Source organism: Escherichia sp. 10290, assembly GCF_030295155.1.
Lineage (GTDB): Bacteria > Pseudomonadota > Gammaproteobacteria > Enterobacterales > Enterobacteriaceae > Escherichia > Escherichia coli_F.
In genome coordinates this window covers 3,618,940-3,734,282 of the sequence record NZ_AP025741.1, presented here as the reverse complement: position 1 = coordinate 3,734,282, position 115,343 = coordinate 3,618,940, and the positions used below count along the sequence as shown (strand labels likewise).

Sequence of the window (115,343 nt, the reverse complement as noted above, 5' to 3'; positions counted from 1 at the left end):
GCGCAGCAGATGACGAGACAAACCTTCTGGCACCGCATTAAACATTATGCTGTGCTGGCGGGTATCGACAGCGAAAAGCTGTCACCGCATGTGTTGCGTCACGCTTTTGCCACTCATTTATTAAATCATGGTGCGGATTTACGCGTGGTGCAGATGCTACTGGGCCACAGCGATCTCTCCACCACGCAAATTTATACGCATGTCGCTACCGAGCGTCTGCGGCAACTTCATCAACAGCATCACCCGCGGGCGTGATGTCTGAAAAGAACGGGAAGATTTATGAAGAAAGGTTTTATGTTATTTACGTTGTTGGCGGCGTTTTCTGGTTTTGCTCAGGCTGATGACGCGGCAATTCAACAAACGTTAGCCAAAATGGGCATCAAAAGCAGTGATATTCAGCCTGCGCCCGTGGCTGGTATGAAGACAGTTCTGACTAACAGCGGTGTGTTGTACATCACTGATGATGGTAAACATATCATTCAGGGACCAATGTATGACGTTAGCGGAACGACTCCGGTCAATGTCACTAATAAGATGTTGTTAAAGCAGCTGAACGCGCTTGAAAACGAGATGATCGTTTATAAAGCGCCGCAGGAAAAACACGTCATTACCGTGTTTACTGATATTACCTGTGGTTACTGCCACAAACTGCATGAGCAAATGGCAGACTACAACGCGCTGGGGATCACCGTGCGTTATCTTGCTTTCCCTCGCCAGGGGCTGGAGAGCCAGGCTGAGCAACAAATGAAAGCCATCTGGTGTGCGAAAGATAAAAAGAAAGCGTTTGATGATGTGATGGCGGGTAAAGCTGCCACTCCGGCAAGTTGCGATATCGATATTGCCGATCATTACGCACTTGGCGTCCAGCTTGGCGTTAGTGGCACTCCGGCAATTGTGCTGAGCAATGGCACACTTGTTCCGGGTTACCAGCCGCCGAAAGAGATGAAAGAATTCCTCGACGAACACCAAAAAATGACCAGCGGTAAATAATTCGCGTGAAACAACAGATACAACTTCGTCGCCGTGAAGTCGATGAAACGGCAGACTTGCCCGCTGAATTGCCTCCCTTGCTGCGCCGTTTATATGCCAGCCGGGGAGTACGCAGTGCGCAAGAACTGGAACGTAGTGTAAAAGGTATGCTGCCCTGGCAGCAACTGAGCGGCGTCGAAAAGGCCGTTGAGATCCTTTACAACGCTTTTCGCGAAGGAACGCGGATTATGGTGGTCGGTGACTTCGACGCCGACGGTGCCACCAGCACGGCTCTAAGCGTGCTGGCGATGCGCTCGCTTGGTTGCAGCAATATCGACTACCTGGTACCAAACCGTTTCGAAGACGGTTACGGCTTAAGCCCGGAAGTGGTCGATCAGGCCCATGCCCGTGGCGCGCAGTTAATTGTCACGGTGGATAACGGCATTTCCTCCCATGCGGGGGTTGAACATGCTCGATCGTTGGGCATTCCGGTTATTGTTACCGATCACCATTTGCCGGGCGAAACATTACCCGCGGCGGAAGCGATCATTAACCCTAACTTGCGCGACTGCAATTTCCCGTCGAAATCACTGGCAGGCGTGGGGGTGGCGTTTTATCTGATGCTGGCGCTGCGCACCTTTTTGCGCGATCAGGGCTGGTTTGATGAGCGCGGCATCGCAATTCCTAACCTGGCAGAACTGCTGGATCTGGTCGCGTTGGGGACAGTGGCGGACGTCGTGCCGCTGGATGCTAATAATCGCATTCTGACCTGGCAGGGGATGAGTCGCATCCGTGCCGGAAAGTGCCGTCCAGGGATTAAAGCGTTGCTGGAAGTGGCCAACCGCGATGCGCAAAAACTCGCCGCCAGCGATTTAGGTTTTGCGCTGGGGCCACGTCTCAATGCAGCCGGGAGACTGGATGATATGTCCGTTGGTGTGGCGCTGTTGCTGTGCGACAACATCGGCGAAGCGCGAGTACTGGCAAATGAACTCGATGCGCTAAACCAGACGCGAAAAGAGATCGAACAGGGAATGCAGGTTGAAGCCCTGACCCTGTGCGAGAAACTGGAGCGCAGCCGCGACACGCTACCCGGCGGGCTGGCAATGTATCACCCGGAATGGCATCAGGGCGTTGTCGGTATTCTGGCTTCGCGTATTAAAGAGCGTTTTCACCGTCCGGTTATCGCTTTTGCGCCTGCGGGTGACGGTACGCTGAAAGGTTCCGGTCGCTCCATTCAGGGGCTGCATATGCGTGATGCGCTGGAGCGGCTAGACACACTCTACCCCGGCATGATGCTGAAGTTTGGCGGTCATGCGATGGCGGCAGGCCTGTCGCTGGAAGAGGATAAATTCGAACTCTTTCAGCAACGGTTTGGCGAACTGGTTACTGAGTGGCTGGACCCTTCGCTATTGCAAGGCGAAGTGGTGTCAGACGGTCCGCTAAGCCCAGCCGAAATGACCATGGAAGTGGCGCAGCTGCTGCGCGATGCTGGCCCGTGGGGGCAGATGTTCCCGGAGCCGCTGTTTGACGGTCATTTCCGTCTGCTGCAACAGCGACTGGTGGGTGAACGTCATTTGAAAGTCATGGTCGAACCGGTCGGCGGCGGTCCGCTGCTGGACGGTATTGCTTTTAATGTCGATACCGCCCTCTGGCCGGATAACGGCGTGCGCGAAGTGCAACTGGCTTACAAGCTGGATATCAACGAGTTTCGTGGCAACCGAAGCCTGCAAATTATCATCGACAATATCTGGCCAATTTAGCGTCATATTATCTATAAAAAAGAGCGTGGATTCGGTACAATCCCGCTCTTATCACCGCATTTTGACTAGCTCAATAAAAGAAATCAGACCATGTTTGAAATTAATCCGGTAAATAATCGCATTCAGGACCTCACGGAACGCTCCGACGTTCTTAGGGGGTATCTTTGACTACGACGCCAAGAAAGAGCGTCTGGAAGAAGTAAACGCCGAGCTGGAACAGCCGGATGTCTGGAACGAACCCGAACGCGCACAGGCGCTGGGTAAAGAGCGTTCCTCCCTCGAAGCCGTTGTCGACACCCTCGACCAAATGAAACAGGGGCTGGAAGATGTTTCTGGTCTGCTGGAGCTGGCTGTAGAAGCTGACGACGAAGAAACCTTTAACGAAGCCGTTGCTGAACTCGACGCCCTGGAAGAAAAACTGGCGCAGCTTGAGTTCCGTCGTATGTTCTCTGGCGAATATGATAGCGCCGACTGCTACCTCGATATTCAGGCAGGTTCTGGCGGTACGGAAGCACAGGACTGGGCGAGCATGCTTGAGCGTATGTATCTGCGCTGGGCTGAATCGCGTGGTTTCAAAACTGAAATCATCGAAGAGTCGGAAGGTGAAGTGGCGGGTATTAAATCCGTGACTATCAAAATCTCCGGCGATTACGCTTACGGCTGGCTGCGTACAGAAACCGGCGTTCACCGCCTGGTGCGCAAGAGCCCGTTTGACTCCGGCGGTCGTCGCCACACGTCGTTCAGCTCCGCGTTTGTTTACCCGGAAGTCGATGATGATATCGATATCGAAATCAATCCGGCGGATCTGCGCATCGACGTTTATCGCGCATCCGGCGCGGGTGGTCAGCACGTTAACCGTACCGAATCTGCGGTGCGTATTACTCACATCCCAACCGGGATTGTGACCCAATGCCAGAACGACCGTTCCCAGCACAAGAACAAAGACCAGGCCATGAAGCAGATGAAAGCGAAGCTTTATGAACTGGAGATGCAGAAGAAAAATGCCGAGAAACAGGCGATGGAAGATAACAAATCTGATATCGGCTGGGGCAGCCAGATTCGTTCTTATGTCCTTGATGACTCCCGCATTAAAGATCTGCGCACCGGGGTAGAAACCCGCAACACGCAGGCAGTGCTGGACGGCAGCCTGGATCAATTTATCGAAGCAAGTTTGAAAGCAGGGTTATGAGGAACCAACATGTCTGAACAACACGCACAGGGCGCTGACGCGGTAGTCGATCTTAATAATGAGCTGAAAACGCGTCGTGAGAAGCTGACGAACCTGCGTGAGCAGGGGATTGCCTTCCCGAACGATTTTCGTCGCGATCATACCTCTGACCAATTGCACGCAGAATTCGACGGCAAAGAAAACGAAGAACTGGAAGCGCTGAACATCGAAGTTGCCGTTGCTGGCCGCATGATGACCCGTCGTATTATGGGTAAAGCCTCCTTCGTTACTCTGCAGGATGTCGGTGGTCGCATTCAGCTGTATGTGGCTCGTGACGATCTGCCGGAAGGTGTTTATAACGATCAATTCAAAAAATGGGATCTCGGCGATATCCTCGGCGCGAAAGGTAAACTGTTCAAAACCAAAACTGGCGAACTGTCGATCCATTGCACCGAGCTGCGTCTGCTGACCAAAGCACTGCGTCCGCTGCCGGACAAATTCCACGGTTTGCAGGATCAGGAAGCGCGCTATCGTCAGCGTTATCTGGATCTCATTTCTAACGATGAATCCCGCAACACCTTTAAAGTGCGTTCGCAGATCCTCTCTGGCATTCGCCAGTTCATGGTGAATCGTGGCTTTATGGAAGTTGAAACGCCGATGATGCAGGTGATCCCAGGCGGCGCGGCGGCGCGTCCGTTTATCACCCATCACAATGCGCTGGATCTCGACATGTACCTGCGTATCGCGCCGGAACTGTACCTCAAGCGCCTGGTGGTTGGTGGCTTCGAGCGTGTATTCGAAATCAACCGTAACTTCCGTAACGAAGGTATCTCCGTACGTCATAACCCAGAGTTCACCATGATGGAACTCTATATGGCTTACGCGGATTACAAAGATCTGATCGAGCTGACCGAATCGCTGTTCCGTACTCTGGCACAGGATATTCTCGGTAAGACCGAAGTGACCTACGGCGACGTGACGCTGGACTTCGGTAAACCGTTCGAAAAACTGACCATGCGTGAAGCGATCAAGAAATATCGCCCGGAAACCGACATGGCGGATCTGGACAACTTCGACTCTGCGAAAGCGATTGCTGAATCTATCGGCATCCATGTTGAGAAGAGCTGGGGTCTGGGCCGTATCGTTACCGAGATCTTCGAAGAAGTGGCAGAAGCACATCTGATTCAGCCGACCTTCATTACTGAATATCCGGCAGAAGTTTCTCCGCTGGCGCGTCGTAATGACGTTAACCCGGAAATCACTGACCGCTTTGAGTTCTTCATTGGTGGTCGTGAAATCGGTAACGGTTTTAGCGAGCTGAATGACGCGGAAGATCAGGCGCAGCGCTTCCTGGATCAGGTTGCCGCGAAAGACGCAGGCGACGACGAAGCGATGTTCTACGACGAAGATTACGTCACCGCACTGGAACACGGCTTACCGCCGACAGCAGGTCTGGGAATTGGTATCGACCGTATGGTAATGCTGTTCACCAACAGCCATACCATCCGTGACGTTATTCTGTTCCCGGCGATGCGTCCGGTGAAATAAGCATTACGTTATGCTCACAACCCCGGCAAATGTCGGGGTTTTTTAATTGTGCTGCGCGAAAGCAGACAACAATTTTCTTGCTTCACTATTGGCTGCCTGCATCACCATCCACGGGCTGAACGCCCACGGCGTGGCATCAATACCGTGTAATACATCTGCTAAATCACACCATTGATAATCCATCACTTCATCATCATTGATCTGTAACGCACTGGTCGTGCGTGCGGCAAATACCGGACACACTTCATTTTCCACAATGCCACTCGGATCGGTGGCGCGGTAGCGAAAGTCAGGATAGATAGATTCAGGAGGCGTAATTTCCACGCCAAGCTCATAACGGCAACGGCGGATCACTGCGTCTTCGTTGCTTTCTCCCTGTTGTGGGTGCCCACAAACCGAGTTAGTCCACACGCCAGGCCATGCTTTTTTGCTCAGTGCGCGGCGGGTAACTAATAATTGCCCCTTGGCATTAAACAGCCAACTGGAGAACGCGAGATGTAAGAGGGTGTCTGCCGTGTGTGCGGCATACTTTTCCAGCGTACCCGTGGGAACTCCCTGTGCATTCAATAAAATGACGTGTTCCGTTTGCATAATTTCTCACATGTAATTCTAATCACTCATCATTATAGATAATTGAAGAGTGAAATGATTAACCAAGTGAGCGTTTATCGACAACCGCCCGTTTTGAGCGGATGTCGACAGGTAAAACCATTTAAAAAAGCAGCATCATATATTTGAAGCGACTTTCAATGGCCATTGCAACACAGTCAGAAATGACAGGAATAGAGAGAGTAAAAAGCAACAACAGACTGAATATAGCGCGCATTAAAAGATTCATATTATTCTCCATGCTCATTTTTCTTCAGCTTGCGCATCAGAAGCCACATACGTACTGTCCTGACTTTTAAATCTTTATCAGAGACGGATTCCTTCACCAGATCAGCATGATGCTGATAGCCATTAAAGAAGACGTTCAGCACAACGGCGCTAAGGGTTGCGAGCATAATGCCGCTATGCAGCAACGGTTGCAGTACGGCCGGTAACTTAGAAAAGAAATCGTGAGAGAGCGTCGGAGTCATGCCAACGCCGAGACTGATCGCCACAATATAGAGGTTGTAACGGTTAGTGGTGTAGTTACAGCGCGACAGAATTCGAATCCCCGTCGCCAGTACCATGCCGAACATCACCAGCCCTGCGCCGCCAAGCACAAATTGCGGAATCGAGGCTACCAGCACCGCCATTTTGGGCACCATGCCAAACATGATTAATATGATCCCCGAAGAAATACACACCCAGCGACTATGAACGCGCGTCACGCTAACCAGGCCAACGTTTTGAGAAAATGACGTGTGGGGGAAGCTGTTAAACGTTCCGCCTATCATTGTCCCTACACCATCGACACGCAGCCCGCGAATAATATCGTGCGAAGAGAGTTTACGACCGACTATTTCACCCAGTGCCAGGAACATCCCCATCGACTCGATAAACACGATGATTAACACAGCGGTCATGGTTAGAATAGAAACGGGGTCAAATACCGGCATACCAAACGACATTGGGGTGACAATCGCAAACCACGAAGCATCATGTAGCCCGGACAAATTGACTTCATTCATCATCCACGAAAGTAAAAAGCCAAATACAATCCCCAGTAATACGGCGACGTTGGACATAAATCCTTTCGCATAGCGAGTAATGAGCAAGATAAAAATTAAGACGGCAAAGGAGATACCTAAATAAACGGGATTACCATATTGCGGATTCCCTTTACCTCCAGCGGCCCAGTCAATACCGACCTGAATAATGCTAAGCCCGATAGAAGTAATAACCACACCGGTAACCAGTGGCGGGAATAAAGGCATTAAGCGACCGATAAGTGGTGCTAATAATGTGGTGATAAATCCCGCGGCGATAGTGGCACCAAATATCCCCAGCAGGCCGATATCCGGGTTCATGCCAATGGCTATCATTGGTGTTACAGCAGCAAAGGTTACCGACATAATCACCGGCAGACGGATCCCCATAAAGCGGCCGATACCGATACATTGTAATAATGTGACGATCCCGCAGCAAAAGAGATCCGAGCTAATGAGCATCGCAATAGCTTCTTTTGAGAGGCCCAGTCGGTCACCAATCATAAGAGGAACAGCGACTGCACCTGCGTACATTACAAGGACGTGTTGCAGACCGAGTATGATCAGCTTTCCTGGTGATAATATGCGGTCAACCTCATCAGTTGGGCGGTCTTGCCCTGAAGATGAGGGAAGTTGGGAATCTATGGCGCTCATCAGTGTTTCTCCTTTCGCCCGCCAGAGTAAAAAGCAACCGTTTACGTTATTGAAACTGTCTAAACATATGCTCGTGGAGTGCCAGTTTTTGCGAGGAAGGGGAGTTAGAGACAGGAATTGCGGAGGCAATCACATAATCGTGGTTAAACCACGAAAATGAGAAGAGAACCTGACAATGGAATTATCTGTAATTTTCTCATATTGATATTTCATTAATCATTCTGGCATGTCGCACTCTCGCATTTAATCGTTTTTATCTGGATAGCGCTCTTTTGGTCGGCAATGTTGAAATAATGAAAGCGGCACAGATTGAGGGGTAATAATTTGAACTTAGTCACAAACTTATAATTAAAAAGTCATTCTACCTAATATATGCCCGTTTATTGCATCGCGAACTTTGAGAAGACATAACTCATTAAATGAAAGGGATGCAAATGAATAAGTTTATCGCTGCTGAAGCTGCGGAATGTATAGGCTGTCATGCTTGTGAAATTGCCTGTGCGGTGGCACACAATCAAGAAAACTGGCCGCTGAGTCACAGTGACTTTCGACCGCGTATCCACGTTGTAGGGAAAGGCCAGGCTGCGAATCCGGTGGCCTGTCATCACTGCAACAATGCTCCTTGCGTTACGGCTTGTCCGGTTAATGCTCTGACTTTCCAGCCCGATAGCGTACAACTGGACGAGCAAAAATGTATTGGTTGTAAAAGATGCGCAATCGCTTGCCCCTTTGGCGTCGTTGAGATGGTCGATACGATTGCGCAGAAATGCGACCTTTGTAACCAGCGCAGTTCCGGCACGCAAGCCTGTATTGACGTATGCCCAACACAGGCGTTACGGCTGATGGACGATAAAGGGTTGCAGCAGATAAAGGTGGCCCGCCAGCGCAAAACGGCAGCAGGAAAAGCGTCATCAGACGCTCAGCCATCTCGCAGTGCAGCGTTGCTCCCCGTTAACTCGCGTAAAGGCGCAGATAAAATTTCAGCGAGTGAACGGAAAACCCACTTTGGCGAAATTTATTGCGGGCTGGATCCACAACAAGCGACTTATGAGAGTGACCGCTGTGTTTATTGCGCCGAAAAAGCTAACTGCAACTGGCATTGCCCGCTGCATAACGCTATTCCGGATTACATCCGTCTGGTGCAGGAAGGAAAGATTATTGAAGCGGCAGAACTTTGCCACCAGACCAGTTCCTTACCAGAAATCTGCGGCAGGGTATGTCCACAGGACCGTCTTTGTGAAGGCGCATGTACTTTGAAAGATCACTCTGGCGCAGTCTCTATCGGTAATCTGGAGCGCTACATCACCGATACTGCGTTGGCGATGGGCTGGCGTCCCGATGTCAGCATGGTGGTTCCCCGTATCGAAAAAGTGGCGGTGATTGGCGCTGGGCCTGCAGGATTAGGGTGTGCTGATATCTTGGCGCGCGCGGGAGTTCAGGTTGATGTCTTTGATCGCCATCCAGAAATTGGCGGTATGCTGACTTTTGGCATTCCTCCTTTCAAACTCGATAAAACAGTCTTAAGCCAGCGGCGAGAGATATTCACCGCAATGGGAATCGACTTTCATCTCAACTGTGAGATTGGCCGCGATATTACCTTTAGCGATTTAACTTCTGAATATGATGCCGTTTTCATCGGCGTGGGGACTTACGGGATGATGCGAGCAGATTTGCCGCATGAAGATGCGCCCGGTGTCATTCAGGCTCTACCGTTCCTGACTGCCCATACCCGCCAGCTCATGGGGTTGCCGGAGTCTGAAGAGTATCCGCTGACGGATGTGGAAGGTAAGCGAGTCGTGGTATTGGGCGGTGGCGATACGACCATGGATTGTTTGCGGACTTCCATCCGCCTCAATGCCGCCAGCGTGACCTGCGCGTATCGTCGTGATGAAGTCAGTATGCCGGGCTCGCGCAAAGAGGTGGTCAATGCGCGCGAGGAAGGTGTCGAGTTTCAGTTCAATGTTCAGCCGCAATATATCGCTTGTGACGAAGATGGGCGTTTAACTGCGGTGGGCCTGATTCGTACAGCCATGGGTGAGCCGGGGCCGGATGGTCGCCGTCGTCCTCGTCCGGTAGCGGGTTCAGAGTTTGAGCTGCCCGCCGATGTTCTGATTATGGCCTTTGGTTTCCAGGCGCATGCCATGCCGTGGTTGCAAGGCAGCGGAATTAAGCTCGATAAATGGGGCCTGATTCAAACCGGGGACGTCGGGTATTTACCCACCCAGACGCATCTGAAAAAAGTCTTTGCTGGTGGGGATGCAGTTCATGGCGCGGATCTGGTTGTCACTGCAATGGCCGCAGGAAGGCAGGCGGCGCGCGATATGTTAACTCTGTTTGATACGAAGGCATCGTGATGAAATCGTTAATTATCGTTAATCCGGCTGACTGTATTGGCTGCCGTACTTGTGAAGTGGCCTGTGTGGTCGCTCACCCTTCAGAACAGGCGTTGAATGCCGATGTCTTTTTGCCTCGGCTGAAGGTACAGCGACTGGACAGCATCAGTGCGCCGGTGATGTGCCATCAGTGTGAAAACGCCCCTTGTGTTGGCGCTTGCCCCGTGGGAGCGCTGACGATGGGCGAGCAGGTGGTGCAGGCCAATTCTGCCCGTTGTATTGGCTGTCAGAGTTGCGTCAGTGCGTGCCCGTTTGGGATGATAACCATTCAGTCGTTGCCGGGGGATACCCGGCAACAAATTGTGAAATGCGATCTCTGTGAACAGCGGGAAGAGGGGCCTGCCTGCGTTGAATCTTGCCCGACACAGGCGCTGCAGTTGCTTACTGAAAGAGAACTCAGGCGAGTCCGCCAGCAGCGTATTGTTGCCAGCGGTGAGAATCCTCTCTGAAAGAATTCTCCGCGCTGAAAGGCGCGGAGAATCTATTAGATAGCCCATCCACCCGCGTAAAATGCGACCAGTGCGGCAGTAATGATTACCGTACCAATATTCAGCTTTTGCCATTCGCGTGCAAAGACGCGGCCTACGACCAGTGTCACAAAGCCCAGCATAATACCGGTAACGATATTACAAGTCAGAACGATAAACACGGCACACACCAGGCCAGCCATTGCGTCAATAAAATCGTTGAAATCCAGCTTCGAGACGTTACTTAACATCAGCAAACCTACGTACATCAGAGCGGGTGCAGTGGCGTAACCAGGGATCAAAAATGACAGTGGTGATAAAAACAGAATCAACAGGAATAACGCCCCCACTACGGTTGCGGTCAACCCTGTTTTACCCCCGGCGGCGGTTCCTGCCGCTGATTCGATATAAACCGCTGCGGGCGCAGCACCCACCAGGCCGGAGAATATTGAACTTACTGAGTCACTGGTCAGGGCTTTACCGCCGTTGATGATCTGGTTGTCTTTATCTAACAAATTCGCCTGACCGGCGACGGCACGGATGGTACCGGTGGCGTCGAACACTGCGGTCATCACCAATGCCAGTACACTCGGAAGTACAGTTGGCTGGAGTGCCCCCATAATATCGAGGCTGAAAATCAGAGACTTACCATCTTCGCCAGTCAGACTGGGCATCGCCACCAGACCGTGGTACTTCACCGCTGGATCAAAGATTAAGCCGATGATCGAAATTGCAATAATCACCAACAAGATCCCGCCAGGTACGCGGCACTTTTCCAGACCGAAGATGACCGCCAGACCCAGTAAGCTCATCATCACCGGGAAGGAGGTAAACGCACCGAGCGCCACCGGCAAGCCTTCAATCGGGTTTTTGATAACCATTCCCACACCGTTAGCAGCAATCAGCAGCAGAAACAGGCCGATACCGATACCTGTGCCGTGAGCGATACCCATCGGTAAATTACGTAATATCCAGGTTCGCACACCGGTTACAGAAATGGCGGTGAAGATGACGCCCATCAGAAAGACCGCACCCAGTGCGACAGGAACGCTAATTTGTTGCCCGAGTACCAGACTGAATGCGGTAAATGCCGTTAAGGAAATAGCGCAACCAATCGCCATTGGCAAGTTGGCCCACAAGCCCATCAGCAACGAGCCGAAGCCCGCGACCAGACAGGTGGCAACAAACACAGCTGCGGGAGGAAAACCTGCTTTGCCCAGCATTCCCGGAACGACGATAACGGAATAAACCATGGCCAGAAAGGTCGTTAAGCCAGCCAGTACTTCCTGACGAACGGTACTGCCACGAGCGGTAATTTTAAAATAATTATCCAGCGCGCCTTGTGGCTTTGGTGCGTCCGGTGTTTGTAGGATGTCTCCAGACATAATGATGTCCTCACGAGGATGTTAAAGTTTTATTATTAGTTGCGTTCGTACACCAGACGACCATCAACGTAGGTGCGGTAGATCGAACGGTCATCGCCCAACGTCATCATCACGAACAATTTGTCGACTAAAGAAACAGAGTTGTCATAGCGCAGCTGCTGTAGCGGGGTGGCGGTGGGTTCCATCACCACGAAATCAGCCTCTTTGCCAGGTAAAAAGTTGCCAATCAAATCGTCAAGGCCCAGAGATTTCGCCCCGCCGAGCGTGGCAAGGTAAAACGCTTCATATGCCGAGAGGCGATAGCCTTGTAATTGCAACACTTTGTAGGCTTCGTTCAGCGTTTGCAGCATGTTGAAAGTTGTTCCTGCGCCAATGTCAGTCCCCATGCCCACTTTGACTTTCTTCTGCCATGCTTTTTTCAAGTTGAATAAGCCACTGCCGAGGTAAAGGTTGGAGGTAGGACAGAAAGCAATGCTGGATTTGGTTTCGCTGAGACGATCCCACTCTTTCTCTTCGAGATGGACGCAGTGAGCAAAGACACAATTTTTACCTGTCAGACCGTACTGATGGTAAACATCCAGATAACCATCATGGTCAGGATAAAGCGATTTGACCCAGGCAATTTCATCTTTATTTTCACAAAGATGGGTATGTACCCATGTGTCGGGATACTCTTCTTTCAGGCGTTGCGCCATCGCCATCTGTTCAGGAGATGAGGTTGGGGCGAAGCGTGGCGTAATCGCATACAACAGACGACCATTTTTGTGCCAGCGTTCGATCAGTTCTTTGCTTTGGTGATAGCTGCTTTCGGCAGTGTCGAGCAGATAATCCGGTGCGTTGCGGTCCATCATCACCTTACCGGCAATCATACGCATATTGATATGACTGGCGGCTTCAAACAGCGCATCAACGGATTGCGGATGAACGGTACCAAACACCAACGCTGTGGTGGTTCCGTTACGTAAAAGCTGCTTGATGAAGAACGCCGACATTTCGCGGGCGTACTCTAAATCCTCATAACGACGTTCAGTAGGGAAGGTGTGTTTATTCAACCACTCCAACAATTGTTCACCATAAGCCCCAACCATTTCACTTTGCGGATAATGGATATGTGTATCGACAAAGCCCGGTACTATCAGTTTGCCGCGATAGTCGCGCACGCGAATGGTGTCAGGAATTTGATGCTTTCCGTCTTCCCATTCGCCAAACCATTCCACTTTTCCCTGTTTAATGAGTAATAAACCATCCTCAATAAACCGCAGCGCAGAGGAAATCTCTTCCGGGTTATCGACCGTACGGGTGACATCAATAAAACTGCCTCGTACCGCTTTTAACGTGTGTTCTCCTGACATCATTGACTCCTTGACTGTTAATCCATCTCTTCCGCTGAGGTAATACCAGGCAGAACGTTTTCCTGTCGATAGCCACCAGGGAGGATAATATTTAATAAAATCGCAGTTAACCCACCAGCACAAATAGGGTTTTCAACTAATACATAAATAGAGGCTGGCAATATTTTAAAAATTTCCGGATCGTAGGAGACGCCAAGCCCTAAACCTAAAGAAGTGGCGACAATAAGTGTTTCACGGCGCTTTAATCCGTTGGTGATGATGATGCGAATCCCAGCGATGGCAATCATGGAAAACATCAACGTCATTGCGCCTCCCAGAACAGCCGAGGGAATGGTCGTGAAGAAGCCGCCAATCATCGGAAACAAGCCGAGAATAACCAACATGACCGCGATGGTTCGCCCGACATAACGTGAAGCGACACCGGTCATCTGAATAACCCCATTATTTTGCGCAAACGTGGTTAACGGTAATGAACCGACAGCGGAAGCGATAACCGAAACCAGGCCATCTGCCAGTACGCCGCCTTTCAGACGCGACTGATACTCTTCTCCCTGGATGGGGCGGCGGGAAACCATTGCCGTGGCGGTGATATCACCGACAGCTTCCAGCACGCTAAGCAAATAAATCGTGCCGACCACCAGGAACTGATGGAAGCTGAAACTAAACCCGTATTTGAACGGATGCGGGATGGTGATTAACGGCAAATTGCGCATACTGCTGAAATCCACCATGCCCAAGCATAACGATACGATATAACCGACACATAGCCCAATGGCAATCCCTCCCATGCGTAGTAACGGACTGCGGCAGCAGTTAAAGCCGATCACCACAATCAAAACCAATAAACCAACGCCGAGATGTTCGTAATTGCCGAACGTACCGCTGCTTTTGGCAGCAAATCCTCCACCAAAATCGATAATGCCGACTTTAATCAGGCTTAAGCCGATCATCAGCACCACAATGCCGCTAACGGTAGGTGTAATAACCCGACGTAAATAGGGCAGGATAAAAGAAGAGCCGACAACCAGAAATGCGCCAACGAAGGAGACGCCGAGAAGCGACGACATGATTAACTCTTCGTGAAAACCATCGCTTTTCATGCTGCTGCCCAGCGCAATCATGACTGTAACAAATGAAAAATTGACTGACTGAATTGAGAGTAGGCCAGAACCGACGATGCCATAGCGGTTTACCTGTAACCAGGTACCAATACCAGAGGCGATCATCGCCATAGAAACAAGATAGGCGGTTGTTTCAGCGGAAAGCTGTAAGGCCGCACCCACGATTAACGCAGGGGTTACCATCGGAACGAAAATTGCCAACAGATGGGTAATGGCACCAACGAGAGCCTGATGAAAGGGAGGGCGATCCTCCAGTTCAAATATAAGGTCAGAACCTGCATGGTTTATATCAGACATCCCTTCACTCCTTTTAAAGTAAATTTGATCATCTGAATCAGTAAAATAAATTCCCACGAATTTGGGGCGCAGGACGCCTTGAGAACGGCTTATCTCATTTTCGCAGTCACTATTTAGTCATCGTTCAAACAGAGAAACAGGCCGCCGAAGCGGCCATTTATTATTTATATTTTTTCCAGCGCGGTGAGTATTTTCTCCGGTGTGAAATGCCATTCGCGTAACCAGATGCCGCAGGCATCGTGAATTGCGGTAGCAATCGCCGGAGCTGCGCCATTTACACCGATTTCTGAGATTGATTTCGCCCCGAATGGGCCGACTTTATCGTCGCTCGGCACCAGCACAGCGCGGAAATCACGCGGAATGTCACCAATTTTCGGTGCGCCGTAACTGCGTAAATCACGCGTTAACGGGTGGCCTTCGGCGTCATAAATGATTTCTTCGCTCATACTGTGCCCGATAGCACGCAGGGTGGCACCGTAGATTTGTCCCAACGCTAACTCTGGATTGACCGGTGTACCGCAGTCCAGCAAGGCATAGAATTTATCCAGGCGGATTTCACCCGTACGTGTGTTGACGGCAACTTCAGCAAAGTTTGCGCCATACGGGAAGGCGAAATCAGGCGTGATATAACTGGCAGTTCCCACCAGTGAACCAAAACCGGTGCCGGTTTCGCCTTTATGGGCAATATCACCGAAACTAACTTCGCCTTTCTTGCCGCGAACGACACCCGGCGTTGCCAGTTGAACATCCTCCAGGGGTTCCCCCAGCATTTGTGCGCCGTGGAACAGGATTTTCTCTCGGAGGTTTTCTGCCGCCATACGCGCCGCGTTGCCGGAGAAACATGTACCGGACGAGGCATATGCGCCTTTATCAAACAGCGCATGATCGGTATCACCGGAGATAACATGCACGTCCTGCGGTGGGCAGTGCAGCACTTCTGCTGCCAGTTTCGTCACAACCGTATCCAGACCAGTACCAATATCCGCACCGCCAGAATGAACGATAAAGGTACCGTCTGATTCCAGTTTGATCATGCAGTTAGCCTGATCGATATCCGGGATCCCTGATTTCTGCATGATAATGGCGACGCCACGACCGATGTGCCAGTCACCGTTTTGTGGTTTTGGTGAAGACCATTGGATCATCTCGCGACCCTGACGCAGGATCTCTTCCAGTGCGCAGCTGGCGGCGGAAGGAACGGAGGTCGGCGCTTTACCTTCACCGATTGCACCGAGAATTTTCAGCTCTTGCCCTTCGTGTACCCGGTTACGTTCGATAATTTCCAGTTGGTCGATCTGTAACTGTTCAGCCAGTTCCGCTAATGCCATGGTGATAGCGAAGTTACCTTTCGGTGCGCCATAACCCTGATAAGCACCATTTGGGCAAATGTTGCTGTAGTAGGTGGTGACCTGGAAATCGACGTTATCGCACGGATATAACGGCAGCGACAGCGCCGGTCCGTTACACGGTACGGTGAGTGAGTGGTTGCCGTAAGGGCCTGTGTTGGCGCGGAAATCCATCTTCACAGCCGTCAGGCGACCATCTTTCTTTGCCCCCAGTTTGACGGTGACTTTCGCGACGTGACGAGAGGTGTTAGCAATAAACTCTTCTTCACGAGTGTAGCGGAACAGTACCGGACGCCCGGTCACGCAGGTTGCCCAGGCGCACACTTCTTCCAGCAGGATGTCCTGTTTAGACCCAAAACCGCCGCCAACTCGCTCTTTAATGACATGAACTTTATGTTGTTTCATGCCCACGAGGCGCGCGACCTGGCGGCGTAAGTGCCATGGTACCTGGGTGGAGGCGTGGATAACCAGACGATCGCCGTCCATACGGGTAAAGCAGATATGAGTTTCAGTCGGGCACTGCTGCGCCTGCGTTGAGTTATAGGTTCGCTCAATGATCACATCGGCATCGGCAAAGCCTTTGTCCATATCGCCAATATGACCATGAATACTGGCGGCGATATTTTTACGGGGGCGAGAACCGATCGGGAAGTTGATGATCATATGCTCGCCGCGCTGGGCTGCATGGCTGTTATCGTCTTCCAGAGTATCTGGCGCACCAGCAACATACACCACCGGTTCATCGTGCACGACAGGCGCATCTTCCGCCATTGCCTCGTCAATCGACATTACAGGTTTAAGCACTTCATATTCAACGTCGATGAGCTTCAGTGCTTCGAGCGCAATTTCTTCACTTTCTGCGACGACCGCAGCAACGCGATCGCCGACGTGACGCATTTTCTTGCCGAACATACGGCGGTCAAGCGGTGACGGTTCCGGTGCGCTCTGACCACCCGGGGTGTAGTAGATATCCGGGCAATTCAGATGAGTAATAACGTGAACGACGCCTGGTAAGGCTTCAGCTTTGCTGACATCCAGGTGAGTAATCAGTGCGTGAGCGTGAGGGCTACGTAACATTTTAATGACGCAGGCGTCAGCCGTTACGCGGTCTTCAACATAGCAGGGTTTCGCCTGCACCATTTTTGCGGCATCAGTTTTAGGATAATGCTTACCAATGACTTCAAGGTCATCGCGGAAAGTCGGAGCGATATCAATGGTGGCCTGCGGGTTATTTTTACGTGCAACCGCCAGTTCAATGACCTGATAGTATTGTTGCCAGCCTGCATCGCGACTGAACAAACCAGAAAGCGCGTCGTCGATCTCTTCGCGGGTCGGTGCGGCGATACGCTCGAGCAGATCAGTGATAATCAGAGCAGCAGCTGGATCGTTATAACCAGACTGCACCACGCCAACATCAACCATTGCCTGTTGAACCAGACTTAACTCGTTCCATTTTCCCAGAGACTCTGCGGTACGAATATTAGCCTTCTCTATCTGTGCGGCAATAAGTAAGGACGCGTTGACGATATTACCGTTAAAGATAATTGCGTCAGAACCGGCAAAACCGAATCCATCATCGCTGTTGCGTACAGAGTGCATTCCCATGTTAAACAACAGCTTTTGCACGTTTTCACCAGGATTAACGGTTAGCTCCTGGGGCGTGCCATTTAATGTAAAGTGGATGATCATACGGCTTCCTCCCCAGCCTGTTGGCAGTCGGCATAAAGGTCGGCTACCAGAACTCCCGTGATATAGCGTTTATAGGCCACGCTGCCCCGCAAATCTTCCTGCGGGAAAATGGCGTTGGCGACAGCCTGTTCAAGGGCATCGCCTTCCAGGTTTTGTTTTTCAACATCGTGCAGACGCAGTGCTTTACTGGCCACGCCATCCAACGCAATTCGCATACCGTCGTGATCGGTTAACGCAACGGCTGCCGTTACTACCGTTAACCCAGCCTGAGAACGGCTAATTTTGCGAGTCGTACAGGTGCGATACGGATCTTTAATGATGATTTCGGTTAGCAGGCGATCGCATGGGCAGGCCAGGTACTCCTCAATTGACAGAGTTTCACCGTTGCCAAAAACCAGTTCGGCATCCAGTGCCAGCAGGACGGGAAGCAGCACCGACTCTTCCTGCCGGGCGGCGATTTCACCACCAATGGTCGACTGATTACGAATATGGCGAGAGTAGACAAAGCCGAGGGCCTCACGCAGTGCTGCAGGAATAAACCGTGCATCACGCAGTGTTTGCAAGCGAGACATTGCGCCAATCCGCAATGCACCGTTATCCCAGTCAACCCAGTCCAGTTCCAGATCCTGTAAGGATATGGCAATCTTTTTATCGGTACGGGTTGGTGTGGCGTTGAGTTTACTGCCTCCGGCGAACCAGACGGCTTCATCCTGGTAGCGGCGCTTCAGTTCCAGCGCCTGTTCGACAGAGTCGGGCCTGAAAAATTGTTCAATCATCTTCTTTCCTTATTTAACCCTCTTCCCTGCGGGAAGAGGGTATTTGTCATTTATGCCAGCGCATCCATCCGACGCCACATACTGGCAGCGGCTTTTTGGGCTTGCGCATAAATGGAATCGCAATCGAAGTTAAACTGACGGTCTTCATAGACCATCATGCCATTGACCATCACGCTATGAACGCTGCCTGAGCCCATACCGAAAGCGATATGCCCGGCGATATTGTCTGCCAGCAGCGGCGTCGGCGAGTTGTAATCGCAAATGGTTAAATCGGCTTTGTAACCGGCTTCCAGAAGGCCAAATTTCGCGCCAAAATTGCGGCTCATCAGTTCGTTGCCGTTAGCCAGTGCTTTGGCAAAACTGTCAGGCCACAGCGGACCACCCGCATCGCGATGTTTAAAGAAGGCAAATTTCATCTCTTCAAACATATCTGAACCAATACCGTCCGTACCCAACGCCAGATTGCGGATGTCGCAAAGATGATGGTTGTAGCCGACATGGTTGTTCATGTTTGAACGGGCGTTATGCACCAGGAATGCATCACGCTGATTGAGCAACGCGATGTCGTCTTTAGACAGATAAAGCCCATGAGCGACCAGCGTTTTGCTGTCGATGAGATCGAATTGCGCTAATCGTGCCAGCAGATCTTTGCCGTACCAGTGATGACTATGGGAAACATCGTAAAGGTCTTCCGCAGCGTGAATATGTAAACCACGGCCTGTGGCTTTCACGGCCTCACGCAGCATTTCCAGACCGGCATCCGGCACAGTAAACGGCGCGTGAGCACCAATATGAGCTTCTACCAGATACGGTTCAGTTGCCGCTTTCTTCGCATCATCAATCTGACGGGCGAAGCGGATATTTTCCTCTACTCCTTCCTGTAGTTCTTTAATGCCGTTGTTACGGTCAGTGGTTTCAAAACAGGTCATCGCACGCAGGCCAACTTTTAAAAATGCGTTGCGCAATGTGGAGAGCGACCCGCTGATATACGCCGGAGAGGCATGGTGATCGATAACAGATGTACAGCCGCTCTTAATCGCTTCCAGTGAACAAATCAGTCCGCTGTAATAGAGCGACTCTTCATCAAGGGCGCGATCGAGCCGCCACCAGAGATTTTTCAGCGTTGAAATGAAATCCGGGCAGGGGGCGATGTTTGCCATAATTCCGCGGGACAGCCCCGAGTAAAAATGGTTGTGCGAGCAGACAATTCCCGGCATCACAATCCGACCATGCATCTCTTTGTAGTTGGCATCGGGGTAGCGTTGCGTCAGAGCATCGCCTATAGCGACAATCACATCATTTTCGATGGCGATATCAACGCCTTCCTGCACTTTCGCCGGGTGTAACTGCACTGCAGTGACATTCTTCAGAATCAACATGATTACACCTCCACGCGGCCCAGCAGATAATGATGATGCTGGTGGACATGGCTAATGATGCGGCACATATCGTTCAGCTCCGGTGGTACGTTGTTGAACTGACCTTCGCTGTCGATGTTTAACACCCAGCTTTGGTTATTCAGACGTACTCGTACCCGGCAATCTTCCACAAGGAAGCCTGGGTTGCTGCTGTTATCAAAGTCTTGCGACAGGCTGAAGACGGTGATTTTGTCTTTGTACGGTTTACCGTTCCACGGACAGAACTGAGCGCAGTTGCCGCATTCGTTACAGTAAGCGTCGAGGTGCAGCGTCTGGAAACGGTTCTGGAAGCCAGGGACCGCAATGGATACGTTGGCGCGGTTCGGGCAGACATCCACACACTTGCTGCAAACGTAGTTACATTCAAGGCAGCGTGCGGCTTCCTGGGCGACAAACGCGTCACGATCGTCGCTATCCACCAGGGTGATAGAGATATCGCCTTTGCGTTGATAGATTTCCGCCGGATTAACGTTGTTCCAGTATTTATCGTTCTGGTGGGAACGGATATTTTCCCGACTAAGGATGGCATCGGTCGCCCGACGCGCGGTTCCGACAGCAGCGACAATGGAGGATGGTCCGCGCTGTACGTCGCCGATCATAAAGACGTCAGTCAGACGAGTTTCGCCATTATGGTCGACGTCTGGCCAGCCGTTTTTGTCCAGCGGCACGCCCATCGCATTCAGGGCTTCAGTATCCTGCTGTTCACCAATGGCGGTGATCAGGCTGTCTACATGCAGTGTAACTGTTTCGTTGGTTTCAACCGGACGGCGACGACCTTTCTCATCAGGTTCGCCAAGCGACATAACGCGCAAGGTTAAGGTGCCATCAGCATCGAAACGTTCCGGATTATTCAGGAAACGGAACTCCACGCCGTCGTGCAACGCTTCTTCATACTCTTCGCGCCATGCTGGCATCTCTTGCAGTGAACGACGGTAAACGACTGTTGCTTTTTCTACGCCTGGAACGCGTAACGCCGCACGAGCGCAGTCCATTGCGGTGTTACCCGCCCCGACAACGACCACATGTTTGCCCAGCTTGAGCGCTGTGCCCTTGTTGTATTCACGCAGGAAGGGGAGTGATTTCCAGACATTTTGGTTGTCGCCCGCCAGTTTCACACCGCTATTTTTATCAGTGCCGGTGGCAATCAGAACATAGTGGAAGCCCTGATTTTTTAACTGTTCAACGGTCAGATCGGGTGAGCAGCCATACTCAAATTTCACGCCGTGAGCGGCAACAAAATCGATATCGTGCTGAATTAACTCTGCAGGAATACGGAACTGAGGAATGATATTTTTCACCACGCCGCCCGCATTGGCTTCGCGTTCAAACAGCGTAACCGGATGGCCCGCTCTGGCAAGGAAGTAACCTGCTGCCAGACCCGCCGGACCTGCACCAATCACGGCAACCGGATGGCGTGAACCAGAACCGGCTGGTTTGTGCCAGCGTTGCTTATATTCATCCCAACCTTTTTCCAGCGCGACTTTTTTCAGTTCGCGGATATTCAGCGCACTGTCGTAATCCAGGCGGGTACAGTTGTATTGGCACTGGTGATCGCAAATATGACCGGTAATGGCGGGCAGGGCGTTGCGTTGGTAGATGAGTTCCAGTGCGTCGGCATAGCGGTGTTCGCCAAGCAGACGGATGTATTCCGGAATATCTTGCTTGATAGCGCAGGCAGTAACACAGGGGGCAACGTAGCAGTCGGTCAGCGGCAGGTCTTCTGCCACTTCAATACGCTCTTCTGGCTTCCAGTGTTTCTGGGTGTATTCCATGGTTAACGCGTCTGCTGCCAGTCTGTTCAGTCGTTCGACGTCAACGTGGTTAAGCTTCCAGGCGTCGGAGCCTTCCAGCTCGCGCATGCAGGCACTTAAGCGCAGATAGCCGCCAGGTTTCAGCAGGTCGGTTGCCATAGTAATAGGGCGAATACCAGTATCAAAAATATCGCGGATAGTCAGCTGACTGGCGCCACCGGAATAAGAAATGGGCAGTTTGCCGTCAAAGGCGCGAGAGAGAACTGCTGCAACATTGATGGAGAGCGGAAACAGCGCACGGCCTGACATATACATCTCTTCACCGGGCAGTGCACCTTTGTTATTAATGGTGCCGAGGGTATTGGTCAGTTTGACGCCAAAGCCGAGTGATTTTTCTTTTGCCAGTGCCATCAGGCGTTCCAGCATTTCCAGTGCTTGCGTCAGCTTGAGGTCGTGATCAAATGACTCTTCTTTTAAGCCTATGTAACCGAAACCGCAGACATCGAGGATCTCACGAACACGCGCGTACCCCAGTAAGGTCGGGTTGAGTTTCACAAAGGTATTGAGCCCTTTTTCTTCCAGCATGTAGCGGCAAATGGCTTCGATTTCATGCGGAGGACAGCCGTGCATCGTGGAGAGGGTGACGCCTTGTACCATGCTGGTGGGGATGCGTGCCGGTAAGGCCTGCAAGCATTCGCGTTTTTCCTGTAAGCCGTGGCGGGCTAAAAATGCGTCATCCTGGAGTAATTTATTCAGCGTATCGCGATATTGAGCGAATTTCGGATGGTCAGATGCGTCCATCATATTGTCGATGAACTGTTGCATCGGCGGTTGCTTAATACCTTCGAGGTTGTAACCGACGCTCATATTAAAGATGAACGATTTACCGGAATCAGAAGGCTGGAACATCGCTTCGAGAAGGTGCAGGGCAAACCAGGCTTTGAGGTATTCATCCCAGGCTTTAAGCAGGGTAAATTCGGTGGACCATTCGGTGTTAAAGCACTCGTCTTCGGCATCAATACAGGGCTTTTCCAGCTCCAGGCGGTCAAGAATTTGGACGGTTTTTAGTTCGATGAAGCGTCCGCCAGTCAGCCAGGATGTGACAATATTTTGCGCGAGCTGCGTGTGCGGACCAGCGGCAGGGCCGACGGGAGTGGCACAGGTTTCACCGAAGACGCTAACGGTTTTACCTTTTACGGGTGAGTAAAACTGTTGCTCGGGAATACCAAAGATTGAGCGTTGTTGTTGGTATTCATCAAATATGCGCGTCAAAAGTTCCTCAAACGGAATGGGACGCATAATATCCCCCATAACCCTCTCCTTAGCTTATACAGATATCATTGAGTGACCGGTGTTGAGAAATCCGGTGGTTTAGGGGGATAGAGCAACAATCGCACCACTCTTGCCAGGTTTGGCGGGAAATATAAAAAAATGTGAGGCGGCTCGAAACTTAAGGGCTTTTTGTGAATGAACTCACAGGTGCCAAATGAGAATTAAAATCACTCCTGGAAATTATTATTACCAGCCCATTTATCACTTTTTCTCTTTTCTCAAAATCAGTGATTCCTTATCATAATGATAAAGCAGGCTGGATGGTTTAAATATTTGAACGCAAACGTTTAACTACGTTTTCTAAATTTCAGTATACCTTTTTTGCGCTGTAATAAAGTCGTCCGGAGTATCAATATCTAAAATTATTTCTGCATTCTCTATTTCGACGGAATAATGTTCTCCCATAAGGAGTGCCTGACGCATATTGGTGACATTGGGTCGCTGGGTTGCCTGCATCAGGCATGGCTTTGACACTAAAATCGGATGGCCGGGGATACCTTTATGGAGTGGCAGTATTGCGCCATCATTACGTAACAACCAGATTTTTCTAAAAATATCGATGGTGAGGGTTGGCATGTCACCGTGGGTGAGAAAACAATGTTCGGTTTGCACCGCGGGTACTGCGGCCTTTACTGATGTCAGTAAACCCTGCGCATAATTTGGGTTGTGGATAATAGTGATATTACTCTGGTTCGCATAACGTTCGTGCAGTTCATTACCACGATAGCCGGTGACTAAAATAATTCGGCTACAAAACTGCAACGCATTTTTGATACTTGCATCAAGAATTGTTCCCTGTTGCCAGGGTAACATCATTTTCCATTGCCCCATTCTTGATGATAATCCGGCAGCGGTAATTATACAGTCGATGGCTGACATAGTGGTTCCATTATTAATAGGGGCTAATAATGCCTGTTAATTGCGTTACTTCCTGATGGATTAAGTTGGGGATAATTTATCCCAGAGAGGTCATAAAGACTCGTGAAAAGTATAGTTGACCCATCGGCATTATTCATTGATTTAGGCGCGCAGAAACGTCCCACTGTGATTTCTGTTGTTGGGGCTGGGGGGAAAACCAGCTTGCTTTTTTGGCTGGTAGAACTGCTCCAGGCTAGCGGCAGGCGTGTGTTAATCACTACGACGACACATATGTTTATGCCAACGTCTCACTGGCCCGTGGTTTTCTGTCGTGATCCCGCCATGCTTCCTCATGCGTCTCTTACATCCCCCATTTCATTTTGTTTTCACAGCTGGAAAGCGAACCAGGGAAAAGTGCAGGGATTTATGCCAGAAGCGATTGATGCACTGGTGCAACGACCAGAGTGTGACGTAATTCTCATTGAGGCTGATGGCTCGCGTGGAATGCCGTTAAAAGCGCCTGATGAGCACGAACCTTGCATACCCAAAAGCAGTTGCTGCGTGATTGCTGTGATGGGAGGACATATTTTGGGTGCGAAAGTGAGCACAGAAAATGTCCATCGCTGGTCGCAGTTTGCTGATATTACCGGGTTAACACCTGATGCAACCTTGCAACTGAGCGATCTCGTTGCGCTGGTTCGCCACCCTCAGGGCGCATTTAAAAACGTACCGCAAGGTTGTCGGCGAGTCTGGTTCATTAACCGTTTTTCTCAATGTGAGAATGCGATTGCGCAAAGCGAGCTCCTTCAACCGCTGCAACAACACGACGTAGAGGCAATCTGGCTGGGCGATATACAAGAACATCCTGCAATCGCGCGCAGATTTGTGAATTAGCGGCCCGGGTATTCCGGGTTACTGAAAGGATATCCATTGAGGTTGGTATGAATATTTTCACAGAGGCTGCAAAACTTGAAGAGCAAAATTGTCCGTTTGCGATGGCGCAAATTGTTGATAGCCGAGGCTCGACTCCCCGCCATTCTGCACAAATGTTAGTGCGCGCCGATGGTTCTATCGTCGGTACAATTGGTGGTGGAATGGTTGAGCGGAAGGTGATTGAAGAGTCGCTTCAGGCATTGCAGGAACGTAAGCCGCGATTATTCCATGGACGTATGGCTCGTAACGGTGTGGATGCTGTCGGGTCAGATTGTGGAGGTGCAATGTCCGTGTTTATCAGCGTCCATGGTATGCGTCCTCGTCTGGTGTTGATTGGCGCGGGGCATGTCAACCGGGCGATAGCCCAGAGTGCGGCGCTATTAGGATTTGATATTGCCGTTGCCGATATTTATCGCGAAAGCCTTAATCCTGAATTATTCCCACCATCAACCACGCTTCTCCATGCTGAGTCGTTTGGTGCGGCAGTCGAAGCACTGGATATTCGCCCTGATAATTTTGTCCTGATTGCCACGAATAATCAGGATCGTGAAGCCCTCGACAAACTCATTGAACAGCCCATTGCATGGCTGGGGTTGCTGGCAAGTCGCCGCAAGGTTCAGCTTTTCCTACGTCAATTGCGTGAGAAAGGCGTGGCTGAAGAACATATTGCCCGTTTACATGCGCCCGTTGGTTACAACATAGGTGCGGAAACGCCGCAGGAGATCGCCATCAGCGTGCTGGCAGAAATATTACAGGTGAAAAATAACGCGCCGGGTGGGCTGATGATGAAACCTTCTCATCCTTCTGGACACCAGCTGGTGGTGATTCGCGGTGCGGGGGATATCGCCAGTGGTGTGGCGCTACGTCTGTATCATGCGGGTTTTAAAGTGATCATGCTGGAAGTGGAAAAACCGACAGTGATTCGTTGTACCGTGGCGTTTGCCCAGGCCGTGTTCGATGGCGAAATGACGGTCGAAGGCGTCACTGCCCGCCTGGCAACCAGCTCTGCGGAAGCGATGAAACTTACCGAACGCGGATTCATCCCTGTCATGGTAGATCCCGCCTGTTCATTGCTTGATGAACTGAAACCGCTTTGCGTGGTGGACGCTATTCTGGCGAAACAGAATTTGGGTACGCGGGCAGATATGGCACCAGTAACAATCGCGCTTGGGCCGGGCTTTACTGCTGGGAAGGATTGCCATGCGGTAATTGAAACAAATCGCGGGCACTGGCTCGGTCAGGTGATTTACTCTGGTTGTGCGCAGGAGAATACCGGTGTTCCCGGCAATATTATGGGGCATACCACCCGACGGGTGATCCGTGCTCCTGCTGCAGGCATTATGCGATCCAACGTGAAATTAGGCGATCTGGTGAAAGAGGGCGATGTGATTGCCTGGATTGGTGAGCATGAAATTAAAGCACCGTTGACGGGGATGGTGCGTGGCTTGTTGAACGACGGACTGGCGGTGGTCGGTGGTTTTAAAATTGGTGATATCGATCCACGTGGTGAAACGGCTGATTTCACCAGCGTTTCTGATAAAGCCCGGGCAATTGGCGGCGGCGTACTTGAGGCGTTAATGATGTTGATGCATCAGGGCGTTAAAGCGACAAAAGAAGTGCTGGAAGTGGCTTAAATGAAAATGGCCGGATGGTATTACCCACCCGGCCTTTAAATTACTGACAAATCACCGTTCCGGTTTTGCCTTCAATCCCTTCTTTCGCTTTGCTCAATACGGTAATCAGTGCTTCGCGTCCAGCGCGAGAGCGAGCAAACGAGGCGGCTGCTTCCACTTTAGGCAGCATAGAACCTTTCGCAAAATGACCTTCTTCGATAAAGCGTTCAGCATCACTTAATGACAGGCGATCGAGCCACTGTTCGTTCTCTTTACCGAAGTTAATGGCCACTTTTTCTACCGCAGTCAGAATGATCAGCATATCGGCATCAATCATTTCTGCTAAACGGGCGCTGGCCCAGTCTTTATCAATAACCGCGCTGGCACCACGCAGATGGTTACCTTCACGAATAACAGGAATACCACCACCGCCAACGGTGATCACTACCTGGCCTGCATCTACCAGAGCTTTAACCGTTTCTTTTTCAATGATATCAACCGGTTTTGGCGAGGCAACAACACGGCGATAGCCGCGACCAGCATCTTCTTTCAGAGTGTAACCCTGTTTTGTCAGTTGCTCGGCTTCCTGCTCGGTAAAGAACGAACCGATTGGTTTGGTCGGGTTGAGGAAGGCCGGATCGTTAGCATCTACTTCGACCTGGGTAACCAGCGTTGCTACAGGTTTATTAATGCCACGAGAAAGCAGTTCTTCTCTTAAGGCGTTTTGTAGATCGTAACCAATATAACCCTGGCTTAAGGCAACACAGACAGACATCGGCAGCATTGGCGAGTGCGCTTCAGTTTTTGCCGCGGCTTCAAAGGCCTGGTTAATCATGCCCACCTGCGGCCCGTTACCATGAGTGACGATGACCTCATGTCCCTGGGCAATTAAATCAACAATTGCCTGAGACGTAATTTTTACCGCTTTCATTTGTCCGGCTAGATCGTCGCCCAGCGCATTCCCGCCCAGGGCGAGAACAATTTTCTTACTCATTTTTCCTCACTCATCATTCTTGATTGTGTATAGATCCCTGGCAGTGGTTAGAGCACGGGAGGGACAAACGGTTTGCGTCGCAGGAAACGACCTCGCCCGGCTTTACCTGTAAAGGTGCCGTCACAGAAAATCGTTTCACCACGGGATAATGTTCTGACAATTGCGCCCTGACAGGTAAAACCCTCCCAGGGCGAGTAGTCGGCGTTGTCGTGGAGATGGCGGTGTTGAATTTGTTGACTCTGACGTGGGTCGATAATTACCACATCACCATCTGAGCCGGGCGCTAATAATCCTTTTTGTGGCCACAGGCCAAATAGCCTGGCGGGCATCGCACTGGTCAATTCAACAAAACGCTCCGGTGTGATACGTCCCGTCATCACGCCACTGGAGAACAGCAACTGCATGCGGTTTTCCACACCGGGCAAGCCATTTGGGCAGCGGCTGAAATCGCCTTTAGAAATTTGCTGGCGCTGGGCCATCGAGAAGGTGCAGTGATCGGTCGCCACCACGTCAATCGCACCATCACTAATGCCACACCACAGTTTGTCCTGCTCACGCACGTTACGCAGTGGTGGGCTAAGAATGAACTTCATGCCGTCTTCTGTATCGTAACTGCGTTCGTCCAGCAGGAGATATTGCGGGCAGGTTTCAACCCAGACTGACTGGTGATTCGCGCGGGCAAGACGCAGATAATCCAGACCTAAGCCGTTAGAGAGGTGGACGATATAGAGCGGGGCGTTACCGGCAATTTGTGCCAGGTTAATCATGCGGGCGATGGCTTCCGCTTCGCATTCCAGAGGGCGGCTCAAGGCGTGATAGCGCGGCGCGGTTAACCCTGCGGCGATAAACTCCGCCCGCTTGCTGGCGATAGCTGCATCATTTTCCGGGTGCACGGTGGTCAGCGCGCCGGACTCATGCAAGCGGCGTAACGCCTGCAAAACCTCGTCATCGTTGAGTTTGTATTGATAGGTTAAATAGAGTTTAAAACTGCTCAGTCCTTCTTCGACCATCATCGGAATTTCGTCGAGGATGGCGTGATTAATGTGCTGGATCACACCGTGAAAGCTGTAGTCGATGACCGCCTTATGGGCGGCATAGCCACGATAAACTTCCAGTTGATGGCGTAACCGGCAGCCATTCGGGCCAAATCCCATATGGTCAATAATGGTTGTTGTACCGCCACACGCAGCTGCGCGGGTACCGGTAAAAAAATCATCACAACTGCGCGCGATGCCGACATCAATATTGAAATGCGTATGGACATCCACGCCGCCAGGGAAAACGTAACAGCCAGTGGCATCAATTTCTTCATACGGGAGCTGCGGCGAAATATTGCTGCCCAATTGGCGAACAATCCCGCTCTCAATCAGCAAATCTTGTTTGGCTTGTCCATCTGCGTTAACGACAGTGCCGTTTTTGATCAATACGCGCATAGCAAACTCCAAAAACCCTCCGGCGAACCGGAGGGGAATAAGTGAAGAGTAATTATTCGGTTGCCAGCCAGCTTAACGGGATTGCAGCGTACATCGCGGCACAGGTCACCAGGTGAGATTTCCAGGTTTTTTCGTTAGGTGCATGCGCTTCAGGTTCTTTACCCGGGCCAAAGCCGATCACCGGAATGCCGTGACGACCCATGATAGATACGCCGTTAGTTGAGAAGGTCCACTTATCAACAACCGGCGCTTTGCCAAACAGCCCTTCGTAGGCGTTCACCAGGGCTTTAACAGTGAAGTGATCTTCTTCCACTTTCCAGGTCGGGAAGTAGCATTCGGTTGGGTAAACCAGGCCAGTCCAGGAAGGACGGTCGTAGTTGTACATAGAAACAACCGCGTTAGCTTTCTGTACCGCAGGCAGGGCGCGGATTTCGTCCAGCGCGCCTTCCCAGGTTTCGCCCCAGGTCAGACGACGGTCAATTGAAACTGCGCAGCTGTCTGCTACAGCGCAACGGCTTGGAGATGTGAAGAAGATTTCAGAAACGGTGAGGGTGCCTTTGCCGAGGAATTCGTCATAGCCCAGGCGCTGGGAGAGTTCCTGCAATTCGCCAAGAATCGGACCCATTTTGAAAATGGCGTTATCACCGCGTTCTGGCGCAGAGCCGTGGCAGCTAACGCCCTGAACATCAATGCGAATTTCCATACGACCGCGTTGACCACGATATACCTGGCAGTCGGTTGGTTCGGTACTGACCACAAATTCCGGGCGAATGCCAGATTGTTCAATAATGTACTGCCAGCACAGACCGTCGCAGTCTTCTTCCTGCACAGTGCCGGTGACCAGCAGGGTGTATTCATCTTCCAGACCGAGGTCTTTAATGATTTTACCGGCATAAACCATAGAGGCCATGCCGCCTTCCTGGTCGGAAGTACCGCGGCCACCGATCAGTTCATCAGTTTCCATGCCTTCGTACGGATCGAAGTCCCAGTTTTTGATGTTGCCAATGCCGACGGTATCAATATGAGCGTCCATTGCCACCAGACGCGGGCCGTGGCCGATATAACCGAGAACGTTGCCCATCGGGTCGATTTCAACTTTATCGAAGCCGACTTTTTCCATCTCTTCTTTAATACGATGTACTACGCGTTTTTCATCGCAGCTTTCACTGGGAATAGCAACCATATCGCGCAGAAAGCGAGTCATGTCTGCCTGGTAATCTTTTGCTTTTTCAAGAATCAGTTTGAATGGAATATTCTTAGCCATTATTTTTCTCCAGATTTTTTACTCCCCGTTTTGCGGGGAGCAGTTCCAATAGGGTGATTAAGGTGCTACAGAGTGTTTGCCTTCCCAGACAACTTCGCGGTAGTGCTTCACGTCGGTGTCGCCTTCAGTGCTGATAACCAGCACCACTGCATCTTTGTTCAGCGCCAGTTTTTCCATCAGGCTTTGACGTTGCGGGTGATAATGAACCGCCGCGAGAACGCCTAAACCGACAGCGCCGGATTCACCGGAGATGATGCGCGGGTCGTTGCCGTACGGATTACCCAGCACGCGCATACCTAATGCGGCAACGCTGTCCTGGCAGGAGATGAATTGGGTGGCGCAGTTACGTAGGATTTCCCAGCCCAGTGGGTTAGGTTCGCCGCAAGCCAGGCCCGCCATGATAGTGGCCATATCGCCGCCAACGTTGACGATGTCGCCTTTGACACCAGAACGATAGATACAGTCAGCTTTGTCAGGTTCAACAATAATGCTGTGCAGATTTTGCGGGCTGTAGACGTCGACCAGATAACCCAGTACGCCGCCGGCCATCGCGCCGACACCGGCTTGCAGCAGAACGTGAGTTGGGGTTACGCCCATTTCACGCATTTGCTCGACGGCTTCATCTGCCAGAGTGGCATAGCCCTGCATAATCCAGGTTGGGATTTTGGTGTAGCCTTCCCAGGCGGTATCTTGCACCACTTCCCAGCCGTGTTGCTGCGCGTGTTGCATGGTCAGGCGAACGGTATCGTCATAGTTCATATCAGTGACGATGCACTCGGCTCCGAGGTTCAGAATGGCGTCAACGCGTTCCTGAGCGGAACCTTTCGGCATGTAAATTACCGCGTTCTGACCGAGTTGCTGTGCTGCCCAGGCAACACCGCGCCCGTGGTTGCCGTCGGTCGTTGTAGCAAATGTCATTTTTTCGCCGATGGCATTTTTCAGATGCTCGAATGACAGTGTTTCGATATCAAGATGATATTTTTCGCACAACAACTGAGCGATGGCATATGCGCCGCCGAGCATTTTGAATGCGTTCAGACCGAATCGTTTTGATTCGTCCTTAACGAGAATTTTTTTCACCCCAAAAAGGTTTGCGAGATCGTCCAGCGCGCAAAGTGGTGTTGGGCGATAGCCAGCAATTTTCTGGTGGAACTGGCGCGCCAGTTTTGCCTGGCTTTGCGAAAAGAGCGGTGATGTTTCGCCGTTGAAAAATTTGTTATCGGCGATATCAATCTTCAATGAGAAAACGGACATATCCTATCCTTTTGGCCTCTGGAAATAGAGAGCCGACCTGTCGATCGGCCCGAGGGGGTTATTTCACGCGTTCTTGCGCTTCTTTCAGCAGTTGTTCGAGCAGTGCGCCTGGTTTGGAATATTTACGGGAAAGGATCATTGCTGCGATGATGTATGGCTTCCAGCTGGCTTCTTTGTAGGTCGCGATACGGTATTTTTCGAATACGCCTTCAGTGACTTCACCTTCTTTGCAGGATACGCCACTGATATCTGCTGGCAGGCAGTGCATGTACAGGGCTTCGCCATCACGGGTCAGTTCCATCATCTCTTCAGTGCAATGCCAGTCTTTGTGTTGCGCGTTCTGTGCCAGACACTGTTTTTCCAGTGCTTTTAAGCCTTCGTGATCGTTCGCACGCAGCAGTTCAGTACGCTCTTCCATCACTTTGTAAGGTGCCCATGACTTCGGATAAACGATGTCTGCGTCTTTGAAGGCTTCTTCCATGCTGGTGACCTGACGGAAGCTACCGCCAGAGGCTTTAGCATTATTTTTAGCTACTTCAACTACATCTGGGATCAAATCGTAGCCTTCCGGATGGGCCAGGGTGACATCCATACCGAAGCGGGTCATCAGGCCGATAATGCCTTGCGGTACAGAGAGCGGTTTGCCGTAGCTTGGGGAGTATGCCCAGGTCATGGCGATTTTTTTACCTTTCAGGTTTTCGAGCGAACCAAAGTGTTCACGCAACCATGCCAGGTCAGCCATTGACTGAGTCGGATGGTCGATATCGCATTGCAGGTTCACTAAAGCCGGACGCTGTGGAAGCACGCCCTGCTTGTAGCCGTCATCAAGCGCAGCGCCAACTTCACGCATATAGGCGTTACCTGCGCCCAGATACATATCGTCACGAATACCAATAGCGTCGGCGCAGAAGGAGATCATATTGGCGGTTTCACGTACGGTTTCGCCGTGAGCGATTTGTGATTTGCCTTCGTCGAGATCTTGCTGTGCAAGGCCGAGCAGGTTAAGCGCGGAAGCATAAGAGAAGCGGGTACGGGTGGAGTTGTCGCGGAATACGGAAATACCTAATCCACTATTAAAGACTTTGGTTGAGATGTTTTCAGCACGCAGTGCTTTTAATGCTGCGGCAACGTCCAGTACTTGTTTCAGTTCATCAGGCGTCTGTTCCCACGTTAACAAAAAATCTTTCTCGTGAAGGTGAGAGGTCAGCGAATTGATATCCTTAATCAGCTCATTAACAGTTTTCATCATAAAGTCCCGGTAGTGGAATGACAGGCAAAGTGGTTTATTTCACTGTGACTTGCCAAAGTGATTGGTGTTTTCACAGCTATACCAGGGACTAACAATAAGTGTGCCAGAATTATCCACGCGGCTATAAAAGACTAATTTGACGGGTAATGTGTGGTGTAGATCACAAATTGATGCCAGCTTCCGGTTGTGTGTAAAATACGAAAACGTTTGGCTTTTTTTATTGCGTTGTTTATTTGCTGCTAAGTATCAGAAATAAGATAAAGGGGCAGGCTATCCCTCGTCAGTTTGATAAACTCACCGCTGTAATTCTCATATTGATATAGAAATGTGATATCTCTTCCATAATTTCATTAGAAAGTGATAAAAACCTTATGTTTTTATCAAAGCCAATTTCGCCTGAGTTAATATCATGATGATCTGTGAACCATCAACGTCTTCAATGATCGACTTTTAAGTAAGTCTGGAAGGTAAAGCTATGGAGCTTGCTACTACGCAGTCAGTATTGATGCAAATTCAACCGACAATTCAGCGTTTTGCCAGAATGCTTGCCAGCGTTTTGCAGCTTGAGGTTGAGATCGTTGATGAAAACTTGTGTCGCGTCGCCGGAACGGGTGCGTATGGGAAGTTTCTTGGCCGCCAGTTGAGCGGCAACTCACGCCTGCTCCGCCACGTCCTGGAAACGAAAACTGAAAAAGTTGTGACACAGTCTCGCTTCGATCCCCTTTGCGAAGGTTGCGATAATAAAGATAATTGTCGCGAAAAAGCATTTCTGGGTACGCCTGTCATTTTACAGGATCGTTGTGTTGGGGTGATAAGTTTGATTGCAGTTACCCACGAGCAACAAGAACATATCAGTGATAATTTACGCGAGTTTTCTGATTACGTTCGCCATATATCCACCATTTTTGTTTCGAAACTTTTGGAGGATCAGGGGCCAGGAGATAACATCAGTAAAATATTCGCGACCATGATCGATAATATGGATCAGGGCGTTTTAGTTGTTGATGACGAAAATCGGGTTCAGTTTGTTAATCAGACTGCCTTAAAAACACTCGGTGTTGTGCAAAATAATATTATTGGGAAACCTATCCGTTTCAGACCATTAACATTTGAGAGTAATTTTACCCATGGACATATGCAGCATATTGTTTCGTGGGACGATAAAAGTGAATTAATCATTGGTCAATTGCATAACATTCAGGGCAGACAATTATTTTTAATGGCGTTTCACCAATCGCATACCAGTTTTTCTGTAGCAAATGCACCTGATGAACCGCATATTGAACAATTGGTTGGCGAGTGCCGTGTTATGCGGCAATTAAAACGACTCATTAGCCGTATTGCGCCCAGCCCATCCAGCGTTATGGTGGTTGGTGAAAGCGGCACGGGTAAAGAAGTCGTCGCGCGTGCAATCCATAAGTTGAGTGGAAGACGAAATAAACCCTTTATTGCTATCAACTGTGCCGCGATTCCTGAACAACTTCTGGAGAGCGAACTATTCGGTTATGTTAAAGGCGCATTTACTGGCGCTTCAGCCAACGGTAAAACAGGGTTGATTCAGGCGGCGAATACGGGCACGCTGTTTCTCGATGAAATTGGTGATATGCCATTAATGTTGCAGGCTAAATTACTGCGCGCTATTGAGGCGCGTGAAATACTGCCGATTGGTGCCAGTAGCCCAATTCAGGTCGACATCCGCATCATTTCTGCAACTAACCAGAATTTGGCCCAGTTCATTGCCGAAGGTAAATTCCGCGAAGATCTCTTCTACCGACTTAATGTTATCCCGATCACTCTTCCACCGCTGCGTGAACGTCAGGAAGATATTGAACTGCTGGTACATTACTTTTTACATCTGCATACCCGTCGTCTGGGATCGGTTTATCCGGGTATTGCTCCCGATGTCGTCGAGATATTGCGTAAGCATCGTTGGCCCGGAAACCTGCGCGAGTTAAGCAATTTAATGGAATATCTGGTTAACGTTGTTCCTTCAGGTGAAGTTATCGACAGCACGCTATTGCCGCCAAATTTGCTGAATAATGGCACAACGGAGCAAAGTGATGTAACAGAGGTCAGCGAGGCGCACTTGGCACTCGATGATGCGGGCGGCACGGCGCTGGAGGAGATGGAAAAGCAAATGATCCGCGAGGCGCTTTCACGTCATAACAGCAAGAAGCAAGTTGCTGATGAACTGGGTATCGGCATTGCTACGCTCTATCGCAAGATAAAGAAATATGAGTTGTTAAACGCATAACCTCAGTAAATCCGGCCTGAGTTCAGGCCGGATATCCTTTTACTTCGTTTTCTCGCAATCCAGAACTGTATTTACAATCATCTGATACCCCGTGCAGCGACAAAGATTTCCCGCCAGGCCGCGACGAATCTCCGTAATAGTTAATGGCTTCTCGCGTGGTTTCGCCAGCATTGCCGTGGTAGCCATAATCAGGCCAGGCGTACAAAACCCGCACTGCACCGCGCCGGATTTCGCATAAGCTTGCTGGACATGAGAAAGTTTTCCGCCTTTCGCTTCACCTTCCAGCGTGCGGATTTCTTTGCCTTCAGCCCAGGCGGCAAGGTATAAGCAACTGTCTATCGCAGTACCGTCGACCAGCACCGTACAGGCACCACATTCACCCACGCAGCAACCTTGCTTGACGCTTAGCAGTCCTTGTTCGCGGAGTAATTCCGAGAGCGGCGTGCCTGGCGCGGCGTGAAGCTGAAAAGGTATCCCGTTAATGGTGCATTCGATGGTAATTGTTTCGCTGTGATTCATTGCAATTTTCCCCCCGCCGCGGCGACGGCTTCGCTAATCACTTTTTTGGTCATCGTCTGGATGAGATGCAGACGAAACTCTTTGCTGGCCCGCCATGAAGAACGCGGGGCGACATCCTGCAGGACTGATTCGCTGATGGCTTCCAGCGTTTGCAGGTTTAATGGCGCATTTTGTGCAGTTTGTTCGGCATGTTGGCAGCGAATCGGCGTTGGCGCGGCAACGCCAAATGCCAGGCGTAATTCGCTGAAATTGCCGTTATCCAGTCGGCAATGTGCGGCACAGCCAATCGTTGAAATATCCATCGCATCGCGCATGGCATATTTAAAATGGGCGCTGCCTGCGTGTTCTTTCGGCTGGGGCGGAAAATGAAAGGCGACAAGGATTTCGTCATGCTCAAGGGACACTTTGCCCGGTCCGGTGTGGAAGCCATTAATCGGGACGAAACGAACACCGCGCGGGGAGTGGATCTCCAGCTTCGCATCATAAATTAGCGTTGGCGTGGCAGAATCCGCGCTGGTGGCTCCGTTGCAAATATTTCCTCCGTAGGTCGCGACGTTACGGATCTGCGGCCCGGCAATGGATGATGCCGCAGCACATAATGCCGGGAGATGACGTTGAGTTACAGGATCTTCAATGAGCTGGGTAAATGTCGTTGCTGAGCCGATGCGTAGCGAACCATCTTCCGCTAGCGTAATTCCACGAAGCTCCGCCAGATTGTGGATATCAACAATATGGCGATAACGGTCATTGTGATGGTGGAGCTGAATCAGTACGTCAGTGCCACCGGCGAGCAGTTTGGCCTGCGGGTTGTCAGCCAGCAGGTTGATGGCATCGGCAAGGGTTGCTGCGCGATGGTAAGAAGCAAAATCAAACATGATGTTATCCTCAAATCAATCCTGCCAGATGGAACTCTTCATATAACCGTTTTGGCGTCAGCGGCAGTGTATTGATTGCAACACCGGTAGCCATCTTCACCGCGTTACGAATAGCAGCGGCAACAGGAATTATTGGTGGCTCACCCAGTGACTTATGTCCGTATGCGGATTGCGGCTCATTGATTTCGACGAACGCGCTTTCCAGTTGTGGCAGATCTGGCATGGTCGGCATTTTGTAATCCAGCAGATTGGGGTTACGTACCACGCCGCTTTTCGCATCGATGATCATCTCTTCAAATAGCGCCCAGCCAATGCCCATCCCCATTCCGCCGTGTACCTGACCTTCTGCCAGCAACGGATTAAGAATATGACCCGAATCATGAACGTTGAGGATGCGGTTGATGGTGACTTTGCACAGCGCAATATCGACAGTCAGATCAACAAAGGTACAGCCAAACGCCGGTGGGTTAGTGGTGGTTTTGATGGAGCTTTCGGCAGAGAGCTGCCCGCCGCGTTCAGGGTGGTAGAAGGCGTCCATCGCCAGATCTTTTAACGACAATAACGATTCCTCCGGTCGTTCAACCAGCGCGATATGGCCTTTTATTAGGGTCAGATTCATTGCTGACTGATGTAGCATGACAGCGGCGTGAGCGATGATTTTCTCTTTTAATAACAGTGCCGCACTGCGCAACGCAGGCGCGGCAACATAGCTCTGGCGTGAAGCAAATGCGCCGGGATCGAACGGCGTAACGTCGGTATCTTGTGTTGAAATAACGCGAACGTCGCTGACCGGAACCCCTACGGTTTCTGCCACCATTTGCGAGAACACGGTGTCGGCACCCTGGCCGATTTCCGTCGCGCCGCTTTGCACATTGATGGTTCCATCCTGATTCATCAGAAGGCGCGCGCCGGCTATTTCTACGCCGACAGGCCAGGTGTTAGAGGTGTAGCTAAAACAGGCGACGCCAACGCCCCGGCGTAAATTGCCTTGCTGGTTCTGGCATTCTGCACGGCGTTTTTCCCATTCAAAGATTTTCCGGCCTTTTTCAAGACACTCCGGTAACCCTGCGCTGTAAATACGTTTGCCCGTGAGCGGATTAGCATCTCCTTCGCGGGCGGCGTTGCGTAAACGAATTTCAATAGGATCAATATTTAACGCTGTCGCGGCGTCATCAAGCATTGACTCAACGGCAAATACGACTTGTGGCGCGCCATAACCGCGCATCGCTCCAGCCGAGGGGAGGTTGGTATAAAAGGTCTTTGAACTGTAAGCGTAGGCACAACGAGGATAAAGGTAAGCGACTTTATTCCCGCCCGCAGAAGCGATGGAGTGCCCGTGAGATGCATAAGCGCCTGTGTTAGACAGAACATCCAGACTATAGCCTTTCAACGTTCCGTCTCGGTTTACGCCCATTTGCCCGTCAATAGTAAAAGCGTGGCGGGTACGGGTTGCGAGGAAACACTCTTCACGGCTAAGGGAAACTTTCACCGGAATGCCGCCGAGCTTGCTGGTCAGAAAAGCCGCCATGGGCTCTTCCAGCACATCCTGTTTATTACCAAAACCGCCACCGACAAACGGTTTGATGACTCGTACGCATGACCAGGGAATACCCAGCGCCTGACCAACCACGCGGCGAACAATGTGCGGGATCTGGGTGCTGGAAACGATGGTAATTCGTGAATCATCTTCCATCCATGCCAGAGAGGTCACGCTTTCCATATGACAATGTTGAATGACCGGCGTCTGATAGTGCCCCTGGACCTGGTGATCGGCGGCATCAATTGTTTGTTGGACATTGCCCGTCGACATCGTGCTTTGTTTAAGTAAATTACCGCCGTTATGGATTGGTGCTGCATCTTCTGCCAACGCCGCTTCTGGTGTGGTGATAACAGGTAATTCTTGCCACTCAATGCTGACCAATTGCGCCGCTTTTTCTGCAGTAAGTTCATCGCGGGCAACGACGATGGCAACGGCGTCACCATGATGACGAACATGGCGAGTTAGTAGTGCGCGATCAGCGGTATCGCGCTTATTTTCGTCAAGTGTCCAGGCATGCCCCGCTGTAGCGAATGGGATATCAGGCACATCTTCCCAGGTAAAAATTGCCAGTACGCCTGGTAAACTTCTGGCTTGTTCATCATTAATACTTACGGCATAACCATGTGCGATAGGGCTACGTACATATTTCGCGTAACACATGCCCGCCATAACATAATCGTCAGTATATCGTGCCCGCCCAGTGACCTTAGCAATGGCATCGACGCGCATGCATGATTCACCCGTAGCGGTTGCTTCCCGCGCTTCCATAGAAATCCCCTCGATTTGAACATTTGGTTCTTATGGCAAAGATTTAGTCTAAGCAGGCAAGATTTACGCCAGAAACGACGATAAACGTTAGGGGAGGAAGGAAGTGTGATGACGTTAAAAAAATACAGATACGATACGAAACAGGACTTTAAATAGGGACAGTGATACGTATCAATATGAGTGGCGATAAAATCAATGTGATAAATTAGGATTATTACGCATCAGGATGGGAAATAGGGTAAAAGAGTCAGGAACTTCGATACCTCTACAGCGAATATTTTGCTTATGATACTTCCCTTTGCCAAATGAAATTAATCTCTTTCTCAATTATCTCGTTTTTCCAGAAGCAAGAGATTGGGTATCAAGTGGCTGGCTGCTATGATATGGCGTCTTGTTTTTTAAGCGAGGAAAGATTTTGAGTGCGGGACGCCTGAATAAAAAATCTCTGGGTATCGTGATGTTGTTATCGGTTGGACTGCTTTTGGCGGGCTGTTCGGGTAGCAAATCATCCGATACAGGAACGTATTCCGGCTCCGTTTACACCGTGAAACGGGGGGATACGCTATATCGTATTTCGCGCACCACGGGAACCAGCGTAAAAGAACTTGCGCGACTGAACGGCATTTCACCCCCTTACACCATTGAAGTTGGTCAGAAACTAAAACTGGGTGGGGCGAAAAATAGCAGTAGTACACGTAAAGCAACCGCCAAATCAACGACCAAAACCGCATCGGTTACACCGTCATCAGCGGTACCGAAATCTTCCTGGCCGCCAGTAGGGCAACGTTGTTGGTTATGGCCAACGACAGGGAAAGTTATCATGCCGTATTCGACAGCTGATGGCGGCAATAAAGGGATTGATATCTCTGCTCCACGGGGTACACCTATTTACGCCGCGGGTGCAGGAAAGGTGGTGTATGTGGGCAACCAGCTGCGTGGCTACGGTAATCTCATCATGATTAAACACAGTGAAGATTACATTACGGCTTACGCCCATAATGACACGATGCTGGTAAATAATGGGCAAAGCGTGAAGGCTGGGCAAAAAATCGCCACTATGGGGAGCACTGATGCGGCATCTGTTCGCTTGCATTTCCAGATTCGTTACCGTGCTACGGCAATTGATCCGCTGCGTTACTTGCCGCCTCAGGGCAGCAAGCCAAAATGCTGATGGCGAATTAATCAGCAGTCAGCAGCGCGGCACTTGCTAAGAAGAGCGTAAGGTTTATAATGCCTTACGCATCTCGAAGCGGGCGTAGTTCAATGGTAGAACGAGAGCTTCCCAAGCTCTATACGAGGGTTCGATTCCCTTCGCCCGCTCCAATTTATCTTCACCTCACCAACCTGCCATTTTTGTTGTATCTGATTATCTATATTATCTTAATTCAATCGCTTCAGACTTTTCGCAATCGCCGTAATACTTCCCCATTTTTTTGTAAATAAAAGCGTTTACGCAATGCAATCCATTTGTAACAACCCAGGTAAAATACCTTATTTTCAAGTTGTTAAATAAGTGGTTATCTACGCTTTTAACAAACGATAGATGGAATATTTTATGAAAGGGAAATCTGCATTAACTCTTCTGCTCGCTGGTATATTTTCGTGCGGCACATGCCAGGCGACAGGGGCAGAAGTGACGAGTGAATCTGTATTTAACATTCTTAATTCCACGGGGGCAGCAACAGATAAAAGTTATTTATCGTTAAATCCAGATAAGTATCCTAATTATCGTCTTCTGATTCACTCAGCCAAATTACAAAATGAAATAAAGAGCCACTATACCAAAGACGAAATTCAAGGATTGCTAACATTAACAGAAAACACACGAAAGTTAACGTTGACGGAGAAACCCTGGGGAACGTTTATTCTTGCTTCTACTTTCGAAGATGACAAAACAGCGGCAGAAACCCACTATGATGCTGTCTGGCTGAGGGATAGTTTATGGGGCTATATGGCATTAGTATCAGATCAGGAAAATAGGGTAGCTGCAAAAAAGATTCTGCTCACCCTGTGGGATTATATGTCTACGCCCGACCAGATTAAGCGGATGCAGGACGTCATTAGCAACCCAAAACGACTGGATGGAATTCCCGGGCAAATGAATGCTGTGCATATCCGATTTGACAGCAACTCCCCCGTGATGGCAGATGTGCAGGAAGAAGGCAAGCCGCAGCTGTGGAACCATAAACAAAATGATGCGTTAGGTCTTTATCTTGATCTCCTTATACAAGCAATCAATACTGGTACTATTAACGCTGAAGATTGGCAAAAAGGTGACCGATTAAAATCGGTTGCGCTGCTGATTGCTTATCTGGATAAAGCCAATTTCTATGTTATGGAAGATTCCGGAGCTAGACTGGCCCCCTGAATCTCCAGACAACCAGTATCACTTAAATAAGTGATAGTCTTAATACTAGTTTTTAGACTAGTCATTGGAGAACAGATGATTGATGTCTTAGGGCCGGAGAAACGCAGACGGCGTACCACACAGGAAAAGATCGCAATTGTTCAGCAGAGCTTTGAACCGGGGATGACGGTCTCCCTCGTTGCCCGGCAACATGGTGTAGCAGCCAGCCAGTTATTTCTCTGGCGTAAGCAATACCAGGAAGGAAGTCTTACTGCTGTCGCCGCCGGAGAACAGGTTGTTCCTGCCTCTGAACTTGCTGCCGCCATGAAGCAGATTAAAGAACTCCAGCGCCTGCTCGGCAAGAAAACGATGGAAAATGAACTCCTCAAAGAAGCCGTTGAATATGGACGGGCAAAAAAGTGGATAGCGCACGCGCCCTTATTGCCCGGGGATGGGGAGTAAGCTTAGTCAGCCGTTGTCTCCGGGTGTCGCGTGCGCAGTTGCACGTCATTCTCAGACGAACCGATGACTGGATGGATGGCCGCCGCAGTCGTCACACTGATGATACGGATGTGCTTCTCCGTATACACCATGTTATCGGAGAGCTGCCCACGTATGGTTATCGTCGGGTATGGGCGCTGCTTCGCAGACAGGCAGAACTTGATGGTATGCCTGCGATCAATGCCAAACGTGTTTACCGGATCATGCGCCAGAATGCGCTGTTGCTTGAGCGAAAACCTGCTGTACCGCCATCGAAACGGGCACATACAGGCAGAGTGGCCGTGAAAGAAAGCAATCAGCGATGGTGCTCTGACGGGTTCGAGTTCTGCTGTGATAACGGAGAGAGACTGCGTGTCACGTTCGCGCTGGACTGCTGTGATCGTGAGGCACTGCACTGGGCGGTGACTACTGGCGGCTTCAACAGTGAAACAGTACAGGACGTCATGCTGGGAGCGGTGGAACGCCGCTTCGGCAACGATCTTCCGTCGTCTCCAGTGGAGTGGCTGACGGATAATGGTTCATGCTACCGGGCTAATGAAACACGCCAGTTCGCCCGGATGTTGGGACTTGAACCGAAGAACACGGCGGTGCGGAGTCCGGAGAGTAACGGAATAGCAGAGAGCTTCGTGAAAACGATAAAGCGTGACTACATCAGTATCATGCCCAAACCAGACGGGTTAACGGCAGCAAAGAACCTTGCAGAGGCGTTCGAGCATTATAACGAATGGCATCCGCATAGTGCGCTGGGTTATCGCTCGCCACGGGAATATCTGCGGCAGCGGGCTTGTAATGGGTTAAGTGATAACAGATGTCTGGAAATATAGGGGCAAATCCAGGAGCGTGGGAGGAAGATGCCCGATTAAACACATCTTCCGTTGCACTGGTGACCTCTGGACTGGAACGTTTATCAAACCTACTCTCGAAGAAAGACTCTGTTTTTATCTCTGATTTACTACGCGAAGCTAAAGCCAATGAACTGGATGAACCACTTTCAACAACGAGGTTGAACCACCTCATAGATAAAGGTTATGAAAGAATAACGCTACAGCTTGATTTAGGGGGAGAATCTCCTGGTTATCTGGAAAAAGATAAACATTACAGAGAAGCTGATGCGGCCTTACTTAATGTTATTTATCCTGCAAATCTTTCAAAGATAAATACCAGAAGAAAAGAGCAAGTTTTAAAAATAGTTAAAAAACTAGCAGGTCCGTATGGTATAAAAAGATACGAGAAGGATAATTATCAGTCGGCAAATTTTTGGTTCAATGATATTAAAACTGATACTGATGAAAATTCACATGCGAAAAGAGAAAAGAGCTTCATTCCATCAACAGAAGCAGAATGGTTTTTTGACTCATGGTATGCAAAATCAGCAGCAATTGTTTATAAAGAATCAAGAAAAGAAGAATATTTGAATGACTCAGTGCAATTTATGAATAGATCATTGGCCCAAATAACAGGCGAGAATATGATTGGTGCAAATGGCAGGAGCGTACCTGAAATGGCACTTCCCGAAAGCTATAACTATATCCACAAGTCAGGAACTTTGCATGAAGCGCCAAGCCCTATCATTCCGCTAAACTGGTCGAAAGCCTCAATGACTCTTATGTTGAAAGAAATGTCCAACCTTATCAATGATGAGGGAATTAAATAGTTTTCATAATGAGGCGGTCCTGGATTAAAAGGACCGCTCAAAGAGAAATCGAAAGGGGAGGTAAAAGTGATCAATAAATTACTGTTAGCTTACCTGATAGGTCTGGTTGTGACATCGACTTTAATATTTATCTTCTCGGAAGAAAAAGTAACATATCGGTTGTTTGCTGCAATAATTACAGGTTTAACCTGGCCGCTTAGTCTCATTCCTTCCATTATAAGTCTCATGATTCGTAAATCCGACTAACAAGAAAATTATATGATCGATTAAGAAAAATAGAATCGAACAGGAGAATAAAATATATGCGGGGAGTAACAAAACACTCGCAGTGCGTTAATGTGTAACTAACAAATATGATTTGTATTGAAAATAGTCACCAAACAAGTGTTATAAGAAATACGGGGTATGTTTAAGTAAAACATATCAACAGTTGCAATTCTGTATATGGACAGGATGACTTACTACTGTAAGTGGCTGATAGCTATTCGCTCATAACAAAATGATTATTTTATAAATAGGAATCATCACTTTTTAATCATGTTTTTATTGTAAGTTTATGGAGAATGAGAATATGGAATAAGGAGATGAAACATGATTGAAGAAGGGCTGTTACTTCCAATGAATGTTTTGCTTCAAGGACAGAAGTTAACCCTACTGGACCCTGAAATGTGGTTCTTACGGGGAAATGAAAACAAGGATGTAACCCTTGTTATTACGATTGGTAATAACCATCAAAAATTAATGGTAGTGGAAGACATATTACTGCTCATTGACCGAAGCCAAATTGAGGTAACTGCAGGGAAAGTAATTTATCATCCACTTCGCATTGATATCCTGAGTAAATTATTAGCTTTTATAGATGAATCAACGGGGAGTGTGGAAAGGGAACACCATGACTTGTTTGCTGATGCCTTGCCCTTTGCATCAGAAGTTGTGCTATTCAGTAAAGTTGCAAGTGAAGCCTGGTTTTTAGCCACTTATCTGAGCAGCGATAATATTAATGAAATTCTGTTTCAGCATCTAAGAAAAACAGAATGCTATAAACTGGTTCGCTATTTATTATCGCAATCGCTCATACAGACTTCACTCTATGATCTTGGTGAGCTTTACGGCGTATCGTATTCACATTTTCGCCGTTTATGTAGTTATGCATTGGGTGGTAAAGTTAAAACGGAATTATGTGGCTGGAGAGTTGCCAGAGCCGTGTTGGAAATCATTGAAGGAAACAGTGATATGACAACTATTGCGCATAAATATGGCTACTCATCCTCATCACACTTTTCAGCCGAAGTAAAAAGCCGGTTAGGAAAAACACCGAGAGAACTATGTAAAAAGTTATGAAAATAAAATTACGTATTACTATTATATTAATTTCAGTCTTATGCATTTTTAATGGATTATTGACTCCTGGTGCATATGCCGCAGCAGCGAATGGATACGTAGCAAATAAAGAAAATCTACGTAGTTTTTTTGAAACGGTTTCATCATATGCGGGTAAGCCTACAATAGTAAGTAAGCTTGCCATGAAGAAACAGATCAGCGGAAATTTTGATTTAACCGAACCCTATGCCTTGATTGAACGCCTGTCGGCGCAGATGGGACTTATTTGGTACGATGATGGCAAAGCTATTTATATCTATGACTCATCAGAGATGCGTAATGCGCTGATTAATCTGAGAAAGGTATCGACGAATGAGTTTAATAATTTTTTAAAAAAATCGGGTCTGTATAACTCTCGTTATGAAATTAAAGGGGGCGGCAATGGTACTTTCTATGTATCGGGGCCACCGGTTTATGTTGACCTGGTCGTTAATGCTGCAAAATTAATGGAGCAAAACAGTGATGGCATTGAGATCGGACGCAATAAAGTAGGTATTATTCACCTGGTTAACACATTCGTTAATGACCGGACTTATGAATTACGTGGCGAAAAGATAGTTATTCCTGGCATGGCAAAAGTACTATCGACGTTGTTAAATAATAACATTAAGCAAAGCACTGGGGTTAACGTACTTTCTGAAATTTCAAGTCGTCAACAACTAAAAAACGTATCACGTATGCCTCCTTTTCCTGGTGCTGAAGAAGATGATGACCTACAAGTAGAGAAAATAATATCGACAGCTGGAGCGCCAGAGACTGACGATATACAAATTATTGCATATCCTGATACCAACAGTTTACTTGTTAAAGGAACAGTATCTCAGGTTGATTTTATCGAGAAGTTAGTGGCTACGCTCGATATTCCAAAGCGACATATTGAATTATCTTTATGGATAATAGATATTGATAAGACTGATCTAGAACAGTTAGGAGCTGACTGGTCGGGCACGATAAAAATTGGATCCAGCCTAAGTGCATCATTTAATAATTCAGGTTCAATTAGTACCCTGGATGGGACACAGTTTATTGCAACAATACAGGCACTTGCGCAAAAAAGAAGAGCCGCCGTTGTTGCTCGTCCTGTCGTTTTAACACAGGAGAATATTCCTGCTATATTTGATAATAACCGTACTTTCTATACTAAATTAGTCGGCGAGCGTACTGCGGAGTTGGATGAAGTAACCTATGGTACGATGATTAGCGTGCTACCACGATTTGCTTCGCGAAATCAAATTGAATTACTCTTGAATATTGAAGATGGCAATGAAATCAATTCCGACAAGACCAATGTTGATGATCTGCCTCAGGTTGGTAGAACGCTTATAAGTACTATTGCGCGCGTGCCTCAAGGGAAAAGTCTTTTGATTGGTGGATATACACGAGATACGAATACCTATGAAAGTCGCAAGATCCCAATATTAGGCAGTATTCCATTTATTGGTAAATTATTTGGATATGAAGGAACAAATGCGAATAACATCGTTCGTGTCTTTCTTATTGAGCCAAGAGAGATCGATGAGCGCATGATGAATAATGCGAATGAGGCTGCGGTTGACGCCAGAGCAATAACACAGCAAATGGCAAAAAATAAAGAAATCAACGATGAATTACTGCAGAAATGGATAAAAACTTACTTGAATCGTGAAGTCGTCGGAGGATAGTGAAATGGCGATTCATGTAGAGCATGTCGGTGTATTAGAAAGAGCCAGAGAAGTTTCTCGCTTAGAGGACATTATCACAGAAGATAATGAAGATATTGAAGCTGAAATGCCTAAAATGGGAGATGATCCCGCCGGTAAAGAAGCTCGATTCTTACAAGCTACTGACGAGATGTCAGCAGCGTTAACGCAGTTTATGAAGAAAAAAATCTACGAAGAACAACTGGCCAACTTTCTGGACGGAGAAGAATATGTCCTGGAAGATCAGCCAATAGAAAAAACCGATAAAGTCATGGAGGCGCTTAAGGCAGCAACTACCCATGACTATGAAGTGTATAGCTTTGCTAAAAAATTATTTCCAGATGAAAGCGATCTGGTGGTTGTATTACGTGCAATTTTACGTAAAAAACAAATATCTGAAAATGTGCGGCTAAACGCTGAAGCATTACTTAGAAAAGTTAATCAAGAGACTACTAAAAAATTCATTAATAGTGGCATTAACTCGGCATTAAAAGCAAAGTTATTTGGCCAGGCGTTGTCATTAAATCCAAAATTACTAAGGGCAAGTTATCGACAATTTTTAATGGCAGAAGACGATGCTGTAGATACTTATGTAGAATGGATTGGTAGTTATGGCTATCAAAATAGAATGCTAGTGACAAAATTTATCAAAGAGACGCTTTTCTCAGATATAAATGCACTTGATGCGAGTTGTTCATCATTGGAATTTGGTATGTTTCTCAATAAGTTGTCACAACTATTGTCTCTTCAGTCGGCAGAGGCTTTATTTCTGAAAACTTTAATGAATAACCCAATAATTAAAAAATTTATTAGCGCAGAAGATTACTGGATATTTTTTCTGATATCGTTAATAAAATTTCCTGAGACTGCAGAGGAACTCCTGAAAAATGCACTGGTAACCCTACCCGCAGATGCTAATTATAAAGACAAAACGTTACTCCTGAAGGCGATTTACAGCGGATGTACAAATCTTCCATTTTCACTTTTTATTAATAATGAACAATTATTAGAGATTAGGGAGTGTTGTAAACAGGCAATAAAAGTAACATTTGCAGTAGAGCTCTTTGATACACAAAACAGTAATAAAAAACAAAATAAAAAATCATGGAAGAAGGTAATGTTCAATGTTTAACAAAGTTTTGATAGGGTTAAGGAGTCATCCAGAATTAATAATTCTTGGATTAATGGTGATGATTATCGCCATGCTCATAATTCCATTGCCCACTTACTTAATCGATTTTTTGATTGGGCTGAACTTAACATTGGCAATACTTGTGTTTTTAGGATCATTCTATGTTGATAGGATCTTAAGTTTTTCTTCATTCCCATCAATTCTCCTCATCACAACGTTATTTCGTTTGGCGCTGGCGATCAGTACCAGTCGACTTATACTTCTTGAGGCGGACGCCGGAGAAATTATAACGAGTTTTGGTGAATTCGTTATTGGAGATAGCCTGGTAGTTGGTTTTGTTATTTTCTCCATTGTTACTATTGTTCAGTTTATCGTGATTACTAAAGGTTCGGAACGTGTGGCTGAAGTTGCTGCCCGCTTTTCGCTTGACGGTATGCCAGGTAAACAAATGAGTATTGACGCCGATCTACGCGCCGGGATCATTGATGCAGATTTAGCAAAAGAACGTCGTAGCGTATTAGAACGAGAGAGTCAGCTGTATGGTTCCTTTGATGGTGCGATGAAATTTATCAAAGGTGATGCTATTGCAAACATCATTATTATCTTTGTTAATATTATCGGTGGGCTATCAGTAGGAGTAGGCCAAAATGGAATGGATTTCTCGACAGCGTTGACCGTCTACACAATTCTTACCGTCGGTGATGGTCTTGTTTCTCAAATTCCAGCTTTATTAATTGCTATTAGCGCAGGGTTTATCGTAACGCGCGTGAATGGCGATAGTGATAATATGGGGCAAAATATAATGTCCCAGTTATTAAGTAATTCTTTTGTCATTATTGTGACATGTGTCCTCGCGCTAAGTATTGGGTTGCTTCCAGGTTTTCCCCTTCTTGTGTTTTTATGTTTGGCAGTAATCTTAGGAATTTATTTTTACTTTAAATTCAAAAAGAAAGGGGTTGAAGAAACGGTTGTTGAGGGAGATATCACCGTTGGGTTGGAACCCTATAATCAGGATGATGATATTTCATTAGGTATTATTAATAAACTTGATCAGGTTATTACCGAAACGGTACCCTTGGTTTTGATTATGAATAGTGCACAGGCTAAAAAATACACTGAAATCAATCTTGCTGATAGGATTCGTAGTCAGTTTTTTATTGAGTATGGTATCCGTATTCCCGGTATTGTCATTCGCGAGGGAGAAGGCCTTAATGATGAAGATGTCATATTAATGCTAAATGAAGTCAGAGCCTCGCAATTTAAAATTTATCATGATCTTGTCTTGTTGGTTGAATATTCAGATGAAGTGGTTTCGACTTTGATCAAGAAACCTGTCATCGTAAATAGTAATGGTGAACAATATTATTGGGTTACAAAAAGTGATGCCCAAAAATTAACAAAAATTGGCTGTTATACTCGCACGGCCATGGATGAAATGTACAATCATTTATCTGTATGTCTGGCTCATAATATTAATGAGTATTTTGGTATACAAGAAACCAAATATATTCTTGATCAATTAGAGATGAAGTATCCTGATCTATTAAAAGAAATATTAAGATATATAACCGTGCAGCGCATTTCAGAGGTAATTCAGCGTCTGATCCAGGAGCGAATTTCAGTGCGCAATATGCGTTTAGTTATGGAGGCTTTAGCATTATGGAGCCCACGAGAGAAAGATATAATTACACTCGTTGAGCATGTACGAGGTGCATTAGGTCGCTACATTTGCCATAAGTTTTCATATTCTGGAGAAATTAAAGCAATTGTGATTTCGCCTGAAATAGAGGACAGAATCAGAGATGGTGTCAGGCCTACCGCTGGCGGTACTTTTCTTAATCTCGATGCATCCGAAGCTGAGATGATTCTGGATAATTTTAAACTGGCACTTTCTGGAATCAATATTCCTATTAAAGACATTATTTTACTGGGATCTGTGGATATTCGTCGTTTTATCAAAAAACTTATTGAATCTAGTTATCGAGACCTCGAAGTACTTTCGTACGGGGAACTAACGGAAAATGTTCCCGTTAATATTCTGAAAACTATTTAGGATAATGTCTTGCGATATGGAGCATGCTGGTATGAAAAAATTAAAACTATTAAATAAATACAGCTACTTACATAGCATAAACGGCTCGCTGATTGAAGCAGAGCTTGACGACGTTTCAGTGGGCGAAGTATGCGAAATTTATGCGAGCTGGCAAGCAATTGAACGTATAGCCAGGGCTCAGGTCGTTGGCTTTCGCAATGGAAAGACATTATTAAACCTTATAGGCAGCTCTGTGGGGCTTACACGTACTGCAGTATTGAAACCAACGGGAGAGCAGTTAACCATACAGATCAGTGATGCCTTTCTTGGTTCAGTTTTGAATGCTTCTGGTCAAATTATGGAAAGGTTTGTCCCGGTCACTCCAGGGGATAGGGGAAATTTACGCCTGATTGATGAACTGCCACCGTCGTATCAGGAACGTCGAGTTATTAATACACCACTAGAGACACGGATAAGAGTCATTGATGGCGTACTGACATGTGGCATTGGTCAACGTGTTGGGATTTTCGCATCGGCTGGCTGTGGCAAAACGGTTTTAATGCATATGCTTGTAAACAACACTGAAGCTGATGTGTTTGTTATTGGCTTGATTGGCGAACGTGGAAGGGAAGTTACGGAATGCGCGGAATCGCTGAAAAAATCAGTAAATGCAGCAAAATGTGTTTTGGTTTATGCCACCTCTGATTTTTCGTCAGTAGATCGGTGTAATGCCGCCCTGATGGCGACAACCGTGGCAGAGTATTTTAGAGATCGAGGAAAGAGAGTTGTACTTTTTATCGACTCAATGACGCGCTATGCACGAGCACTACGCGATATGAAGCTGGCAGCGGGTGAACCACCTGCCAGACGTGGTTATCCTGCTTCTGTTTTTGACAGCTTACCTCGCTTACTGGAGAGGCCGGGACCAACACTAAAAGGAAGTATTACTGCCTTTTATACCGTATTACTGGAGGGGGAGGATGAATCAGACCCACTGGGGGATGAAATTCGCTCAATCCTTGATGGCCATATCTATCTAAGTCGCAAACTCGCTGGGCAAGGTCATTATCCGGCAATAGATGTTCTAAAAAGTGTGAGTCGAGTATTTGGTCAGGTCACTGATGAAAAACACAGAGATAATGCTGCACGGGTAAGGAAGATCCTCACCACTTTGGAAGATCTACAGGTGTTTATTGATTTAGGGGAATATCGCGCTGGGCAAAATGCTGAAAATGATTTTGCTATGAATGCCCGGCCTAAACTCACAAATTGGTTAAAACAGTCAGTTAATGAAAAAATGCCAATGAGTGAAACGCTAAAAGAGCTTGAACGAATTGTTAAGTAAAGTTAATCGACTTATCAGAAGAACAGCGCAGAGCCTGGCTGCATGTGAAGCATCATTACAAAAGTTAAATGCAGAAAAAGAAAAGTTAGTCGAAAAGGAACGCCTGTATGATATGCAACTTAAAAACCTACAGTCACTGTTAGATATGAAGGAGTTACTCGGCGAAGTAGTATTTCGCCAGGATATATTTTACTCGTTACGTAAAGTTGCAGTCATTCAGCAGCAGATCGCTGAGATAAATCTTGAAAAGCAAAAAATAGCAGAACGGCGAAAAATACTTAACAAGGAAATAGTTCAACAGCAAGCACAAAGAAAACACTGGTGGCTAAAAGGAGAAAAGTACGATCTACTAAAGAAGCGCATCAAAAAACAACTTTTAAATCAGATGCTTTATCAAGACGAGCTTGAACAGGAGGAGAAATATAATGGACGAAGTCAAGAAAATTGAACATTATAAAAATTTAAACACAGACACATCCGAGAATTCTGCTGCGTATTTAGACAGTTTCGTAAAGAAAAACAAAAAAAATAAAGAAATGAGTGAGATTGTTGCTGGATCCATTCTCCAGTTATTACGTCAGGCTCAGGATAGCCAATTCCCTACGTTTGGGAAAAAGAATGGGCAAATGAAGTCTATTGATAACAAATCGTCTCTCCAGGTTGACAGGAATTCATCTTTTTCTTTGCAAACAAATGGAATAGAGCAACTTTCTACAAAGAAAGTCCTCAATATGACTTCACGAGATCAGGGTCTTAATTCTGAACTATCTGATAAAACGATACAATTTAAGGGGGGAATCCATAATGGTATCCATACAGAAAAAATCACGGTTCAAAACCACAGTAATAATAAAGAGCGTGAAAAAAAATATCGCGATGGAGACAAAAAAAATGGAGAGCAGGCCCATTTATTAGATATTACTAACGAAAGAAGGTTTGCTGATAACAAAACCATGTTTACTCAACATATCGAAAAGCAAAGGAATGTTCATACGCTCAATCAGAATGATATAAATAATTCTGTTAATAGTGCCAATGTACCCGAAAATGAATTGACATATCAGTTTCAGCGTTGGGGACAGAATCATACAGTTCGGATTCTGGAAAGTAGTGAAGGGATACGACTAAAACCATCAGACACGATTGTCTCCGACAGACTCCATGAAGCCCAACACAATGATGTTACAGCACAACGTTGGGTATTGACTGAGCAAGATGAACGACAAGGGCAACGACATCAGCCTCATGATGAGCAAGAAAATGAAGGTAAATTCGAAAACGATCAGAAGGACGAAAGTTAATGTTCGGTCTGAGAAAAGTAAATGGAAACACTCATTCCTTTGAAACCACTTTTCAAAACTGGAAAGAAAATGGTGAAGATGTTGCGTTATTAATGCCCGAATTTAGCGCCAAATGGCTACCGATAGCAGAAGAGAGCGGCAGCTGGTCTGGATGGGTGTTACTTCGAGAAATATTTCCCTTAATTTCTGCCGAGCTCGCTGGGATGGCTTTAATGCCAGAAACGGAAAGGTTAATAGTGGAATGGCTCAGTTTATCTAGTACCCCGTTAAATCTAAAGTATCCTGAACTAAAATATAATCGTTTGTGTGTAGGTAAAGTATTTGATGGAGTATTGAGTCCAGCTCAACCACTAATAAGAATATGGACAGGGGAATTAAATGTTTGGTTAGATAAAGTCACGGTCTGCCAATACGAAAACGCTCTAACGCTAGACAAAAAAACATTATATTGGCCCATTCATTTTGTAATTGGATTTAGTAAAATATGTTACAGAACCATTGTTGATATTGAAGTTGGTGATGTTTTATTAATTTCAGATAATTTTGCTTATGCGGTTATTTATAATACAAAGATTTGTGATCTGATTTATCCAGAGGAGTTAAAAATGGCTGATCATTTTGAGTACGAGGAAGATTTTGAAACAGATGACTTTGATATCAAAAAAAGCGAAATCGAGATTAATGATGAAAATGACTATCAGCAGATTAATAGTTTTGAAGACTTGCCTGTAAAAATTGAGTTTGTTCTTGGAAAGAAAATAATGAATCTATATGAAATAGACGATCTCTGTGCAAAAAGAATTATATCTTTGCTTCCTGAAGCTGAGAAAAATATAGAGATACGTGTAAATGGCGCGCTAACTGGCTATGGCGAACTTGTTGAAGTGGATGATAAATTGGGCGTAGAAATTCATTCTTGGTTATCAGGGAATAATAATGTCAAATAGTATTTCGCTGATAGCGATATTATCATTATTTACACTATTGCCGTTTATAATAGCATCCGGAACATGTTTTATTAAATTCTCGATTGTTTTTGTTATTGTCCGAAACGCACTGGGACTTCAGCAAGTGCCATCAAATATGACACTTAATGGAGTAGCTTTGCTATTGTCAATGTTCGTAATGATGCCGGTTGGGAAGGAAATATATAATAACAGTCAGAATGAGAATCTTTCATTCAATAATGTAGCGTCGGTTGTTAATTTTGTTGAGACAGGCATGAGTGGTTATAAATCATATTTGATAAAATATTCTGAACCGGAGTTGGTTAGCTTTTTTGAAAAGATTCAGAAGGTGAATAGTTCTGAAGACAATGAAGAGATAATCGATGATGAGAATATTTCAATTTTCTCGTTACTCCCGGCATATGCGTTAAGTGAGATAAAAAGTGCATTTATTATAGGTTTCTATATCTATTTACCCTTTGTTGTAGTTGATCTGGTTATATCCAGCGTTCTGTTAACGTTAGGTATGATGATGATGAGTCCGGTAACCATATCTACACCGATAAAATTAATTCTGTTTGTCGCGATGGACGGTTGGACAATGTTATCGAAAGGACTCATTTTACAATATTTTGACCTATCCATTAATCCCTGAGGAAAAAATATGGACGACATTGTTTTTGCGGGGAATAGGGCGCTGTATCTGATTTTAGTTATGTCTGCAGGACCTATTGCAGTTGCGACATTTGTTGGTTTATTGGTAGGGCTTTTTCAAACGGTAACACAGTTGCAAGAACAGACTTTGCCATTTGGCGTCAAATTATTGTGCGTAAGTATTTGCTTTTTTTTAATGAGCGGATGGTATGGTGAAAAATTATATTCGTTTGGTATCGAAATGCTTAATTTAGCATTCGCGAGAGGATAGCATGGGGGAGGCGATACTCTATCAGTTGCATAGTCTGCTGGCTGCTACAGCGCTCGGTTTTTGCCGATTGGCACCAACTTTCTATTTGTTACCATTTTTCGCCAGCGGGAATATACCAACAGTAGTCCGTCATCCAATAATAATAGTGGTATCATGTGCATTAGTTCAGCATTACCACTATGAATTATCTACCCTAAATGAAATAGATATCGCTTTGTTTGCTGCCAGAGAAATTATCATAGGGTTGTTTATTGCTTGCTTATTAGCATCCCCATTTTGGATTTTCCTTGCTATAGGCAGCTTTATCGATAACCAACGTGGTGCAACGTTAAGTAGTACTTTGGATCCGGCTACAGGTGTCGATACATCGGAATTAGCAAGATTATTTAACCTTTTCTCTGCAGCAGTTTATCTTACTAACGGTGGATTGAACTTTATTCTGGAGACTCTATGGCAAAGTTATAACTTATGGCCTTCAGGAAATTTTAATTTTCCTAAATTAGAGCCTTTATTCTCATATATTAATAATATAATGACTCATACTATCGTTTACGCAAGCCCCGTGATTGCGGTTATGCTGGGCGGTGAAGCTGTCCTGGGATTGCTGGCACGCTATGCTTCACAACTAAATGCTTTTGCCATCTCACTGACTGTCAAAAGTGCGCTGGCATTTTTAATATTAATTATTTATTTTGGCCCAATACTGGCTGAACGAGTTATGCCGTTATCCTTCTTCCCAGAACAATTGCAATTATACATTGATAAATAGAGTGTTTCATGGCAAATAAAACTGAAAAGCCAACACAAAAGAAACTCCAGGATGCTTCTAAAAAAGGGCAAATTCTAAAAAGTAGAGACTTAACAGTCTCTGTAATAATGCTTGTGGGCACTTTATATCTCGGATATGTATTTGATGTGCATCATATTATGTCGATTCTTGAATACATCCTTGATCATAACGCTAAACCGGATATTTGGGACTATTTTAAAGCTATGGGGATAGGTTGGTTGAAAACGATCATTCCTTTTTTGCTGGTTTGCATGTTTACAACAATACTTGTCTCATGGTTTCAAAGTAAAATGCAATTAGCAACTGAAGCTATTAAGTTTAAGTTTGATTCATTAAATCCAGTAAATGGCTTAAAACGTATATTTGGCTTAAAAACCGTAAAAGAATTTGTCAAAGCAATACTTTATATTATTTTTTTTGCATTGGCGATCAAAGTATTTTGGAGTAACCATAAATCACTGCTTTTTAAAACTCTTGATGGAGATATCATATCTTTATTATCAGATTGGGGAGAGATGCTATTCCTTCTCATACTATATTGTCTCGGCAGTATGATAATTGTTCTAATATTTGATTTTATCGCTGAGTATTTTTTATTTATGAAAGATATGAAAATGGATAAACAAGAAGTTAAAAGAGAATACAAGGAACAAGAAGGAAATCCAGAAATTAAGTCTAAACGCAGAGAACGCCATCAAGAAATTCTGTCAGAGCAATTGAAATCTGATGTCAGTAATAGCCGTCTGATGATTGCCAACCCTACGCACATTGCCATAGGGATATACTTTAAGCCACATCTGTCACCTATACCATTGATTTCTGTAAGAGAAACTAATGAGGTCGCATTAGCCGTAAGGAAATATGCAAAAGAAATCGGAATACCAATTATTACAGATAAAAAATTAGCACGAAAAATTTATGCTACCCATCGTCGCTACGATTATGTTAGCTTCGAAAATATAGATGAGATCTTGCGTCTTCTGCTGTGGCTTGAAGATGTGGAGAATGCTGGACAACCTATTCCAGATGAACTGCTCCCCTCAGAAGATAAATTCAAAGAAGGTGAAGACACAAAAAGTGAGAATAAAGACAATAATTAAAAAAATTAAACATCTATCATAGTCGGAAATTTATAAGAATCTACACGCAAAAAGCGTGTAGATTCTTATTTAATGTGTTAAACGATCTTGCGAAATGACAAGCAATTGATACATACTCATCTCTTTATAAGCTGGAACAGTCGTAACCTGTGCAAATTCGCGATATAGTTTCTGCTCTAGTTCTGCTGATGATATATATTCCGGGTGTTCGCTAAAGAACTGTCTTGCATCTACTATCGCTTGAGATTCGCCACTTCTTTTATTCTGAGTATCCTTTAATGAATTTTCTCTGGTGCATGCAGAGAGCAACGATATCAGCGCGACAGTTATTATGATTTTACTATTATATCTTACTAATGACATATCAACTTTCTCTTATGCAAGATTGGAGTTTAAAATAATGTTTATCCCATTCACAGAGTGCTATAAACAACTCAACAGTACCTTTTATGTTAAGTTTATTTAGGGCTCTTATTTTGTGATATGATACTGTTTTATAATCAATTCCTTTGATAATGGCTATTTGTTTTAACGAATAAGAAACACATAACCGCAGGATATCTATCTCATCATGGGTAAGTGGTTCTTGAGTGGAATACACATTTTGTGTATGAAGATTCGAAACCAGGAAATGCGTTAAATCAGATAATGTAATATTCTTATTGATCCTGATGAAATTGTTGCTCAAAAGGGTGTTTACAGGTTCTGTATTTGGTTTGAGATTTCGATGTTGGTGCTCATCAATAACAACGAACGAATGTCCAAGATCAACCAACGCAACCAAATCGCTGTAATATTCCTTTTGGGATGCTAATAATGCATTAGTGCCTACAGTGAAGTAGACATCACTGGAAAAGACTTGCATATGCCAACCTGCACTCTAAAATCATTTAGGGTAAATATTACGTGTAAAATTTAAAATAATGGTAATTGTTATATTTGCATATCAATGAGGGAATAGGGTGAATACCTTAAATTGCAAATAAAGTTATGTATGTAGGCATTTAAAATGGTTCTCGAAAATTATAATCTTTTTATTGTGTGTCATCATAATTTGGTCATGAAATTTCCGTCTTGTTACACTACTCTAAACTAGAGCTTATGGAATTAGCGGGTGGTATTCATGGGAAATAATGATAAATTCTTATCACAAGACTTATTGGAATCTTATGCCATTCGTTTATTGAGCGGACCATTGAATGGATGCGAGTATGAAATACTTAATGGGCGTGTACTCGTTATCGTTGGTAATGATGTTTCGTTAGGAAGAAGTGATTCTTTTTCTGAGTTACCAGAGAATACGATAGTCATTCCTTATGGAGAGCTTACAGGCAGTTTTGAGGTAATAATCACTACCGACCCTGATCTGGTTGTAACAATCAGAGAATTAACAGCACAAGAACCTGAAGATAGAACGTTAACATTGAATCAGCAAATAGAAGTTTTAGGCCTCAAATTTGCTGTAAAAGGAAAAAATGAAGTTTGGCAGTATTCAATACCAGGTATTGTTGAAAATAACATTACTTCAACAAGACAACATTTCTTTAGTAGTACGCTGTTTAAATATGTAACGCTATTTTTTCTTTTTGCTATCATTTTTATAGCTTTTTATATTGTCAATGCCAGTAATGATCCGCAGCTGAGACATATCGATAAAATTCTTGTAAACAAAAATAGAAATTATGAAATTTTATATGGTAGGGATCATGTCATCTATATCAATACCAATAGTTTGGATGAAGCTGTCTGGGTCAAACAAGCACTGGAAAAAAATCAACCAGGAAAGCCAGTACGGGTGATAAATCCTGATGATGAATCGATACGAATTTTTTCATGGCTTGCTGATAATTTCCCAGATCTACAATATTTTAAACTACAGCTATTAGATGCCAGTAATCCAAGACTGACAGTGAGTAAGCAACGGAATGCTATCACACAGCAACTAATCGATAATCTTATTAAAGGATTACTGCAAACTATGCCATATGCCAGCAATATAAGTATTGCGGTATTAGATGATAATGTATTGGAAAGTCAGGCAATTGAAACATTGTCGGCAATAGGTCTTTCTTATGAAAAATATAAAACAGCTAACAATGTATATTTCAATATCATTGGTACGTTAAGCGACAGTGAATTAAATAAAATTAATAATTATGTTGACGAATATTATAAACAATGGGGTAAACAATATGTAAGATTTAATGTGAATTTGAAAAATCAGGACACAAACAATAGTTCATTTAGCTACGGAGATAACCGATTCGAGAAGTCTCAAGGTAGCAAGTGGACATTTCAGGAATAATTGAGGAGGACTTATGGCAGATTGGAATGGTTATATTATGGATATCAGCAAACAATTTGATCAGGGCGTTGATGATCTTAACCAACAAGTTGAAAAGGCGTTGGAGGATTTAGCAACCAATCCTTCCGACCCGAAATTCCTTGCCGAATATCAGAGTGCATTAGCTGAGTATACATTATATCGAAATGCGCAATCTAACGTTGTAAAAGCGTATAAAGATCTTGATTCGGCAATCATACAAAACTTCCGCTAAACTGGATAAGGATTTTATTATGTCAGTAAGCAATATGCCACCTATTGATAGAGCTGAGCAATCAACTGCTCATGAAATACAGCAAGCGAAAGTTATTGATTTAAATGACCGGGTTCTCAATCTTGATAACCCGGATGATAAAATGATCTCCGCTTTTGCTAACTATGCGGTACAAACTGAAAATTGGCAGCAAAATGCGTTACAAGCATTAAGGTCTGATAAAAAGGGGTTAACTCCTGAAAAATTATTAGTCTTGCAGGATCATGTGCTTAATTATAATGTCGAGGTTTCATTGGTGGGAACATTAGCAAGAAAAATTGTCGCTGCAGTTGAGACGTTGACTCGCTCATGAAATATATATCATTATTCTTGTTTATCCTGCTGTTGTGCGGTTGCAAGCAGCAGGAATTACTGAACCATCTTGATCAACAGCAAGCTAATGATGTCCTTGCTGTTTTACAAAGACATAATATTAATGCTGAGAAGAAGGATCAAGGCAAAACTGGATTTTCAATCTATGTAGAACCAACGGATTTTGCTTCTGCGGTGGATTGGCTAAAAATCTACAATCTCCCGGGTAAGCCTGATATTCAAATATCGCAGATGTTCCCTGCAGATGCACTCGTTTCCTCTCCACGAGCGGAAAAAGCAAGATTGTATTCTGCTATTGAACAGCGTTTAGAGCAATCTCTCAAAATTATGGATGGCATTGTTTCTTCAAGAGTACATGTTAGTTACGATGTTGATACAGGTGATAGTGGCAAAACTGCTCTACCAATTCATATTTCTGTACTTGCTGTATATGAAAAAGATATCAATCCAGAAATAAAAATAAATGACATTAAGAGATTTATTGTTAATAGCTTTGCAAGCGTACAATATGAGAATATTTCAGTCGTATTGTCAAAACGAAGAGATATTATTGAACAAGCACCAACATATGAAATTAACGAACCTGTTTTTGCTTATGATAAGACTATGCCGGTTTCTATCTTACTTGCATTAATGTCCATTGCGACTTGCTGGCTGTTATGGAAGTACAGGGCTATTCTAACTAATTTAATCAGGTTAAAAAATAAGTAGACATATGAGAACGTTATGAATCTTGCCCTAAGAAAGATTATATATGATCCAATTAGTTATATTCATCCTCAACGAGTAAGTTTGAATAATGCACGTATTAGCAATCCGGTACTTAGATCTATTACCAATGAAATGATACTCCTACAGTACAATCTTTCAGTTGAGCATTTCAGTCTGAATAGTTCACTTATTTACTACATAAACAATTGGAAATTATTTCCATTGATCTGTTTACTCAGTGGTTGTCACTTTTATCGAGAAAGGTTTGCAGAACGGGGATTTTTTTACAAGGTTCCTGATGTGCTAAGGAATTATTTATCAGCGATACCGGTGGAAATAAATGAAAAGGCACGATATAAACTTGGCATCGTTAACTATCAGAATATCATCACATGTGGTTTTTCAACGTTGTTGCCCTATGTAAGGCAACAACCGTTGGCAATGCAGCAACGATTTAATTTATTATTTCCTGATTTTGTTGACCACATACAATTGCCGTTACCACTTGCGTCTACTCTTTTGGAGAGAATTACATTTTATGCGAAAAAAAATAGAGATGAGCTTGATAAACTCTCCTGCAAATGGTGTTGTGATTAAAAGAATAATTTCTGATGGATTGAAAGAAATAGTCTCTCTAAAAGAACAGATCCTTCTTGAAACCACCGCAAAAATTCAGAGTATTGAGGAAAAGAGAGAAGAAAAAGTTATTCAAGGTTATTATGATGGCTATGCGAAAGGCATTATTGATGTGATGGATAATTTTATACCCTTGATAAGTTTGCTGAGCTCAGAATTAGAAAAAAACAGAATAAACATGATAAACGATCTGAAGAGCATATTGTTAAAATCTTCAGAGGAAGTTGAAGTTTTTATCAAACTTTTTGAAAGTTGGGTAACAAAATTACCGTCAATATCAGGCCCTTTAAATCTCTATATACCTACCAGTTTCAAAGATAAGTCTATTGAAGTAGAGTCATATTTTGTCGACAAGTCAATATGGAATGTCCATATTTCATATCATGATGACAAACGTTTTATTTTTTTTACAGATCAATTTATTGCTGAATTTAGTCCGCAGGAATTTGTGGATAATTGTGAGCAATATTTAATTAGCAATCACTGTTTTTCCCCTGATAAGGTTAATGAAATCTGTGAACATGCCAGACATTATTTAGTTGAAAGAATGTGTGAAATAGATTCTTTGGCTATGAATAACTCTGATTTGAAGAACCCAGAGGACTTATAGATCACTGTCTCCGGTTTAATGACTTGAATATAATCTAATTCTAATATTTTAAACGCCTAATGATTTTTCAACACTGGTCTTATTTTGCTTACACAAAAATTTTATTTTTAATTATATTTCATTATTATTTCATCAATGTATTCTTTGGATTTTGCTTATAATAATAATGGAAGGGATGATTATAAATGAATGCGTTATAGCATTTACACTCAGGATGAATATATGGGAAAGATTAAAATTGTAGTTTCAGATCAGCAGCCGTTTATGATTGATGGGATAATTGGATTTCTCGGACATTATCCCGATTTATATGAGGTTGTTGGGGGCTATAAAGATCTGAAGAAAGCTATAGCGGAGTGTAACAAATCTGCAGCCCAAATATTTATTTTAGGAGAATTTGCAGGTGGAATGATGGGGTCCGAACTCATAAAATGGGTTAAATCGCATAAAATAGATGCTCATATTATTACATTTGTAGCAAAAATGCCGTATATTGATTCAATAAAATTGCTTGAAGCCGGTGCGAAAGGATGCGTATGGAAAACCAGTCACCCGGCGAAACTAAATCGCGCTATTGATTCGATTAGTAATGGTTACACTTATTTTGATAGTGTACATATGGATTGTGAAAAAATATCTTCAAGATATTCCTCTGATAATCAACTTACAAATCGTGAGTCTGAAATACTACAACTCATAGCTGATGGAAAAACAAACAAAGAAATCGCTAATTTCTTGCAGTTAAGCAGGAAAACAGTCGAAACTCATAGACTCAATATCATGAAGAAATTAGATGTTCACAGTGGTATCGAGTTGATCAAAACAGCTTTACGTATGGGTGTTTGCACTATATAAAAAAAGAGGCTTTAGGCTCATTTTGCTAAAGCCTTACGCTTGTCTATTTCATTAAGTCTGGTATATACAACATATATTTTTTTTGCATATTGCAGCCTCTTTTTTTGGTTTTCCATTGCAAAACCCGCGTTATAAGTCCCCAGACATTGCCACGTTACCCCACAACGTGAAAAATGATTATATAAAATCTCGGTCCCTATTTTAATGTTCAGACAGGGGTTATCTAACAAATCTCGTTCATCTTTTATTATTCCACGTTTTTTTAACATGGGAATGTGCATCTGGTTTATCTGCATTAAACCATAATCAAAACTCTTTATATTGTTTTTCTTATCCCTGTTCTTGCCGATGCTATCATTTTTTAAATTACTTTCAACAAGAGCGATAGCTTTGATCAAATTTGGTTCGATTCTGAAAATTGATCCTGCTTCATTAAAGCAAGCGCTACTGGCGAAAGACATTTTTGTAATTAATATAGAAAACATGAAGATGGATAAGATTTTAACTTTGGGTAAGCGCATATATTTTTATGTGTAGGATTGAAGGAAAGGAACGAGATACTAATATAATCAGTATCTCGTTAAACATTTAAGTGGTCAATTGTCTACCATTCCAGTTCATAGTAAGGAGAGATAGGATTATCTTTCGAATACATATCATTTTGAAAAGATGCCATCCATGTTGAAACTATAAATGCTTGTATTTGATCTGTATCAGTAGCACTGGTGGTGATGTGTTTATCTAATGAAACTACTTCATCACCCGTTGCAGTTGCTATATTTAAACTTTGAGAAAAATTATTCATATTGATTGGATTAGTCATAAAGTTCCCTTTTTATTTGTCCAGGCCAATAGCCTATACACAATACTTTTTAATCTAGAGTATTTGATATATATTGCAATAAGGTAAATATCTTAGATATTTTCATCTCTGTTGTTTAAATAACTAGTTGCATACATCTAAACAATAAAATTGCGACAATAAAGATTTATCGCATACAAATTCTCGTCAGTTGCTTTAGTTTCAAAATGTTGTCAATTATAACTCGATGGCTTTCACTCGAAGTTTCTTTATAGTAGAGTTTCATGTTGCTTTTGAGTGGGTTAGGCACATACATATCTACACACTCTTTTATCACAACTGCTTTTCGTCTTCTGGGTTCGAGTTGTAGTGATTTGTCTATACAAATCCTTGCCTCTTCAATTCTTTCATTATGAAAGTTGACAAGTGCTCTATAGTAGTAGAGAGAGGCTATATCAGTTGTGTGTATCTTAGCCTGTTCAAATAAGATATGAGATACTTTTTCTTGTCCAGACAGGCCAGTTATCAGTCCCATAATAGCTAAAATTTTTCCATCGACATTGGTTATGTCTGATACATAATGTAAAAGCTCTAATGCTTTTTGAGCAGCAAGTTCAAGTTCATATTTTCCATGAAGTGCCAAAGACATATGGCATTCCGCTATCAGACAATAACATTCTGTTTTTAGCGTCTGTATATCACTTTTATTTTGTAATCCATCAAATATAGTCATAGCCCTGTAAATGCTTTCAGGAGTAAACTCGTAAAGTTCTTTCTTACCAGCCAACAGTTCATCTGATAAATAATGATTCTTGTAACCTTGATCCGGTTTAGCTAATCTTACAGAACGCTCTGGATTATGTACCGTTTGAAGGATATTATCTATAATAAATTGTGATGTGTTATGTAGTTCATCAACAGGAAGATGATTACTGGCGATGAGGAAAAGATTTTTAGCGTCGATCAGTTCAATGTATAAAGTTTTCACCGCGTTATTCTGGTTTATTCTTCCTGTAACGAAATAATCTGGCTTGAATCTTCTCAAAAATGAATTTTGCGATATGTGATCATTACAAAAATTTGTCGCAGCCATCGGATAGGCATAAAGGCCATCGATTTTTTTATTTGAAATGTTTTGCACTAATTCCTGATTAAGTATTAATGGATCCAGGGTATTCAATGAAGTGGTGAAAGGAAATATAGCTATGGAATAGTCTGAAGTGTTATCTTCATTTATTCTAGTTTTGAAAACCTGTCCACTGAAACGATAACCTTTCCGGTAGATTGTTTCTATGCAACGATCATAGCCAATTTTTTCAAAAATGCAGCGCAAAGAATAGATACATCTTGTCAGGGACTCGTCACTTACAATAATATTTTTCCATACTGATTCGATGATCATATCTTTCAGGACAACATGACCAGCGGATTCAAGTAATACGATCAATACTCCTAACTCTTTCGGTGGAATATAAATTTGCTCATTTCCTTGAGTAAGAATTCCATCTTCCGTGAGCGTTAATCCCTCAAGAAAATGATATGAGAATTTATTTTCTAAGTCCATTAGTTAACCTCTATGAAAAAATTGGTTTCTTGCATCCTGCATAAGCAATAGAAATAGTGGCTATTCATATTTATGTGTCATTAATGCTATAGGAGTTTACATTCGACATATCTATGGTTGTGTTCACTAATTTATCTTAGGAATTCAGTGATGTAATCTGAAATAGCCTTATTCAATTTTGATAAAATAGATTGTTCTCTAACGCGTTGAAAAATAATAATTTATAGTGTGTTCTTAACTGTTTTAAGATGTTGATTTAAGAAAACATAAGAGAAGCTGGTCATAGTGGTTAACTGCACTATAACCAGCAATTTTAACCAAAAGATTGTAATGCTTAGCCATTATCTTCTGAATTATCAGTTAAGAGTTCAATATATGCCTGCGCTTTGCTCTTAACACTTTCATCCTCACAATTGTTAATAATATGATAGAAACATTGCATTGCGTTATCGATATTTTTAGCCCCAATTTGACATTGACCCATACGATAAATAACTGAATAGTCATCATACGGGGAGTAATTGTAACTTAGTTTGTAAAGGTCATATGCTTGTTGATATTTCTTTTTTGACTGGCATACTGATGCAAAACCTTTTAGATATTCATGATTTTCGAACGCATAAATGCACAGAAATTTATAATAAATTTCTGCGTCCGTTATATTACCTTTTTCATGGTAGTCGAATGCATATGCATATATTCTATCAAGGATATCAGGAGTCAATCCATGTAGTAATGCCAGATTTTCTCCTTGCGATAATGCGTGTTTTAGTTGACTTGCCCATTCATCACTGTTATTGAATATTTCAAGTGTATCTGTGCTCATAATATTCCTCTGTGATGTGTTTCGTGATGCTAAATTATTATTGATTGACTCATTAATTTTTATGTATTTATCTTTTTTGAATTATGAGTTTTAAGCTTGCATTGCTTATGGGTATATTGGTTCATTATTAGTAAAAATACTGACCACTATAAACCAATAATGTCATTAGTTGTTTTGCTAATATTCACCTTATTAGTTATCTTATTTACGATATTTCATAAATGCCTTAATATGCATGACCTTGATTCATATTATCAATTTCCATTTTTTCGATGAAAATTAAAAAGGGGATTTTTGCGAAGGGTCGTAAGTCGTCTGGTTTTTTTTCTTTATTATGTCTGATGACGAGGGGGGATAGTACATCGGTGCATATAGTAGAGAATTTATTCAGGTCTAAATTATTCTCTATTTTGGCCAGTTTTATGAGTTCATTTGTAGCCATACTCATTAAATCATCTGTTATCGGAAATTTATATATGCTCATAGCAGATAATATTGCTTGCTGAATTATTTCTTCAGAAATATCCGCTATCTTTATTGACAAATCATGTGTTAGATATTTTCCTCCAAGAGATTCTTGTTCAATATAATTTAAACCAGACCTCATCGTAATTTTAACTGGATTCACGAATTTCTCTTCATTTTTCTTATTTTTGTTCTCCTGATCAGGAACTAATGGTTGCAGTGGTAGGCTATTATTAATATTTCGTGGCTTCATTTTACATTTCTCTCATTTGATTAGAGCAAAATCCGAATTCGCAGCTTCTGATAATGTCAAATATCACCTTTTCTAATGCTTTATTCTATCAAAAATCGCTCATTTTTACTTTTTTTACCATAATGTTACTTAGTAGCATCGGCAATTTACATAACTTACATGTTGCTTTTTATATCCTGAAAAAACAGATAGATAGTGTGCGCACTCGAAATGATATTGGTAACATAAATAGCTTTATTCGTGACAAACATCTCAAAAGATTTCCTTTTATTATTTTTGAAATTCATTTGATCAAGGTTATCACCTTATGGAGACGTTACGTAGAATGACTATATTTGTTATCGGCACATTAGGGGTATTAAATTTAGTATTGATGGAAGGTGATTATTGAACAATAACATCGAGTCACGGTAAAAGTGTGAGGTATATAATGGACATTGAGTTTTCGCAGATTCATGAAATGGTCTATATGCATGATATTGTAAATTCGGACTCGAAAAAGAAACCAAGGATTCCGTTAAAAAAATTCCTTAATGCTGAGAAGGTTCTCACGCAAACAACATCATGGGCACTAAATTCAAGATATGTGAATGTTAATTCTGTCAGTAAAGTCAACGTAAAGAGTAAAGTTAAAAACAGTTATATCTCACGATCTGTCAATGATGAGTTTAGTTTAACAGATGATGAAATCAATTCTTTTAAAGAAACGTTAGTCCTTTCCTCTATTGATTCACTAAGTAAACTGGTTCTTAATAATCCTCTTTCTGTATTGTTTACATCGACTGTACGAAGGAATAATAATAGAGCTAAGATGAATGTTGAGTTCGACTCATGGATTTGCACCAGATGTTGTTGATACATGATATTTTACATTGCAAGGTGATGTCTAAAATGAAAGATGTTGATCAAAACTTTGATGCTTTATACTGGCATATACTACAAGCATATTTAATTTTATTGTTTTATGATTAACGAGGTTCCATCTTTTTGTTATCTATTTAAGTTTACCTTGCACAATGCATGATTGCTCTGTTACCAATACTCAAAATAAAAGCATGCTTACCTTGCTTTAGTATATTATAGCTTACACTTTTTTCTGGAAAGACATAAAAATCAGGAATAAGTTCTGCAAGTCTATCATCATCGACTTGATCCATGATCTCAAATTTATTAACTTTCTTTGATGTTAAATGGGCTGTGTCATAGTTTTCAATCCATGTGTATTCAATATTTCGCCGTATTGATTTACTTTCTCTGTTACCTTGTTGCCAGGTTCCGCTCAACGCAACAGTTCCTGTTTTATTTTTTTGGTTATACATAAAGTCGATGGTAAGATTTGCTCGCCCCTTGTCATTAAAAATTACCCAATTTGCAGTGCATGTTTCATTATATATCATTTTTTCTGCAGTATAAGAGTAAACAATGAAGAGAATAAACCCACTGATGAAAACTAAAATAAATAATAAGTTTTTTTTATAATCAATCACGATTAACCTCACGGTAAGACAGGGTTAAACAGCCTGCCACTTCATGTTGGTTATAGTTTTTATTGCATGCCATAACAATCATCCTTGGTGAGGATTTTGCAAGAGGGAAGTATAACCACGGATATTTTTTACAGTTAATCCCCGAATCCAGTATCCGTGTCTTATATTTATCGAACTCTTTCAACCCATCAATTGTATCTTCTGTCACATTAAAATGGCAGCCATTAATTTCCGCAACAGTCTTGTAATCCTTGAAGAATGGCTTCGGTTGATTCTTATTCCATAGCCAATGTGCAGAATATACGCCTATAGCAAATATGCTCAACATAATTAGATAACTTTTTATATGTTTGAGGATTTTGTTATTGAAATTGTTTGCGCTACCAATGCTCTCTTTGTACTCCGCATTACCTTTTACCGCAGGTGGGGTATTGTGTGTATGTGCGTCTGTTGAAGAGTTTATTGCATGATTTTGTATGTTAATGTCATTATGAATCTTGAATCCTCTTCTCGGCACGGTTGCAATAAGCGAGTGGGTGGTATCACCAACAGCGCGAAATCCGCGTCTGATAATGGATATGTTCTGATATAACGTGTTAGTTGGCACACGCATACCTTCTTCTTCCCAGACTCTGGTGAAAAAATCTTGTTGTGCAACCACATCAGGAAAAGCTTCAAGTAGAAGTGATAAACAACGACTGGCTGGCGTTGTCAGAACGACGTTAAGATCGGCGTTATGTACCGATATTAATTTTCGGTGCTCAGGCCAGAACTCGATATTATCGTTAATAATCCAGTACATACGTCAATAGACACTAAATCAATCGAAATGGAAATCACATAGTTTGCTAAGTATATTGGTATTTACGGCATAAATATATATTAATTTTATATTTATCATAATGATTGAAATGAGGCTTTAATGTCGCAACGTAAAACTTTACGTAAATTAACATGATTAACATTTACGCCACTATTGTTTGTAAATTCATATTTCGTAATGCTTCTGAATTTTTCGTGTGATGGTTTTAAATACCATGTTGTTTACTCTTGGGGTTACTGCTTATTTATAAAATACGGGCATTTCAATAGATGCCCGTATAAGCAGAGTATGATTCTGGCAGATTGTTGAGTATCAATGTTGGACCGAATGTGAACGAATAAATAACTCGTTTATTTTACCACCCATTCTCTTTTCGATTCGTTGCTTGTACGCGTAGATGCTACGGATATCCATATCCAGAACTTCAGCAATCTGATATGGATTAAAACCAGAAACCATATACCCCATTATGGTGAATTCCATCTGAGTTAATGTGTTCCCTCTGGTAAATGATAAATAACGACCAATAAATAGTTGTCTGATCTTTTCATTGGCAACATCAAGACCATCATCATTATATATGACAGCAGATATTGCAGAGTTGTGTTTTCGCCAGTAGTTAGCTAACGATTGCATATTGCGGTCGCTGACTAAAACAATCCCCATGTCAGTACTTGCAAGATAGTCAATCCAGTCTTTTTCAAGGAATAGACGTAAAAAACTTACTGAAAAATCGACAAAAATATATCCGCTTAATCTCGCATTGTGGTTTTTTTTTAAGATACCTTCCACCACACCACGATTAAAATATGAACTTTCTTCGGGCCACATACAAAAACACGAGTTTGCGCAATACTGCAAACGCGGTGACTCTTCTGGCATTATTTGGCAATGCATTGAGCAACTATTGCATGTAAGACTTTTATAACGACTACAAAGCCCCATGTTAAGAACCTCCCTATCCGTATATAATTGCATAATTTCATTGGTTATTGATGATGTCAATACACCATGATTTTGTAATTTTGCTGGGAAAAATTGCGATTAATCTGTATTTGCTATAATTCTGAGTAAGGCATTTAAAAATGCATTTCTCGTTATCAAATATGATTATGTTTCACTGATTTAATCTTGCATGGTTGAGAACGGTTCAGATAACTATCTCATGGTATAAGAATATCTATATCGCAAATTGTTTTTGAATGACCAGAAGATATCTTGCGAATCTAAGTTATGCATCTTAAATAGTCTTATTTAAGATGTTCAGATCTCTTTGTGTGTTTAACTAACTGATAATACTAGGATTTGACGAGAGAAGTGATAGAGCGGAATAATAACAAATGAACATTATGAAAACTGGAATGGTTCAAAATTGTAGCAATTTTGAACCATTCACAACGGATATTAGCTAAAGAACATTACCGATACGCACAGGATACCCACGATCAGCGTAATCAGATTTCCGATGGAACGCCAGGGTTTAAGCGCCGGGATGAGATATGTTGACAGCGTAGGCATGATGAAAAGTATCATGGCAATGAGCGGGCCGCTGATCGCGTAAATCATCGAAATCGCGTTCGGGTTAATGCAACAAACAAAGAAGGTAATGAGCGATACCAACATAATTGATAGTGCGCGGTTAAATGCACGACTTTTCTTTACACCAACCTGCTGTAGTGTTGTTTTGACGACCTCCGTGGCACCTTCAATAACGCCAAAGTACGTACCCAGGAATGATTTCGACATCGCAACTACTGCGACAATAATCCCGGAAATTGACAACCATGCTGGGGCGTTCGGCAGCATAGAAAGCGCCGATAAAATGGTAACCCCTTCTTCTTTAGCCGCTTCAATATACGAAGGTGGAATAGAAAGCAGGCAGCTAAAGACAAAGAACAGTACACTTATGCAGATGATGAGATAAGCGACTTTCATAATTTTTTTGCATTTATCCATAGCGTGTTCGCCATATTTTTCACGTCTGTCTATGGCAAACGTAGAAATAATGGGCGTATGGCTAAAGGCGAAAACCATCACGGGAATCGATATCCATATCTGGTGAAGGGTATTCTGATTGAACTCTACCTGGGTAGTTAATAGATCAGGTTGCCAACTACCGACCAGGTAAATAGATAGAAATAGGAAATAGGCAATCAATGGGAATACCAAAAATCCCATTACCCGAATAGTGGCATGGCGTCCCATCAGAAAAATGAGATTCAGGATTAATACAACACCCAGACTCACCAACATACGGATGCGAAGATCAATAACCATATGCTTTGCCAGCTGTTCCGTAAGTGAGTTGGTAATTGCCACGGCATATATCAACACGACGACAAAAAAGGCGATGAAGTACAGCGTGGTAATCAGATTACCAATCTTCTTGCCATAGTAGTGTGTTACCGCGCCCGTTATTCCTTCACCTGCTGATGTTTTTGATGAGAGGATGAATTGGCATAAGGCTTTATGTGGCCAATATGTTAAAGGCCAGGCGACCAGAGCAGTAATAAACAGGACCACAGCCCCTGCCGAACCTAACTGAATAGGAAGGAAGAGCGTGCCTGCACCAACGGCTGTGCCGTAGAGCGCGAAACTCCACAGAGTTTCTTCTTTTGACCAAATATTAGACATTATCTGAACGTATCATCTACAAATTAAACAAAATGGAGGGCAATTTACCATAAACCAGGTTAAGTATGGGAGATTAACGCCCTTTCTACCTCTCTATTGGTGGGTTAGTGGTTGCAAACCTTACGTGCCAGTTATGTCTCTGACTGCTGGTCAGGCGTATTTCCTTTGTGATAAAAATCACTTTTTTTAAACAATTAAGATAACTGTAATTAACAATCATTTACTATTGCACTGTTAATTGGTGCGAGGTTGTGATGAAAGACGTTGTGATTGTCGGGGCGTTACGGACACCTATCGGCTGTTTTCGTGGTGCGTTAGCGGGTCATTCCGCCGTGGAACTTGGCAGCCTGGTCGTGAAAGCGTTAATAGAACGTACCGGTGTTTCTGCATATGCGGTGGATGAAGTGATTCTTGGTCAGGTGTTGACTGCAGGGGCAGGGCAGAATCCGGCAAGGCAATCGGCTATTAAAGGTGGTCTTCCTAACAGCGTTTCTGCAATCACTATTAATGACGTTTGCGGTTCCGGGCTTAAAGCACTGCATCTGGCTACTCAGGCGATCCAGTGTGGCGAGGCGGATATTGTCATCGCCGGTGGCCAGGAAAACATGAGCCGCGCACCACACGTTCTTACAGATAGCCGCACCGGTGCACAGCTTGGCAATAGCCAGTTGGTTGATAGTCTGGTGCATGACGGCTTGTGGGATGCCTTCAATGATTATCATATTGGTGTCACCGCCGAAAATCTGGCTCGCGAATATGGCATCAGCCGTCAGTTGCAGGATGCTTACGCACTTAGCTCGCAACAAAAAGCGCGAGCGGCGATTGACGCCGGACGATTTAAAGATGAAATCGTCCCGGTAATGACCCAAAGTAACGGTCAGGCGTTGGTTGTTGATACCGATGAACAGCCACGCACTGACGCCAGTGCAGAAGGCTTGGCCCGTTTAAATCCTTCATTTGATAGTCTCGGTTCTGTGACAGCGGGTAATGCATCATCCATAAACGATGGCGCAGCTGCGGTAATGATGATGAGCGAAGCCAAAGCGCGAGCGTTGAATTTACCCGTGCTTGCCCGCATTCGCGCATTTGCCAGCGTTGGTGTAGATCCGGCATTAATGGGCATTGCGCCGGTGTATGCGACACGCCGTTGCCTGGAACGTGTCGGCTGGCAGTTGGCTGATGTCGATCTTATTGAGGCTAATGAAGCGTTTGCTGCTCAGGCGCTTTCGGTTGGCAAGATGCTTGAATGGGATGAGCGTCGGGTCAATGTTAATGGTGGCGCGATCGCGCTCGGTCACCCAATAGGCGCGTCCGGTTGCCGAATCCTGGTTTCTCTGGTTCATGAAATGGTGAAACGTAATGCCCGCAAAGGACTGGCTACGCTTTGTATCGGCGGGGGCCAGGGCGTGGCATTGACCATTGAACGTGACGAATAGCTCTGCATTTCCTCCTTACCGATAAATATCAGCCGTCATTAATCTGTTGAATAATGGTGGCTGGCGAGTCGACATACATTTTCAGGGCTCCCTGATTTTTCCATTCTCATGACATATTCGTGATCGACACTGCACTTTCTTCAGTCCTCACCTTAAAAATGAAACATTGTTTTATTTTTAATTGAAAACCCTATCCTGTGGGCATATCATCCCCTTATAGAGAAAACGAAACAGCGTTTCACTATCGTTTTCTATTTTCACGCTTCACTGATTATCGGAGGTTGATGTGGACGTAAGACAAAGCATCCACAGTGCGCATGCAAAAACGCTGGATACCCAGGGGTTGCGCAATGAATTTTTGGTTGAAAAGGTATTTGTCGCCGATGAGTACACCATGGTTTACAGCCACATTGACCGTATTATTGTTGGCGGCATTATGCCGGTAACTAAAACGGTTTCCGTTGGCGGGGAAGTTGGTAAACAACTCGGGGTAAGCTATTTCCTGGAACGTCGCGAGTTAGGTGTTATCAATATTGGCGGTGCCGGTACGATTACCGTCGATGGTCAATGCTATGAAATCGGTCACCGCGAAGCCCTGTATGTTGGTAAAGGCGCAAAAGAAGTTGTCTTTGCCAGTATTGATACCGCTACTCCGGCGAAGTTTTATTACAATTGCGCACCTGCGCATACGACGTATCCCACCAAAAAAGTCACACCGGACGAAGTATCTCCAGTCACGTTAGGCGATAACCTCACCAGCAACCGTCGCACGATTAACAAATATTTTGTCCCGGATGTGCTGGAAACCTGCCAATTGAGTATGGGGCTGACGGAGCTGGCTCCGGGTAACTTGTGGAACACCATGCCGTGTCACACCCACGAGCGCCGGATGGAAGTTTATTTCTATTTCAATATGGATGATGACGCCTGCGTTTTCCACATGATGGGGCAGCCGCAAGAAACGCGTCATATTGTGATGCATAACGAGCAGGCGGTGATCTCCCCGAGCTGGTCGATCCATTCCGGTGTCGGAACCAAAGCTTATACCTTTATCTGGGGCATGGTCGGTGAAAACCAGGTCTTTGATGATATGGACCATGTGGCCGTTAAAGATTTGCGCTAGTTGTGGGCATAAACGAATAAGGTATTGTTATGATTTTAAGTGCATTTTCTCTCGAAGGTAAAGTTGCGGTCGTCACTGGTTGTGATACTGGACTGGGTCAGGGGATGGCGTTGGGGCTGGCGCAAGCGGGCTGTGACATTGTCGGCATTAACATCGTTGAACCGACTGAAACCATCAAGCAGGTCACGGCGCTGGGGCGTCGTTTTTTAAGCCTGACCGCCGATCTGCGAAAGATTGATGGTATTCCTGGACTGCTGGATCGCGCGGTAGCTGAGTTTGGTCATATTGATATCCTGGTGAATAACGCCGGATTGATTCGGCGCGAAGATGCTCTCGAGTTCAGCGAAAAAGACTGGGACGATGTCATGAACCTGAATATCAAGAGCGTATTCTTCATGTCTCAGGCAGCGGCGAAACACTTTATCGCACAAGGCAATGGCGGCAAGATTATCAATATCGCGTCAATGCTCTCCTTCCAGGGCGGGATCCGTGTGCCTTCTTATACCGCATCAAAAAGCGGCGTGATGGGCGTGACGCGATTGATGGCGAATGAATGGGCTAAACACAACATTAATGTTAATGCGATAGCTCCGGGTTACATGGCGACCAACAATACTCAACAACTACGGGCAGATGAACAACGTAGCGCGGAAATTCTCGACCGCATTCCAGCTGGCCGTTGGGGACTGCCGAGTGACCTGATGGGGCCGGTAGTGTTTCTTGCCTCCAGTGCTTCAGATTATGTGAATGGTTATACCATTGCCGTGGATGGCGGTTGGCTGGCTCGTTAATCCATTCTTCTTACTTTTATGACCCTGCCGCATGGCAGGGTTTTTTATACCTGTAGATCATCATAATCCATATCATGGTTATGAAATAATCCATATCAATTATCAATTAGTGAACTTTATGAATTTTATCTGCTTTAAAATTAGTTGGTTAATAATAATCTCAATAATTCAACTTAATTTGAAAATTGGAATATCCATCACATAACGACATGTCGCAGCAATTTAATCCATATTTATGCTATTTCCGACCTGACACCTGTGTGAATTGTTCACGTATTTTTTCACTATGTCTTACTCTCTGCTGGCAGGAAAAAATGGTTACTATCAATACGGAATCTGCTTTAACGCCACGTTCTTTGCGGGATACGCGGCGTATGAATATGTTTGTTTCGGTAGCTGCTGCGGTCGCAGGATTGTTATTTGGTCTTGATATCGGCGTAATCGCCGGAGCCTTGCCGTTCATTACCGAACACTTTGTGCTGACCAGCCGTTTGCAGGAATGGGTGGTCAGTAGCATGATGCTCGGCGCAGCAATTGGTGCGCTGTTTAATGGGTGGCTGTCGTTCCGCCTGGGGCGTAAATACAGCCTGATGGCGGGGGCTATCCTTTTTGTGCTCGGTTCGATAGGGTCCGCTTTTGCGACCAGCGTAGAGATGTTAATCGCCGCTCGTGTGGTGCTGGGCATTGCTGTCGGGATCGCGTCTTACACCGCTCCTCTGTATCTTTCTGAAATGGCAAGTGAAAACGTTCGCGGTAAGATGATCAGTATGTACCAGTTGATGGTCACACTCGGCATCGTGCTGGCGTTTTTATCCGATACAGCGTTCAGTTATAGCGGTAACTGGCGCGCAATGTTGGGGGTTCTTGCTTTACCAGCAGTCCTGCTGATTATTCTGGTGGTCTTCCTGCCAAATAGCCCGCGCTGGCTGGCGGAAAAGGGGCGTCATATTGAGGCGGAAGAAGTGTTGCGTATGCTGCGCGATACGTCGGAAAAAGCGCGAGAAGAACTCAACGAAATTCGTGAAAGCCTGAAGTTAAAACAGGGCGGTTGGGCACTGTTTAAGATCAACCGTAACGTCCGTCGTGCTGTGTTTCTCGGTATGTTGTTGCAGGCGATGCAGCAGTTTACCGGTATGAACATCATCATGTACTACGCGCCGCGTATCTTCAAAATGGCGGGCTTTACGACCACAGAACAACAGATGATTGCGACTCTGGTCGTAGGGCTGACCTTTATGTTCGCCACCTTCATTGCGGTCTTTACGGTAGATAAAGCAGGGCGTAAACCGGCTCTGAAAATTGGTTTCAGCGTGATGGCGTTAGGCACTCTGGTGCTGGGCTATTGCCTGATGCAGTTTGATAACGGTACGGCTTCCAGTGGCTTGTCCTGGCTCTCTGTTGGCATGACGATGATGTGTATTGCCGGTTATGCGATGAGCGCTGCGCCAGTGGTGTGGATCCTGTGCTCTGAAATTCAGCCGCTGAAATGCCGCGATTTTGGCATCACCTGCTCAACGACGACAAACTGGGTGTCGAATATGATTATCGGCGCGACCTTCCTGACACTGCTTGATAGCATTGGCGCTGCCGGTACGTTCTGGCTCTACACTGCGCTGAACATTGCGTTTGTGGGCATCACTTTCTGGCTCATTCCGGAAACCAAAAATGTCACGCTGGAACATATCGAACGCAAACTGATGGCAGGCGAAAAGTTGAGAAATATCGGCGTCTGATTTCACGGGCCGGATGTGCTGTACATCCGGCCCCTTTTTCGTTAATAGAGATTGGGCACCTGGCCGTTGAGGCGTTTGTCTCGTTCCTTATTCAGCCTTGTTGCGGTAACACACATCAGGAGAGAGGAATGAAAACAATTGGTTTGCTGGGAGGAATGAGTTGGGAATCCACTATTCCTTATTATCGTCTGATTAATGAAGGTATTAAACAGCGGCTTGGTGGGCTTCACTCTGCGCAAGTGCTGCTACATAGCGTCGATTTTCATGAAATAGAAGAGTGCCAGCGTCGCGGCGAGTGGGACAAAACCGGGGATATTCTGGCTGAGGCGGCGCTTGGCTTACAGCGGGCGGGCGCAGAAGGCATTGTGTTATGTACCAATACGATGCACAAAGTGGCGGATGCCATTGAGTCTCGTTGCTCTCTGCCTTTCTTACATATAGCGGATGCCACTGGACGTGCAATTATCCGGGCTGGGATGACTCGTGTGGCGCTGCTGGGTACGCGTTACACCATGGAACAGGATTTTTATCGCGGGCGGCTGACGGAACAATTTTCCATCAACTGTCTCATTCCTGAAGCGGATGAACGGGCGAAAATTAATCAGATTATTTTTGAAGAACTGTGTCTGGGGCAATTTACCGAAGCGTCACGCACTTATTATGCGCAAGTGATTGCTCGCCTTGCAGAACAGGGCGCACAGGGTGTCATTTTTGGCTGTACGGAAATTGGTTTACTGGTGCCAGACGAGCGCAGTGTTCTGCCTGTGTTTGATACCGCGGCGATCCATGCCGAGGATGCTGTCGCTTTTATGCTGTCGTAGCTGACGACAAAATAGCGTCAAGAGAAGTGACCAGTTTCGGTAATCCCGCTTGTAAATGCTCACTAAACGCCTGAACCAGCGCTGATGACGGGCGGTGCAGGGGGCGGATCAGGCTGACGGTGAACGGAACCGCAATACTGAACCGCCGCACTACTAAACCGCTTGCCGCATAATCCAGTGCGGTGAGCGGGTTAACCACCGAAACACCTACCCCCGCCCGTACCATTGCGCAGACTGACGCGGCGCTGTGGGTTTCTACGATCATGCGTCGTTTAACCTGATTCTCAGTAAACAATTGATCCAGCAACTGGCGATAGCTGTCAGTACGGGAAAGGCTGATGTAGTTCTCACCCTGAAAATCATCCGGCGTTAATACCTTTTTTACCGCCAGCGGATGACCCAGAGGTAACACACACACTTCATCTAAAGAGAGTAATTCGGTACGTTCTGTTCCCGCAGGCGTATGGAGCGTTTCAGTGAGTCCTAAATCATGACGCTGGGCCGAGAGCCACTCTTCAAGTAGCGGTGACTCCTGCGGCACGATATTTAAGCTGACATCGGGATAACGTGCCAGAAAGGGTTGCAGGAGCTGCGGTAAAAAAGATTGCGAAAAGACCGGCAGGCAGGCAATAGACAGTTCTCCCTGGCGAAACTCGCGCAGACTTTCTGCGGCACTGACAATGCGATCCAGTCCGTACCAGGATCGTTGCACTTCTTCAAACAGACGCAGTCCTTGCACGGTAGGATGTAATCGTCCACGTATGCGCTCAAACAATTTCAGCCCGATCACCTTCTCAAAGCGCGCCAGTTCGCGGCTGACGGTTGGCTGTGAGGTGTGTAGCAGGTGTGCCGCCTCAGTCAGGCTTCCGGCGGTCATTACCGCATGAAAAATTTCAATATGACGTAAGTTAACGGCGGCCATTAGCGCTCTCTCGCAATCCGGTAATCCATATCATTTTTGCATAGACTCGACATAAATCGATATTTTTTATTCTTTTTATGATGTGGCGTAATCATAAAAAAGCACTTATCTGGAGTTTGTTATGCCACATTCACTGTTCAGCACCGATACCGACCTCACCGCCGAAAATCTGCTGCGTTTGCCCGCAGAATTTGGCTGCCCGGTGTGGGTCTACGATGCGCAAATTATTCGTCGGCAGATTGCAGCGCTGAAACAGTTTGATGTGGTGCGCTTTGCACAGAAAGCCTGTTCCAATATTCATATTTTGCGCCTAATGCGTGAGCAGGGCGTAAAAGTGGATTCCGTCTCGTTAGGCGAAATAGAGCGTGCACTGGTGGCGGGTTACAATCCGCAAACGCACCCCGATGATATTGTTTTTACGGCAGATGTTATCGATCAGGCGACGCTTGAACGCGTCAGTGAATTGCAAATTCCGGTGAATGCGGGTTCTGTTGATATGCTCGACCAACTGGGTCAGGTTTCGCCAGGGCATCGGGTATGGCTGCGTGTTAACCCGGGGTTTGGTCACGGGCATAGCCAAAAAACCAATACCGGTGGCGAAAACAGCAAGCACGGCATCTGGTATACCGACCTGCCAGCCGCACTGGAATTGATACAACGTCATCATCTGCAGCTGGTCGGTGTTCACATGCATATTGGTTCCGGCGTTGATTACGCACATCTGGAGCAGGTGTGTGGTGCTATGGTGCGTCAGGTCATCGAATTTGGTCAGGATTTACAGGCTATTTCTGCGGGCGGTGGGCTTTCTATTCCTTATCAACAGGGTGAAGAGGCGGTTGATACCGAACATTATTATGGTCTGTGGAATGCTGCGCGTGAGCAAATCGCCCGCCATTTGGGCCATCCTGTGAAACTGGAAATTGAACCGGGTCGCTTTCTGGTAGCGCAGGCTGGCGTATTAATTACTCAAGTGCGGAGCGTCAAACAAATGGGTAGCCGCCACTTTGTGCTGGTTGATGCCGGGTTCAACGATCTGATGCGCCCGGCAATGTACGGTAGTTACCACCATATCAGTGCCCTGGCATCTGATGGTCGTTCTCTGGAACATGCACCAACGGTGGAAACCGTCGTCGCCGGACCGTTATGTGAATCGGGCGATGTCTTTACCCAGCAGGAAGGGGGAAATGTCGAAACCCGCGCCTTGCCGGAAGTGAAGGCAGGTGATTATCTGGTACTGCATGATACAGGGGCATATGGCGCATCAATGTCATCCAACTACAATAGCCGTCCGCTGTTACCAGAAGTTCTGTTTGATAATGGTCAGGCGCGGTTGATTCGCCGACGCCAGACCATTGAAGAATTACTGGCGCTGGAATTGCTTTAACTGCGGTTAGTCGCTGGTTGCATGATGACTTGCCTCCAGCGACGGAGTTGACACTGAATGGCGACGTACCAGCGTCGGACTAAAGACATTAGTGATTTCCGGGAGAGGGCGATTATCAGCCAGCGCCAAAGCCAGTTCGGCAGCCTGGGTCGCCATCGTCACGATTGGGTAACGCACGGTGGTCAGACGCGGGCGCACATAGCGTGACACCAGCACATCATCAAAGCCAATTAACGAAATCTCACCCGGTACTTCAATACCATTATCATTGAGAACGCCCATCGCACCCGCCGCCATTGAATCGTTATAACAGGCTACCGCAGTGAAATTCCTTCCGCGTCCCAAAAGCTCGGTCATTGCCTGTTCGCCGCCGCTTTCGTCTGGTTCGCCAAATGTCACCAGCCGATCATTGGCCGGAATACCACTTTCAGCGAGGGCATCGTAATAACCCTGCAGACGATCTTCGGCGTCAGAAATAGAGTGGTTAGAGCACAGATAACCAATGCGGGTATGACCTTGTTGAATTAGATGACGCGTTGCCAGCCAGGCACCGTAACGGTCGTCCAGAGCAATACAACGGTTTTCAAAGCCAGGCAGGATGCGGTTGATCAGCACCATACCGGGCATTTGTTTCATTAATGAGGCTAAGTCGGCATCCGGGATCATTTTGGCATGGACGACCAGCGCAGCGCAGCGATGGCGGATCAGTTGCTCAATGGCCTGACGCTCTTTTTGCTCGTTGTGGTAACCGTTGCCAATCAATAAAAAATTACCAGTGTGATAAGCCACCTGTTCGACCGCTTTCACCATTGCACCGAAAAACGGATCGGAAACATCACCAACGACCAGACCGATCGTTTCAGTGGTCTGCTGCGCCAGCGCACGGGCGTTGGCGTTCGGGTGATAGCTAAGAGACTCCATTGCACTATGCACAGCCAGTCGGGAAGCTTCGCTGGCTTTGGGTGAATTATTAATGACGCGGGAAACGGTGGCGACTGAAACGCCTGCCAGTCGGGCTACATCCTTTATGGTCGCCATGAAAATACCTTAGTGGGTAAACGCTTACGTTCTGTCAGTGTTACGGAAAATACCTGTTGGTTCAAGTGGCGACGTGTTTTCATCGTGGGAATGTGAGCCAAACGCAAATAAATAAGACAAAAAAAGAGATTGCAAACCTTTGGTTACACTTTGCGAAACGCTGTTGCGATTGACCGCTGGTTGCGTTTGGCTTCAGGTTGCTAAAGTGGTGGTCCCAGAGGTATTGATAGGTGAAGTCAACTTCGGGTTGAGCACATGAATTACACCAGCCTGCGCAGATGCGCAGGTTTTTTTTTGCCGGCCATCAATCTGTAACAGTAACCGACAATTTACACACCTCGTTGCATTTCCCTTCATTCCTTTGCGTTTTCTCGCTGGCGAAGAGTCGTTGTGCAGACCACAATCAAGATCCCAGAGGTATTGATTGGTGAGATTATTCGGTACGCTCTTCGTACCCTGTCTCTTGCACCAACCTGCGCGGATGCGCAGGTTTTTTTTCGCACCTAATTTACTGTCGCTCGCGTTCTTTATCTCGTGTAATCTCCCTCCATTCGCTTTTACTGAATCAGAGCAAAGGGAGTTGGAATGCTTTTTAGCTTTTTTCGAAATTTGTGCCGTGTTTTGTATCGCGTTCGCGTTACGGGTGACACCAAGGCACTGAAGGGCGAGCGCGTTCTAATTACGCCTAATCACGTCTCTTTTATTGATGGCATACTGCTGGCATTGTTTTTACCCGTACGTCCGGTATTTGCCGTTTATACCTCAATAAGCCAACAGTGGTATATGCGTTGGCTGAAATCATTTATCGACTTTGTTCCTCTCGACCCGACGCAACCTATGGCGATTAAACATCTGGTACGTCTGGTGGAACAGGGCCGACCAGTGGTGATTTTCCCTGAAGGACGCATCACCACCACTGGCTCGCTGATGAAAATCTACGATGGCGCGGGATTTGTCGCGGCGAAGTCTGGTGCAACGGTTATTCCTGTGCGTATTGAAGGGGCGGAACTTACGCACTTCAGCCGCCTGAAAGGTCTGGTTAAACGTCGCTTGTTTCCGCAAATTACTCTGCATATTTTGCCACCAACGCAGGTGGAGATGCCGGATGCGCCGCGTGCCCGTGACCGTCGCAAAATCGCTGGCGAAATGCTGCATCAAATAATGATGGAAGCGCGTATGGCGGTGCGCCCGCGTGAAACGCTGTACGAATCTTTACTGAGCGCAAGGTACCGCTTCGGAGCCGGGAAGAAATGTGTCGAAGACGTTAACTTTACCCCAGACTCCTATCGCAAATTGCTTACTAAAACGCTGTTTGTTGGACGCATCCTTGAAAAATACAGTGTTGAAGGCGAACGCATCGGCTTAATGCTGCCCAATGCAGGCATCAGTGCGGCAGTGATTTTTGGGGCCATCGCCCGTCGTCGCATTCCTGCAATGATGAACTACACCGCTGGGGTAAAAGGGCTGACCAGCGCCATTACGGCAGCTGAAATCAAAACCATCTTCACTTCCCGTCAGTTTCTCGATAAAGGCAAACTCTGGCATCTGCCAGAGCAACTTACTCAGGTGCGCTGGGTCTATCTGGAAGATTTAAAAGCAGATGTCACCACTGCCGACAAAGTGTGGATTTTCGCTCATTTGCTGATGCCGCGTCTGGCACAGGTAAAACAGCAGCCAGAAGAAGAGGCGCTTATCCTCTTTACCTCCGGCTCTGAAGGCCATCCAAAAGGCGTGGTCCATAGCCATAAAAGCATTCTGGCGAACGTCGAGCAGATTAAAACGATTGCCGACTTCACTACCAACGATCGCTTTATGTCGGCGTTACCGCTGTTTCACTCCTTTGGTTTGACAGTAGGTCTGTTTACGCCACTGCTCACAGGCGCAGAAGTGTTTCTTTATCCAAGCCCGCTGCATTACCGCATTGTGCCGGAGTTGGTGTATGACCGCAGTTGCACCGTGTTGTTCGGCACCTCGACTTTCCTCGGTCATTACGCGCGTTTCGCCAACCCATATGACTTCTATCGTCTACGCTATGTGGTGGCAGGCGCAGAGAAATTGCAAGAAAGTACCAAACAGCTTTGGCAGGATAAATTTGGCCTGCGCATCCTTGAAGGTTACGGTGTGACCGAGTGCGCGCCAGTCGTTTCCATCAACGTACCGATGGCGGCGAAACCTGGTACGGTAGGGCGTATTCTACCAGGAATGGATGCGCGCCTGTTGGCGGTTCCTGGTATCGAAGACGGCGGACGCCTGCAACTGAAAGGGCCGAACATAATGAACGGCTATCTGCGGGTGGAGAAGCCTGGTGTACTGGAAGTGCCCACCGCCGAGAATGTTCGCGGCGAAATGGAGCGCGGCTGGTATGACACTGGCGATATCGTGCGTTTTGACGAGCAGGGCTTTGTGCAGATTCAGGGCCGCGCAAAACGCTTTGCCAAAATTGCAGGCGAAATGGTGTCGCTGGAAATGGTGGAACAACTGGCACTTGGCGTTTCGCCAGATAAAGTCCATGCCACTGCGATTAAGAGCGATGCCAGCAAAGGCGAGGCACTGGTGCTTTTCACCACAGATAACGAACTGACGCGCGATAAGTTACAACAGTATGCCCGCGAGCACGGCGTGCCGGAGCTTGCTGTACCGCGCGATATTCGCTATCTGAAACAGATGCCATTACTTGGCAGCGGCAAACCTGACTTTGTCACGTTGAAAAGCTGGGTAGACGAAGCGGAACAACACGATGAGTGAGTCAGTGCACACTAACACTTCGTTGTGGTCGAAGGGGATGAAAGCGGTTATCGTGGCGCAGTTTCTCTCTGCGTTTGGCGATAACGCGCTGCTGTTTGCCACTCTGGCGTTACTGAAAGCGCAGTTCTATCCGGAGTGGAGCCAGCCCATTCTGCAAATGGTGTTTGTAGGTGCTTACATTCTTTTTGCGCCGTTTGTCGGGCAGGTGGCAGATAGCTTCGCCAAAGGTCGGGTGATGATGTTTGCCAACGGCCTGAAGCTGCTGGGCGCAGCCAGTATCTGCTTTGGCATCAATCCGTTTCTCGGCTATACGCTGGTGGGTGTTGGTGCGGCAGCCTATTCCCCGGCGAAATACGGTATTCTCGGCGAATTAACCACGGGTAGTAAGTTAGTAAAAGCTAACGGTTTAATGGAAGCGTCTACCATTGCGGCGATTTTGCTCGGTTCCGTAGCCGGTGGTGTACTGGCTGACTGGCATGTCCTGGTTGCCCTGGCCGCATGCGCACTGGCCTACGGTGGGGCGGTCGTTGCCAATATCTACATTCCCAAACTGGCGGCGGCGCGTCCGGGGCAGTCCTGGAATCTCATTAACATGACCCGCAGTTTCCTGAATGCCTGCACCTCGCTATGGCGCAATGGTGAAACGCGTTTTTCGCTTGTGGGTACCAGTTTATTCTGGGGAGCGGGCGTTACGCTGCGTTTCCTGTTGGTGCTGTGGGTACCGGTGGCGCTGGGTATTACCGATAACGCCACGCCGACCTATCTCAATGCGATGGTAGCGATTGGTATCGTAGTTGGCGCAGGTGCGGCAGCGAAGCTGGTTACGCTGGAAACCGTCTCACGCTGTATGCCTGCCGGGATTTTGATTGGCGTGGTGGTACTGATTTTCTCCCTGCAACACGAGCTGCTGCCAGCCTATGCCTTGTTGATGCTGATTGGCGTGCTGGGGGGCTTTTTTGTCGTTCCGCTCAATGCGTTGCTACAGGAACGGGGTAAAAAAAGCGTCGGGGCGGGGAATGCAATTGCAGTACAAAACCTTGGCGAAAACAGCGCCATGTTGTTGATGCTGGGCATTTACTCGCTGGCGGTAATGGTAGGCATCCCGGTCGTGCCCATTGGCATTGGCTTCGGTGCGCTATTTGCGCTGGCAATAACGGCGCTGTGGATCTGGCAGCGCCGTCATTAATCTTTAACGCCGGTTTTAACCGGCGTTAATCTTATGGTGCCGGATAAGTATAAACCTGATGCACCGCTTCAATTTCAGCTAATACGTCTTCGCTTAACTCCAGATGCAAACTTTCGACGTTAGTTTTCAGCTGCTCCATCGTGGTTGCGCCCAGCAGAGTGCTGGCAACAAACGGTTGACGGCGTACAAAAGCGAGCGCCATCTGAGCAGGATCCAGGCCATGACGTCTGGCGATATCAACATACGCCGCGACGGCTTTTTGCGTTTGCTCACCGCTATAGCGAGTGAAGCGGCTAAAGAGCGTATTACGTGCGCCAGCAGGTTTTGCACCGTTGAGGTATTTCCCGGTCAGCGTGCCGAAACCCAGACACGAATAGGCCAGCAGCTCAACCCCTTCATACTGGCTGACTTCTGCCAGACCCACTTCAAAACTGCGGTTTAACAGACTGTAGGGGTTCTGAATGGTGACAATACGCGGCAGATCGTGTTTGTCCGCCAGATGCAGGTAACGCATTACGCCAAATGCAGTTTCATTCGATACGCCGATATAACGAATTTTCCCCGCGCGTTGGTACTCTGCCAGTGCGTCCAGCGTATCCAGCAGCGAAACCGCAGGGGCAGAATCTGTCCAGCTATAACCGAGTTTGCCGAAGCAGTTGGTTGGGCGCTGCGGCCAGTGCACCTGATAAAGATCGAGGTAATCAGTCTGCAGGCGCTTGAGGCTGTCATGCAGAGCTTCGCGGATATTCTTCCGATCCAGCGCCTGATCCGGGCGGATGCCCTTGTCATTATTGCGCGACGGTCCGCTCACTTTGGAAGCGATAATTAACTTTTCGCGGCTGCCATGTTTTGCCAGCCAGTTACCGACGTAGGTTTCGGTTAACCCTTGCGTTTCGGGGCGCGGCGGCACTGGGTACATTTCGGCAACGTCGATAAGGTTAATGCCCTGAGCGACGGCATAGTCGAGTTGTGCGTGGGCGTCGGCTTCGCTGTTCTGTTCACCAAACGTCATCGTGCCAAGCCCCAGCGTGCTGACTTCCAGCGAACTGTGGGGTATACGGTGATATTGCATAGCCGTTTCCTTTTTATAATCACGACATAAGGAATATAAAAATGGCAGAGGGAAGGGAAAAGGGAAAGCGAAAAATCTTAAGGCCAGCCGGATGCTGACCTTATTTTTTAACGTTCAATAATTTGCGAAACATCATCACGGTTAATTTGCATCGCGTTACCTTGCTGATCGTGATAACTCACCAGCCCGGTATCATCATCAATTTCAGGTTTTCCATCGGTCAAAATCATACGGCCATCTTTGGTCGCCATGACGTAATCACTGGAACACCCGGAAACAGCAAACGCCAGTCCGACTGCAGAAATTATTACTGCCCATTTTTTCATCCGGTTATCCTCATTTGGCCCACCTATGATAATAGTCTTTTTATAAACCGACGTTATATATCTTGAAAGCAGGAAAATCTTAAACTGTGAGGGTAACAGGAGTGAGTACGCTCTCCTGCAGGAGAGCGTACGGAGTATCAGAGCGGATTCTTTTTGTTGCGAATCAGGTTGAGGCTTTCAACCGCAATAGAGAAGAACATCGCGAAGTAGATGTAACCTTTCGGTACGTGGATGTCGAAACTTTCCAGAATCAGGGTAAAGCCCACCAGAATCAGGAAAGAGAGCGCCAGCATTTTTACCGAAGGATGGCGTTCGACAAAATCACCAATCGAGCGCGCGGCAAACATCATCACGCCTACGGCAATCACCACGGCTGCCATCATAATAAACAGGTGATCTGACAGACCCACAGCGGTAATCACCGAGTCGAGGCTGAAGATAATATCCAGCAGCATAATCTGCACGATAGCGCCGAGGAATGATGAAACGCGTGTTTTCAGCCCTTCTTCTTCACCTTCGATGGATTCGTGGATTTCCTTGCTGGCTTTCCAGATAAGGAACAGACCTCCCAGCAGCAGAATCAAATCACGGGCGGAAATTTCCTGACTGAATATTGTAAAAAGTGGATTCGTCAGGCGCGTTACCCAGGCTATTGACGCCAGCAGCGCCAGACGCATAACCATGGCTCCCGCCAACCCCAGACGGCGCGCATGTGCACGTTGTGCCGTGGGGAGCTTTGCCACCACCAGAGAAAGGAAAATAATATTGTCGATCCCAAGAACGATCTCCAGCAGCGTCAGCGTACCGAGCGCAAGCCAGGCGTTAGGATCGGTTATCCATGCAAATAACATCTAAAAAGCCCTGCCAAAAAAATGAAGCGGTAATTATATGCCCGGAAAGCGGCAGGTCAAAGCGATGGCTACTGGATCAGAAAATGACGGGCCAGTAGCGCACTGGTGAAATTCTTCTTCAAATAAAAGCCACGCGGCAGCGTCAGAATCCGTTCGCCCCGGGCACCAATGGCTTCGGTAAGCGCTTTCGCATTCGCTGCTTTCGGGCGTATCTGTAAATACTCCCCGTGACGAGCGGTGATCCGCTCAACCTGACCGAGAACAATCATATCCATTAATTCTTCCCAGTCTTCGCGCAGTTGCCGGTCTTCCTCTTCATTCGGGCTCCATAGCAATGGTGATCCTACGCGACGCTGCGCCAGCGGGATGCTGCGCTCGCCTTCAACCGGTATCCACAGCACGCGTTTGAGCTTGTGGCGCACGTGGCTGGTTTCCCAGGTCACCCCGCTATTACCCGTTAACGGGGCAACACAAACGAATGTTGTTTCCAGCGGACGACCAAGACTATCCACAGGGATAGTTTTAAGTTCCACGCCCAGAGCAGCAAAATCTTGCTCAGGTTTACTCCCTGCGCTGGCACCTAGCCAGATCTCCAGTAACACGCCAATCCAGCCCTTATCGCGTTTTAAATTCTCCGGCGTCACCAGCCCAGCAAGTGCCGCCAGTTCTCCCAATGTATAACCAGAAAGTTGTTGTGCTTGCGCTAACAATTGTTCTTCAGTTTCGGGAGGAGAGAGCAGTGGGCGAGGTTGGGACATGTCATGATACCTTGGTTAAAAAACAAACAGCACTTCTGTGCCGAATATTCGCAGTGTAACTTTTTCCACATGCGTTGTTCAATTCTCTGATTTATATTGCTTTTTAGGTGTCGGATAATCCAGTTGCGCAACACTGCAACGGGTTTTCCAAATCTGGTCACTGAAAATAAACAGGATCTTACACCATGTTATCCACAGAAAGCTGGGATAACTGTGAAAAACCTCCACTACTGTTTCCATTTACAGCCTTGACGTGCGACGAAACTCCAGTTTTTAGTGGTTCAGTGCTTAACTTAGTGGCACATTCTGTGGATAAATACGGCGTTGGTTGATCTTTCGCCAACCTGTAAATGAGAGGTGTGACCTGGGTCACGAATTACTCCTTTTTATTACTTAAATTACATGTAATGCATTGACTAATAATGATTATTTTAAAATGTCGATATCAGGCTTATTCAGAATGCTCCGGGTTTTCCCGTAGTAATTCCGTAGTTCTTCACAACTCTATCCACAGAAAAGGTGAATAAAAACGGCTATCCACCCCTTCCTCTGTTTATAACTCTGCACATAACTGTGAGTTATTCAATTGTTATTAGTGTGTAATGCCCTGCAGAGAGTGGTTTACCGTCTTCATGGAGTATGAAACAATCATTCGTATATAAAGCTTTATTTTGAGGTAGTCCGGTGATTGATGACGATGGCTACCGCCCAAACGTAGGTATCGTGATTTGTAATCGCCAGGGGCAGGTAATGTGGGCCCGGCGATTTGGTCAGCACTCCTGGCAATTTCCGCAAGGCGGAATCAACCCCGGAGAATCCGCAGAGCAGGCGATGTACCGTGAATTGTTTGAAGAAGTAGGATTAAGCCGCAAAGACGTTCGAATCCTTGCTTCAACGCGTAACTGGTTGCGCTACAAATTACCGAAACGTTTGGTGCGTTGGGACACGAAGCCGGTTTGTATCGGCCAAAAACAAAAATGGTTTCTCTTGCAGCTGGTGAGCGGCGATGCAGAAATCAATATGCAAACCAGCAGTACACCAGAGTTTGATGGCTGGAGATGGGTAAGTTACTGGTATCCGGTCAGACAGGTGGTGTCATTTAAACGTGATGTCTACCGTAGGGTAATGAAAGAGTTCGCGAGTGTTGTGATGGCGCTGCAGGATAATACGCCAAAACCACAAAACGCATCTGCTTATCGACGTAAAAGAGGTTAAGTCACGCCAATTATGCTCACTCGCCTGCGCGAAATAGTCGAAAAGGTAGCCAGCGCACCACGCCTGAATGAGGCGTTAAATATTCTGGTTACCGACATCTGTCTTGCGATGGATACCGAGGTCTGTTCGGTCTACCTGGCCGATCATGACCGACGTTGTTACTACCTGATGGCGACCCGGGGGCTGAAAAAACCACGTGGTCGCACTGTAACGCTTGCGTTTGATGAAGGGATCGTCGGCCTGGTTGGCAGGCTGGCGGAACCGATAAACCTTGCAGATGCGCAAAAGCACCCCAGCTTCAAATACATCCCCTCCGTAAAAGAAGAACGTTTCCGCGCGTTTTTAGGCGTACCAATTATTCAACGTCGCCAGTTGCTTGGTGTACTGGTGGTACAGCAACGAGAGTTGCGCCAGTATGACGAAAGTGAAGAATCCTTCCTGGTGACGCTTGCCACCCAGATGGCAGCGATTCTTTCTCAGTCGCAGTTGACTGCCTTGTTTGGGCAATATCGCCAGACGCGAATCCGTGCATTACCGGCAGCGCCCGGTGTAGCAATTGCCGAAGGCTGGCAGGATGCCACGTTACCTTTAATGGAACAGGTGTATCAGGCATCAACGCTGGATCCGGCTCTGGAACGCGAACGACTGACCGGGGCGCTGGAAGAAGCGGCAAACGAGTTTCGCCGCTACAGCAAACGCTTTGCCGCCGGTGCACAAAAAGAAACGGCGGCTATTTTCGATCTTTACTCGCACCTGCTTTCGGACACCCGGCTGCGTCGCGAATTGTTTGCCGAGGTTGATAAAGGCTCGGTGGCAGAGTGGGCGGTAAAAACGGTCATTGAAAAATTTGCCGAACAGTTTGCCGCGCTAAGCGATAACTATCTCAAAGAGCGGGCTGGCGATTTACGTGCGCTGGGTCAGCGATTGCTGTTTCATCTTGATGACGCTAATCAAGGGCCGAACGCCTGGCCGGAACGTTTCATTCTGGTGGCAGATGAACTGTCAGCGACAACGCTTGCTGAGCTGCCCCAGGATCGCTTAGTCGGTGTTGTCGTGCGAGATGGCGCAGCCAACTCCCATGCTGCGATCATGGTACGTGCGCTGGGGATCCCTACCGTAATGGGCGCGGATATTCAGCCTTCGGTGCTGCATCGTCGGACGTTGATCGTCGATGGTTATCGCGGTGAATTGCTGGTCGATCCGGAGCCGGTACTGCTGCAAGAATATCAGCGGCTAATTAGTGAAGAGATTGAGCTTAGCCGTCTGGCGGAAGATGACGTCAATTTACCCGCCCAGTTAAAAAGCGGCGAGCGCATTAAAGTCATGCTCAATGCCGGTTTAAGCCCGGAACATGAACAAAAACTGGGCAGCCGTATTGATGGCATAGGACTTTATCGCACTGAAATCCCATTCATGCTGCAAAGTGGTTTTCCGTCGGAAGAAGAACAGGTGGCGCAGTATCAGGGGATGCTGCAAATGTTCAATGATAAACCCGTCACCTTGCGTACGCTGGATGTCGGAGCAGATAAGCAGCTGCCTTACATGCCGATCAGCGAAGAGAATCCATGCCTGGGTTGGCGTGGGATTCGCATTACGCTCGATCAGCCGGAGATCTTCTTGATTCAGGTGCGGGCGATGCTGCGTGCTAATGCCGCTACGGGCAACCTGAATATTCTGTTGCCGATGGTCACCAGCCTCGATGAAGTTGACGAAGCACGCCGCCTGATTGAACGTGCCGGACGTGAAGTCGAGGAGATGATCGGTTACGAAATTCCCAAACCACGTATCGGCATCATGCTTGAAGTGCCGTCAATGGTATTTATGCTGCCGCATCTGGCAAAGCGGGTCGATTTTATCTCTGTTGGCACCAACGATCTGACTCAATACATCCTGGCCGTTGATCGCAACAATACCCGGGTGGCGAACATTTATGACAGTCTTCATCCTGCAATGTTACGAGCTCTGGCGATGATCGCTCGGGAAGCGGAAATACATGGTATCGATCTCCGTTTGTGCGGTGAAATGGCGGGCGATCCCATGTGCGTGGCAATCCTCATTGGGCTTGGGTATCGCCATCTGTCTATGAACGGACGTTCTGTAGCGCGCGTAAAATACCTGCTGCGGCGCATTGATTATGCCGAAGCAGAAAACCTTGCGCAGCGTAGTCTGGAAGCGCAACTGGCGACCGAAGTTCGCCATCAGGTTGCAGCCTTTATGGAGCGTCGCGGCATGGGCGGGTTGATTCGCGGAGGGTTATAGCGCGGATCATATACATATCTTTTAACGGTATCCGGCAACCAGCCAGGTCCCCTTGTGCTATTATTCGCACCTTTGGAGCGCCTGAAACCTGCGGCGCGCATTTCAATCGCTGTTCTCTTTCAGCGAAATAACAAGAACTTGTGGTGACAGATGACCAGTAGCTATCTGCATTTTCCGGAGTTTGATCCGGTCATTTTCTCAATAGGACCCGTAGCGCTTCACTGGTACGGCCTGATGTATCTGGTGGGTTTCATTTTTGCAATGTGGCTGGCAACACGTCGGGCGAATCGTCCGGGCAGCGGCTGGACCAAAAATGAAGTTGAAAACTTACTCTATGCGGGCTTCCTCGGCGTCTTCCTCGGTGGACGTATTGGTTATGTTCTGTTCTACAACTTCCCGCAGTTTATGGCCGATCCGCTGTATCTTTTCCGTGTCTGGGACGGCGGCATGTCCTTCCACGGCGGCCTGATTGGCGTTATCGTGGTGATGATTATCTTCGCCCGCCGTACTAAACGTTCCTTCTTCCAGGTTTCTGATTTTATCGCACCACTCATTCCGTTTGGTCTTGGTGCCGGGCGTCTGGGCAACTTTATTAACGGTGAATTGTGGGGCCGCGTTGACCCGAACTTCCCGTTTGCCATGCTGTTCCCCGGCTCCCGTACAGAAGATATTTTGCTGCTGCAAACCAACCCGCAGTGGCAATCCATTTTCGACACTTACGGTGTGCTGCCGCGCCACCCATCACAGCTTTACGAGCTGCTGCTGGAAGGTGTGGTGCTGTTTATTATCCTCAACCTGTATATTCGTAAACCGCGCCCAATGGGAGCTGTCTCAGGTTTGTTCCTGATTGGCTACGGCGCGTTTCGCATCATTGTTGAGTTTTTCCGCCAGCCCGACGCGCAGTTTACCGGTGCCTGGGTGCAGTACATCAGCATGGGGCAAATTCTTTCCATCCCGATGATTGTCGCGGGTGTGATCATGATGGTCTGGGCATATCGTCGCAGCCCACAGCAACACGTTTCCTGAGGAACCATGAAACAGTATTTAGAACTGATGCAAAAAGTGCTCGACGAAGGCACACAGAAAAACGACCGTACCGGAACCGGAACGCTTTCCATTTTTGGTCATCAGATGCGTTTTAACCTGCAGGATGGATTCCCGCTGGTGACAACCAAACGTTGCCACCTGCGTTCCATCATCCACGAACTGCTGTGGTTCTTGCAGGGCGACACTAACATTGCTTATCTACACGAAAACAATGTCACCATCTGGGACGAATGGGCCGATGAAAATGGCGACCTCGGTCCGGTGTATGGTAAACAGTGGCGTGCCTGGCCAACGCCAGATGGTCGTCATATTGACCAGATCACTACGGTACTGAACCAGCTGAAAAACGACCCGGATTCCCGCCGCATTATTGTTTCAGCGTGGAACGTTGGTGAACTGGATAAAATGGCGCTGGCACCGTGCCATGCATTCTTCCAGTTCTATGTGGCAGACGGCAAACTCTCTTGCCAGCTTTATCAGCGCTCCTGTGACGTCTTCCTCGGCCTGCCATTTAACATTGCCAGCTATGCGTTACTGGTACATATGATGGCGCAGCAGTGCGATCTGGAAGTGGGTGATTTTGTCTGGACCGGTGGCGACACGCACCTGTACAGCAATCATATGGATCAAACCCATTTGCAATTAAGCCGTGAACCGCGCCCGCTGCCGAAGCTGATTATCAAACGTAAACCTGAATCCATCTTCGACTACCGTTTCGAAGACTTTGAGATTGAAGGCTACGATCCGCATCCGGGCATTAAAGCGCCGGTGGCTATCTAATTACGAAACATCCTGCCAGAGCCGACGCCAGTGTGCGTCGGTTTTTTTTACCCTCCGTTAAATTCTTCGCGACGCCTTCCCGAAATTTTGCAACCTCCTGCAACGGCGTAAATAGTCCGGAAGATGCGCCGAAGAAATAGAAACTGGCCCTCGTCTTTTTTTCTCCTCGCTCCATACTGCCGGCATGAAAACACAACGTGGTTATACGCTGATTGAAACGCTGGTCGCGATGCTGATTCTGGTCATGCTAAGCGCAAGTGGACTCTATGGCTGGCAATACTGGCAGCAGTCGCAACGGCTATGGCAAACCGCCAGCCAGGCGCGGGACTATTTGCTCTATTTACGTGAAGATGCCAACTGGCATAACCGCGACCACAGTATCAGCGTTATCAGGGAGGGGGCGTTATGGTGCCTTGTGAGTTCCGCGGCTGGGGCCAATACCTGTCATGGCAGTTCACCATTGGTCTTTGTGCCTCGCTGGCCCGAAGTCGAAATGAGCGACCTGACACCTTCGCTCACTTTCTTTGGCCTGCGCAATACCGCTTGGGCCGGACATATTCGCTTCAAAAACTCAACGGGAGAGTGGTGGCTGGTGGTTTCGCCGTGGGGAAGACTCCGGCTTTGTCAGCAAGGAGAAACAGAAGGATGCCTGTAAAAGAGCAAGGTTTTTCTTTGCTGGAAGTGTTGATTGCTATGGCGATCAGTAGCGTATTGTTGCTGGGGGCAGCACGCTTTCTGCCTGCGTTACAGCGTGAAAGTTTAACGAGCACCCGTAAGCTGGCGCTGGAAGATGAAATCTGGCTGCGGGTATTTACCGTCGCGAAGCATCTCCAGAGGGCGGGTTATTGTCATGGCAGCTGTACCGGCGAAGGGCTGGAAATTGTCGGACAGGGGGACTGTATCATTGTGCAGTGGGATGCGAACAGTAACGGTATCTGGGATCGCGAACCGGTAAAAGAGTCCGACCAAATTGGATTTCGTGTGAAGGAGCATGTGCTGGAAACGCTACGCGGTGCGACATCCTGTGAAGGTAAGGGCTGGGATAAAGTCACTAATCCGGATGCCATCATTATCGACACTTTTCAGGTTACCCGACAGGATGTCAGCGGTTTCTCGCCGGTGTTGACGGTTAATATGCATGCTGCCAGCAAGGCTGATCCACAAACTGTGGTGGATGCCAGCTATAGCGTGACAGGATTCAACCTGTGAACCGCGAAAAGGGTGTTTCGTCACTGGCTCTGGTCCTTATGCTGCTGGTTTTGGGTAGCTTGCTATTGCAAGGAATGAGTCAGCAGGATCGCAGTTTTGCCTCTCGCGTGAGCATGGAAAGTCAGTCATTGCGCCGCCAGGCCATCGTTCAGTCGACGCTGGAGTGGGGAAAAATGCACGCCTGGCAGACGCAGCCCGCAGTTCAGTGCTTACTGTACGCTGCCACCGGTGCCCGGGTTTGTCTGCGTTTATTGGCAGATAATGAAGCCTTATTGATTGCCGGTTATGAAGGCGTTTCGTTGTGGCGAACAGGCGAAGTCATCGATGGAAACATTGTTTTTTCGCCACGCGGCTGGAGCGATTTTTGTCCGCTGAAAGAGAGGGCGTTATGTCAGCTTCCCTGAAGAATCAACAAGGCTTTAGCCTGCCGGAGGTGATGTTGGCGATGGTGCTGATGGTGATGATTGTCACTGCGTTATCGGGTTTCCAGCGAACATTAATGAACAGTCTTGCCAGTAGAAACCAGTACCAACAGCTCTGGCGGCATGGCTGGCAGCAAACGCAACTGCGCGCGAATTCGCCACCTGCCCACTGGCAGGTCAACCGAATGCAGACATCGCAGGCGGGATGTGTCAGCATCAGCGTTACGCTAGTTTCACCCGGGGGCAGAGAAGGCGAGATGACCCGCCTGCATTGCCCGAATCGTCAGTAGTCAGGAGCCGCTATGTTAAGGGTCTACCATTCCAATCGTCTGGACGTGCTGGAAGCGTTGATGGAGTTTATTGTCGAACGCGAACGGCTGGACGATCCTTTCGAACCAGAGATGATTCTGGTGCAAAGTACCGGTATGGCGCAGTGGCTGCAAATGACCCTGTCGCAAAAGTTTGGTATTGCGGCAAACATTGATTTTCCGCTGCCAGCGAGCTTTATCTGGGATATGTTCGTCCGGGTGTTACCGGAGATCCCCAAAGAGAGCGCCTTTAACAAACAGAGCATGAGCTGGAAACTGATGACTCTGCTGCCGCAACTGTTGGAGCGCGAAGACTTTACCCTGTTGCGGCATTATCTGACTGACGATAGTGACAAGCGAAAACTGTTCCAGCTTTCTTCAAAAGCGGCGGACCTGTTTGACCAGTATCTGGTCTATCGTCCGGACTGGCTGGCACAGTGGGAAATAGGACATTTGGTTGAAGGGCTGGGAGAAGCACAGGCCTGGCAAGCGCCGTTGTGGAAGGCGCTGGTGGAATATACCCATCAACTCGGGCAACCGCGCTGGCACCGAGCCAATCTCTATCAGCGCTTTATCGAAACGCTGGAGTCCGCGACGACCTGCCCGCCGGGGCTACCTTCGCGCGTCTTTATATGCGGTATTTCCGCGTTACCGCCTGTTTATCTCCAGGCGCTACAGGCGCTGGGTAAACATATTGAAATCCATCTCCTGTTTACCAACCCTTGCCGTTATTACTGGGGCGACATTAAAGATCCTGCTTATCTGGCGAAACTACTGACTCGTCAGCGCCGACACAGTTTTGAAGATCGCGAATTACCGCTATTTCGCGATAGCGAAAATGCCGGACAGCTCTTTAACAGCGATGGTGAACAGGATGTCGGCAACCCGCTGTTGGCCTCATGGGGCAAGTTGGGGCGCGACTACATTTATCTCCTTTCTGATCTGGAGAGCAGCCAGGAGCTGGACGCTTTTGTCGATGTGACGCCAGATAACCTGCTGCATAACATTCAGTCTGACATTCTGGAACTGGAGAACCGCGCCGTTGCGGGTGTGAACATCGAAGAGTTTTCCCGTAGCGATAACAAACGCCCTCTTGATCCACTGGATAGCAGTATCACCTTCCACGTTTGCCATAGCCCGCAGCGTGAAGTTGAAGTTTTACACGATCGCTTGCTGGCGATGCTGGAGGAAGACCCGACACTGACTCCGCGCGACATCATCGTGATGGTGGCTGATATCGACAGCTACAGTCCGTTTATTCAGGCAGTGTTTGGTAGCGCACCTGCGGATCGTTACCTGCCATACGCCATTTCCGATCGTCGGGCGCGGCAGTCACATCCGGTACTGGAAGCGTTTATCAGCCTGTTATCACTGCCTGACAGCCGATTTGTGTCGGAAGACGTGCTGGCATTACTGGATGTGCCGGTGCTGGCGGCGCGGTTTGACATCACCGAAGAAGGGCTGCGTTATTTACGTCAGTGGGTCAACGAGTCCGGAATTCGTTGGGGGATAGATGACGATAACGTTCGCGAGTTGGAACTCCCCGCCACCGGTCAACACACCTGGCGGTTTGGCCTGACGCGCATGTTGCTGGGCTACGCGATGGAGAGCGCGCAGGGCGAGTGGCAATCGGTTCTGCCTTATGATGAATCGAGTGGCTTAATTGCAGAACTGGTGGGGCACCTGGCTTCACTGCTAATGCAGCTAAACATCTGGCGTCGCGGGCTGGCGCAGGAGCGTCCGCTGGAAGAGTGGTTACCGGTTTGTCGCGATATGCTCAACGCCTTCTTCCTGCCGGATGCGGAAACCGAAGCGGCGATGACGCTGATCGAACAACAATGGCAGGCGATTATCGCCGAAGGTTTAGGTGCGCAGTATGGCGACGCGGTGCCGTTGTCACTATTGCGTGATGAACTGGCACAACGTCTGGATCAGGAACGTATCAGCCAGCGTTTTCTCGCCGGGCCGGTTAACATTTGTACTCTGATGCCAATGCGTTCCATCCCATTCAGAGTGGTGTGCCTGCTGGGAATGAACGACGGCGTTTACCCACGCCAGCTTGCGCCATTGGGCTTTGACCTGATGAGTCAGAAACCGAAGCGTGGCGACCGTAGCCGTCGCGATGACGACCGCTATCTGTTCCTGGAAGCGTTAATTTCCGCGCAGCAAAAACTCTATATCAGCTATATCGGGCGTTCCATTCAGGATAACAGTGAACGTTTCCCGTCGGTACTGGTGCAGGAACTGATCGACTACATCGGGCAAAGCCATTATCTACCGGGCGATGAAGCGCTCAACTGTGATGAAAGCGAGGCAAGGGTAAAAGCGCATCTTACTTGCCTCCATACCCGAATGCCGTTTGATCCGCAAAACTACCAGCCAGGCGAACGACAAAGTTATGCTCGTGAATGGCTACCTGCGGCCAGCCAGGCTGGTAAAGCACATTCTGAATTTGTTCAGCCGCTGCCGTTTACCTTACCGGAAACCGTGCCGCTGGAAACGCTACAACGATTCTGGGCACATCCGGTGCGGGCATTTTTCCAGATGCGTTTGCAGGTGAACTTCCGTACCGAAGACAGCGAAATCCCCGACACCGAGCCATTTATTCTGGAAGGGCTTAGCCGTTATCAAATCAATCAGCAGTTATTGAATGCACTGGTTGAGCAGGATGATGCCGAACGCTTGTTCCGTCGCTTCCGGGCGGCAGGGGATTTACCGTATGGCGCTTTTGGTGAAATTTTCTGGGAAACACAGTGCCAGGAGATGCAGCAGCTTGCCGACAGAGTCATTGCCTGTCGCCAACCGGGGCAAAGTATGGAAATTGATCTCGCCTGCAACGGTGTGCAAATAACGGGTTGGTTGCCGCAGGTGCAGCCGGATGGCCTGTTACGCTGGCGTCCCTCTTTATTAAGTGTGGCGCAGGGAATGCAACTTTGGCTGGAACACCTTGTCTACTGTGCCAGCGGTGGTAATGGTGAAAGTCGCCTTTTTCTACGCAAAGACGGCGAGTGGCGTTTTCCGCCGCTTGCAGCCGAACAGGCTTTACATTACCTCTCAGAACTGATTGAGGGGTATCGTGAAGGGATGTCCACGCCGCTGCTGGTGTTACCTGAAAGTGGCGGCGCGTGGCTAAAAACCTGTTATGACGCGCAAAACGATGCCATGCTGGATGACGATTCCACGTTGCAGAAAGCCCGTACGAAATTCCTTCAGGCTTACGAAGGCAACATGATGGTGCGTGGAGAAGGTGATGATATCTGGTATCAACGGCTCTGGCGGCAATTAACACCAGAGACAATGGAAGCCATCGTTGAACAGTCGCAACGTTTCCTGTTACCGCTGTTTCGCTTTAATCAGTCATGAGTGCTGTATAAAAATTGCGCAATTCATCTGCTTACTTTATGATGCGCACCAGTCACGGACTGATGGTTATATAGACATAGGCTGACTCGTGCAGCACAAGATTAAATTCTGCCGGATAATTTTCGTTAACGTATTGAATCTGGTTAGAAAATAAAGTTGATAATGAGGTCCGTGAATGCCCCGCAGCACCTGGTTCAAAGCATTATTGTTGTTTGTTGCCCTTTGGGCACCCTTAAGTCAGGCAGAAACGGGATGGCAGCCGATTCAGGAAACCATCCGTAAAAGTGATAAAGATAACCGTCAGTATCAGGCTATACGTCTGGATAACGGTATGGTGGTTTTGCTGGTTTCTGACCCGCAGGCGGTTAAATCGCTCTCGGCGCTGGTGGTGCCCGTTGGGTCGCTGGAAGATCCCGAGGCGTACCAGGGGCTGGCACATTACCTTGAACATATGAGTCTGATGGGTTCGAAAAAGTACCCGCAGGCTGACAGTCTGGCTGAATACCTCAAAATGCACGGCGGCAGCCACAATGCCAGCACGGCACCGTATCGCACGGCTTTCTATCTGGAAGTTGAGAACGACGCCTTACCCGGTGCGGTAGACCGCCTGGCCGATGCTATTGCTGAACCCTTGCTCGACAAGAAATACGCCGAACGTGAGCGTAATGCGGTGAACGCTGAATTAACCATGGCGCGTACGCGTGATGGGATGCGCATGGCACAGGTCAGCGCAGAAACCATTAACCCGGCACACCCAGGTTCAAAGTTTTCTGGTGGTAACCTCGAAACTTTAAGCGATAAACCCGGCAATCCGGTACAGCAGGCGCTGAAAGATTTCCACGAGAAATATTACTCTGCCAATCTGATGAAGGCGGTTATTTACAGCAATAAACCGTTGTCGGAGTTGGCAAAAATGGCGGCGGACACTTTTGGTCGCGTGCCGAACAAAGAGAGCAAAAAACCGGAAATCACCGTGCCGGTAGTCACCGACGCGCAAAAGGGCATTATCATTCATTACGTCCCGGCGCTGCCGCGTAAAGTTCTGCGCGTTGAGTTTCGCATCGATAACAATTCAGCGAAGTTCCGTAGTAAAACGGATGAATTGATTACCTATCTGATTGGTAATCGCAGCCCAGGTACACTTTCTGACTGGCTGCAAAAGCAGGGATTAGTTGAGGGCATTAGCGCCAACTCCGATCCTATTGTCAACGGCAACAGCGGCGTATTAGCCATCTCTGCGTCTTTAACCGATAAAGGTCTGGCTAATCGCGATCAGGTTGTGGCGGCAATATTCAGCTATCTCAATCTGTTGCGTGAAAAAGGTATTGATAAACAATATTTTGATGAACTGGCCAATGTACTGGATATCGACTTTCGTTATCCGTCAATCACCCGTGATATGGATTACGTCGAATGGCTGGCAGATACCATGATTCGCGTTCCTGTTGAGCATACGCTGGATGCAGTCAATATTGCCGATCGGTACGATGCTAAAGCAGTAAAAGAACGCCTGGCGATGATGACGCCGCAGAATGCGCGTATCTGGTATATCAGCCCGAAAGAGCCGCACAACAAAACGGCTTACTTTGTCGATGCGCCGTATCAGGTAGATAAAATCAGCCCACAAACTTTCGCTGACTGGCAGAAAAAAGCCGCCAATATTGCGCTCTCCTTACCGGAGCTTAACCCTTATATTCCTGACGATTTCTCGCTGATTAAGTCAGAGAAGAAATACGACCATCCAGAGCTGATTGTTGATGAGTCGAATCTGCGCGTGGTGTATGCGCCAAGCCGATATTTTGCCAGCGAACCAAAAGCTGATGTTAGCCTGATTTTGCGTAACCCGAAAGCCATGGACAGCGCCCGCAATCAGGTGATGTTTGCGCTCAATGATTATCTTGCCGGACTGGCGCTTGATCAGTTAAGCAACCAGGCGTCGGTTGGTGGCATAAGTTTTTCCACCAATGCTAACAACGGCCTTATGGTTAATGCCAATGGTTACACCCAGCGCCTGCCGCAGCTGTTCCAGGCTCTGCTGGAGGGCTACTTTAGCTATACCGCTACGGAAGATCAGCTTGAGCAGGCGAAGTCCTGGTATAACCAGATGATGGATTCCGCAGAAAAGGGCAAAGCGTTCGAGCAGGCGATTATGCCCGCGCAGATGCTCTCGCAAGTGCCGTACTTCTCGCGAGATGAACGGCGCAAAATTTTGTCTTCAATCACTTTGAAAGAGGTGCTGGCCTATCGCGACGCCTTAAAATCAGGGGCTCGACCAGAGTTTATGGTTATTGGCAACATGACCGAAGCCCAGGCAACAACGCTGGCACGCGATGTGCAAAAACAGTTGGGCGCTGATGGTTCGGAGTGGTGTCGTAACAAAGATGTCGTGGTCGATAAAAAACAATCCGTCATCTTTGAAAAAGCCGGTAACAGCACCGACTCCGCACTGGCAGCGGTATTTGTACCGACTGGCTACGATGAATACACCAGCTCAGCCTATAGCTCTCTGCTGGGGCAGATCGTACAGCCGTGGTTCTACAATCAGTTGCGTACCGAAGAACAGTTGGGCTATGCCGTGTTTGCGTTTCCAATGAGCGTGGGACGTCAGTGGGGCATGGGCTTCCTGTTGCAAAGCAATGATAAACAGCCTTCATTCTTGTGGGAGCGTTACAAGGCGTTTTTCCCAACCGCAGAGGCAAAATTGCGGACGATGAAGCCAGAAGAGTTTGCGCAAATCCAGCAGGCGGTAATAACCCAGATGCTGCAGGCACCGCAAACGCTCGGCGAAGAAGCATCGAAGTTAAGTAAAGATTTCGATCGCGGCAATATGCGCTTCGATTCGCGTGATAAAATCGTGGCCCAGATAAAACTGCTGACGCCGCAAAAACTTGCTGATTTCTTCCATCAGGCGGTGGTCGAGCCGCAAGGCATGGCTATTCTGTCGCAGATTTCCGGCAGCCAGAACGGGAAAGCCGAATATGTGCATCCTGAAGGTTGGAAAGTGTGGGAGAACGTCAGCGCGTTGCAGCAAACAATGCCCCTGATGAGTGAAAAGAATGAGTGATGTCGCCGAGACACTAGATCCTTTGCGCTTGCCCTTACAGGGCGAGCGCCTGATTGAAGCCTCTGCCGGCACAGGCAAAACCTTTACGATTGCGGCGCTCTATTTGCGCCTGTTACTTGGACTAGGCGGTTCTGCCGCCTTTCCCCGCCCGCTGACCGTTGAAGAACTGCTGGTGGTGACCTTTACCGAGGCTGCCACGGCAGAATTGCGCGGTCGTATCCGTAGCAATATCCACGAGTTGCGCATCGCCTGTCTGCGTGAAACCACCGACAATCCACTGTACGAACGCCTGCTGGAAGAGATCGACGATAAAGCGCAAGCCGCGCAGTGGTTGTTGTTAGCCGAACGGCAGATGGATGAAGCGGCAGTCTTTACTATTCACGGTTTTTGCCAGCGCATGCTCAACTTGAATGCCTTTGAATCCGGCATGCTGTTTGAGCAGCAGCTGATTGAAGATGAGTCTCTGCTACGCTACCAGGCCTGCGCCGATTTCTGGCGTCGCCACTGCTACCCGCTGCCGCGTGAAATTGCCCAGGTGGTCTTTGAAACCTGGAAAGGACCGCAGGCGTTGCTGCGCGATATTAATCGTTATCTGCAAGGCGAAGCACCGGTTATCAAAGCACCGCCGCCCGATGATGAAACGCTGGCTTCCCGCCACGCGCAAATTGTGGCGCGTATTGATACGGTAAAACAGCAGTGGCGCGACGCAGTGGGTGAACTGGATGCGCTGATCGAATCTTCTGGTATTGATCGACGCAAGTTTAACCGTAGCAATCAGGCTAAATGGATCGAGAAGATCAGTGCCTGGGCAGAAGAAGAGACCAACAGTTATCAGTTACCGGAGTCGCTGGAAAAATTCTCTCAGCGTTTCTTAGAAGATCGCACGAAAGCCGGGGGGGAAACCCCGCGACATCCACTGTTTGAGGCGATCGATCAACTGCTTGCAGAACCATTGTCGATCCGTGATCTGGTGATCACCCGCGCATTGGCTGAGATCCGCGAAACAGTAGCGCGTGAAAAACGCCGCCGTGGCGAATTGGGTTTTGATGACATGTTAAGTCGGCTCGATTCCGCGCTGCGTAGCGAAAGCGGCGAGGTGTTGGCAGCGGCGATCCGTACGCGATTCCCGGTGGCAATGATTGATGAATTTCAGGATACCGACCCCCAGCAGTACCGAATTTTTCGCCGTATCTGGCACCATCAACCGGAAACTGCATTGTTGCTGATTGGCGACCCGAAACAGGCTATATATGCATTCCGTGGAGCGGATATCTTCACTTATATGAAGGCGCGTAATGAAGTTCACGCGCACTACACCTTAGACACCAACTGGCGCTCAGCACCTGGAATGGTGAACAGCGTGAATAAGCTTTTCAGTCAGACTGATGACGCGTTCATGTTTCGCGAAATACCGTTTATTCCAGTGAAATCAGCCGGGAAAAATCAGGCGTTACGTTTTGTGTTTAAAGGTGAAACGCAGCCTGCGATGAAAATGTGGCTGATGGAAGGCGAAAGCTGCGGCGTTGGCGACTATCAAAGTACCATGGCGCAGGTATGTGCTGCGCAAATCCGCGACTGGCTACAAGCCGGACAGCGGGGCGAAGCGTTGCTGATGAACGGCGACGACGCGCGTCCGGTGCGTGCTTCGGACATCAGTGTGCTGGTGCGCAGCCGCCAGGAGGCCGCTCAGGTGCGCGATGCCTTAACGCTGCTGGAAATCCCTTCCGTTTACCTTTCGAACCGCGACAGTGTTTTTGAAACTCTGGAAGCGCAGGAGATGCTTTGGCTGTTGCAGGCGGTGATGACACCAGAACGTGAGAACACTCTGCGCAGTGCGCTGGCAACGTCAATGATGGGGCTGAATGCGCTGGATATTGAAACGCTGAATAATGACGAACATGCGTGGGATGCGGTAGTCGAAGAGTTCGATGGTTATCGGCAAATCTGGCGCAAACGTGGCGTTATGCCGATGCTGCGGGCGCTGATGTCGGCGCGTAACATTGCAGAAAACTTGCTGGCAACAGCAGGCGGTGAGCGACGGCTTACAGACATTTTGCATATCAGCGAACTGCTACAAGAAGCCGGAACGCAGCTGGAAAGTGAACATGCGCTGGTACGCTGGTTATCGCAACATATCCTCGAGCCAGACAGTAATGCCTCCAGCCAACAAATGCGTCTCGAAAGTGATAAACATCTGGTGCAGATTGTCACGATCCACAAATCGAAAGGGCTGGAATATCCATTGGTCTGGCTGCCGTTTATCACCAATTTCCGCGTCCAGGATCAGGCGTTTTATCACGATCGCCACTCGTTTGAGGCTGTTCTGGATCTTAATGCTGCGCCAGAAAGCGTCGACCTCGCGGAGGCCGAACGTCTGGCGGAAGATCTGCGTTTGCTTTACGTTGCGCTGACGCGTTCGGTTTGGCATTGCAGTCTCGGCGTTGCACCGCTGGTGCGCCGTCGTGGCGATAAAAAAGGTGACACCGACGTCCACCAAAGTGCGCTCGGGCGTTTGCTGCAAAAAGGGGAACCGCAAGATGCGGCAGGGCTTCGCACCTGTATTGAAGCGTTGTGCGATGAGGATATTGCCTGGCAAACGGCACAAACGGGTGATAACCAGCCCTGGCAGTTTAATGATGTTTTTACAGCAGAACTGAATGCGAAGATGCTACAACGATTGCCTGGCGATAACTGGCGCGTCACCAGCTATTCAGGTTTGCAGCAGCGTGGTCACGGTATCGCTCAGGATCTGATGCCACGGCTGGATGTTGATGCCGCAGGCGTGGTCAGCGTCGTTGAAGAACCGACGTTAACACCGCATCAGTTCCCGCGCGGTGCGTCACCAGGGACATTCTTGCACAGTTTGTTTGAAGACCTCGATTTTACCCAGCCGGTTGACCCGAACTGGGTACAGGAAAAACTGGAACTCGGCGGCTTTGAATCGCAGTGGGAACCAGTATTGACCGAGTGGATCACGGCTGTCCTCCAGGCACCTCTCAATGAAACGGGTGTTAGCCTGAATCAGCTTTCCGACCGCGATAAACAGGTGGAGATGGAGTTTTACCTGCCGATTAGTGAACCGCTCATCGCCAGCCAGCTTGATGCACTAATTCGCCAGTTTGATCCGCTATCCGCTGGCTGCCCGCCGCTGGAGTTCATGCAGGTACGCGGCATGTTAAAAGGCTTTATCGACCTGGTATTCCGCCACGAAGGGCGTTATTACCTGCTCGACTATAAATCCAACTGGCTGGGTGAAGACAGTTCGGCTTATACCCAACAGGCTATGGCAGCGGCGATGCAGGCACACCGCTATGATCTGCAATATCAGCTTTATACCCTGGCGCTGCATCGTTATCTGCGCCATCGCATTGCTGATTACGACTATGATCGTCACTTTGGCGGCGTTATCTATCTGTTCCTGCGTGGCGTTGATAAAGAACATCCGCAACAAGGGATTTACACAACCCGACCCAACGCTGGGTTGATTGACCTGATGGATGAGATGTTTGCCGGTATGACCCTGGAGGAGGCGTAATGAAATTGCAAAAGCAATTACTGGAAGCTGTGGAGCACAAACAGCTACGCCCGCTGGATGTGCAATTTGCCCTGACCGTGGCGGGAGATGAACATCCTGCCGTCACCCTCGCGGCAGCCCTGTTAAGCCACGACGCCGGGGAAGGGCATGTCTGTTTACCGCTCTCACGACTGGAAAATAACGAGGAGTCACATCCGCTGTTAGCAACCTTCGTCAGCGAAATCGGTGAGTTACAAAATTGGGAAGAATGCTTGCTGGCTTCACAAGCGGTCAGCCGGGGAGATGAACCAACGCCGATGATCCTCTGTGGTGATCGTCTTTATTTGAATCGCATGTGGTGTAACGAGCGCACAGTGGCACGCTTTTTCAACGAAGTGAATCATGCCATTGAGGTTGATGAAGCTCTACTGGCGCAAACCCTGGACAAACTTTTTCCAGTAAGCGATGAAATTAACTGGCAAAAAGTGGCGGCGGCAGTGGCGCTGACGCGGCGGATCTCGGTGATTTCCGGCGGCCCTGGCACCGGTAAAACGACCACCGTAGCGAAGTTGTTGGCAGCGTTAATTCAAATGGCAGACGGCGAACGCTGCCGTATCCGCCTGGCTGCGCCAACGGGGAAAGCTGCCGCGCGCTTAACCGAATCGCTTGGCAAAGCTTTGCGCCAGTTACCGCTGACCGATGAACAAAAGAAACGCATACCGGAAGACGCCAGCACCTTGCACCGTCTCCTGGGCGCGCAGCCAGGTAGCCAGCGTTTACGCCATCATGCCGGTAACCCGCTGCATCTTGATGTGCTGGTGGTGGATGAAGCGTCAATGATCGATCTCCCCATGATGTCGCGCCTGATCGATGCGTTGCCCGATCATGCCAGAGTGATCTTCCTCGGTGATCGCGATCAACTGGCCTCGGTTGAGGCTGGAGCTGTGCTGGGCGATATCTGCGCTTATGCCAACGCAGGCTTTACCGCCGAGCGTGCCGGGCAATTAAGTCGTCTGACGGGAAGTCATGTTCCGTCAGGAACTGGCACAGAAGCGGCATCTTTGCGCAACAGTCTCTGCCTGCTGCAAAAAAGCTATCGTTTCGGCAGCGATTCTGGCATTGGTCAGTTAGCTGCGGCGATCAACCGTGGTGATAAAACGGCAGTGAAAACCGTTTTTCAGCAGGATTTTACTGATATCGAAAAACGGCTTTTACAGAGCGGCGAAGACTATATTGCGATGCTTGAGGAGGCTCTTGCGGGTTACGGGCGTTATCTGGATCTGCTGCAAGCGCGTGCCGAGCCGGATTTAATCATTCAGGCGTTCAATGAGTACCAGCTTTTGTGCGCCCTGCGGGAAGGGCCGTTTGGCGTGGCTGGACTGAATGAGCGAATTGAGCAGTTTATGCAACAGAAGCGCAAAATTCATCGTCATCCGCACTCTCGTTGGTACGAAGGCCGACCAGTGATGATTGCCCGTAATGACAGCGCGCTTGGGTTGTTTAATGGCGATATCGGTATTGCGCTGGATCGCGGGCAGGGGACGCGCGTCTGGTTTGCGATGCCGGATGGCAATATTAAGTCTGTGCAACCGAGCCGCCTGCCAGAACACGAAACCACGTGGGCGATGACGGTACATAAATCGCAGGGATCGGAGTTTGACCATGCGGCGTTGATTTTACCGAACCAACGCACGCCAGTTGTAACGCGAGAGCTGGTTTACACTGCGGTGACCCGCGCGCGTCGCCGTCTGTCGTTGTATGCCGATGAGCGCATATTAAGTGCGGCAATCGCCACTCGTACTGAGCGGCGCAGTGGTCTGGCGGCGTTGTTTAGTTCGCGGGAATAAACGTGATTGCCTGATGCGACGCATGCGCGTCCTGTCATGCCTCCGGGCATTGCGCATATGCGCATCTGGCGATTTCCGTCGCTTACCCTAAATCCGCCATCAACACCTTTGATTTGATGTAGGTCGGATAAGGCGTTCACGCCGCATCCGACGATGAGCGTCAATACCTGATGCGATGCTAGCGTGTTTATCATGCCTCCAGGCATTGCGCATGTCGCATCTGGCGATTTCCACCACTTACCCCAAATCCGCCATCAACACTTTGGATTTACGCTGGTAGTTGTACAACTGCTTTTTGCTCTCGGGCAGTAAATCAATATCCACCGGGGTAAATCCACGTTCCTGGAACCAGTGAATACTGCGCGTGGTCAGTACAAACAATTTGCTTAATCCGCTTTGCTTCGCCTGAGCGGCAATGCGCTCCAGCAAAACCTCGCCCCTTGATGAGCTGCGGTAATCCGGGTGAACGGCCACACAGGCCATTTCCCCAATCTTCTCTTCCGGGAACGGATAGAGTGCTGCGCAGGCAATAGTCGTGTTATCGCGCTGAATAATGGTGAATTTGTCGATTTCCATCTCCAGTTGCTCGCGAGAACGGCGTACCAGAATACCTTGCTGCTCCAGTGGGCGAATCAACTCCAGAATGCCGCCAATATCGTTGATTGTTGCGCGACGAATTTGCTCGGCGCTTTCCATCACAATCTGCGTACCGATACCGTCACGTGAGAACAACTCTTGCAACAGCGCGCCATCTTCCTGGTAACTAATTAAATGACAGCGACGTACGCCGCTGCGGCAGGCTTTCACCGCACCACGCAAAAAGCGCACCGTACCGGAGTTGTAATCGCCTTTCTCTTCCTGAGCTTCTACCCGCGCTTGTGCTTCGTTAGGGAAAAGCTCGGAGACAATATCGCCGTCGTCATTAGTGACGCCCTGTGAAGAGCAAAAACCAATCATCTTTTCAGCTTTCAGTTTGATGGCCAGTTGAGTGGCGATCTCTTCCGAGGTCAGATTAAAGCTCTCGCCAGTGACTGAAACCGCGACCGGCCCCAGCAGCACTATCGCACCGCTGTCCAGTTGACGATGAATCGCATCTTCGTCAATCCGCCGGATACGCCCGCTATGGCAGTAATCCACACCGTCATCCACGCCCAGCGGCTGGGCAATAATAAAATTGCCACTGACGACGTTGATATGCGCGCCCTGCAGCGGCGTGTTATTGAGACTCATCGACAGGCGAGCAGTAATGTCCAGTTGCAATGTTCCCGCAGCCTGCTTCACCAGTTCTAGTGTTTTGGCGTCGGTCACGCGTATATTTTTGTGATATAGCGGTTCGTGGTGATGCGCTGCCAGATTCGCATCGATCTGCGGGCGCGCTCCATAGACCACGACCAGACGGATGCCGAGGCTGTGCAGCAACCCGATATCATTAACGATACTGGAGAAATTCTCATGCTCAATGGCTTCACCGCCGAGCATGATGACAAACGTTTTTCCCCGGTGGGTATTGATATAAGGAACCGAATGGCGGAATCCCTCGACCAACTCGGTTTTACGTTCCTTCACCACGGCACACCTCTTTGCATGATTATTCGTAATTATTGTATTTTTATTCTGTTTTTTCACTGGGTGCAAGTGCAAATTTTACGCATGAGCAACTTTTTTATCAGTAATGCCGTGAATATAAAAAGAATGTTTACCGTTTATTAGATGACAGATTATGCGTCTTTCGCTAAAGTTTCCGGTCAAATTAGTCGTTTATTTGTTACACAGCTTAGATTTTTTTGCTCGGGAGATGCATGTCGGGATCCAACACAGCAATCAGCCGTCGTCGTTTACTGCAAGGCGCGGGTGCCATGTGGCTATTGAGCGTAAGTCAGGTCAGTCTGGCTGCGGTCAGCCAGGTCGTGGCGGTGCGCGTCTGGCCTGCGTCCAGCTACACCCGTGTGACGGTAGAATCTAATCGTCAGCTGAAATATAAGCAGTTCGCGTTGAGTAACCCTGAACGCGTGGTGGTGGATATCGAAGATGTAAACCTGAACTCAGTGCTCAAGGGGATGGCGGCACAAATTCGTGCTGATGACCCGTTCATTAAGTCGGCGCGCGTCGGGCAGTTTGACCCGCAAACCGTGCGGATGGTTTTTGAGTTAAAGCAAAACGTAAAACCGCAGCTGTTTGCCCTTGCTCCGGTCGCCGGGTTTAAAGAGCGTCTGGTGATGGATCTCTATCCTGCCAATGCTCAGGACATGCAGGACCCGCTGCTGGCGCTGCTGGAGGATTACAATAAAGGCGATCTCGAAAAGCAGGTGCCGCCTGCGCAGAGTGGCCCGCAGCCAGGCAAAGCAGGGCGCGATCGTCCGATTGTCATTATGCTTGACCCTGGCCATGGCGGCGAAGACTCCGGTGCGGTGGGGAAATACAAAACGCGTGAAAAAGACGTGGTATTGCAAATTGCCCGCCGTTTGCGCTCTCTGATTGAGAAAGAGGGCAATATGAAAGTTTACATGACCCGTAATGAAGACATCTTCATTCCGTTGCAAGTGCGCGTAGCAAAAGCACAGAAACAGCGTGCTGACTTGTTTGTCTCTATTCATGCCGATGCCTTTACCAGTCGCCAGCCGAGCGGTTCCTCTGTGTTTGCGCTCTCTACCAAAGGTGCAACCAGTACCGCGGCAAAATATCTGGCGCAAACTCAGAACGCCTCGGACTTGATTGGTGGCGTGAGTAAGAGCGGCGACCGTTATGTCGACCATACTATGTTCGATATGGTGCAGTCGCTGACCATTGCCGACAGTCTGAAGTTTGGTAAAGCTGTGTTGAATAAGCTCGGTAAAATCAACAAGCTGCATAAAAATCAGGTTGAACAAGCCGGGTTTGCCGTGCTGAAAGCGCCTGATATACCCTCTATTTTGGTCGAAACGGCGTTTATCAGTAACGTTGAGGAAGAACGTAAACTGAAAACGGCAACCTTCCAGCAGGAAGTTGCGGAATCAATCCTCGCAGGGATAAAAGCGTATTTTGCCGATGGGGCGACGCTGGCGAGAAGGGGATAATGTTTTTATTTATTCAATGAATTTATATTTCGTTGAATAGATAATATTTACCTGAATATTAGACGTTGGTTTTGTGACTGATGTCGAATATTTGAATGTCGGCTTGAAAAATAAGCCGACCATCTCTTTAATTAAGCACAATTCCGTGTAATGTATATGCATTAGTTAATCATCTTGTAACTGTTAAATCAGGCAAGGCAATGTTTGAAGTAATTATTACTTCTGACGTGCCTTGCCTTTTTTTTTGGAGCTATGGAATGATCATCGAAAAAGTCATGAACAATAATTGTGTACAGGCATCGATGAATGGACAGGAGGTTATCATTTCTGGGCCTGGCGTCGGTTACAAAAAAAATATGGAATGTCGGTCCCTGAGCATCCGGCTAACCGGATTTTTTATGTCAGAAATGAACAAAAAAATAAACTCTACAAATTGATTGAGCATGTGGATATTGAGTATATTTTTGTTGCCGAATAAATAGTGCAATATGCGGAGAACAATCTCGAAAAAAATCTCAATCCATCGCTACTATTGATTCTTGCTGATCATATTTCGAATGCAATATCCCGAGTCGCTTCAGGCATACAAATTAATAATGTTTTCCTTGATGAAATCAAAGCGTTGTACAAAGCAGAGTATGCGATAAGTCGCGATGCATTAACTATCATTAATGAGCAATTCAGCGTTCAACTTCCTGATGATGAGATTGGTTTTATAGCATTGCATATTTTAAATAATTATGAGAATTCAGTTGATTATGAATCAGTACGGATTATTGAGTTGTCGCAAATAATCACGGGGCTTATTGAAGTTGTTTATAACAGAAAGGTGGACAGAAGTTCATTTAATTATTCCAGGTTCATGATACACCTTAAATATTTTTCAAGTCGCGTATTATGCAATGAAAAAATAAAACAGAAAGATATTGGTGATCTCTATGAACAGTTTCTTGAGAAAGACATTCTGTTACAGCGCGCAATTCATGAAATTGAAAGGTATTTGTACGCCACTTTTAAATATGAATTGATTTTGGAAGAAAAACTATATCTCTCTATTCGCACCAAAGTATTAATGGACTGATTATATATAACATTTATATGAGATAACCCGCATGAAACAAAAGAAAGCCTGGAGTTTTTTTCAGAGCCTGGGAAAGGCATTTATGTATCCCATCGCTCTGCTAAGTGTATGTGGCATGATGTTAGGGCTAGGAAGTGGTTTAGCCAGCGATGATATGGCAAAATTAATTCCACTACTGGCTATTCCCGTAATTAAAACCATTCTTGATTTTATTGTTAGCCTTGGTTTGTTTGCCTTTGTCAATTTACCTGTATTGTTTGCGATAGCTATACCTCTGGGGTTATTAAAAGAGAAAGAGGATAAAGCCTATGGCGCTTTTTCTGGCTTAATTGGTTTCATGGCGATGCATCTGGGAACGAACTTTTATCTTAAACAACATGACTTATTGGTCGCTGCTGATCAAATGTCGACACATGGGCAAACCATTATTCTGGGAATCCAGTCCTACAATACCAGTGTGTTGGGTGGGATTATAGCAGGATTATTAGTCGCCAGTATGTATAAAAAGATCGTTAACTTACGTATTCCTGAATCATTAGGATTTTATAGTGGCCCACGCCTGGTGCCTATTATTACACTGATTGTGATGAGTGGATTTGGTCTGATCATCCCTTTTATCTGGCCGCCATTTTTCAATCTTTTCATGCTCATTGGCCACTGGATTTCAACTTCCGGTCCTGTTGGCTATTTTTTCTATGCAGTCGCCGAACGCGTGACGATACCTTTTGGTTTAAATCACCTGGTGACGTCAGTTTTCCGCTTTACCCCCATCGGCGGATCGGCAGTGATCGGCGGAGAAGAGTATTATGGCACCCTGAACATGTTTATGGCGTACGTCAAAGAGAATGCGGTCATTCCGCTGGAGTTGGCGGGGAAAATGGAACAGGGCAAACTGATGATTCAGTATGGTCTGGCTGGTGCCGCGCTGGCGATGTATCGCACTGCTCATGCTCAAAACAGAAAAGCTATCAAAGCATTGCTTATTTCCGGGGTGCTTACAGTCATTATTGGCGGCGTCAGCGAACCGATTGAGTTTCTGTTCTTATTTGTCAGTCCACTGCTATTTGTCTTCCATGCTTTTATGAATGGATTCGCCAACATGGTCTTGCCATATATGGGCGTGAAGATGGGATTTACTGGCGATCTGATTCAATTTATTAGCTTTGGCGTATTGCGTGGCACAAGAACAGGTTGGCCAATAGCGGTGTGTGTCGAAGTGGCCTATTTCTTTATTTATTACTTTGTGTTCCGTTGGACTATTCTCAAATTTAACCTGATGACGGTAGGCCGTGAAGAGTCCAGTCCTGTCACGCTGAACGCTCATGAGGATACGGCTATAGCGGATATCCCAACGCTTGATAAATCAGAGCTGCAAGCAGCGGAGCAGATGGTTAAGGCACTTGGTGGTAAAGAGAATATTAAATCCCTGGATAATTGCGTAACTCGTTTACGTTTAACAATCGCAGATATGGGATTGATTGACGAGGCAGCAATAAAAAGAGCTGGCGGAATTGCGGTTGTTAAACTTGATCAAAATACCCTACAAGTCATTATCGGTACTAAAGTCATCGCCTTGCGTCGGGATATGGATAACTACATGGGGATATGCTGATGGATGTTTTTAATACTCCTATTTCCCGCAAAGGAACATATTGTACCCAATGGGACTTTTGCGAGGACAGATTTGGTGTAAAAGATGTATTACCATTCTCTATTTCAGATATGGATCTTCCGATACCGGAAGCTATCATCAGGGCATTAAGAAAACGTCTGGAACACCCGATTTTAGGGTACAGCCGTTGGCAGCATGATGACTATCTGAATGCGATAGTCAATTGGTATCATCAACAATATAAAACTGAAATCAAACCAGAATGGATCACCTATAGCCCAAGCGTGATGTACTCCATTGCTAAAGCAATAGAGTTATTGACATCGCATGGTGATAATATTCTCGTTTTTACACCTGTCTATAATGCATTTTTTGATATAATTAAACATAGCGAGAGAAATATTCTGACAGCCTCTTTGATTATAAAAAATGAGGGGGGCTACGCTATCAATTGGCAAGATTTTGATCTTAAGATTCAAAGCGCAAAGATGGTGTTATTATGTAATCCTCATAACCCGACAGGAACCGTCTGGTCGGAAGAAGAGCTGCATAAAATCGCTGCAAGCTGTGCAAGACATAATGTCTGGTTATGTTCAGATGAAATTCACAGTGATTTTGTTTTTAATCGTAGCTTTACATCTGCGCTTAAAATAAAAAAAGAAAAAGTAGTGGTGTTTAATTCGATATCGAAGACATTTAATGTTCCTGCGCTAACAGGATCGTATATGATTTCAACTGACGATAATTTTAATCATAAGTTCAGGACGATATCAAGATATCGCGATTTTGTAAACTCCCCATCCGTACTGAATATAATTGCAACTATTATTGCCTATAACGAATGTGAGGGATGGTTAAAGTCATTAAAGGCACATATTGCCTCTAACATTCAATTCACCCAGCAGTATCTGAACGAAAATACTCCAGAATTGATTGTAAGGCCTGCTGATGGTTGCTATTTTTCGTGGATAGATTGCTCTGCTATTGGTTATCCCTTTGATGAATTCTACAGTCGATTAATTCATGAAGGCAAAGTGGGCATTATGGCGGGGAATGTCTATGGAACGGAGGGGGAGGGCTACCTTCGTCTGAACCTGGCCTGCGGTCGAGAAAAATTATATATGGGGCTTACGCGTCTTGCGAGTGTAATTAAAAATATTAATCAAGGAAAATAAAAATGAACAGCACGGATCTTATCCATCTCATTAAACATTTTATGCGTAACGAACATAAAGCAGTTGAAGAAGTTATTGATTCCCCCCTTTCGGAGGTCGCAAATTTAATTAAAGTATTACAGTCTTGTCAGGGGAAAGTTGTTTTTATTGGTGTCGGTAAGTCCGGTATTATTGCCCGAAAACTCGCCGCAACATTTGCCAGCACTGGAACTCCCTCGTTTTTTGTTCACGGTACTGAAGCCGTACACGGCGATCTTGGGATGGTGGCGAAAGATGATGTTGTTATTCTTATTTCAAACAGTGGTGAGACGACAGAAATCCTGGCAACACTACCTAGTCTGAAAAAAATGGGTAATTATTTGATCTCCTTTACCCGCAGTCATCGCTCATCGCTTGCGATAAGTTGTGATTTATCCGTTGAAATTCCCGTAAAAAGTGAGGCGGATAATTTAGGTTTAGCGCCGTCATGCTCATCAACAGTCGTTCTGGTTGTTGGTGATGCGGTGGCGCTTGCGCTCTCCGAATTGAAAAAGTTTACTTGTGCTGATTTCGGCTTATATCATCCAGGAGGTGCGCTCGGTATTAAAGCAAACTCATAATTTTAGAATATAAAACAGTAACCGGTCACGCCATCTTTTGGGGTGGCGTTCATTGATGTGAGTGTCAGCTATGAAAAACGTTCTGGTCACCGTTCCCAGCTTTTCAGCGCGTTGTGTTTCTGCCAGCAAGCTGCTAAGAGAAAATCATTTTAACCTTATTATCAAGAATAATGTGGAGCATCTGGTTAAATCAGAATCCACAGTATTACGAGAATCTATTTGCGCAGTCATTGCCGGAAAAGATTGTTATCAAGCGGATACGTTATCGCGACTACCAGGAGTGAAAATAATATCGAGATTCGGGACAGGGATTGATAATATTGATCTTCATACGGCTCGACAATCAGGTATTGTGGTCAATAATGCTGTTGGGATTAATTCAAATGCAGTCGCGGAATTTATCATTGGTCTTATTTTTGCGAGCATGAGAAATATCCCCGGTAGCTATCATGCGATGCAAAATGGTTATTGGGGCGAGTCGCATGGCTGCGAGTTACAAGGTAAACGTATTGGCCTGCTTGGCTACGGCAATATTGGCAAAACACTGGCGAAAAGGTTATCTGGTTTTGATGTTGAGCTTTTAGCTTTTGACAAACAACCCGATTTCCAGGCCGCAGGCAAAGATGGAGTTCAGTTCGTATCAATTGAAGATATCTTTATGCAGTCTCATGTCATCATCGTTCTTTTGCCATTTTCTCCGGAGCTGGAGAACTTCATTAGTCATAAATATTTGTCGATGATGCGCAATGGTGCTCTTATCATCAACGCCGCAAGGGGAAAGTTGCTGGATGAGAGTGCTTTACTTCAGGTAATTGAAGAACGAAATGTTTTTGCAGCACTGGATGTGTTTAGCTCTGAACCGCTAGCGCAATTTAGCCCATTGCTACATGCCAGGAATATCATTACAACGCCGCATATTGCGGCCGCCACCGTTGAGTCATACCAGCAAACCGGGATATACGTTGCCAGGTCGATAATAGATTTCTTTGCAGGAAGGGAGATAAAAAACGTGCTGTGAGTTCAGCTAAGGAAGATTTCAGGTACAAAAAAACCGCAATCTGTGAAACATATTGCGGTTTATCAGCATCATAAGTGTTGGTTGCGGGGGCCGGATTTGAACCGACGACCTTCGGGTTATGAGCCCGACGAGCTACCAGGCTGCTCCACCCCGCGTCACCGTACTGCTTTACTTCATCAAATTTTGATTGGTTGCGGGGGCCGGATTTGAACCGACGACCTTCGGGTTATGAGCCCGACGAGCTACCAGGCTGCTCCACCCCGCGTCACCGTACTGCTTTACTTCATCAAATTTTAATTGGTTGCGGGGGCCGGATTTGAACCGACGACCTTCGGGTTATGAGCCCGACGAGCTACCAGGCTGCTCCACCCCGCGTCACCGTACTGCTTTACTTCATCAAATTTTAATTGGTTGCGGGGGCCGGATTTGAACCGACGACCTTCGGGTTATGAGCCCGACGAGCTACCAGGCTGCTCCACCCCGCGTCCGTGGATGCGCACTATACTCCGCTCGCGTTTTCATGCAACCTTTTTTTTACCCAGATCACGGATTTGGTATGATTTTGAGCAAAAACAAATCACTAAAGCCTGTTTTTTGTGCAAAATTTGCGTCAGGGAGAGGCTGCTCATTTCATTAAACGCGGCGGTTTGTTATCTTCATTGCGCCTTATTTTTTAAACTGAAGAAGAGAACAATGAAAGGACGTTGGGTAAAGTACCTTCTTATGGGCACGGTTGTGGCAATGCTTGCCGCCTGCTCTTCCAAACCAACCGATCGCGGACAGCAATATAAAGACGGGAAATTTACCCAGCCTTTCTCTCTGGTAAACCAGCCAGATGCCGTTGGCGCGCCAATTAACGCCGGTGATTTTGCCGAGCAAATTAACCATATCCGTACTTCGTCACCGCGTCTGTATGGCAACCAGAGTAATGTTTATAATGCGGTGCAGGAGTGGCTACGCGCAGGCGGTGATACCCGCAATATGCGTCAGTTCGGCATTGACGCCTGGCAGATGGAAGGTGCCGACAACTATGGCAACGTGCAGTTTACGGGCTATTACACGCCTGTCATTCAGGCGCGCCATACCCGTCAGGGCGAGTTCCAGTATCCTATTTACCGTATGCCGCCAAAACGTGGTCGTCTGCCGTCTCGTGCTGAGATCTACGCGGGAGCATTGAGCGATAAATACATCCTCGCTTACAGCAACTCTCTGATGGATAACTTCATTATGGATGTGCAGGGTAGCGGG

99 protein-coding genes, 5 tRNA genes and 4 pseudogenes (2 of these 108 only partly in view) are annotated in these 115,343 nt (G+C 46.9%); 67 read left to right on the top strand and 41 right to left on the bottom strand.

Features of this window, described 5'->3' with window-relative positions; translation table 11 throughout:
• The 5 genes from xerD to lysS all read left to right on the top strand — a co-directional run.
• Positions 1–255, top strand: partial view of a site-specific tyrosine recombinase XerD gene (xerD, locus tag QUE74_RS18875; protein WP_000806638.1) — the 3' end only. Its footprint begins 642 nt before the window's first position; only the last 255 of its 897 coding nucleotides appear in the window; its start codon lies beyond the left edge, outside the window; it ends in the stop codon at positions 253–255.
• A 24-nt stretch (positions 256–279) separates the two neighbouring features.
• On the top strand, positions 280–990 hold the full coding sequence (gene dsbC / locus QUE74_RS18870; RefSeq protein ID WP_000715223.1) for a bifunctional protein-disulfide isomerase/oxidoreductase DsbC: 711 nt from the start codon (positions 280–282) through the stop codon (positions 988–990).
• Between the two features lie 5 nt (positions 991–995).
• Entirely contained in the window at positions 996–2,729 is a 1,734-nt protein-coding gene (recJ, locus tag QUE74_RS18865; protein WP_000813234.1) for a single-stranded-DNA-specific exonuclease RecJ, read from the top strand.
• A gap of 90 nt (positions 2,730–2,819) precedes the next feature.
• A protein-coding gene (gene prfB / locus QUE74_RS18860; RefSeq protein ID WP_001701073.1) for a peptide chain release factor 2 occupies positions 2,820–3,918 on the top strand; the annotation gives its coding sequence in 2 pieces (ribosomal slippage) (positions 2,820–2,894 and positions 2,896–3,918; 1,098 coding nt in all).
• A 9-nt stretch (positions 3,919–3,927) separates the two neighbouring features.
• Positions 3,928–5,445, top strand: coding sequence for a lysine--tRNA ligase (lysS, locus tag QUE74_RS18855; RefSeq protein WP_000003087.1), 1,518 nt, complete (start codon positions 3,928–3,930; stop codon positions 5,443–5,445).
• 42 nt (positions 5,446–5,487) lie between these two features.
• On the opposite strand, the gene idi is transcribed toward lysS, so the two are convergent.
• On the bottom strand, positions 5,488–6,036 hold the full coding sequence (idi, locus tag QUE74_RS18850) for an isopentenyl-diphosphate Delta-isomerase (RefSeq protein WP_001192810.1): 549 nt from the start codon (positions 6,034–6,036) through the stop codon (positions 5,488–5,490).
• A gap of 54 nt (positions 6,037–6,090) precedes the next feature.
• Here idi and QUE74_RS18845 point away from each other — a divergent pair, with 54 nt between their 5' ends.
• A complete protein-coding gene (locus QUE74_RS18845; protein WP_223344823.1) occupies positions 6,091–6,183 on the top strand; it encodes a hypothetical protein in 93 nt (30 codons plus the stop codon).
• On the opposite strand, the gene yqfG is transcribed toward QUE74_RS18845, so the two are convergent.
• Together yqfG and uacT are read right to left on the bottom strand one after the other, a co-directional pair.
• Positions 6,158–6,283 (bottom strand): protein YqfG, encoded by a 126-nt coding sequence (gene yqfG, locus QUE74_RS18840; RefSeq protein WP_001050745.1) that lies wholly within the window; start codon positions 6,281–6,283, stop codon positions 6,158–6,160. The two genes, QUE74_RS18845 and yqfG, sit on opposite strands and share 26 nt — an antisense overlap.
• Position 6,284: 1 nt before the next feature.
• Positions 6,285–7,733, bottom strand: a complete 1,449-nt coding sequence (gene uacT / locus QUE74_RS18835) for a urate/proton symporter UacT (protein ID WP_001354956.1) — start codon at positions 7,731–7,733, stop codon at positions 6,285–6,287.
• 434 nt (positions 7,734–8,167) lie between these two features.
• Between uacT and ygfT the strand changes: the two genes are divergently transcribed.
• Positions 8,168–10,087 (top strand): formate-dependent uric acid utilization protein YgfT, encoded by a 1,920-nt coding sequence (gene ygfT, locus QUE74_RS18830; RefSeq protein WP_001354955.1) that lies wholly within the window; start codon positions 8,168–8,170, stop codon positions 10,085–10,087.
• Entirely contained in the window at positions 10,087–10,575 is a 489-nt protein-coding gene (locus QUE74_RS18825) for a 4Fe-4S dicluster domain-containing protein (protein ID WP_000838405.1), read from the top strand. The genes ygfT and QUE74_RS18825 overlap by 1 nt, the downstream gene beginning before the upstream one ends.
• Before the next feature lie 35 nt (positions 10,576–10,610).
• Here QUE74_RS18825 and ghxQ read toward each other — a convergent pair whose 3' ends face one another.
• The 8 genes from ghxQ to mocA all read right to left on the bottom strand — a co-directional run bounded on the left by ghxQ (position 10,611) and on the right by mocA (position 23,939).
• Positions 10,611–11,978 (bottom strand): guanine/hypoxanthine transporter GhxQ, encoded by a 1,368-nt coding sequence (ghxQ, locus tag QUE74_RS18820; RefSeq protein ID WP_000012163.1) that lies wholly within the window; start codon positions 11,976–11,978, stop codon positions 10,611–10,613.
• Positions 11,979–12,013: 35 nt separating this feature from the next.
• Positions 12,014–13,330, bottom strand: coding sequence for a guanine deaminase (gene guaD, locus QUE74_RS18815; RefSeq protein ID WP_001354954.1), 1,317 nt, complete (start codon positions 13,328–13,330; stop codon positions 12,014–12,016).
• Between the two features lie 17 nt (positions 13,331–13,347).
• Complete coding sequence (gene xanQ / locus QUE74_RS18810; protein ID WP_001280198.1) at positions 13,348–14,748, bottom strand: xanthine/proton symporter XanQ; 1,401 nt, start codon at positions 14,746–14,748, stop codon at positions 13,348–13,350.
• Between the two features lie 164 nt (positions 14,749–14,912).
• Positions 14,913–17,783, bottom strand: a complete 2,871-nt coding sequence (locus tag QUE74_RS18805) for a molybdopterin-dependent oxidoreductase Mo/Fe-S-binding subunit (RefSeq protein WP_000583669.1) — start codon at positions 17,781–17,783, stop codon at positions 14,913–14,915.
• Positions 17,780–18,559, bottom strand: a complete 780-nt coding sequence (gene ygfM / locus QUE74_RS18800) for a molybdopterin-dependent oxidoreductase FAD-binding subunit (protein ID WP_000572478.1) — start codon at positions 18,557–18,559, stop codon at positions 17,780–17,782. Before ygfM ends, QUE74_RS18805 begins: the two co-directional genes overlap by 4 nt.
• A gap of 50 nt (positions 18,560–18,609) precedes the next feature.
• A complete protein-coding gene (gene ssnA / locus QUE74_RS18795; RefSeq protein ID WP_000906243.1) occupies positions 18,610–19,938 on the bottom strand; it encodes a putative aminohydrolase SsnA in 1,329 nt (442 codons plus the stop codon).
• A 2-nt stretch (positions 19,939–19,940) separates the two neighbouring features.
• On the bottom strand, positions 19,941–23,039 hold the full coding sequence (ygfK, locus tag QUE74_RS18790; protein WP_000502382.1) for a putative selenate reductase subunit YgfK: 3,099 nt from the start codon (positions 23,037–23,039) through the stop codon (positions 19,941–19,943).
• A gap of 321 nt (positions 23,040–23,360) precedes the next feature.
• Positions 23,361–23,939: a molybdenum cofactor cytidylyltransferase gene (mocA, locus tag QUE74_RS18785; protein ID WP_001272838.1), complete on the bottom strand. Its 579-nt coding sequence runs from the start codon at positions 23,937–23,939 to the stop codon at positions 23,361–23,363.
• 102 nt (positions 23,940–24,041) lie between these two features.
• Here mocA and yqeC point away from each other — a divergent pair, with 102 nt between their 5' ends.
• Both yqeC and yqeB read left to right on the top strand, forming a co-directional pair.
• Positions 24,042–24,812, top strand: coding sequence for a selenium cofactor biosynthesis protein YqeC (gene yqeC / locus QUE74_RS18780; protein ID WP_001364452.1), 771 nt, complete (start codon positions 24,042–24,044; stop codon positions 24,810–24,812).
• A 47-nt stretch (positions 24,813–24,859) separates the two neighbouring features.
• Positions 24,860–26,485, top strand: coding sequence for a selenium-dependent molybdenum cofactor biosynthesis protein YqeB (gene yqeB, locus QUE74_RS18775; RefSeq protein ID WP_001020405.1), 1,626 nt, complete (start codon positions 24,860–24,862; stop codon positions 26,483–26,485).
• 40 nt (positions 26,486–26,525) lie between these two features.
• On the opposite strand, the gene arcC is transcribed toward yqeB, so the two are convergent.
• From arcC to ygeW, 5 genes are read right to left on the bottom strand one after another with little or no spacing between them, the layout of a single operon-like run.
• A complete protein-coding gene (arcC, locus tag QUE74_RS18770) occupies positions 26,526–27,458 on the bottom strand; it encodes a carbamate kinase (protein ID WP_000037992.1) in 933 nt (310 codons plus the stop codon).
• Between the two features lie 47 nt (positions 27,459–27,505).
• Positions 27,506–28,891, bottom strand: coding sequence for a D-phenylhydantoinase (hyuA, locus tag QUE74_RS18765; protein WP_001264460.1), 1,386 nt, complete (start codon positions 28,889–28,891; stop codon positions 27,506–27,508).
• Positions 28,892–28,943: 52 nt separating this feature from the next.
• Entirely contained in the window at positions 28,944–30,155 is a 1,212-nt protein-coding gene (locus QUE74_RS18760; protein WP_001107125.1) for a YgeY family selenium metabolism-linked hydrolase, read from the bottom strand.
• Between the two features lie 57 nt (positions 30,156–30,212).
• Entirely contained in the window at positions 30,213–31,409 is a 1,197-nt protein-coding gene (gene dpaL / locus QUE74_RS18755) for a diaminopropionate ammonia-lyase (protein WP_000110494.1), read from the bottom strand.
• A 58-nt stretch (positions 31,410–31,467) separates the two neighbouring features.
• On the bottom strand, positions 31,468–32,655 hold the full coding sequence (gene ygeW, locus QUE74_RS18750; RefSeq protein WP_001360948.1) for a knotted carbamoyltransferase YgeW: 1,188 nt from the start codon (positions 32,653–32,655) through the stop codon (positions 31,468–31,470).
• Between the two features lie 478 nt (positions 32,656–33,133).
• Between ygeW and QUE74_RS18745 the strand changes: the two genes are divergently transcribed.
• Entirely contained in the window at positions 33,134–34,912 is a 1,779-nt protein-coding gene (locus QUE74_RS18745) for a sigma-54 interaction domain-containing protein (RefSeq protein ID WP_000417775.1), read from the top strand.
• 39 nt (positions 34,913–34,951) lie between these two features.
• On the opposite strand, the gene xdhC is transcribed toward QUE74_RS18745, so the two are convergent.
• From xdhC to xdhA, 3 genes are read right to left on the bottom strand one after another with little or no spacing between them, the layout of a single operon-like run.
• Entirely contained in the window at positions 34,952–35,431 is a 480-nt protein-coding gene (gene xdhC, locus QUE74_RS18740; protein WP_001016587.1) for a xanthine dehydrogenase iron sulfur-binding subunit XdhC, read from the bottom strand.
• Positions 35,428–36,306 (bottom strand): xanthine dehydrogenase FAD-binding subunit XdhB, encoded by an 879-nt coding sequence (gene xdhB, locus QUE74_RS18735; RefSeq protein ID WP_000459188.1) that lies wholly within the window; start codon positions 36,304–36,306, stop codon positions 35,428–35,430. The genes xdhC and xdhB overlap by 4 nt, the downstream gene beginning before the upstream one ends.
• A 10-nt stretch (positions 36,307–36,316) precedes the next feature.
• Positions 36,317–38,614 (bottom strand): xanthine dehydrogenase molybdenum-binding subunit XdhA, encoded by a 2,298-nt coding sequence (gene xdhA, locus QUE74_RS18730; RefSeq protein WP_000388125.1) that lies wholly within the window; start codon positions 38,612–38,614, stop codon positions 36,317–36,319.
• A gap of 415 nt (positions 38,615–39,029) precedes the next feature.
• On the opposite strand from xdhA, the gene actS reads away from it, so the two are divergent.
• The 19 genes and pseudogenes from actS (at position 39,030) to QUE74_RS18635 (ending at position 55,747) form a co-directional block, all read left to right on the top strand.
• Complete coding sequence (actS, locus tag QUE74_RS18725; protein ID WP_001354952.1) at positions 39,030–39,785, top strand: amidase activator ActS; 756 nt, start codon at positions 39,030–39,032, stop codon at positions 39,783–39,785.
• A 78-nt stretch (positions 39,786–39,863) separates the two neighbouring features.
• Positions 39,864–39,937 (top strand) — tRNA-Gly (locus tag QUE74_RS18720).
• Between the two features lie 232 nt (positions 39,938–40,169).
• Positions 40,170–40,982, top strand: coding sequence for a protein YgeQ (gene ygeQ, locus QUE74_RS18715; protein WP_286331711.1), 813 nt, complete (start codon positions 40,170–40,172; stop codon positions 40,980–40,982).
• A gap of 75 nt (positions 40,983–41,057) precedes the next feature.
• A protein-coding gene (locus QUE74_RS18710; protein ID WP_088895425.1) for an IS3-like element IS2 family transposase occupies positions 41,058–42,286 on the top strand; the annotation gives its coding sequence in 2 pieces (ribosomal slippage) (positions 41,058–41,373 and positions 41,373–42,286; 1,230 coding nt in all).
• A gap of 11 nt (positions 42,287–42,297) precedes the next feature.
• A pseudogene (locus QUE74_RS18705) lies at positions 42,298–43,116 on the top strand (hypothetical protein); the annotation flags it as partial.
• Positions 43,117–43,182: 66 nt separating this feature from the next.
• A complete protein-coding gene (locus QUE74_RS18700; protein WP_001301699.1) occupies positions 43,183–43,362 on the top strand; it encodes a GhoT/OrtT family toxin in 180 nt (59 codons plus the stop codon).
• 345 nt (positions 43,363–43,707) lie between these two features.
• Positions 43,708–44,457: a type III secretion system transcriptional regulator EivF gene (gene eivF, locus QUE74_RS18695; protein WP_000568778.1), complete on the top strand. Its 750-nt coding sequence runs from the start codon at positions 43,708–43,710 to the stop codon at positions 44,455–44,457.
• Positions 44,454–46,157, top strand: coding sequence for a type III secretion system outer membrane ring subunit SctC (sctC, locus tag QUE74_RS18690; RefSeq protein ID WP_000694691.1), 1,704 nt, complete (start codon positions 44,454–44,456; stop codon positions 46,155–46,157). Before eivF ends, sctC begins: the two co-directional genes overlap by 4 nt.
• Positions 46,158–46,161: 4 nt before the next feature.
• Positions 46,162–47,307 (top strand): YopN/LcrE/InvE/MxiC type III secretion system gatekeeper, encoded by a 1,146-nt coding sequence (locus QUE74_RS18685; protein WP_000974424.1) that lies wholly within the window; start codon positions 46,162–46,164, stop codon positions 47,305–47,307.
• Positions 47,300–49,360, top strand: a complete 2,061-nt coding sequence (locus QUE74_RS18680) for an EscV/YscV/HrcV family type III secretion system export apparatus protein (protein WP_000482500.1) — start codon at positions 47,300–47,302, stop codon at positions 49,358–49,360. The genes QUE74_RS18685 and QUE74_RS18680 overlap by 8 nt, the downstream gene beginning before the upstream one ends.
• 31 nt (positions 49,361–49,391) lie before the next feature.
• On the top strand, positions 49,392–50,684 hold the full coding sequence (gene sctN / locus QUE74_RS18675; RefSeq protein WP_000734306.1) for a type III secretion system ATPase SctN: 1,293 nt from the start codon (positions 49,392–49,394) through the stop codon (positions 50,682–50,684).
• Positions 50,674–51,132 carry a SpaM family type III secretion system protein gene (locus QUE74_RS18670; protein WP_001354951.1) on the top strand — a complete coding sequence of 153 codons (459 nt, stop codon included), beginning with the start codon at positions 50,674–50,676 and terminating at the stop codon, positions 51,130–51,132. Before sctN ends, QUE74_RS18670 begins: the two co-directional genes overlap by 11 nt.
• A pseudogene (locus QUE74_RS18665) lies at positions 51,110–51,340 on the top strand (SpaN/EivJ family type III secretion system needle length determinant); the annotation flags it as partial. The gene QUE74_RS18670 and the pseudogene QUE74_RS18665, both read left to right, overlap by 23 nt.
• A 75-nt stretch (positions 51,341–51,415) precedes the next feature.
• Complete coding sequence (locus QUE74_RS29485) at positions 51,416–51,985, top strand: SpaN/EivJ family type III secretion system needle length determinant (protein ID WP_001360946.1); 570 nt, start codon at positions 51,416–51,418, stop codon at positions 51,983–51,985.
• Positions 51,945–52,932: pseudogene (locus QUE74_RS18655) on the top strand (YscQ/HrcQ family type III secretion apparatus protein). Before QUE74_RS29485 ends, QUE74_RS18655 begins: the two are co-directional and overlap by 41 nt.
• Positions 52,922–53,587: an EscR/YscR/HrcR family type III secretion system export apparatus protein gene (locus QUE74_RS18650; protein ID WP_000071537.1), complete on the top strand. Its 666-nt coding sequence runs from the start codon at positions 52,922–52,924 to the stop codon at positions 53,585–53,587. Before QUE74_RS18655 ends, QUE74_RS18650 begins: the two are co-directional and overlap by 11 nt.
• Before the next feature lie 9 nt (positions 53,588–53,596).
• Positions 53,597–53,857 carry an EscS/YscS/HrcS family type III secretion system export apparatus protein gene (locus QUE74_RS18645; protein WP_000341004.1) on the top strand — a complete coding sequence of 87 codons (261 nt, stop codon included), beginning with the start codon at positions 53,597–53,599 and terminating at the stop codon, positions 53,855–53,857.
• Between the two features lies 1 nt (position 53,858).
• On the top strand, positions 53,859–54,626 hold the full coding sequence (gene sctT / locus QUE74_RS18640; RefSeq protein WP_000503296.1) for a type III secretion system export apparatus subunit SctT: 768 nt from the start codon (positions 53,859–53,861) through the stop codon (positions 54,624–54,626).
• Between the two features lie 8 nt (positions 54,627–54,634).
• Positions 54,635–55,747: an EscU/YscU/HrcU family type III secretion system export apparatus switch protein gene (locus QUE74_RS18635; protein ID WP_001284723.1), complete on the top strand. Its 1,113-nt coding sequence runs from the start codon at positions 54,635–54,637 to the stop codon at positions 55,745–55,747.
• Between the two features lie 69 nt (positions 55,748–55,816).
• On the opposite strand, the gene QUE74_RS18630 is transcribed toward QUE74_RS18635, so the two are convergent.
• The gene (locus tag QUE74_RS18630; RefSeq protein WP_000060687.1) at positions 55,817–56,110 is read right to left on the bottom strand and encodes an invasion protein; all 294 of its coding nucleotides are present in this window, start codon (positions 56,108–56,110) and stop codon (positions 55,817–55,819) included.
• A gap of 1 nt (position 56,111) precedes the next feature.
• A complete protein-coding gene (locus QUE74_RS18625; RefSeq protein WP_001195865.1) occupies positions 56,112–56,612 on the bottom strand; it encodes a helix-turn-helix transcriptional regulator in 501 nt (166 codons plus the stop codon).
• A 258-nt stretch (positions 56,613–56,870) separates the two neighbouring features.
• Here QUE74_RS18625 and QUE74_RS18620 point away from each other — a divergent pair, with 258 nt between their 5' ends.
• The 7 genes from QUE74_RS18620 to QUE74_RS18590 all read left to right on the top strand — a co-directional run bounded on the left by QUE74_RS18620 (position 56,871) and on the right by QUE74_RS18590 (position 61,489).
• Positions 56,871–58,052 carry a PrgH/EprH family type III secretion apparatus protein gene (locus QUE74_RS18620; RefSeq protein WP_001354949.1) on the top strand — a complete coding sequence of 394 codons (1,182 nt, stop codon included), beginning with the start codon at positions 56,871–56,873 and terminating at the stop codon, positions 58,050–58,052.
• A gap of 13 nt (positions 58,053–58,065) precedes the next feature.
• The gene (locus tag QUE74_RS18615) at positions 58,066–58,305 is read left to right on the top strand and encodes a type III secretion system needle complex protein (protein WP_000796272.1); all 240 of its coding nucleotides are present in this window, start codon (positions 58,066–58,068) and stop codon (positions 58,303–58,305) included.
• Between the two features lie 19 nt (positions 58,306–58,324).
• On the top strand, positions 58,325–58,657 hold the full coding sequence (gene sctI / locus QUE74_RS18610) for a type III secretion system inner rod subunit SctI (protein ID WP_000116717.1): 333 nt from the start codon (positions 58,325–58,327) through the stop codon (positions 58,655–58,657).
• A complete protein-coding gene (locus QUE74_RS18605; protein ID WP_000875228.1) occupies positions 58,654–59,388 on the top strand; it encodes an EscJ/YscJ/HrcJ family type III secretion inner membrane ring protein in 735 nt (244 codons plus the stop codon). The genes sctI and QUE74_RS18605 overlap by 4 nt, the downstream gene beginning before the upstream one ends.
• A gap of 15 nt (positions 59,389–59,403) precedes the next feature.
• Positions 59,404–59,985, top strand: a complete 582-nt coding sequence (locus tag QUE74_RS18600) for a type III secretion apparatus protein OrgA/MxiK (RefSeq protein WP_001354948.1) — start codon at positions 59,404–59,406, stop codon at positions 59,983–59,985.
• Entirely contained in the window at positions 59,927–60,634 is a 708-nt protein-coding gene (locus tag QUE74_RS18595) for a hypothetical protein (protein WP_001227544.1), read from the top strand. Before QUE74_RS18600 ends, QUE74_RS18595 begins: the two co-directional genes overlap by 59 nt.
• A gap of 222 nt (positions 60,635–60,856) precedes the next feature.
• A complete protein-coding gene (locus tag QUE74_RS18590) occupies positions 60,857–61,489 on the top strand; it encodes a LuxR C-terminal-related transcriptional regulator (RefSeq protein WP_000516283.1) in 633 nt (210 codons plus the stop codon).
• Positions 61,490–61,506: 17 nt separating this feature from the next.
• Here the strand turns inward: QUE74_RS18590 and QUE74_RS18585 are convergent, their stop codons facing one another.
• The 5 genes from QUE74_RS18585 to QUE74_RS18565 all read right to left on the bottom strand — a co-directional run bounded on the left by QUE74_RS18585 (position 61,507) and on the right by QUE74_RS18565 (position 65,399).
• Positions 61,507–62,010: a lytic transglycosylase domain-containing protein gene (locus QUE74_RS18585; protein ID WP_001239198.1), complete on the bottom strand. Its 504-nt coding sequence runs from the start codon at positions 62,008–62,010 to the stop codon at positions 61,507–61,509.
• Positions 62,011–62,093: 83 nt separating this feature from the next.
• On the bottom strand, positions 62,094–62,312 hold the full coding sequence (locus QUE74_RS18580) for a hypothetical protein (protein ID WP_000184104.1): 219 nt from the start codon (positions 62,310–62,312) through the stop codon (positions 62,094–62,096).
• A gap of 166 nt (positions 62,313–62,478) precedes the next feature.
• Positions 62,479–63,855 (bottom strand): HilA family transcriptional regulator YgeH, encoded by a 1,377-nt coding sequence (gene ygeH / locus QUE74_RS18575; protein ID WP_000362670.1) that lies wholly within the window; start codon positions 63,853–63,855, stop codon positions 62,479–62,481.
• 334 nt (positions 63,856–64,189) lie between these two features.
• On the bottom strand, positions 64,190–64,681 hold the full coding sequence (locus tag QUE74_RS18570; protein ID WP_000102383.1) for a tetratricopeptide repeat protein: 492 nt from the start codon (positions 64,679–64,681) through the stop codon (positions 64,190–64,192).
• A 226-nt stretch (positions 64,682–64,907) separates the two neighbouring features.
• Complete coding sequence (locus tag QUE74_RS18565; RefSeq protein ID WP_000804513.1) at positions 64,908–65,399, bottom strand: hypothetical protein; 492 nt, start codon at positions 65,397–65,399, stop codon at positions 64,908–64,910.
• Positions 65,400–65,829: 430 nt separating this feature from the next.
• Here QUE74_RS18565 and yqeK point away from each other — a divergent pair, with 430 nt between their 5' ends.
• Together yqeK and QUE74_RS18555 are read left to right on the top strand one after the other, a co-directional pair.
• Positions 65,830–66,255 (top strand): protein YqeK, encoded by a 426-nt coding sequence (yqeK, locus tag QUE74_RS18560; protein ID WP_000350603.1) that lies wholly within the window; start codon positions 65,830–65,832, stop codon positions 66,253–66,255.
• 35 nt (positions 66,256–66,290) lie between these two features.
• Complete coding sequence (locus QUE74_RS18555) at positions 66,291–66,371, top strand: hypothetical protein (RefSeq protein WP_072132081.1); 81 nt, start codon at positions 66,291–66,293, stop codon at positions 66,369–66,371.
• Positions 66,372–66,403: 32 nt separating this feature from the next.
• Here QUE74_RS18555 and QUE74_RS18550 read toward each other — a convergent pair whose 3' ends face one another.
• The 4 genes from QUE74_RS18550 to QUE74_RS18535 all read right to left on the bottom strand — a co-directional run bounded on the left by QUE74_RS18550 (position 66,404) and on the right by QUE74_RS18535 (position 70,343).
• Positions 66,404–66,886 carry a YqeJ family protein gene (locus QUE74_RS18550; RefSeq protein ID WP_000568331.1) on the bottom strand — a complete coding sequence of 161 codons (483 nt, stop codon included), beginning with the start codon at positions 66,884–66,886 and terminating at the stop codon, positions 66,404–66,406.
• Complete coding sequence (locus tag QUE74_RS18545) at positions 66,879–67,688, bottom strand: winged helix-turn-helix domain-containing protein (protein WP_001354945.1); 810 nt, start codon at positions 67,686–67,688, stop codon at positions 66,879–66,881. Before QUE74_RS18545 ends, QUE74_RS18550 begins: the two co-directional genes overlap by 8 nt.
• A 333-nt stretch (positions 67,689–68,021) precedes the next feature.
• Positions 68,022–68,654: a helix-turn-helix transcriptional regulator gene (locus QUE74_RS18540; RefSeq protein ID WP_001354944.1), complete on the bottom strand. Its 633-nt coding sequence runs from the start codon at positions 68,652–68,654 to the stop codon at positions 68,022–68,024.
• A gap of 459 nt (positions 68,655–69,113) precedes the next feature.
• Positions 69,114–70,343: an amino acid permease gene (locus tag QUE74_RS18535; protein ID WP_000065947.1), complete on the bottom strand. Its 1,230-nt coding sequence runs from the start codon at positions 70,341–70,343 to the stop codon at positions 69,114–69,116.
• A 254-nt stretch (positions 70,344–70,597) separates the two neighbouring features.
• Here QUE74_RS18535 and QUE74_RS18530 point away from each other — a divergent pair, with 254 nt between their 5' ends.
• The 5 genes from QUE74_RS18530 to ygeA all read left to right on the top strand — a co-directional run bounded on the left by QUE74_RS18530 (position 70,598) and on the right by ygeA (position 76,247).
• On the top strand, positions 70,598–71,779 hold the full coding sequence (locus QUE74_RS18530; protein WP_000656039.1) for an acetyl-CoA C-acetyltransferase: 1,182 nt from the start codon (positions 70,598–70,600) through the stop codon (positions 71,777–71,779).
• Between the two features lie 286 nt (positions 71,780–72,065).
• Positions 72,066–72,902 carry a 5-dehydro-4-deoxy-D-glucuronate isomerase gene (gene kduI, locus QUE74_RS18525; RefSeq protein WP_000383251.1) on the top strand — a complete coding sequence of 279 codons (837 nt, stop codon included), beginning with the start codon at positions 72,066–72,068 and terminating at the stop codon, positions 72,900–72,902.
• 29 nt (positions 72,903–72,931) lie between these two features.
• A complete protein-coding gene (kduD, locus tag QUE74_RS18520) occupies positions 72,932–73,693 on the top strand; it encodes a 2-dehydro-3-deoxy-D-gluconate 5-dehydrogenase KduD (RefSeq protein ID WP_000603526.1) in 762 nt (253 codons plus the stop codon).
• A gap of 314 nt (positions 73,694–74,007) precedes the next feature.
• Positions 74,008–75,426, top strand: a complete 1,419-nt coding sequence (araE, locus tag QUE74_RS18515; RefSeq protein WP_001364469.1) for an arabinose-proton symporter AraE — start codon at positions 74,008–74,010, stop codon at positions 75,424–75,426.
• Positions 75,427–75,554: 128 nt separating this feature from the next.
• Entirely contained in the window at positions 75,555–76,247 is a 693-nt protein-coding gene (ygeA, locus tag QUE74_RS18510; protein ID WP_000848650.1) for an amino acid racemase, read from the top strand.
• On the opposite strand, the gene lysR is transcribed toward ygeA, so the two are convergent.
• Entirely contained in the window at positions 76,234–77,169 is a 936-nt protein-coding gene (lysR, locus tag QUE74_RS18505) for a DNA-binding transcriptional regulator LysR (protein WP_000741808.1), read from the bottom strand. The two genes, ygeA and lysR, sit on opposite strands and share 14 nt — an antisense overlap.
• 121 nt (positions 77,170–77,290) lie before the next feature.
• Between lysR and lysA the strand changes: the two genes are divergently transcribed.
• Positions 77,291–78,553, top strand: coding sequence for a diaminopimelate decarboxylase (gene lysA / locus QUE74_RS18500; protein ID WP_001120735.1), 1,263 nt, complete (start codon positions 77,291–77,293; stop codon positions 78,551–78,553).
• Between the two features lie 6 nt (positions 78,554–78,559).
• Here lysA and galR read toward each other — a convergent pair whose 3' ends face one another.
• A complete protein-coding gene (gene galR / locus QUE74_RS18495; protein ID WP_000201042.1) occupies positions 78,560–79,591 on the bottom strand; it encodes an HTH-type transcriptional regulator GalR in 1,032 nt (343 codons plus the stop codon).
• A gap of 585 nt (positions 79,592–80,176) precedes the next feature.
• Here galR and aas point away from each other — a divergent pair.
• Together aas and lplT are read left to right on the top strand one after the other, a co-directional pair.
• Complete coding sequence (gene aas / locus QUE74_RS18490) at positions 80,177–82,336, top strand: bifunctional acyl-ACP--phospholipid O-acyltransferase/long-chain-fatty-acid--ACP ligase (RefSeq protein ID WP_000899029.1); 2,160 nt, start codon at positions 80,177–80,179, stop codon at positions 82,334–82,336.
• On the top strand, positions 82,329–83,522 hold the full coding sequence (lplT, locus tag QUE74_RS18485; protein ID WP_000004610.1) for a lysophospholipid transporter LplT: 1,194 nt from the start codon (positions 82,329–82,331) through the stop codon (positions 83,520–83,522). The genes aas and lplT overlap by 8 nt, the downstream gene beginning before the upstream one ends.
• Positions 83,523–83,553: 31 nt before the next feature.
• Here the strand turns inward: lplT and QUE74_RS18480 are convergent, their stop codons facing one another.
• The 4 genes from QUE74_RS18480 to mutH all read right to left on the bottom strand — a co-directional run bounded on the left by QUE74_RS18480 (position 83,554) and on the right by mutH (position 86,529).
• Positions 83,554–84,594: an NADP(H)-dependent aldo-keto reductase gene (locus QUE74_RS18480; RefSeq protein ID WP_001199299.1), complete on the bottom strand. Its 1,041-nt coding sequence runs from the start codon at positions 84,592–84,594 to the stop codon at positions 83,554–83,556.
• A gap of 107 nt (positions 84,595–84,701) precedes the next feature.
• Positions 84,702–84,920: a lipoprotein YgdR gene (gene ygdR / locus QUE74_RS18475; protein WP_000758655.1), complete on the bottom strand. Its 219-nt coding sequence runs from the start codon at positions 84,918–84,920 to the stop codon at positions 84,702–84,704.
• 137 nt (positions 84,921–85,057) lie between these two features.
• Entirely contained in the window at positions 85,058–85,771 is a 714-nt protein-coding gene (locus QUE74_RS18470; RefSeq protein ID WP_000895624.1) for a TerC family protein, read from the bottom strand.
• 68 nt (positions 85,772–85,839) lie between these two features.
• Positions 85,840–86,529 (bottom strand): DNA mismatch repair endonuclease MutH, encoded by a 690-nt coding sequence (gene mutH, locus QUE74_RS18465; protein WP_000082188.1) that lies wholly within the window; start codon positions 86,527–86,529, stop codon positions 85,840–85,842.
• A 185-nt stretch (positions 86,530–86,714) separates the two neighbouring features.
• Here mutH and ygdT point away from each other — a divergent pair, with 185 nt between their 5' ends.
• The 13 genes from ygdT to recD all read left to right on the top strand — a co-directional run bounded on the left by ygdT (position 86,715) and on the right by recD (position 105,557).
• Positions 86,715–86,861 (top strand): protein YgdT, encoded by a 147-nt coding sequence (ygdT, locus tag QUE74_RS18460; protein WP_269218580.1) that lies wholly within the window; start codon positions 86,715–86,717, stop codon positions 86,859–86,861.
• A 352-nt stretch (positions 86,862–87,213) separates the two neighbouring features.
• Complete coding sequence (gene rppH / locus QUE74_RS18455; RefSeq protein ID WP_000564486.1) at positions 87,214–87,744, top strand: RNA pyrophosphohydrolase; 531 nt, start codon at positions 87,214–87,216, stop codon at positions 87,742–87,744.
• A gap of 12 nt (positions 87,745–87,756) precedes the next feature.
• Positions 87,757–90,003, top strand: a complete 2,247-nt coding sequence (ptsP, locus tag QUE74_RS18450) for a phosphoenolpyruvate--protein phosphotransferase (RefSeq protein WP_000957918.1) — start codon at positions 87,757–87,759, stop codon at positions 90,001–90,003.
• Positions 90,004–90,153: 150 nt separating this feature from the next.
• Positions 90,154–91,029: a prolipoprotein diacylglyceryl transferase gene (gene lgt / locus QUE74_RS18445; RefSeq protein WP_000204658.1), complete on the top strand. Its 876-nt coding sequence runs from the start codon at positions 90,154–90,156 to the stop codon at positions 91,027–91,029.
• A gap of 6 nt (positions 91,030–91,035) precedes the next feature.
• On the top strand, positions 91,036–91,830 hold the full coding sequence (thyA, locus tag QUE74_RS18440; RefSeq protein ID WP_000816232.1) for a thymidylate synthase: 795 nt from the start codon (positions 91,036–91,038) through the stop codon (positions 91,828–91,830).
• Positions 91,831–92,014: 184 nt separating this feature from the next.
• Positions 92,015–92,485 (top strand): prepilin peptidase-dependent protein, encoded by a 471-nt coding sequence (locus QUE74_RS18435; protein WP_000857046.1) that lies wholly within the window; start codon positions 92,015–92,017, stop codon positions 92,483–92,485.
• The gene (locus tag QUE74_RS18430; protein WP_001144326.1) at positions 92,476–93,039 is read left to right on the top strand and encodes a prepilin peptidase-dependent protein; all 564 of its coding nucleotides are present in this window, start codon (positions 92,476–92,478) and stop codon (positions 93,037–93,039) included. Before QUE74_RS18435 ends, QUE74_RS18430 begins: the two co-directional genes overlap by 10 nt.
• Complete coding sequence (locus QUE74_RS18425) at positions 93,036–93,443, top strand: DUF2509 family protein (RefSeq protein ID WP_001078401.1); 408 nt, start codon at positions 93,036–93,038, stop codon at positions 93,441–93,443. The genes QUE74_RS18430 and QUE74_RS18425 overlap by 4 nt, the downstream gene beginning before the upstream one ends.
• On the top strand, positions 93,428–93,751 hold the full coding sequence (locus tag QUE74_RS18420; protein ID WP_001276462.1) for a prepilin-type N-terminal cleavage/methylation domain-containing protein: 324 nt from the start codon (positions 93,428–93,430) through the stop codon (positions 93,749–93,751). Before QUE74_RS18425 ends, QUE74_RS18420 begins: the two co-directional genes overlap by 16 nt.
• Before the next feature lie 12 nt (positions 93,752–93,763).
• Entirely contained in the window at positions 93,764–97,132 is a 3,369-nt protein-coding gene (gene recC, locus QUE74_RS18415) for an exodeoxyribonuclease V subunit gamma (RefSeq protein WP_000946889.1), read from the top strand.
• 175 nt (positions 97,133–97,307) lie between these two features.
• Positions 97,308–100,196 (top strand): pitrilysin, encoded by a 2,889-nt coding sequence (gene ptrA / locus QUE74_RS18410; RefSeq protein WP_001138178.1) that lies wholly within the window; start codon positions 97,308–97,310, stop codon positions 100,194–100,196.
• Complete coding sequence (gene recB / locus QUE74_RS18405) at positions 100,189–103,731, top strand: exodeoxyribonuclease V subunit beta (protein WP_001354939.1); 3,543 nt, start codon at positions 100,189–100,191, stop codon at positions 103,729–103,731. The genes ptrA and recB overlap by 8 nt, the downstream gene beginning before the upstream one ends.
• Complete coding sequence (recD, locus tag QUE74_RS18400) at positions 103,731–105,557, top strand: exodeoxyribonuclease V subunit alpha (protein WP_000775994.1); 1,827 nt, start codon at positions 103,731–103,733, stop codon at positions 105,555–105,557. Before recB ends, recD begins: the two co-directional genes overlap by 1 nt.
• Before the next feature lie 237 nt (positions 105,558–105,794).
• On the opposite strand, the gene argA is transcribed toward recD, so the two are convergent.
• Positions 105,795–107,126 carry an amino-acid N-acetyltransferase gene (gene argA, locus QUE74_RS18395; RefSeq protein ID WP_000237940.1) on the bottom strand — a complete coding sequence of 444 codons (1,332 nt, stop codon included), beginning with the start codon at positions 107,124–107,126 and terminating at the stop codon, positions 105,795–105,797.
• 230 nt (positions 107,127–107,356) lie between these two features.
• Here argA and amiC point away from each other — a divergent pair, with 230 nt between their 5' ends.
• From amiC to QUE74_RS18365, 6 genes and pseudogenes are all read left to right on the top strand, one after another.
• A complete protein-coding gene (gene amiC, locus QUE74_RS18390) occupies positions 107,357–108,610 on the top strand; it encodes an N-acetylmuramoyl-L-alanine amidase AmiC (RefSeq protein WP_000016907.1) in 1,254 nt (417 codons plus the stop codon).
• A 257-nt stretch (positions 108,611–108,867) separates the two neighbouring features.
• Positions 108,868–109,691, top strand: a pseudogene (locus QUE74_RS18385) (PRD domain-containing protein).
• Positions 109,692–109,722: 31 nt separating this feature from the next.
• The gene (locus QUE74_RS18380) at positions 109,723–111,303 is read left to right on the top strand and encodes a PTS transporter subunit EIIC (protein ID WP_000810572.1); all 1,581 of its coding nucleotides are present in this window, start codon (positions 109,723–109,725) and stop codon (positions 111,301–111,303) included.
• Positions 111,303–112,478, top strand: a complete 1,176-nt coding sequence (locus QUE74_RS18375) for a MalY/PatB family protein (RefSeq protein WP_000382403.1) — start codon at positions 111,303–111,305, stop codon at positions 112,476–112,478. Before QUE74_RS18380 ends, QUE74_RS18375 begins: the two co-directional genes overlap by 1 nt.
• Before the next feature lie 2 nt (positions 112,479–112,480).
• A complete protein-coding gene (locus tag QUE74_RS18370; protein WP_001089171.1) occupies positions 112,481–113,077 on the top strand; it encodes a KpsF/GutQ family sugar-phosphate isomerase in 597 nt (198 codons plus the stop codon).
• A 70-nt stretch (positions 113,078–113,147) separates the two neighbouring features.
• Positions 113,148–114,095 (top strand): phosphoglycerate dehydrogenase, encoded by a 948-nt coding sequence (locus QUE74_RS18365; RefSeq protein WP_001360927.1) that lies wholly within the window; start codon positions 113,148–113,150, stop codon positions 114,093–114,095.
• Between the two features lie 78 nt (positions 114,096–114,173).
• Here the strand turns inward: QUE74_RS18365 and QUE74_RS18360 are convergent.
• From QUE74_RS18360 to QUE74_RS18345, 4 genes are all read right to left on the bottom strand, one after another.
• Positions 114,174–114,250, bottom strand: a tRNA-Met gene (locus tag QUE74_RS18360).
• A gap of 33 nt (positions 114,251–114,283) precedes the next feature.
• Positions 114,284–114,360, bottom strand: a tRNA-Met gene (locus tag QUE74_RS18355).
• 33 nt (positions 114,361–114,393) lie between these two features.
• Positions 114,394–114,470: transfer RNA gene (locus QUE74_RS18350), tRNA-Met, on the bottom strand.
• 33 nt (positions 114,471–114,503) lie between these two features.
• Positions 114,504–114,580 (bottom strand) — tRNA-Met (locus QUE74_RS18345).
• Positions 114,581–114,788: 208 nt separating this feature from the next.
• On the opposite strand from QUE74_RS18345, the gene mltA reads away from it, so the two are divergent.
• Positions 114,789–115,343, top strand: partial view of a murein transglycosylase A gene (mltA, locus tag QUE74_RS18340; protein WP_000678652.1) — the 5' portion only. 543 nt of this gene lie beyond the right edge of the window; only the first 555 of its 1,098 coding nucleotides appear in the window; its start codon is at positions 114,789–114,791; its stop codon lies beyond the right edge, outside the window.

What these genes read in the sequence shown, in the direction of transcription:
- ygeQ (WP_286331711.1), top strand. Translation starts at nt 40,170, where the DNA reads ATGAAAGGGAAATCTGCATTAACTCTTCTGCTCGCTGGTATATTTTCG.
- QUE74_RS18380 (WP_000810572.1), top strand. Translation starts at nt 109,723, where the DNA reads ATGAAACAAAAGAAAGCCTGGAGTTTTTTTCAGAGCCTGGGAAAGGCA.
- QUE74_RS18375 (WP_000382403.1), top strand. Translation starts at nt 111,303, where the DNA reads ATGGATGTTTTTAATACTCCTATTTCCCGCAAAGGAACATATTGTACC.
- QUE74_RS18845 (WP_223344823.1), top strand. Translation starts at nt 6,091, where the DNA reads ATGATTAACCAAGTGAGCGTTTATCGACAACCGCCCGTTTTGAGCGGA.
- lplT (WP_000004610.1), top strand. Translation starts at nt 82,329, where the DNA reads ATGAGTGAGTCAGTGCACACTAACACTTCGTTGTGGTCGAAGGGGATG.
- hyuA (WP_001264460.1), bottom strand. Translation starts at nt 28,891, where the DNA reads ATGCGCGTATTGATCAAAAACGGCACTGTCGTTAACGCAGATGGACAA.
- QUE74_RS18470 (WP_000895624.1), bottom strand. Translation starts at nt 85,771, where the DNA reads ATGTTATTTGCATGGATAACCGATCCTAACGCCTGGCTTGCGCTCGGT.
- QUE74_RS18645 (WP_000341004.1), top strand. Translation starts at nt 53,597, where the DNA reads ATGGACGACATTGTTTTTGCGGGGAATAGGGCGCTGTATCTGATTTTA.
- QUE74_RS18590 (WP_000516283.1), top strand. Translation starts at nt 60,857, where the DNA reads ATGGGAAAGATTAAAATTGTAGTTTCAGATCAGCAGCCGTTTATGATT.
- ygdR (WP_000758655.1), bottom strand. Translation starts at nt 84,920, where the DNA reads ATGAAAAAATGGGCAGTAATAATTTCTGCAGTCGGACTGGCGTTTGCT.
- QUE74_RS18635 (WP_001284723.1), top strand. Translation starts at nt 54,635, where the DNA reads ATGGCAAATAAAACTGAAAAGCCAACACAAAAGAAACTCCAGGATGCT.
- QUE74_RS18600 (WP_001354948.1), top strand. Translation starts at nt 59,404, where the DNA reads ATGAATCTTGCCCTAAGAAAGATTATATATGATCCAATTAGTTATATT.
- QUE74_RS18430 (WP_001144326.1), top strand. Translation starts at nt 92,476, where the DNA reads ATGCCTGTAAAAGAGCAAGGTTTTTCTTTGCTGGAAGTGTTGATTGCT.
- ygfM (WP_000572478.1), bottom strand. Translation starts at nt 18,559, where the DNA reads ATGATTGAACAATTTTTCAGGCCCGACTCTGTCGAACAGGCGCTGGAA.
- QUE74_RS18620 (WP_001354949.1), top strand. Translation starts at nt 56,871, where the DNA reads ATGGGAAATAATGATAAATTCTTATCACAAGACTTATTGGAATCTTAT.
- QUE74_RS18680 (WP_000482500.1), top strand. Translation starts at nt 47,300, where the DNA reads ATGTTTAACAAAGTTTTGATAGGGTTAAGGAGTCATCCAGAATTAATA.
- QUE74_RS18530 (WP_000656039.1), top strand. Translation starts at nt 70,598, where the DNA reads ATGAAAGACGTTGTGATTGTCGGGGCGTTACGGACACCTATCGGCTGT.
- ptsP (WP_000957918.1), top strand. Translation starts at nt 87,757, where the DNA reads ATGCTCACTCGCCTGCGCGAAATAGTCGAAAAGGTAGCCAGCGCACCA.
- QUE74_RS18435 (WP_000857046.1), top strand. Translation starts at nt 92,015, where the DNA reads ATGAAAACACAACGTGGTTATACGCTGATTGAAACGCTGGTCGCGATG.
- ygdT (WP_269218580.1), top strand. Translation starts at nt 86,715, where the DNA reads ATGTTATCCACAGAAAGCTGGGATAACTGTGAAAAACCTCCACTACTG.
- QUE74_RS18745 (WP_000417775.1), top strand. Translation starts at nt 33,134, where the DNA reads ATGGAGCTTGCTACTACGCAGTCAGTATTGATGCAAATTCAACCGACA.
- ygeA (WP_000848650.1), top strand. Translation starts at nt 75,555, where the DNA reads ATGAAAACAATTGGTTTGCTGGGAGGAATGAGTTGGGAATCCACTATT.
- QUE74_RS18420 (WP_001276462.1), top strand. Translation starts at nt 93,428, where the DNA reads ATGTCAGCTTCCCTGAAGAATCAACAAGGCTTTAGCCTGCCGGAGGTG.
- xanQ (WP_001280198.1), bottom strand. Translation starts at nt 14,748, where the DNA reads ATGTCTGATATAAACCATGCAGGTTCTGACCTTATATTTGAACTGGAG.
- eivF (WP_000568778.1), top strand. Translation starts at nt 43,708, where the DNA reads ATGATTGAAGAAGGGCTGTTACTTCCAATGAATGTTTTGCTTCAAGGA.
- mocA (WP_001272838.1), bottom strand. Translation starts at nt 23,939, where the DNA reads ATGTCAGCCATCGACTGTATAATTACCGCTGCCGGATTATCATCAAGA.
- recD (WP_000775994.1), top strand. Translation starts at nt 103,731, where the DNA reads ATGAAATTGCAAAAGCAATTACTGGAAGCTGTGGAGCACAAACAGCTA.
- QUE74_RS18615 (WP_000796272.1), top strand. Translation starts at nt 58,066, where the DNA reads ATGGCAGATTGGAATGGTTATATTATGGATATCAGCAAACAATTTGAT.
- dpaL (WP_000110494.1), bottom strand. Translation starts at nt 31,409, where the DNA reads ATGTCCGTTTTCTCATTGAAGATTGATATCGCCGATAACAAATTTTTC.
- galR (WP_000201042.1), bottom strand. Translation starts at nt 79,591, where the DNA reads ATGGCGACCATAAAGGATGTAGCCCGACTGGCAGGCGTTTCAGTCGCC.
- ptrA (WP_001138178.1), top strand. Translation starts at nt 97,308, where the DNA reads ATGCCCCGCAGCACCTGGTTCAAAGCATTATTGTTGTTTGTTGCCCTT.
- guaD (WP_001354954.1), bottom strand. Translation starts at nt 13,330, where the DNA reads ATGTCAGGAGAACACACGTTAAAAGCGGTACGAGGCAGTTTTATTGAT.
- QUE74_RS18565 (WP_000804513.1), bottom strand. Translation starts at nt 65,399, where the DNA reads ATGAAGCCACGAAATATTAATAATAGCCTACCACTGCAACCATTAGTT.
- yqfG (WP_001050745.1), bottom strand. Translation starts at nt 6,283, where the DNA reads ATGAATCTTTTAATGCGCGCTATATTCAGTCTGTTGTTGCTTTTTACT.
- arcC (WP_000037992.1), bottom strand. Translation starts at nt 27,458, where the DNA reads ATGAGTAAGAAAATTGTTCTCGCCCTGGGCGGGAATGCGCTGGGCGAC.
- idi (WP_001192810.1), bottom strand. Translation starts at nt 6,036, where the DNA reads ATGCAAACGGAACACGTCATTTTATTGAATGCACAGGGAGTTCCCACG.
- ygfK (WP_000502382.1), bottom strand. Translation starts at nt 23,039, where the DNA reads ATGGGGGATATTATGCGTCCCATTCCGTTTGAGGAACTTTTGACGCGC.
- thyA (WP_000816232.1), top strand. Translation starts at nt 91,036, where the DNA reads ATGAAACAGTATTTAGAACTGATGCAAAAAGTGCTCGACGAAGGCACA.
- sctN (WP_000734306.1), top strand. Translation starts at nt 49,392, where the DNA reads ATGAAAAAATTAAAACTATTAAATAAATACAGCTACTTACATAGCATA.
- ghxQ (WP_000012163.1), bottom strand. Translation starts at nt 11,978, where the DNA reads ATGTCTGGAGACATCCTACAAACACCGGACGCACCAAAGCCACAAGGC.
- QUE74_RS18580 (WP_000184104.1), bottom strand. Translation starts at nt 62,312, where the DNA reads ATGACTAATCCAATCAATATGAATAATTTTTCTCAAAGTTTAAATATA.
- lysA (WP_001120735.1), top strand. Translation starts at nt 77,291, where the DNA reads ATGCCACATTCACTGTTCAGCACCGATACCGACCTCACCGCCGAAAAT.
- aas (WP_000899029.1), top strand. Translation starts at nt 80,177, where the DNA reads ATGCTTTTTAGCTTTTTTCGAAATTTGTGCCGTGTTTTGTATCGCGTT.
- lysS (WP_000003087.1), top strand. Translation starts at nt 3,928, where the DNA reads ATGTCTGAACAACACGCACAGGGCGCTGACGCGGTAGTCGATCTTAAT.
- recC (WP_000946889.1), top strand. Translation starts at nt 93,764, where the DNA reads ATGTTAAGGGTCTACCATTCCAATCGTCTGGACGTGCTGGAAGCGTTG.
- QUE74_RS29485 (WP_001360946.1), top strand. Translation starts at nt 51,416, where the DNA reads ATGACTTCACGAGATCAGGGTCTTAATTCTGAACTATCTGATAAAACG.
- xdhB (WP_000459188.1), bottom strand. Translation starts at nt 36,306, where the DNA reads ATGTTTGATTTTGCTTCTTACCATCGCGCAGCAACCCTTGCCGATGCC.
- ygfT (WP_001354955.1), top strand. Translation starts at nt 8,168, where the DNA reads ATGAATAAGTTTATCGCTGCTGAAGCTGCGGAATGTATAGGCTGTCAT.
- xdhA (WP_000388125.1), bottom strand. Translation starts at nt 38,614, where the DNA reads ATGGAAGCGCGGGAAGCAACCGCTACGGGTGAATCATGCATGCGCGTC.
- QUE74_RS18595 (WP_001227544.1), top strand. Translation starts at nt 59,927, where the DNA reads ATGCGAAAAAAAATAGAGATGAGCTTGATAAACTCTCCTGCAAATGGT.
- QUE74_RS18365 (WP_001360927.1), top strand. Translation starts at nt 113,148, where the DNA reads ATGAAAAACGTTCTGGTCACCGTTCCCAGCTTTTCAGCGCGTTGTGTT.
- araE (WP_001364469.1), top strand. Translation starts at nt 74,008, where the DNA reads ATGGTTACTATCAATACGGAATCTGCTTTAACGCCACGTTCTTTGCGG.
- QUE74_RS18555 (WP_072132081.1), top strand. Translation starts at nt 66,291, where the DNA reads ATGAAAGATGTTGATCAAAACTTTGATGCTTTATACTGGCATATACTA.
- ygeW (WP_001360948.1), bottom strand. Translation starts at nt 32,655, where the DNA reads ATGAAAACTGTTAATGAGCTGATTAAGGATATCAATTCGCTGACCTCT.
- QUE74_RS18480 (WP_001199299.1), bottom strand. Translation starts at nt 84,594, where the DNA reads ATGCAATATCACCGTATACCCCACAGTTCGCTGGAAGTCAGCACGCTG.
- uacT (WP_001354956.1), bottom strand. Translation starts at nt 7,733, where the DNA reads ATGAGCGCCATAGATTCCCAACTTCCCTCATCTTCAGGGCAAGACCGC.
- QUE74_RS18370 (WP_001089171.1), top strand. Translation starts at nt 112,481, where the DNA reads ATGAACAGCACGGATCTTATCCATCTCATTAAACATTTTATGCGTAAC.
- QUE74_RS18630 (WP_000060687.1), bottom strand. Translation starts at nt 56,110, where the DNA reads ATGTCATTAGTAAGATATAATAGTAAAATCATAATAACTGTCGCGCTG.
- dsbC (WP_000715223.1), top strand. Translation starts at nt 280, where the DNA reads ATGAAGAAAGGTTTTATGTTATTTACGTTGTTGGCGGCGTTTTCTGGT.
- QUE74_RS18825 (WP_000838405.1), top strand. Translation starts at nt 10,087, where the DNA reads ATGAAATCGTTAATTATCGTTAATCCGGCTGACTGTATTGGCTGCCGT.
- lysR (WP_000741808.1), bottom strand. Translation starts at nt 77,169, where the DNA reads ATGGCCGCCGTTAACTTACGTCATATTGAAATTTTTCATGCGGTAATG.
- QUE74_RS18650 (WP_000071537.1), top strand. Translation starts at nt 52,922, where the DNA reads ATGTCAAATAGTATTTCGCTGATAGCGATATTATCATTATTTACACTA.
- QUE74_RS18605 (WP_000875228.1), top strand. Translation starts at nt 58,654, where the DNA reads ATGAAATATATATCATTATTCTTGTTTATCCTGCTGTTGTGCGGTTGC.
- kduD (WP_000603526.1), top strand. Translation starts at nt 72,932, where the DNA reads ATGATTTTAAGTGCATTTTCTCTCGAAGGTAAAGTTGCGGTCGTCACT.
- sctC (WP_000694691.1), top strand. Translation starts at nt 44,454, where the DNA reads ATGAAAATAAAATTACGTATTACTATTATATTAATTTCAGTCTTATGC.
- ssnA (WP_000906243.1), bottom strand. Translation starts at nt 19,938, where the DNA reads ATGTTGATTCTGAAGAATGTCACTGCAGTGCAGTTACACCCGGCGAAA.
- sctT (WP_000503296.1), top strand. Translation starts at nt 53,859, where the DNA reads ATGGGGGAGGCGATACTCTATCAGTTGCATAGTCTGCTGGCTGCTACA.
- recB (WP_001354939.1), top strand. Translation starts at nt 100,189, where the DNA reads ATGAGTGATGTCGCCGAGACACTAGATCCTTTGCGCTTGCCCTTACAG.
- QUE74_RS18685 (WP_000974424.1), top strand. Translation starts at nt 46,162, where the DNA reads ATGGCGATTCATGTAGAGCATGTCGGTGTATTAGAAAGAGCCAGAGAA.
- yqeB (WP_001020405.1), top strand. Translation starts at nt 24,860, where the DNA reads ATGAATATTTTCACAGAGGCTGCAAAACTTGAAGAGCAAAATTGTCCG.
- sctI (WP_000116717.1), top strand. Translation starts at nt 58,325, where the DNA reads ATGTCAGTAAGCAATATGCCACCTATTGATAGAGCTGAGCAATCAACT.
- QUE74_RS18805 (WP_000583669.1), bottom strand. Translation starts at nt 17,783, where the DNA reads ATGATCATCCACTTTACATTAAATGGCACGCCCCAGGAGCTAACCGTT.
- xdhC (WP_001016587.1), bottom strand. Translation starts at nt 35,431, where the DNA reads ATGAATCACAGCGAAACAATTACCATCGAATGCACCATTAACGGGATA.
- QUE74_RS18540 (WP_001354944.1), bottom strand. Translation starts at nt 68,654, where the DNA reads ATGGGGCTTTGTAGTCGTTATAAAAGTCTTACATGCAATAGTTGCTCA.
- QUE74_RS18585 (WP_001239198.1), bottom strand. Translation starts at nt 62,010, where the DNA reads ATGCGCTTACCCAAAGTTAAAATCTTATCCATCTTCATGTTTTCTATA.
- amiC (WP_000016907.1), top strand. Translation starts at nt 107,357, where the DNA reads ATGTCGGGATCCAACACAGCAATCAGCCGTCGTCGTTTACTGCAAGGC.
- QUE74_RS18570 (WP_000102383.1), bottom strand. Translation starts at nt 64,681, where the DNA reads ATGAGCACAGATACACTTGAAATATTCAATAACAGTGATGAATGGGCA.
- QUE74_RS18535 (WP_000065947.1), bottom strand. Translation starts at nt 70,343, where the DNA reads ATGTCTAATATTTGGTCAAAAGAAGAAACTCTGTGGAGTTTCGCGCTC.
- mutH (WP_000082188.1), bottom strand. Translation starts at nt 86,529, where the DNA reads ATGTCCCAACCTCGCCCACTGCTCTCTCCTCCCGAAACTGAAGAACAA.
- ygeH (WP_000362670.1), bottom strand. Translation starts at nt 63,855, where the DNA reads ATGGACTTAGAAAATAAATTCTCATATCATTTTCTTGAGGGATTAACG.
- lgt (WP_000204658.1), top strand. Translation starts at nt 90,154, where the DNA reads ATGACCAGTAGCTATCTGCATTTTCCGGAGTTTGATCCGGTCATTTTC.
- QUE74_RS18760 (WP_001107125.1), bottom strand. Translation starts at nt 30,155, where the DNA reads ATGGCTAAGAATATTCCATTCAAACTGATTCTTGAAAAAGCAAAAGAT.
- QUE74_RS18545 (WP_001354945.1), bottom strand. Translation starts at nt 67,688, where the DNA reads ATGTACTGGATTATTAACGATAATATCGAGTTCTGGCCTGAGCACCGA.
- yqeK (WP_000350603.1), top strand. Translation starts at nt 65,830, where the DNA reads ATGGACATTGAGTTTTCGCAGATTCATGAAATGGTCTATATGCATGAT.
- QUE74_RS18625 (WP_001195865.1), bottom strand. Translation starts at nt 56,612, where the DNA reads ATGCAAGTCTTTTCCAGTGATGTCTACTTCACTGTAGGCACTAATGCA.